This is a genomic window from Vibrio aquimaris (genome assembly GCF_009363415.1).
In the GTDB taxonomy this organism is placed as follows: Bacteria; Pseudomonadota; Gammaproteobacteria; order Enterobacterales; family Vibrionaceae; genus Vibrio; species Vibrio aquimaris.
Map to the genome: position 1 here is coordinate 1,267,470 of NZ_CP045350.1, position 115,343 is coordinate 1,382,812.

General features: G+C 42.9%; 113 protein-coding genes, 4 tRNA genes, 2 pseudogenes, 2 riboswitches and 1 other annotated feature (2 of these 122 cut by a window edge). Of the genes and pseudogenes, 65 read left to right on the plus strand and 54 right to left on the minus strand.

Annotation, left to right across the window (positions count from 1 at the left end; all coding sequences use genetic code 11):
• A protein-coding gene (locus FIV01_RS05895; protein WP_152430165.1) for an acyl-CoA dehydrogenase crosses the window boundary here: on the plus strand, positions 1-244 show its 3' end. It extends 2,048 nt beyond the left edge of the window; 244 of the gene's 2,292 nt are visible here — the last part of the coding sequence; the start codon falls outside the window, past its left edge; it ends in the stop codon at positions 242-244.
• Positions 245-421: 177 nt separating this feature from the next.
• Positions 422-1,624, plus strand: a complete 1,203-nt coding sequence (gene fabV, locus FIV01_RS05900; RefSeq protein WP_152430166.1) for an enoyl-ACP reductase FabV — start codon at positions 422-424, stop codon at positions 1,622-1,624.
• A gap of 93 nt (positions 1,625-1,717) precedes the next feature.
• On the opposite strand, the gene xthA is transcribed toward fabV, so the two are convergent.
• From xthA to dinG, 6 genes are all read right to left on the minus strand, one after another.
• The gene (gene xthA, locus FIV01_RS05905; protein WP_152430167.1) at positions 1,718-2,524 is read right to left on the minus strand and encodes an exodeoxyribonuclease III; all 807 of its coding nucleotides are present in this window, start codon (positions 2,522-2,524) and stop codon (positions 1,718-1,720) included.
• Positions 2,525-2,616: 92 nt separating this feature from the next.
• Positions 2,617-3,729, minus strand: a complete 1,113-nt coding sequence (locus FIV01_RS05910) for a cupin domain-containing protein (protein WP_152431668.1) — start codon at positions 3,727-3,729, stop codon at positions 2,617-2,619.
• A 20-nt stretch (positions 3,730-3,749) separates the two neighbouring features.
• The gene (gene rsmS, locus FIV01_RS05915) at positions 3,750-3,908 is read right to left on the minus strand and encodes a pleiotropic regulatory protein RsmS (RefSeq protein ID WP_152430168.1); all 159 of its coding nucleotides are present in this window, start codon (positions 3,906-3,908) and stop codon (positions 3,750-3,752) included.
• 1 nt (position 3,909) lies between these two features.
• The gene (locus FIV01_RS05920; protein WP_152430169.1) at positions 3,910-4,455 is read right to left on the minus strand and encodes a primosomal replication protein; all 546 of its coding nucleotides are present in this window, start codon (positions 4,453-4,455) and stop codon (positions 3,910-3,912) included.
• A complete protein-coding gene (locus FIV01_RS05925) occupies positions 4,452-5,231 on the minus strand; it encodes a sulfite exporter TauE/SafE family protein (protein WP_152430170.1) in 780 nt (259 codons plus the stop codon). The genes FIV01_RS05920 and FIV01_RS05925 overlap by 4 nt, the downstream gene beginning before the upstream one ends.
• A gap of 12 nt (positions 5,232-5,243) precedes the next feature.
• Positions 5,244-7,316: an ATP-dependent DNA helicase DinG gene (gene dinG, locus FIV01_RS05930; RefSeq protein WP_152430171.1), complete on the minus strand. Its 2,073-nt coding sequence runs from the start codon at positions 7,314-7,316 to the stop codon at positions 5,244-5,246.
• Between the two features lie 517 nt (positions 7,317-7,833).
• Between dinG and FIV01_RS05935 the strand changes: the two genes are divergently transcribed.
• Together FIV01_RS05935 and FIV01_RS05940 are read left to right on the plus strand one after the other, a co-directional pair.
• On the plus strand, positions 7,834-8,904 hold the full coding sequence (locus FIV01_RS05935; protein ID WP_152430172.1) for a porin: 1,071 nt from the start codon (positions 7,834-7,836) through the stop codon (positions 8,902-8,904).
• 73 nt (positions 8,905-8,977) lie between these two features.
• The gene (locus tag FIV01_RS05940; RefSeq protein ID WP_152430173.1) at positions 8,978-9,643 is read left to right on the plus strand and encodes a DUF2057 family protein; all 666 of its coding nucleotides are present in this window, start codon (positions 8,978-8,980) and stop codon (positions 9,641-9,643) included.
• Positions 9,644-9,713: 70 nt separating this feature from the next.
• On the opposite strand, the gene bioA is transcribed toward FIV01_RS05940, so the two are convergent.
• Positions 9,714-10,991 (minus strand): adenosylmethionine--8-amino-7-oxononanoate transaminase, encoded by a 1,278-nt coding sequence (gene bioA, locus FIV01_RS05945; RefSeq protein ID WP_152430174.1) that lies wholly within the window; start codon positions 10,989-10,991, stop codon positions 9,714-9,716.
• 121 nt (positions 10,992-11,112) lie between these two features.
• Between bioA and bioB the strand changes: the two genes are divergently transcribed.
• The 4 genes from bioB to bioD are packed head-to-tail and all read left to right on the plus strand — an operon-like array spanning position 11,113 to position 14,783.
• On the plus strand, positions 11,113-12,165 hold the full coding sequence (bioB, locus tag FIV01_RS05950; protein WP_152430175.1) for a biotin synthase BioB: 1,053 nt from the start codon (positions 11,113-11,115) through the stop codon (positions 12,163-12,165).
• On the plus strand, positions 12,152-13,297 hold the full coding sequence (locus FIV01_RS05955) for an 8-amino-7-oxononanoate synthase (protein WP_152431669.1): 1,146 nt from the start codon (positions 12,152-12,154) through the stop codon (positions 13,295-13,297). The genes bioB and FIV01_RS05955 overlap by 14 nt, the downstream gene beginning before the upstream one ends.
• Entirely contained in the window at positions 13,297-14,100 is an 804-nt protein-coding gene (bioC, locus tag FIV01_RS05960) for a malonyl-ACP O-methyltransferase BioC (RefSeq protein WP_152430176.1), read from the plus strand. The genes FIV01_RS05955 and bioC overlap by 1 nt, the downstream gene beginning before the upstream one ends.
• Positions 14,097-14,783 (plus strand): dethiobiotin synthase, encoded by a 687-nt coding sequence (gene bioD, locus FIV01_RS05965; RefSeq protein WP_152430177.1) that lies wholly within the window; start codon positions 14,097-14,099, stop codon positions 14,781-14,783. Before bioC ends, bioD begins: the two co-directional genes overlap by 4 nt.
• A gap of 64 nt (positions 14,784-14,847) precedes the next feature.
• Here bioD and FIV01_RS20590 read toward each other — a convergent pair whose 3' ends face one another.
• Positions 14,848-15,015, minus strand: a complete 168-nt coding sequence (locus tag FIV01_RS20590) for a hypothetical protein (RefSeq protein WP_172971820.1) — start codon at positions 15,013-15,015, stop codon at positions 14,848-14,850.
• A gap of 321 nt (positions 15,016-15,336) precedes the next feature.
• On the opposite strand from FIV01_RS20590, the gene htpX reads away from it, so the two are divergent.
• The 9 genes from htpX to FIV01_RS06010 all read left to right on the plus strand — a co-directional run bounded on the left by htpX (position 15,337) and on the right by FIV01_RS06010 (position 22,453).
• Positions 15,337-16,197, plus strand: coding sequence for a protease HtpX (htpX, locus tag FIV01_RS05970; RefSeq protein ID WP_114785612.1), 861 nt, complete (start codon positions 15,337-15,339; stop codon positions 16,195-16,197).
• A 192-nt stretch (positions 16,198-16,389) separates the two neighbouring features.
• A complete protein-coding gene (locus FIV01_RS05975; protein WP_152430178.1) occupies positions 16,390-16,809 on the plus strand; it encodes a nuclear transport factor 2 family protein in 420 nt (139 codons plus the stop codon).
• Positions 16,806-17,531 (plus strand): SDR family oxidoreductase, encoded by a 726-nt coding sequence (locus FIV01_RS05980; protein ID WP_152430179.1) that lies wholly within the window; start codon positions 16,806-16,808, stop codon positions 17,529-17,531. Before FIV01_RS05975 ends, FIV01_RS05980 begins: the two co-directional genes overlap by 4 nt.
• Before the next feature lie 15 nt (positions 17,532-17,546).
• On the plus strand, positions 17,547-18,827 hold the full coding sequence (locus FIV01_RS05985) for an NAD(P)/FAD-dependent oxidoreductase (RefSeq protein WP_152430180.1): 1,281 nt from the start codon (positions 17,547-17,549) through the stop codon (positions 18,825-18,827).
• Between the two features lies 1 nt (position 18,828).
• Entirely contained in the window at positions 18,829-19,608 is a 780-nt protein-coding gene (locus FIV01_RS05990; RefSeq protein ID WP_152430181.1) for a DUF1365 domain-containing protein, read from the plus strand.
• 15 nt (positions 19,609-19,623) lie between these two features.
• Positions 19,624-20,871: an SAM-dependent methyltransferase gene (locus FIV01_RS05995; protein ID WP_152430182.1), complete on the plus strand. Its 1,248-nt coding sequence runs from the start codon at positions 19,624-19,626 to the stop codon at positions 20,869-20,871.
• Between the two features lie 22 nt (positions 20,872-20,893).
• Positions 20,894-21,415 carry a DUF2878 domain-containing protein gene (locus tag FIV01_RS06000; protein WP_152430183.1) on the plus strand — a complete coding sequence of 174 codons (522 nt, stop codon included), beginning with the start codon at positions 20,894-20,896 and terminating at the stop codon, positions 21,413-21,415.
• Complete coding sequence (locus FIV01_RS06005) at positions 21,369-21,914, plus strand: chalcone isomerase family protein (protein ID WP_152430184.1); 546 nt, start codon at positions 21,369-21,371, stop codon at positions 21,912-21,914. The genes FIV01_RS06000 and FIV01_RS06005 overlap by 47 nt, the downstream gene beginning before the upstream one ends.
• Complete coding sequence (locus FIV01_RS06010) at positions 21,914-22,453, plus strand: DUF3833 domain-containing protein (RefSeq protein WP_152430185.1); 540 nt, start codon at positions 21,914-21,916, stop codon at positions 22,451-22,453. Before FIV01_RS06005 ends, FIV01_RS06010 begins: the two co-directional genes overlap by 1 nt.
• 71 nt (positions 22,454-22,524) lie before the next feature.
• Here the strand turns inward: FIV01_RS06010 and purB are convergent, their stop codons facing one another.
• From purB to mnmA, 3 genes are all read right to left on the minus strand, one after another.
• Entirely contained in the window at positions 22,525-23,895 is a 1,371-nt protein-coding gene (gene purB / locus FIV01_RS06015; RefSeq protein ID WP_152430186.1) for an adenylosuccinate lyase, read from the minus strand.
• Positions 23,896-24,040: 145 nt separating this feature from the next.
• Positions 24,041-24,658 (minus strand): high frequency lysogenization protein HflD, encoded by a 618-nt coding sequence (gene hflD, locus FIV01_RS06020; RefSeq protein ID WP_152430187.1) that lies wholly within the window; start codon positions 24,656-24,658, stop codon positions 24,041-24,043.
• Between the two features lie 11 nt (positions 24,659-24,669).
• Entirely contained in the window at positions 24,670-25,791 is a 1,122-nt protein-coding gene (mnmA, locus tag FIV01_RS06025; RefSeq protein WP_152430188.1) for a tRNA 2-thiouridine(34) synthase MnmA, read from the minus strand.
• A gap of 262 nt (positions 25,792-26,053) precedes the next feature.
• Here mnmA and FIV01_RS06030 point away from each other — a divergent pair, with 262 nt between their 5' ends.
• Positions 26,054-27,358, plus strand: coding sequence for an inosine/guanosine kinase (locus FIV01_RS06030; RefSeq protein WP_152430189.1), 1,305 nt, complete (start codon positions 26,054-26,056; stop codon positions 27,356-27,358).
• An 87-nt stretch (positions 27,359-27,445) separates the two neighbouring features.
• Here the strand turns inward: FIV01_RS06030 and FIV01_RS06035 are convergent, their stop codons facing one another.
• Positions 27,446-27,853: an H-NS family histone-like protein gene (locus FIV01_RS06035; RefSeq protein ID WP_152430190.1), complete on the minus strand. Its 408-nt coding sequence runs from the start codon at positions 27,851-27,853 to the stop codon at positions 27,446-27,448.
• A gap of 607 nt (positions 27,854-28,460) precedes the next feature.
• Positions 28,461-28,642: riboswitch (Lysine riboswitch) on the plus strand.
• A 115-nt stretch (positions 28,643-28,757) separates the two neighbouring features.
• Here FIV01_RS06035 and FIV01_RS06040 point away from each other — a divergent pair.
• From FIV01_RS06040 to FIV01_RS06085, 10 genes are all read left to right on the plus strand, one after another.
• Positions 28,758-30,359, plus strand: a complete 1,602-nt coding sequence (locus tag FIV01_RS06040) for a Na+/H+ antiporter NhaC family protein (RefSeq protein ID WP_152430191.1) — start codon at positions 28,758-28,760, stop codon at positions 30,357-30,359.
• 166 nt (positions 30,360-30,525) lie between these two features.
• Positions 30,526-30,657, plus strand: a sequence feature (His leader region).
• Between the two features lie 40 nt (positions 30,658-30,697).
• Complete coding sequence (hisG, locus tag FIV01_RS06045) at positions 30,698-31,594, plus strand: ATP phosphoribosyltransferase (RefSeq protein ID WP_152430192.1); 897 nt, start codon at positions 30,698-30,700, stop codon at positions 31,592-31,594.
• A 5-nt stretch (positions 31,595-31,599) separates the two neighbouring features.
• Complete coding sequence (hisD, locus tag FIV01_RS06050) at positions 31,600-32,895, plus strand: histidinol dehydrogenase (RefSeq protein ID WP_152430193.1); 1,296 nt, start codon at positions 31,600-31,602, stop codon at positions 32,893-32,895.
• Between the two features lie 5 nt (positions 32,896-32,900).
• Entirely contained in the window at positions 32,901-33,941 is a 1,041-nt protein-coding gene (gene hisC, locus FIV01_RS06055) for a histidinol-phosphate transaminase (protein WP_152430194.1), read from the plus strand.
• Between the two features lie 64 nt (positions 33,942-34,005).
• Positions 34,006-35,079, plus strand: coding sequence for a bifunctional histidinol-phosphatase/imidazoleglycerol-phosphate dehydratase HisB (gene hisB / locus FIV01_RS06060; protein WP_152430195.1), 1,074 nt, complete (start codon positions 34,006-34,008; stop codon positions 35,077-35,079).
• Positions 35,080-35,093: 14 nt separating this feature from the next.
• Positions 35,094-35,708 carry an imidazole glycerol phosphate synthase subunit HisH gene (gene hisH, locus FIV01_RS06065; protein ID WP_152430196.1) on the plus strand — a complete coding sequence of 205 codons (615 nt, stop codon included), beginning with the start codon at positions 35,094-35,096 and terminating at the stop codon, positions 35,706-35,708.
• A gap of 12 nt (positions 35,709-35,720) precedes the next feature.
• A complete protein-coding gene (hisA, locus tag FIV01_RS06070) occupies positions 35,721-36,458 on the plus strand; it encodes a 1-(5-phosphoribosyl)-5-[(5-phosphoribosylamino)methylideneamino]imidazole-4-carboxamide isomerase (protein WP_152430197.1) in 738 nt (245 codons plus the stop codon).
• The gene (gene hisF, locus FIV01_RS06075; protein ID WP_152430198.1) at positions 36,440-37,213 is read left to right on the plus strand and encodes an imidazole glycerol phosphate synthase subunit HisF; all 774 of its coding nucleotides are present in this window, start codon (positions 36,440-36,442) and stop codon (positions 37,211-37,213) included. The genes hisA and hisF overlap by 19 nt, the downstream gene beginning before the upstream one ends.
• On the plus strand, positions 37,210-37,845 hold the full coding sequence (gene hisIE, locus FIV01_RS06080) for a bifunctional phosphoribosyl-AMP cyclohydrolase/phosphoribosyl-ATP diphosphatase HisIE (RefSeq protein WP_152430199.1): 636 nt from the start codon (positions 37,210-37,212) through the stop codon (positions 37,843-37,845). Before hisF ends, hisIE begins: the two co-directional genes overlap by 4 nt.
• A 185-nt stretch (positions 37,846-38,030) precedes the next feature.
• Positions 38,031-39,551, plus strand: coding sequence for an EAL domain-containing protein (locus FIV01_RS06085; RefSeq protein WP_152430200.1), 1,521 nt, complete (start codon positions 38,031-38,033; stop codon positions 39,549-39,551).
• 12 nt (positions 39,552-39,563) lie between these two features.
• Here the strand turns inward: FIV01_RS06085 and FIV01_RS06090 are convergent, their stop codons facing one another.
• On the minus strand, positions 39,564-40,778 hold the full coding sequence (locus tag FIV01_RS06090) for a putative manganese transporter (protein WP_152430201.1): 1,215 nt from the start codon (positions 40,776-40,778) through the stop codon (positions 39,564-39,566).
• Between the two features lie 185 nt (positions 40,779-40,963).
• Here FIV01_RS06090 and FIV01_RS06095 point away from each other — a divergent pair, with 185 nt between their 5' ends.
• Both FIV01_RS06095 and FIV01_RS06100 read left to right on the plus strand, forming a co-directional pair.
• A complete protein-coding gene (locus tag FIV01_RS06095; RefSeq protein ID WP_152430202.1) occupies positions 40,964-41,869 on the plus strand; it encodes a manganese-dependent inorganic pyrophosphatase in 906 nt (301 codons plus the stop codon).
• Positions 41,870-41,931: 62 nt separating this feature from the next.
• On the plus strand, positions 41,932-42,321 hold the full coding sequence (locus FIV01_RS06100; protein WP_152430203.1) for a DUF2750 domain-containing protein: 390 nt from the start codon (positions 41,932-41,934) through the stop codon (positions 42,319-42,321).
• A gap of 29 nt (positions 42,322-42,350) precedes the next feature.
• On the opposite strand, the gene FIV01_RS06105 is transcribed toward FIV01_RS06100, so the two are convergent.
• From FIV01_RS06105 to pspF, 7 genes are all read right to left on the minus strand, one after another.
• Positions 42,351-43,139 (minus strand): DUF2927 domain-containing protein, encoded by a 789-nt coding sequence (locus tag FIV01_RS06105; RefSeq protein ID WP_415846717.1) that lies wholly within the window; start codon positions 43,137-43,139, stop codon positions 42,351-42,353.
• A gap of 12 nt (positions 43,140-43,151) precedes the next feature.
• Positions 43,152-43,937, minus strand: a complete 786-nt coding sequence (locus FIV01_RS06110; RefSeq protein WP_114785586.1) for a peptide ABC transporter ATP-binding protein — start codon at positions 43,935-43,937, stop codon at positions 43,152-43,154.
• Complete coding sequence (locus tag FIV01_RS06115; RefSeq protein WP_152430204.1) at positions 43,934-44,932, minus strand: peptide ABC transporter ATP-binding protein; 999 nt, start codon at positions 44,930-44,932, stop codon at positions 43,934-43,936. Before FIV01_RS06115 ends, FIV01_RS06110 begins: the two co-directional genes overlap by 4 nt.
• Positions 44,932-45,819 (minus strand): putrescine export ABC transporter permease SapC, encoded by an 888-nt coding sequence (sapC, locus tag FIV01_RS06120; protein ID WP_152430205.1) that lies wholly within the window; start codon positions 45,817-45,819, stop codon positions 44,932-44,934. The genes FIV01_RS06115 and sapC overlap by 1 nt, the downstream gene beginning before the upstream one ends.
• A complete protein-coding gene (locus FIV01_RS06125) occupies positions 45,806-46,768 on the minus strand; it encodes an ABC transporter permease (RefSeq protein WP_152430206.1) in 963 nt (320 codons plus the stop codon). The genes sapC and FIV01_RS06125 overlap by 14 nt, the downstream gene beginning before the upstream one ends.
• Entirely contained in the window at positions 46,768-48,387 is a 1,620-nt protein-coding gene (locus FIV01_RS06130; protein ID WP_152430207.1) for an ABC transporter substrate-binding protein, read from the minus strand. The genes FIV01_RS06125 and FIV01_RS06130 overlap by 1 nt, the downstream gene beginning before the upstream one ends.
• Positions 48,388-48,502: 115 nt before the next feature.
• The gene (pspF, locus tag FIV01_RS06135) at positions 48,503-49,504 is read right to left on the minus strand and encodes a phage shock protein operon transcriptional activator (protein WP_152430208.1); all 1,002 of its coding nucleotides are present in this window, start codon (positions 49,502-49,504) and stop codon (positions 48,503-48,505) included.
• Positions 49,505-49,717: 213 nt separating this feature from the next.
• Between pspF and pspA the strand changes: the two genes are divergently transcribed.
• The 7 genes from pspA (at position 49,718) to FIV01_RS06170 (ending at position 57,179) form a co-directional block, all read left to right on the plus strand.
• Positions 49,718-50,386 carry a phage shock protein PspA gene (pspA, locus tag FIV01_RS06140; protein WP_152430209.1) on the plus strand — a complete coding sequence of 223 codons (669 nt, stop codon included), beginning with the start codon at positions 49,718-49,720 and terminating at the stop codon, positions 50,384-50,386.
• Between the two features lie 139 nt (positions 50,387-50,525).
• Positions 50,526-50,759, plus strand: a complete 234-nt coding sequence (gene pspB / locus FIV01_RS06145) for an envelope stress response membrane protein PspB (RefSeq protein ID WP_152430210.1) — start codon at positions 50,526-50,528, stop codon at positions 50,757-50,759.
• Complete coding sequence (gene pspC / locus FIV01_RS06150; protein WP_152430211.1) at positions 50,752-51,141, plus strand: envelope stress response membrane protein PspC; 390 nt, start codon at positions 50,752-50,754, stop codon at positions 51,139-51,141. The genes pspB and pspC overlap by 8 nt, the downstream gene beginning before the upstream one ends.
• A gap of 199 nt (positions 51,142-51,340) precedes the next feature.
• On the plus strand, positions 51,341-52,372 hold the full coding sequence (locus tag FIV01_RS06155) for an efflux RND transporter periplasmic adaptor subunit (protein WP_152430212.1): 1,032 nt from the start codon (positions 51,341-51,343) through the stop codon (positions 52,370-52,372).
• Between the two features lies 1 nt (position 52,373).
• Positions 52,374-53,459 (plus strand): efflux RND transporter periplasmic adaptor subunit, encoded by a 1,086-nt coding sequence (locus tag FIV01_RS06160; protein ID WP_152430213.1) that lies wholly within the window; start codon positions 52,374-52,376, stop codon positions 53,457-53,459.
• Complete coding sequence (locus FIV01_RS06165; protein WP_152430214.1) at positions 53,452-56,553, plus strand: efflux RND transporter permease subunit; 3,102 nt, start codon at positions 53,452-53,454, stop codon at positions 56,551-56,553. Before FIV01_RS06160 ends, FIV01_RS06165 begins: the two co-directional genes overlap by 8 nt.
• Positions 56,554-56,618: 65 nt before the next feature.
• Positions 56,619-57,179, plus strand: a complete 561-nt coding sequence (locus FIV01_RS06170) for a DNA-3-methyladenine glycosylase I (RefSeq protein ID WP_152430215.1) — start codon at positions 56,619-56,621, stop codon at positions 57,177-57,179.
• A 71-nt stretch (positions 57,180-57,250) separates the two neighbouring features.
• Here FIV01_RS06170 and FIV01_RS06175 read toward each other — a convergent pair whose 3' ends face one another.
• The 7 genes from FIV01_RS06175 to cls form a co-directional block, all read right to left on the minus strand.
• A complete protein-coding gene (locus FIV01_RS06175) occupies positions 57,251-57,553 on the minus strand; it encodes a type II toxin-antitoxin system RelE/ParE family toxin (protein WP_152430216.1) in 303 nt (100 codons plus the stop codon).
• Positions 57,541-57,798: a type II toxin-antitoxin system Phd/YefM family antitoxin gene (locus tag FIV01_RS06180; RefSeq protein ID WP_152430217.1), complete on the minus strand. Its 258-nt coding sequence runs from the start codon at positions 57,796-57,798 to the stop codon at positions 57,541-57,543. The genes FIV01_RS06175 and FIV01_RS06180 overlap by 13 nt, the downstream gene beginning before the upstream one ends.
• A 617-nt stretch (positions 57,799-58,415) precedes the next feature.
• Complete coding sequence (locus tag FIV01_RS06190; protein WP_152430218.1) at positions 58,416-60,227, minus strand: hypothetical protein; 1,812 nt, start codon at positions 60,225-60,227, stop codon at positions 58,416-58,418.
• A gap of 204 nt (positions 60,228-60,431) precedes the next feature.
• Entirely contained in the window at positions 60,432-61,286 is an 855-nt protein-coding gene (locus tag FIV01_RS06195) for a lipase secretion chaperone (protein ID WP_152430219.1), read from the minus strand.
• An 11-nt stretch (positions 61,287-61,297) separates the two neighbouring features.
• Positions 61,298-62,224: a lipase family alpha/beta hydrolase gene (locus FIV01_RS06200; protein ID WP_152430220.1), complete on the minus strand. Its 927-nt coding sequence runs from the start codon at positions 62,222-62,224 to the stop codon at positions 61,298-61,300.
• A gap of 333 nt (positions 62,225-62,557) precedes the next feature.
• On the minus strand, positions 62,558-63,751 hold the full coding sequence (locus FIV01_RS06205) for a cystathionine beta-lyase (RefSeq protein ID WP_152430221.1): 1,194 nt from the start codon (positions 63,749-63,751) through the stop codon (positions 62,558-62,560).
• 123 nt (positions 63,752-63,874) lie between these two features.
• Entirely contained in the window at positions 63,875-65,329 is a 1,455-nt protein-coding gene (gene cls, locus FIV01_RS06210) for a cardiolipin synthase (RefSeq protein ID WP_152430222.1), read from the minus strand.
• 396 nt (positions 65,330-65,725) lie between these two features.
• Here cls and FIV01_RS06215 point away from each other — a divergent pair, with 396 nt between their 5' ends.
• The 3 genes from FIV01_RS06215 (at position 65,726) to FIV01_RS06225 (ending at position 68,942) form a co-directional block, all read left to right on the plus strand.
• Complete coding sequence (locus FIV01_RS06215) at positions 65,726-67,156, plus strand: sodium-dependent transporter (RefSeq protein WP_152430223.1); 1,431 nt, start codon at positions 65,726-65,728, stop codon at positions 67,154-67,156.
• A gap of 127 nt (positions 67,157-67,283) precedes the next feature.
• Positions 67,284-67,976: a TIGR01621 family pseudouridine synthase gene (locus tag FIV01_RS06220; protein ID WP_152430224.1), complete on the plus strand. Its 693-nt coding sequence runs from the start codon at positions 67,284-67,286 to the stop codon at positions 67,974-67,976.
• 15 nt (positions 67,977-67,991) lie between these two features.
• Entirely contained in the window at positions 67,992-68,942 is a 951-nt protein-coding gene (locus FIV01_RS06225; RefSeq protein WP_152430225.1) for a class I SAM-dependent methyltransferase, read from the plus strand.
• Here FIV01_RS06225 and FIV01_RS06230 read toward each other — a convergent pair.
• The 5 genes from FIV01_RS06230 to FIV01_RS06250 form a co-directional block, all read right to left on the minus strand.
• A complete protein-coding gene (locus FIV01_RS06230) occupies positions 68,935-69,540 on the minus strand; it encodes a CDP-alcohol phosphatidyltransferase family protein (protein ID WP_152430226.1) in 606 nt (201 codons plus the stop codon). The two genes, FIV01_RS06225 and FIV01_RS06230, sit on opposite strands and share 8 nt — an antisense overlap.
• On the minus strand, positions 69,533-70,180 hold the full coding sequence (locus FIV01_RS06235; protein WP_152430227.1) for an ATP-binding cassette domain-containing protein: 648 nt from the start codon (positions 70,178-70,180) through the stop codon (positions 69,533-69,535). The genes FIV01_RS06230 and FIV01_RS06235 overlap by 8 nt, the downstream gene beginning before the upstream one ends.
• The gene (locus tag FIV01_RS06240; RefSeq protein ID WP_152430228.1) at positions 70,146-71,852 is read right to left on the minus strand and encodes an ABC transporter permease; all 1,707 of its coding nucleotides are present in this window, start codon (positions 71,850-71,852) and stop codon (positions 70,146-70,148) included. Before FIV01_RS06240 ends, FIV01_RS06235 begins: the two co-directional genes overlap by 35 nt.
• A 20-nt stretch (positions 71,853-71,872) precedes the next feature.
• The gene (locus tag FIV01_RS06245; RefSeq protein WP_152430229.1) at positions 71,873-73,015 is read right to left on the minus strand and encodes an ABC transporter substrate-binding protein; all 1,143 of its coding nucleotides are present in this window, start codon (positions 73,013-73,015) and stop codon (positions 71,873-71,875) included.
• A gap of 357 nt (positions 73,016-73,372) precedes the next feature.
• Positions 73,373-73,819 carry an META domain-containing protein gene (locus tag FIV01_RS06250; protein ID WP_152430230.1) on the minus strand — a complete coding sequence of 149 codons (447 nt, stop codon included), beginning with the start codon at positions 73,817-73,819 and terminating at the stop codon, positions 73,373-73,375.
• 185 nt (positions 73,820-74,004) lie between these two features.
• On the opposite strand from FIV01_RS06250, the gene FIV01_RS06255 reads away from it, so the two are divergent.
• Positions 74,005-74,253, plus strand: a complete 249-nt coding sequence (locus FIV01_RS06255) for a DUF1289 domain-containing protein (protein ID WP_152430231.1) — start codon at positions 74,005-74,007, stop codon at positions 74,251-74,253.
• A gap of 30 nt (positions 74,254-74,283) precedes the next feature.
• Here FIV01_RS06255 and FIV01_RS06260 read toward each other — a convergent pair whose 3' ends face one another.
• The 6 genes and pseudogenes from FIV01_RS06260 to FIV01_RS06285 form a co-directional block, all read right to left on the minus strand.
• Entirely contained in the window at positions 74,284-74,499 is a 216-nt protein-coding gene (locus FIV01_RS06260; RefSeq protein ID WP_152430232.1) for a hypothetical protein, read from the minus strand.
• Between the two features lie 391 nt (positions 74,500-74,890).
• Entirely contained in the window at positions 74,891-75,280 is a 390-nt protein-coding gene (locus FIV01_RS06265; RefSeq protein ID WP_152430233.1) for a GspS/AspS pilotin family protein, read from the minus strand.
• Position 75,281: 1 nt separating this feature from the next.
• Positions 75,282-75,578, minus strand: a complete 297-nt coding sequence (locus tag FIV01_RS06270; protein WP_152430234.1) for a YciI family protein — start codon at positions 75,576-75,578, stop codon at positions 75,282-75,284.
• A 111-nt stretch (positions 75,579-75,689) separates the two neighbouring features.
• A pseudogene (locus tag FIV01_RS06275) lies at positions 75,690-75,842 on the minus strand (hotdog family protein); the annotation flags it as partial.
• A 20-nt stretch (positions 75,843-75,862) separates the two neighbouring features.
• The gene (locus FIV01_RS06280; protein WP_152430235.1) at positions 75,863-76,414 is read right to left on the minus strand and encodes a septation protein A; all 552 of its coding nucleotides are present in this window, start codon (positions 76,412-76,414) and stop codon (positions 75,863-75,865) included.
• 180 nt (positions 76,415-76,594) lie between these two features.
• Complete coding sequence (locus FIV01_RS06285) at positions 76,595-76,834, minus strand: hypothetical protein (RefSeq protein ID WP_152430236.1); 240 nt, start codon at positions 76,832-76,834, stop codon at positions 76,595-76,597.
• Positions 76,835-77,402: 568 nt separating this feature from the next.
• Between FIV01_RS06285 and ihfA the strand changes: the two genes are divergently transcribed.
• Positions 77,403-77,699, plus strand: coding sequence for an integration host factor subunit alpha (gene ihfA, locus FIV01_RS06290; protein WP_114785549.1), 297 nt, complete (start codon positions 77,403-77,405; stop codon positions 77,697-77,699).
• Between the two features lie 96 nt (positions 77,700-77,795).
• On the opposite strand, the gene FIV01_RS06295 is transcribed toward ihfA, so the two are convergent.
• Positions 77,796-78,116 carry an HI1450 family dsDNA-mimic protein gene (locus tag FIV01_RS06295; RefSeq protein WP_152430237.1) on the minus strand — a complete coding sequence of 107 codons (321 nt, stop codon included), beginning with the start codon at positions 78,114-78,116 and terminating at the stop codon, positions 77,796-77,798.
• A 2-nt stretch (positions 78,117-78,118) separates the two neighbouring features.
• Positions 78,119-78,685, minus strand: a complete 567-nt coding sequence (yeiP, locus tag FIV01_RS06300) for an elongation factor P-like protein YeiP (RefSeq protein WP_114785547.1) — start codon at positions 78,683-78,685, stop codon at positions 78,119-78,121.
• A 136-nt stretch (positions 78,686-78,821) separates the two neighbouring features.
• Here yeiP and FIV01_RS06305 point away from each other — a divergent pair, with 136 nt between their 5' ends.
• Positions 78,822-79,589, plus strand: coding sequence for a nucleotidyltransferase domain-containing protein (locus FIV01_RS06305; protein WP_152430238.1), 768 nt, complete (start codon positions 78,822-78,824; stop codon positions 79,587-79,589).
• Between the two features lie 9 nt (positions 79,590-79,598).
• Here FIV01_RS06305 and FIV01_RS06310 read toward each other — a convergent pair whose 3' ends face one another.
• The 3 genes from FIV01_RS06310 to FIV01_RS06320 form a co-directional block, all read right to left on the minus strand.
• Positions 79,599-81,962 carry a DNA polymerase II gene (locus FIV01_RS06310; RefSeq protein ID WP_152430239.1) on the minus strand — a complete coding sequence of 788 codons (2,364 nt, stop codon included), beginning with the start codon at positions 81,960-81,962 and terminating at the stop codon, positions 79,599-79,601.
• 53 nt (positions 81,963-82,015) lie between these two features.
• Complete coding sequence (locus FIV01_RS06315) at positions 82,016-83,866, minus strand: Lnb N-terminal periplasmic domain-containing protein (protein WP_152430240.1); 1,851 nt, start codon at positions 83,864-83,866, stop codon at positions 82,016-82,018.
• Positions 83,867-83,981: 115 nt separating this feature from the next.
• Complete coding sequence (locus FIV01_RS06320; protein WP_152430241.1) at positions 83,982-84,467, minus strand: DUF3015 domain-containing protein; 486 nt, start codon at positions 84,465-84,467, stop codon at positions 83,982-83,984.
• A 349-nt stretch (positions 84,468-84,816) separates the two neighbouring features.
• Between FIV01_RS06320 and uvrY the strand changes: the two genes are divergently transcribed.
• The 7 genes from uvrY (at position 84,817) to FIV01_RS06355 (ending at position 88,566) form a co-directional block, all read left to right on the plus strand.
• Positions 84,817-85,461, plus strand: coding sequence for a UvrY/SirA/GacA family response regulator transcription factor (uvrY, locus tag FIV01_RS06325; protein ID WP_114785643.1), 645 nt, complete (start codon positions 84,817-84,819; stop codon positions 85,459-85,461).
• Positions 85,461-87,293: an excinuclease ABC subunit UvrC gene (uvrC, locus tag FIV01_RS06330; RefSeq protein ID WP_152430242.1), complete on the plus strand. Its 1,833-nt coding sequence runs from the start codon at positions 85,461-85,463 to the stop codon at positions 87,291-87,293. The genes uvrY and uvrC overlap by 1 nt, the downstream gene beginning before the upstream one ends.
• Before the next feature lie 83 nt (positions 87,294-87,376).
• Positions 87,377-87,934: a CDP-diacylglycerol--glycerol-3-phosphate 3-phosphatidyltransferase gene (pgsA, locus tag FIV01_RS06335; protein ID WP_152430243.1), complete on the plus strand. Its 558-nt coding sequence runs from the start codon at positions 87,377-87,379 to the stop codon at positions 87,932-87,934.
• Positions 87,935-88,166: 232 nt separating this feature from the next.
• Positions 88,167-88,240: transfer RNA gene (locus tag FIV01_RS06340), tRNA-Cys, on the plus strand.
• A gap of 3 nt (positions 88,241-88,243) precedes the next feature.
• Positions 88,244-88,319, plus strand: a tRNA-Gly gene (locus FIV01_RS06345).
• 71 nt (positions 88,320-88,390) lie between these two features.
• Positions 88,391-88,477, plus strand: a tRNA-Leu gene (locus FIV01_RS06350).
• Between the two features lie 13 nt (positions 88,478-88,490).
• Positions 88,491-88,566: transfer RNA gene (locus tag FIV01_RS06355), tRNA-Gly, on the plus strand.
• A gap of 53 nt (positions 88,567-88,619) precedes the next feature.
• Here FIV01_RS06355 and FIV01_RS06360 read toward each other — a convergent pair.
• Together FIV01_RS06360 and FIV01_RS06365 are read right to left on the minus strand one after the other, a co-directional pair.
• Positions 88,620-89,438, minus strand: a complete 819-nt coding sequence (locus FIV01_RS06360) for a substrate-binding periplasmic protein (RefSeq protein ID WP_152430244.1) — start codon at positions 89,436-89,438, stop codon at positions 88,620-88,622.
• A gap of 164 nt (positions 89,439-89,602) precedes the next feature.
• The gene (locus FIV01_RS06365) at positions 89,603-90,643 is read right to left on the minus strand and encodes an alkene reductase (protein WP_152430245.1); all 1,041 of its coding nucleotides are present in this window, start codon (positions 90,641-90,643) and stop codon (positions 89,603-89,605) included.
• Positions 90,644-90,776: 133 nt separating this feature from the next.
• Between FIV01_RS06365 and FIV01_RS06370 the strand changes: the two genes are divergently transcribed.
• Entirely contained in the window at positions 90,777-91,355 is a 579-nt protein-coding gene (locus FIV01_RS06370) for a TetR/AcrR family transcriptional regulator (protein WP_152431671.1), read from the plus strand.
• Here FIV01_RS06370 and FIV01_RS06375 read toward each other — a convergent pair.
• Entirely contained in the window at positions 91,352-92,434 is a 1,083-nt protein-coding gene (locus tag FIV01_RS06375) for a PQQ-dependent sugar dehydrogenase (protein WP_415846718.1), read from the minus strand. The two genes, FIV01_RS06370 and FIV01_RS06375, sit on opposite strands and share 4 nt — an antisense overlap.
• 310 nt (positions 92,435-92,744) lie before the next feature.
• Between FIV01_RS06375 and pheS the strand changes: the two genes are divergently transcribed.
• Together pheS and pheT are read left to right on the plus strand one after the other, a co-directional pair.
• A complete protein-coding gene (gene pheS, locus FIV01_RS06380) occupies positions 92,745-93,728 on the plus strand; it encodes a phenylalanine--tRNA ligase subunit alpha (RefSeq protein ID WP_152430247.1) in 984 nt (327 codons plus the stop codon).
• An 18-nt stretch (positions 93,729-93,746) separates the two neighbouring features.
• Positions 93,747-96,134 (plus strand): phenylalanine--tRNA ligase subunit beta, encoded by a 2,388-nt coding sequence (pheT, locus tag FIV01_RS06385; protein WP_152430248.1) that lies wholly within the window; start codon positions 93,747-93,749, stop codon positions 96,132-96,134.
• 93 nt (positions 96,135-96,227) lie between these two features.
• Here the strand turns inward: pheT and FIV01_RS20705 are convergent.
• Positions 96,228-96,410: pseudogene (locus tag FIV01_RS20705) on the minus strand (IS4 family transposase); the annotation flags it as partial.
• A 136-nt stretch (positions 96,411-96,546) separates the two neighbouring features.
• Positions 96,547-96,689: riboswitch (FMN riboswitch) on the plus strand.
• A 104-nt stretch (positions 96,690-96,793) separates the two neighbouring features.
• Here FIV01_RS20705 and ribB point away from each other — a divergent pair.
• Positions 96,794-97,450 carry a 3,4-dihydroxy-2-butanone-4-phosphate synthase gene (ribB, locus tag FIV01_RS06390; protein WP_152430249.1) on the plus strand — a complete coding sequence of 219 codons (657 nt, stop codon included), beginning with the start codon at positions 96,794-96,796 and terminating at the stop codon, positions 97,448-97,450.
• Between the two features lie 69 nt (positions 97,451-97,519).
• On the opposite strand, the gene FIV01_RS06395 is transcribed toward ribB, so the two are convergent.
• Both FIV01_RS06395 and FIV01_RS06400 read right to left on the minus strand, forming a co-directional pair.
• Positions 97,520-97,966 (minus strand): DUF417 family protein, encoded by a 447-nt coding sequence (locus FIV01_RS06395; RefSeq protein WP_152430250.1) that lies wholly within the window; start codon positions 97,964-97,966, stop codon positions 97,520-97,522.
• Positions 97,967-98,108: 142 nt separating this feature from the next.
• Entirely contained in the window at positions 98,109-99,644 is a 1,536-nt protein-coding gene (locus tag FIV01_RS06400; protein ID WP_152430251.1) for a hypothetical protein, read from the minus strand.
• A 153-nt stretch (positions 99,645-99,797) separates the two neighbouring features.
• On the opposite strand from FIV01_RS06400, the gene FIV01_RS06405 reads away from it, so the two are divergent.
• The 5 genes from FIV01_RS06405 to FIV01_RS06425 all read left to right on the plus strand — a co-directional run bounded on the left by FIV01_RS06405 (position 99,798) and on the right by FIV01_RS06425 (position 103,135).
• Positions 99,798-100,394: a DJ-1/PfpI family protein gene (locus FIV01_RS06405; protein WP_152430252.1), complete on the plus strand. Its 597-nt coding sequence runs from the start codon at positions 99,798-99,800 to the stop codon at positions 100,392-100,394.
• A gap of 424 nt (positions 100,395-100,818) precedes the next feature.
• Positions 100,819-101,397: a winged helix-turn-helix domain-containing protein gene (locus FIV01_RS06410; protein WP_281361395.1), complete on the plus strand. Its 579-nt coding sequence runs from the start codon at positions 100,819-100,821 to the stop codon at positions 101,395-101,397.
• On the plus strand, positions 101,390-101,839 hold the full coding sequence (locus FIV01_RS06415; RefSeq protein ID WP_152430253.1) for a hypothetical protein: 450 nt from the start codon (positions 101,390-101,392) through the stop codon (positions 101,837-101,839). Before FIV01_RS06410 ends, FIV01_RS06415 begins: the two co-directional genes overlap by 8 nt.
• A gap of 167 nt (positions 101,840-102,006) precedes the next feature.
• Positions 102,007-102,690, plus strand: a complete 684-nt coding sequence (locus FIV01_RS06420) for a winged helix-turn-helix domain-containing protein (protein WP_152430254.1) — start codon at positions 102,007-102,009, stop codon at positions 102,688-102,690.
• Positions 102,683-103,135 (plus strand): hypothetical protein, encoded by a 453-nt coding sequence (locus FIV01_RS06425; protein ID WP_152430255.1) that lies wholly within the window; start codon positions 102,683-102,685, stop codon positions 103,133-103,135. Before FIV01_RS06420 ends, FIV01_RS06425 begins: the two co-directional genes overlap by 8 nt.
• Here the strand turns inward: FIV01_RS06425 and FIV01_RS06430 are convergent.
• From FIV01_RS06430 to radD, 4 genes are all read right to left on the minus strand, one after another.
• Complete coding sequence (locus FIV01_RS06430; protein ID WP_152430256.1) at positions 103,129-104,472, minus strand: ATP-binding protein; 1,344 nt, start codon at positions 104,470-104,472, stop codon at positions 103,129-103,131. The two genes, FIV01_RS06425 and FIV01_RS06430, sit on opposite strands and share 7 nt — an antisense overlap.
• The gene (locus FIV01_RS06435; RefSeq protein ID WP_152430257.1) at positions 104,462-105,121 is read right to left on the minus strand and encodes a response regulator transcription factor; all 660 of its coding nucleotides are present in this window, start codon (positions 105,119-105,121) and stop codon (positions 104,462-104,464) included. The genes FIV01_RS06430 and FIV01_RS06435 overlap by 11 nt, the downstream gene beginning before the upstream one ends.
• Positions 105,122-105,132: 11 nt before the next feature.
• Complete coding sequence (locus FIV01_RS06440; RefSeq protein ID WP_415846721.1) at positions 105,133-105,483, minus strand: PepSY domain-containing protein; 351 nt, start codon at positions 105,481-105,483, stop codon at positions 105,133-105,135.
• Between the two features lie 153 nt (positions 105,484-105,636).
• The gene (gene radD, locus FIV01_RS06445) at positions 105,637-107,373 is read right to left on the minus strand and encodes a DNA repair helicase RadD (RefSeq protein WP_152430259.1); all 1,737 of its coding nucleotides are present in this window, start codon (positions 107,371-107,373) and stop codon (positions 105,637-105,639) included.
• A gap of 73 nt (positions 107,374-107,446) precedes the next feature.
• Between radD and rsuA the strand changes: the two genes are divergently transcribed.
• The 4 genes from rsuA to FIV01_RS06465 all read left to right on the plus strand — a co-directional run bounded on the left by rsuA (position 107,447) and on the right by FIV01_RS06465 (position 111,321).
• Entirely contained in the window at positions 107,447-108,148 is a 702-nt protein-coding gene (rsuA, locus tag FIV01_RS06450) for a 16S rRNA pseudouridine(516) synthase RsuA (protein WP_152430260.1), read from the plus strand.
• 158 nt (positions 108,149-108,306) lie between these two features.
• Positions 108,307-109,512: a Bcr/CflA family multidrug efflux MFS transporter gene (locus tag FIV01_RS06455; RefSeq protein ID WP_152430261.1), complete on the plus strand. Its 1,206-nt coding sequence runs from the start codon at positions 108,307-108,309 to the stop codon at positions 109,510-109,512.
• The gene (locus FIV01_RS06460) at positions 109,512-110,171 is read left to right on the plus strand and encodes a DUF2913 family protein (protein WP_152430262.1); all 660 of its coding nucleotides are present in this window, start codon (positions 109,512-109,514) and stop codon (positions 110,169-110,171) included. The genes FIV01_RS06455 and FIV01_RS06460 overlap by 1 nt, the downstream gene beginning before the upstream one ends.
• A 118-nt stretch (positions 110,172-110,289) precedes the next feature.
• The gene (locus tag FIV01_RS06465) at positions 110,290-111,321 is read left to right on the plus strand and encodes an SGNH/GDSL hydrolase family protein (protein ID WP_152430263.1); all 1,032 of its coding nucleotides are present in this window, start codon (positions 110,290-110,292) and stop codon (positions 111,319-111,321) included.
• Between the two features lie 15 nt (positions 111,322-111,336).
• Here the strand turns inward: FIV01_RS06465 and FIV01_RS06470 are convergent, their stop codons facing one another.
• Positions 111,337-112,767, minus strand: a complete 1,431-nt coding sequence (locus FIV01_RS06470) for a DUF2867 domain-containing protein (protein ID WP_152430264.1) — start codon at positions 112,765-112,767, stop codon at positions 111,337-111,339.
• Between the two features lie 330 nt (positions 112,768-113,097).
• Here FIV01_RS06470 and FIV01_RS06475 point away from each other — a divergent pair, with 330 nt between their 5' ends.
• Entirely contained in the window at positions 113,098-113,769 is a 672-nt protein-coding gene (locus FIV01_RS06475) for an ABC transporter ATP-binding protein (RefSeq protein WP_152430265.1), read from the plus strand.
• Positions 113,750-115,343 carry the 5' portion of an ABC transporter permease gene (locus FIV01_RS06480; RefSeq protein WP_152430266.1) on the plus strand. It continues 860 nt past the right edge of the window, so 1,594 of the gene's 2,454 nt are visible here — the first part of the coding sequence; its start codon is at positions 113,750-113,752; its stop codon lies beyond the right edge, outside the window. Before FIV01_RS06475 ends, FIV01_RS06480 begins: the two co-directional genes overlap by 20 nt.

Sequence of the window (115,343 nt, forward strand, 5' to 3'; positions counted from 1 at the left end):
TGAGAGAAAACTTATGAGAGCAGCTCAGGAAGGTAAAGTCGACCGTAAAGGACCACTGAAAGAGCGCCTCGAGCAAGCTCTGGCAGCCGATGTGTTTAATGAAGATGAAGTGGAACAAATTATGGCGGCTGAAGCGCTACGCTATAAAGCCATTCAAGTGGATGATTTTAGTCATGATTTGAGCCGAGTAACAACGGGCGGAAAATCCAAGAAAGGCAAAGCAAACCTCGATAGTGTTGCCTAACATCTACTATACCTCCTAATCTAAGGCACCCAAGCGGTGCCTTTGTTTTTGTTCGAAATCTAAAACTTGGATGAAAGACATCCAACCACTTGCATTTTGAGTAGATTTTTACAGAAATTAGATGCGAACAATTGCTGAACCTTTTATCCTAGCGGGGTTTTTAAAAGGAAGCTGAATATGATCATCAAACCTAGAATTCGTGGATTTATCTGTACAACGACACACCCAGTAGGCTGTGAAGCTAACGTAAAAGAACAAATCGCTTATACAAAGGCGCAAGGCCCAATTGCAAATGCTCCAAAACGTGTGTTAGTTGTCGGTGCATCCAGTGGTTACGGTCTGTCTTCTCGTATCGCTGCGGCATTTGGTGGTGGTGCTTCGACTATCGGCGTTTTCTTCGAAAAAGAAGGCACAGAGAAAAAGCCTGGTACGGCTGGTTTCTATAACGCAGCAGCATTTGAGAAGCTGGCTCGTGAAGAAGGCCTGTATGCAAAAAGCCTTAACGGCGATGCTTTTTCCAATGAAGCGAAGCAAAAAACAATTGAGCTTATCAAACAAGACTTAGGTCAGATTGATATGGTGGTTTACTCGCTGGCATCGCCAGTGCGTAAAATGCCAGAAACGGGTGAATTGATTCGCTCTTCACTAAAGCCAATTGGTCAAACTTATACGTCAACGGCTGTCGATACCAATAAAGATGTGATTATTGAAGCAAGCGTTGAGCCAGCAACCGAGCAAGAAATTCAAGATACTGTTACTGTTATGGGCGGTGAAGACTGGGAACTTTGGATCGATGCTTTGTCTGATGCAGGTGTATTGGCAGAAGGCTGCAAAACCGTTGCTTACAGCTACATCGGAACAGAGTTGACTTGGCCTATCTATTGGGATGGTGCTTTGGGCAAAGCTAAGATGGACCTAGATAGAGCGGCTGCAGCACTGAACGAAAAGCTTGGAGTAACAGGTGGAAGTGCTAATGTTGCGGTACTCAAATCTGTGGTAACTCAAGCAAGTTCAGCAATTCCGGTTATGCCACTGTATATCGCTATGGTGTTTAAGAAAATGCGCCAAGAAGGTGTACACGAAGGGTGTATGGAGCAGATCTTCCGCATGTTTAATGAGCGCTTGTATAAAGCTGATGGTAGCGCTGCTGAGGTGGATGATAGAAATCGTCTGCGTTTGGATGATTGGGAGTTGCGTGATGACATTCAGCAACACTGTCGCGACCTATGGCCACAAATTACCAGCGAAAATCTGAAAGATTTGACCGATTACGTAGAGTACAAAGAAGAGTTCTTAAAGCTATTCGGCTTTGGTGTGACGGGTGTGGATTACGACGCTGACGTAAATCCTGTGGTCGAAGCCGACTTTACTGCGATTTAATCGACTCTAAAACAAATTTATGAAAATTAAAGAGCTGGCACACTAGATTGTGCCAGCTCTTTTGTTATATCAGGTTTACTGGGTCTGAAGGCTTTACTTAAAGCATGACCATATTGGCGCATGATCAGAAGGCTTTTCTATACCGCGCAGTTCATAGTCGATGTCTGACTCAATACATTTCTCTGCCAAAGAAGGCGTTGCTAAAATTACGTCAATTCGCAGACCACGGTTATCATCAAAGCCTCTAGAGCGATAATCAAACCATGAAAAACGATCATTGGTATCAGGGTGGATTTTGCGGAATGTATCGACAAAACCCCAGTCTAGTAGAGTTTGTAGCCACTCTCTTTCAATAGGTTGGAACGAACATTTGCCCGTTTTGAGCCAACGTTTTCTATTTGGTTCACCGATACCAATGTCTGAGTCTAACGGACTAATATTGATATCACCCATCACAATCAACTGCTCATTGTTGTTGTGATGCTCATTTAAGTAGGTCATTAGGTCTTTATAGAACTGGCGCTTATATGGAAACTTAGTTTCGTGCTCTATGTTCTCGCCTTGCGGAAAATAGCCGTTTAATATGGTGACCTTCTCTCCATTGTCATCCTCTACCGTTGCCATGATCATACGTTTTTGATGATCGTCATTATCAGTTGGAAATCCTTTACGAATAGAAATAGGCTCTTTTTTACACAGCATGGCCACACCGTAATGTGCTTTTTGGCCATGGAAATAGACCTTATAGCCCATGGCTTCGACTTCTTGCAATGGAAACGCTTCATCGTGAACTTTGATTTCTTGTAGGCCGATGACATCAGGGTGGTGTTTGTCAATCATTGCTTGAAGCTGATGAAGTCTGGCTCTTAGGCCATTGATATTAAATGATATGACTTTCATTTGATTAGAGTCCTTGGAACTGGAATTCGCGGTAAATAATTCATGCTACTACAGATAACAATGCCTGTATTCATTAATCGGTTTAAATGCTTCTAGTCCAAATACCACAAACCAGCATTTACTAGTGATACAAGCAGTTCAATATCGGCTTGTGCTAGTTTACTTTGGATATCGTGATAGCTTATTTGGGTTTGGTTACATAAAAGGTCCATTAAGTGCTCAGACTCTGTATGGTAAGTCTCGCCATTGATATAAACGCAAGAGGCAGCATTTTGTAGATAAAGCGCTTTTAGCCCAGATACTTTGTGCAGAAAGCCTAGATCTTTTAAATGACTTTGTATTTCAATCGCAGTGACTGGTGTGTCTGGCTCGATAATATCAAGCTGATGGCGAGACTGGCTGAGCAGGGCACCAATACTGTTGTGAATATCATTGTCAGATTGCAGTGCGCTGCGCAACATAGCAGTCATCTTATCCAAGTCGCTGGTTTGGATTTCTCCATACTTGGTTTGAGGCTTCATACCTGGGTTGTGAAGATGTTTATCACCTTTATCATTCGCGATCATATAATCTGCAAAATGACTCAATAGCTCGCGCTCTTTGGGGGACCTAAAGCCAACAGAATAGCTCATACTTGGCTCAAGCGTATCACCTTCGTGTGGGAATCCGGGTGGAATGTAGAGTATATCTCCCGGCATTAAGACCTGATCTATAATGGCATCAAATCCAGTGATTTGGCGAAGGGCGCCCGCTTGGATAGATTCTTGATACTGCCCCTCATCTCTTGCTCCAACGCGCCAATGACGTTTTCCGCTCCCTTGAACAATGAACACATCATACTGGTCGATATGGGGGCCAACACCACCCTGTGGAGCCGAGTAACAAACCATCAAATCATCAAATAACCATTGAGGCAGAGCTTTAAAAGGCTGAACCAGTTCCGCTGTACCAGCGTGCCAATGATTACACGCTTGAACAACCAATTGCCAGTGAGTTTGTGGTAAGTTCTCAAATAGAGAGCCTTCAAACGGACCATGTTCGACAGACCAGTTACCTTCTTGGTGACTGATAAAACGTGAATCAATCTCGTCTTCCATGGACAAACCTGCCAGCTCGTCAGGCGATATAGGGTCGATGAAATTAGAAAAGCCTGCTTTAATAATGGTCGGTTTCTTATGCCAATAATTGGCCAAGAAGTCTTCCATATTGATGTTTAATGAATAGCTCACTGGTTGTCCTCCAGCTTTCTTTCTATATCCGATGTCACTATCTTGATTGCTTCGAACGCAACTTTAGGGTCTATGTTGTGGCTTTCGATGAGATAAATTAGGTCTACCGCAAGTTTAATTTCATCCGGTGCCTGTTCCAGATCGGGAGATGACATATTACTGATTTCGCTCTTTATAGGTAATGTGTTTTTCTATTCTGAGTTTAGCTTGTTGGCAGCGCTGTAAGCGCCTTCGGGCGGCTTCGAGTTTTTGAAAAGAAAGCCCTTTATCTTTGCCCGTTGCTTGGCTGTATATTTGCTCTGACTGAGTGACAATGGCTTTGAGTTGTGATTCCCACGTTTGGTGCTGAGCAAGGTTTTGATAGAGCTGACTGAGATCATTTTGTTGTGATGGTCTTTGGCGATTTTCTTGTTGCCTTACATCAAAAGAATCTAGTTCCTTTTTGAGCGCGTCGATCTGACAAATAAGTTTTTCCGCTAAATAACTCACTTGAGCATGATTTGGAGCTAACTTCACTTGGGTGACGAGCTTATCAAATGTTTGTTTGGCTTCTGTAACATAAGGGTGCAACCGAGCAGACTGACAGTGAAATAAGCTTTGATCAAATAGAGGCCGATGGTAATCACCATACTGCTTATCTCTTTGGATTGCTTGAGTTTCTAGTTGGTCCAACCGATCTGACAGCGCACTAAGATTCGTCATACGGGCATAAACCAAGCTTCGTAAGCGAGTTTAACCGCCAGTACGCTTACTACGGCAATAAATACAGGCCGGATAAACTTAGCACCGAAACGAATGGCTGAATGAGCACCGACAAAGGCACCAGCCATCAAACATATTCCCATTGGTAGCCCTAAAACCCAGTCTATATGACCAAGTATTGCAAAGGTGACCAAAGAGGTAAAATTACTGGTAAAGTTCATTGCTTTGGATAAACCAGACGCCAGTAATATATTAAGTCGATACAAAGCCATGGAGCTTACGGTCCAAAATGCGCCCGTTCCCGGTCCTGCCAGTCCATCATAGAAACCAATACTAAACCCTTGCAGATACTGCTTTTTATTAAACTTAGGGCAAGGTTCTGGAATATCATTGCTGATACTGAACGGGGTTTTGTGCCAAATGGTATACAAAGCGGCAAGTAAAATAATAAGTGGCAGAATTTTCTCCAGCCACTCTGTGCTGATAAGGTCAACCACGAGTGTTCCTACTGTTGCCCCTATGAGCGTGGAGACAAAAGCGCGTTTCCAACACTTTGGCTTGAACAAACGTTTTTTGTAGTAGGTAAAGGCGGCCGTCGAAGAAGCAAAACTTGCAGCTAACTTATTGGTGCCAAGCGCAATATGAGGGGGCAGTCCCAAGGAGAGTAGAGCAGGCACGGTCAGCATGCCGCCACCGCCAGCAACAGCATCAATAAATCCTGCTAAAAAGGCAATCAAGGCCAGTACCAACAGTAATGTTGGTTCAAAAAATTCCATACAATATCTTAATTATTCGATGATAAGTTTAAACGGTGGCAGTGAATCGATCAGAGCTTGTCCGTAACGCTTTGTGACTAGGCGTCGATCAAGAATGACTACCCTACCAAAATCACGTTCCTTTCGCAGTAATCGACCGACAGATTGAATCAATTTTTTACTTGCTTCTGGCACGGCTATCTGCATGAAGGGATTCCCGCCTCTACTTTCGATGTACTCTGCGTGAGCCTGCTCAACAGGAGAAGTAGGCACCGCAAAAGGTATCTTAGTTATAATCAGGTTTTCCAACAGTTCACCGGGTAAGTCTAGACCTTCTGAAAAGCTTCCAGTCCCAAATAATACGCTAGTTTTTTGGCATTGAACTAGAGTTTTATGTTTATTTAGAATTTCTGAGCGTGAGCTTTTACCTTGAACTTGTATCGACCAGCCCCTTTTCTTACATAGTGATGCGATAGAATCAAATACCTGATTCATTTGCCAATAAGATGAAAACAAAACCAGATTGGCTTTATTTTCTTGGATAAGATTGGGTAGGGTGTCGACTAAGACTTGGGTGAACTGTGTTGCTGATGGCTCGCATGGCATTTTAGGGATCAGCAGCTCTGCTTGATTCTGATAATCAAATGGTGAGGCTAAGGCAAGGAATTTCACACCATCTTCTGGCTTTTCACTAATACCTGCTTGGCGGCAAAAAAAGCCAAATGAGTTTAAAGCACGCAGAGTGGCTGACACCAACACAGCGCCAATGCAGCGGCTCCAAATTTGTTGGTCTAGCTGCCAGCCTACTTCTAAAGGAGAAACATTGACCACAAAGTCACCTTCCCGCTCCGGCGCTAACTCTAACCATCGAGCCAAAGGGGCCCCTTTTTCTCGAAGCGGCTGGGCCATTAGGCTCCATACTTGCGCTAAATTATCCATACGTTGTATAAAAAAACCTAGTTCAGCCAATGCAGGCTCTGCCAAGCGATTGGAAAGTTCGCCATCTTTGACTCTTTCTGCAATCAATTCTGCCACTTTGGTTACTGACTGTGCCCCCTTTTGCGTTAGAGCCTTTAACTGCTTTGACTCTTGCTCTAACCAATCAGGTAATTCACCATGCTCAAAGCGATAACATCCATCTTCAAATTGCGTTGCATCAAATCGACTCGCAAGCTGCGTGAGTGATGGGATAAGCTCTTGGATTGAAGCTTGCAGCTCATTACAAAAACGAGCCACTCTTTTCTCATCAGCAAGATTGGCAAACTTTGTCACTGATTGATTGAGTTTTTCGAGCCAAGCTGCCGCGCCTTTTAAACTTGCCGCGGCAGAGGCATGATCTCTGGCAACGTGAGGAAGGTGATGGGCTTCATCAAACACGTAAATGGTATTTTCTGGCTCAGGAAGAATAACGCCGCCGCCAAGATCGGCATCCGCCATCACCAGACTGTGATTGGCGATGATCACATCGGTTTTATCCAGCTCTGCACGCGCTTTTTGAAATGGACAGCTTCTGTGTGCTGGCATACTTAAATTACAGCTGTGCTTATCACTGACAATAGATTGCCAGATAGCATCATCTATCGGCTTTGGCCAAGAATCTCTGTCGCCATCCCATTTGTTCTGCGCCAGTTTTTGAGCCATAAGTTGTAGTTGTTCGATATCTTTTGCTTTGGGTTTGGTATTGAACATAGCTATTTGCCCGCCATCAGCGCCACTGGCTGTCGCGAGCTTTTCGGCGCAGCAGTAACGTTGCCTACCTTTGGCGAGAATAAATGAAAATTCTCTATCAATCAGCCTTCGGTATAAAGGTAAGTCTTTATTGATAAGTTGTTCTTGAAGCGCAACCGTGGCGGTGGAAATGACGACCTTGCGATTGTTATGTAAAGCAACCGGAATACTTGCCATTAAGTAAGACAAAGACTTTCCAATCCCAGTTCCCGCTTCAGCGACAATCATCCGTGTCGTTTTATGATAGTCACCACACAAGGATTTCGTGATTTCTGCCGTCAGGTAATTTTGAGCTCGGCGAGGGATAAAATTATCCATCTGTGATTGTAAATTCTGGTAGCTGGTACGAATGGTTTTTTGAATTTTACTGGTTGTCATACGGAGGCCTTCGATGTCGAAGGGCGATGATAGCACACTTGCCTAAACGGTAAGTAGTGCAGTGAAGAATGTGCTTTCGTTTAAATTATAGATCTTCTTCACAAAAAAAAACTGAACCTTCATAAACTTAGCAACCGAAATGAGACTAAGAAAGATATCTCTTTATAAGTGATTTTTTACTAGTTATTTATTCTGTTTATTAACACTAATAAAACACTTATCAGGCTTAAATTTCAATTTTCACGGTTTTTCTCAATAATGATAATTTGATTTTTTTGTTCAAAATGCACTCTAATAGGGCTTGCATATCAAAATAACTGCATGTTTTTTATAGAATTTATCTTTTTTTAGTTAATATATTTATAGTATTTGACACTGAAGAGATTCTTTTGCAATCTAGTCCCGCAATTTAATGGCGACAACATCTGACCAGTTAGAGTTCGGAGTTGTCATCAAAAAACATCAAGGAAACCTCAAAAGGTTTACCTTCATTCTATAGAAAAGGCAGTGGATTATTATGAAAAAGACTCTAGTAGCTCTTTCAGTTCTAGCAGCGGCAGCGAACGTAAATGCGGCTGAAATTTATTCAACAGATGCATCTAAAGTATCGCTATCTGGTGAAGTTGATGCATACGTTGCAGCAACAGATATCGACAAGCAGCAAAGTGCGAACGTAGTAACAAACACTGAAACAGACCCATCTGTTATGGTTTGGGGCAAAATCCAGCTAGACGCTGAGCACAAAGTAAGCGATACGCTAACAAGCTTTGCTTCATTTGAAATCGAATCTGAAACAGGTTTTGATTCAGACGAAACAGATAACAATGCAACGTTTGATGACCTATACGTTGGTGTAAAAACTGATACTTGGGGCGTTGCAGTCGGTGAAGTAGGCGATCTAGCAGCTTCAACAGATGCGATTGAAAAAGGTGACATCACTAACGAAGGTCAATTCCTTGGTGATGCAGGCGGCCACCGCTCAGAGTCTGACGGTAACGGCATTGTATTTAAAGCTGAACTAACTGATGGTTTAGTATTTGTTGCTGACGTTAACACTGAGTCTGATAAAGATGTCGATAACACTTACGGTGCGTCTTTAGATTGGGCAATCAATGATATGTTCTCTGTAGGTGCAACCCTTGTAAATGGTGAAGTAGAGCAAGATGTTGATTACCAAGTAGGCGGTGTATCTGCATCTGTAACATACGGTGGTTTCTTCTTCGCGGCGACTTACGCTCAATACGAAGGTGTAAACTCATTTGGATTATTTGGAGATAGTGTCGGCACGACCAATTACGCTTATACTGATGGCGATGCTTACGGCGTAGCAGCTCAGTACACAGTCAATAAAACTCGCCTGTACGCAACTTATGATGTTATTGCTTTAGATGAAATGTCTCGAACTAGTGCTAATGCAGAGGGTGACACAACTAACCTAGTTTTAGGTGCTGAATACTCACTGTTAGATAATGTAACTATCTTTGGTGAATATCAAACGGCTGAAACATCAAATGACTTCACAGGTGCAAACGGTGGTGCTGGTCTAGACGCTGATACATTCGTATTAGGTACTTACTACACATTCTAATTACTTGTTAATTAGGGTATTATTTAAGCCAACGCATTTGCGTTGGCTTTTGTTATTTTAAAGGAATACCAGATTGAAAACGATCAACATTCTTCTTTTGGCTGTATTGGCCTCCGCTGTTTCTTATTCCGCTTTAGCGGTTGAATTGGATTTAGCCAGTGGTATTTCGGTGCCAGTGTTAAATGGTAAAAAAGTTAAGGATGATAACCTTGATTTTGTCGAAGGTGAAAACCAACTTGTGTTTGAGTTTGCTGGCAAGCTTAAAGACAACAACAAACGTAAATATTATTCTGCGCGCCCCTATATTGTGACTTTGGACCTTACTGGTGTCAAAACACTTAAAGTTGAGCTTGTATCGAATAAGCTTAACAAAATAGATCGCAGCGTAAATAAAAAACAACCTATCTTTGAGTTCACAATAGACGGTAAGCAGGTAGAAGACTCACAACAAATGCTGCCGCCGGCAGAGGGTGTTTTCCCCTATTCGAATGTGCCGCTGCTAGTTGAAAACTATAATAAAGAACGCGGCCTAGTATTTGATTCGGGTAAGGTAGTCGAGCTTAAAGCTGAGCTTGCCAAGCTAGAGCAAGGTGAAGCCGTAAGCTCTGGTGAGCGCAAAACCACTACTATTGCAGGTGTGACGGAAACCGAGAGCACTTTGCAGTTAAAACTGTGGTATTTAAAGGCCAGTAATGAAGAGCGTAAAAACTTCAAACGCTGGATGATTGAACAAGATTAATTTTAAAAGGCCTAGTCACTATGACTGGGCCTTTTACTTACACGCTATGACCTAAACGAGGTTAGTCACTTTACTGAAAACAGTGTGGATCTTGAAGCGCTGTTTCTATCGCAGCAACAAGAGCGTTTATATGCTCATCTTGGCTAATAAAAGGTGGCATCATATAGATAAGCTTACCAAAGGGTCTTATCCATACCCCTTGCCCGACAAATAAAGTTTGAATGGCTTCCATATTTACTGGGCGTTTGGTTTCCACAACGCCAATCGCACCTAACCAGCGCACATCTTTGACCAAGTCATAGTTAAGCAATTTAGGTAATTGCGCTGCGAAATTAGCTTCAATTGTTTCAACTTGCGCTTGCCACTCACCTTGTTGTAAAAGCTCGAGACTTTTGCCCGCTACCGCACAGGCCAGCGGATTCGCCATAAAGGTAGGGCCGTGCATAAAGCAGCCTGCTTCCCCAGAGCAAACCGTATCTGCGACCTCTTTTGAAGTGAGCGTTGCAGAGAGCGTCATATAGCCACTGGTCAGCGCTTTACCTACACACATAATGTCTGGTTTGATGCCAGCATGCTCACAAGCAAACAGCTTACCTGTACGACCAAAGCCTGTTGCGATCTCATCAAGAATAAGCAGCACACCATATTCATCACATAAGACTCGAACGCCCTGTAAAAAGTTGGGGTGATAAATTCGCATCCCTCCCGCCCCTTGGACCATTGGCTCAAGAATAACAGCAGCAATCTCGTGTTGATGCTGGCTTATTTTGTCCCTAAAGTCATCGAGATCAGCCTCATCCCACTCTTGGTGAAAGCCGGTTTTGGGCGATGCAGCAAAAATATGCTCAGGTAAGAATCCTTTATATAAAGAATGCATAGAGTTGTCGGGATCGGTGACAGACATAGCGGCAAAGGTGTCACCATGATAACCGTCTCTTAGAGTCAAAAACTTAGGGCGCTGTTGCCCTTTGCTATGCCAATACTGAAGCGCCATTTTTAAACTGACTTCAACGGCTACCGAACCCGAATCGGCTAAAAAGACTTGCTCTAGATTTTCGGGCGCCATAGAAAGGAGGGTTTTACACAAATTGATTGCAGGATCATGAGTTATGCCGCCAAACATCACATGGGACATTTTATCGATTTGTGTGTGAGCGGCTTGATTAAGCTGCGGGTGATTGTAGCCATGAATAGCGGCCCACCAAGATGACATGCCATCGACAAGCTGCCGTCCGTCTTCGAGATGAACGTATACACCATCAGCAGAAGTGACAGGGTAGCAAGTTAAAGGATTGAGTGTTGAAGTATACGGGTGCCAGATGTGGCGACGATCAAAGTCAAGATCCATAAAAAACCATAGATTAAAAAATAAACAAATGTAAACTTTTGATTTTAAAAGTTGTTGACAGTGTACATGGTGTGGTTAGACTAGCCAAGCCATTCATTACAACAAACTATAAGGAAGTCATGTGGAAGCACGTCACAACTGGACTGTTGAAGAAGTCAGAGCATTAATGGACAAGCCATTTATGGATCTTTTGTTTGAAGCGCAATTGGTCCACCGCCAGCACCAACAACATAATTATGTGCAAGTGAGTACACTGCTTTCGATAAAAACGGGCGCTTGTCCTGAAGATTGCAAATATTGCCCCCAGAGTGCGCGCTATCAAACGGATATCGAAAAAGAGCGTTTGATGGAAGTTGAACGTGTACTTGATGCCGCGCAGAAAGCCAAAAGTGCAGGGTCGACACGTTTTTGTATGGGGGCAGCATGGAAAAACCCTAAAGCGCGCGATATGTCGCACTTAGCTGAAATGATCAAAGGTGTAAAAGGCATGGGGCTAGAAACCTGTATGACTTTGGGGATGCTGACACCAGATCAAGCAAAAGAGCTGGCTGATGCAGGGCTGGATTACTACAACCATAATTTGGATACCTCTCCAGAGTTTTACGGCAGTATCATCACGACGCGAACCTATCAGGACAGATTAGATACCTTGTCCCATGTGAGGGATGCCGGAATGAAAATATGCTCTGGGGGGATTATTGGCATGGGTGAGAGTGCCAATGATCGTGCTGGGCTATTAGTCGAGCTGGCAAACCTTCCTACTCACCCTGAAAGTGTGCCAATAAATATGTTGGTTAAAGTAAAAGGCACACCACTTGAGGACGTTGATGATGTTGAACCTTTCGATTTTATTCGCTTAATCGCCATAGCGCGCATTTTAATGCCCAATGCAGCTGTCCGCTTGTCTGCTGGTCGAGAAGATATGAACGAGCAAATGCAAGCGCTGTGTTTTATGGCTGGAGCCAACTCTATCTTCTACGGGTGTAAGCTCCTTACCACCCCGAACCCTTCCGAAGATAAGGATATGCAGCTATTTGATAAGCTTGGTATCAATCGACATGAAGTCTCACAACGCCCAGATGAAATTGAGGAGAATGATTTACTTGACCGTGTGGTTGAGAGAGTGGCGGCACGTCCGGAAAAAGGCGATCTGTTTTATGATGCCACCATTTAATGCTCGTATTTCCAAACAATTGGAAAAACGTTTAGATTCGGGGCTTTCAAGAAGCATACGTACGATTGAGGCTGGAAATACCGCTAGTTTATCCTATCAGTCAAAGAGCCATATAAATTTTTCAAGTAATGATTATCTAGGCTTAGCGGCGGATAAAACCCTATCGCAAGCGTGGCAGCGAGGAATTGATTTATACGGCAACGGTAGTGGCGCTTCACCTTTGGTGACAGGCTTTTCAATAGCTCATGCCGATTTAGAAGCCTCGCTTTGTGATTGGCTTGGTTTTGAACGAGCGATTTTGTTTTCTTCAGGGTTTTCAGCTAATCAAGCAGTATTGTTTAGCCTGATGAAAGAAGGAGATTTGCTCGTACAAGACAAGCTAAATCATGCCTCTTTGATTGAAGCTGGCATACATTGCCCTGCGGCGATGAAGCGCTTTCGTCATAACGATATTGGGCATCTAAAAAGAAGGTTAACTTCTAGTGGTTTAGTGGTGACTGAAGGGGTGTTTAGTATGGACGGCGACTTAGCCCCGCTTTCGGACATATATACTATTACTCAGGTAAATTCTTGGCTTATGGTTGACGATGCTCATGGCATTGGTGTACTTGGTGATGAAGGGAGAGGGAGTTGCCATAGTGCGGATGTAACACCCGAGATCTTGGTCGTCACTTTTGGTAAAGCGCTTGGCCTATCTGGCGCAGCCGTTATGTGCAACCAAGATTTAGGTGACTATTTTACTCAGTTTGCGAGACATCATGTCTACTCAACCGCTATGCCTCCATCACTTGCTCATGCTATCAGTCAAAGCATTGAAATGGTTCGCACCCAGCAGTGGAGACGCGACAAGCTTGCAGAATTACAAAGTGAGTATCAGCAAAGATTTTCTATGCTTGATGGCTATGTTGAAACCGAAACACCCATTAAACCATTCTTGATTGGCGATAGTGGCGCATCAATACAAATTGCTAAGGCTTTGTCAGATATGGGCTTATGGCTAACCGCGATCAGACCGCCGACTGTGGCTAAAAGCGCCGCTCGTCTGAGAGTAACACTGACCGCGAATCATAGTGTCAATCAAGTCAGAGCCTTAGCCAATGCAGTAGAGCAGGCGATAGAAAAGGTAGCGTAATGGAACAGGCGATTTTAGATTATCCCTTGCCATATGAAGATAAATCGGCTGTTGCCGAGGCGTTTGGCAAAGCTGCAGAAACTTATGATTCTCATGCAGCCTTTCAAAGAGAAGTGGGGACTCGGTTACTTCGGCTATTACCAAATGATATTAACGGTAAAACTGTCTTGGATCTTGGCTGTGGGACTGGCTATTTTGCCGCCTTGTTAAGAGAACGAGGTGCCAATGTCATTTGTTGTGATTTATCGCAGCAAATGCTGGACAAAGCGAGAGAGCGTTGTGGAGTAGAGCAGATGCACTATCAACTGGGTGATGCTGAATCCTTACCCTTGGCTTCTCAATCCGTAGATTTGGTGTTTTCTAGCTTAGCATTGCAATGGTGTGGTGATTTATCCCAGCCGCTGCGTGAAATGCGCAGAGTACTGAAGCCGAGTGGTGGCATTTATTTTTCTACCTTGCTCGATGGCTCTTTATCTGAGCTTAGGGAAGCGTGGAGTGTGATAGATAAGTATCAGCATGTTAACGACTTTTGCAGTATAGATGAGATAAAAATTGCGTTAGCGCAATCTGGCTCTGATTGTTATCAGTTAGACTTGCCTACTATTACGCTCTGGTACGACTCTGCATTTTCATTAATGCGGGATTTAAAAGGGATTGGTGCTAGCTATGTGCATGGACGATCTCAGGGATTGACTAGTCGTAGTATGTTACAAAACGTCGAGCAGGCTTATCAAAAATTTCGAAACTATAAAGGCTTGGTACCTGCTACATATCAGGTTTGTTTAGGGGTAATTCATATATGACTCATGCTTTTTTTATTGCGGGTACGGATACTGATGTTGGTAAAACCGTTGCCTCTACTGCGATTCTCAATGCACTTGCGCTAAAAGAGGTAAAAACGATTGGTTACAAACCCGTAGCTGCGGGCAGTGAAGGAACAGACCTCGGATTTCGTAACTCAGATGCCTTGTATCTGCAGAAGGCATCGACTGTTGAAACTGAATATGAGGATATCAATCCTTATCCACTCGAGCTTCCAACATCGCCGCATATTGCTGCGCAGCGTGAAGGTGTGGATATCCAATATTCTGTGCTTAGTGATAAGCTGTCAATTCATAAGGAAAAGGCAGATTTTGTGTTGGTTGAGGGAGCTGGTGGATGGCGAGTACCAGTCAGTGGCGAAGAATGTCTTTCTAGTTGGGTGCAACAGGAAAAACTACCAGTGATCTTGGTCGTGGGTATTAAACTTGGCTGTTTAAGTCATGCTATGTTAACCCTCGACGCGATAGAAGCTGATGGGTTGAAAGTCATTGGATGGGTTGCGAATAGAATCAACCCAGGTACCGAACATTATGCTGATATTATTGCAATGCTTGAGAACAAAATCTCAGCGCCCAAACTTGGTGAGATCCCATACATTCCAAGCATTAAGCAGAAAAATCTCGCCCAATATCTAGATGTTTCGACGCTTTTTGATATGTCCTGATTGATGCAGTTCAATACGAGCAAAAAAGGCTGCGAATGAAATGCAGCCTTTTTTAATGAGATAATTAGCTTTCTTGATTGGCAGTCATGAGGGATTTATGAGTTTCAGCCACATGCTTTTGCATTTGTTGCTGTGGGCAAATACCGAGCTGCTGTTTGGCTTCCTCTTCTGAGATATCGAGGTGGCAACATAATAAATCAATAGCCATCTGGTAATTGTGTGTCTCCGCCATGATTGTTTCCTTTTAACACATGAGTATCCTATCACTACCCAATCTAACATGTGTGCATTTATGAGCAATAAGACAAAAGTCTAATCTAAGAATTGCCCACTTATGGATTCACATTCAGGCATTTTGATGTTGAATTTTAGGGTGGAGAAACTAAATGTTGCAATTTGCCTCTACCACTTGTAATTAAAAGCAATAGACTATATCTAATAAAGAGATAATCAGTGTTCAAACGGTGTAGAGTCTTTATCTGGTTTTGTATTAATAAATGCTAACCCACCTATATTGGGAACACTATAAAGAGTTCAATGTCGGAGAAAAGTAATGAAGCGTGTAATCTTGTTTTTGGCAACCAACTTGGCCGTTGTATTGGTCTTGAGTGTTGTTTTAAATATTGTCTATTCTGTCACAGGTATGCAGCCCGGTAGCCTTTCTGGTTTACTTGTTATGGCAGCTGTGTTTGGCTTTGGTGGCGCGTTCATTTCTTTGATGATGTCTAAAGGAATGGCTCTTCGCTCTGTCGGGGGTATGGTGGTTGAAAGCCCTCGCAATGAAACTGAACATTGGTTGCTTGAAACTGTCCGCCGCCAGTCTCAACAAGTCGGAATTGGAATGCCAACCGTTGCCATCTATGATTCAGCGGATATTAACGCTTTTGCAACAGGAGCAAAGCGGGATGACTCTTTAGTCGCTGTATCTACTGGCTTACTTCACAATATGACCCGTGATGAAGCGGAAGCGGTATTGGCGCATGAGGTTAGCCATATTGCAAATGGAGATATGGTCACCATGACGCTTATGCAAGGAGTTGTGAATACATTCGTGATTTTCTTATCGCGCTTTATCGCCAACATTGTTTCTTCAAACGATGAAGAAGAGGGTGGTAGCAATATGATGGTGTATTTCGGTGTGTCGATCGTTTTAGAGTTGGTATTTGGGTTCCTAGCAAGCTTTATCACTATGTGGTACAGCCGGCATCGAGAGTTTCACGCCGATGCTGGCGCCGCTAATCTAGTGGGTAAGCATAAAATGATTGCCGCTTTGGAGCGTCTTAAACTCAGCCACGAATCTCAACTTGAGGGTTCGATGATGGCATTTGGTATTAATGGTAAACGTTCAGTGACAGAGCTATTGATGAGCCACCCACCACTTGATAAGCGAATTTCTGCTTTGCGCGATCTATAGAAGGGATTTCAGGTTCGATCATATCCTAATAAATTGAAAAGGCTTAGTTTATAACTAAGCCTTTTTTTGATCCCTTTGAAATAGTTACCGTATAAGTTATACAAAATTTTATTTGTACAACTTTTCGGTTTCACCTATCGTTTGTATGTTGTACAAAAAAATTATGTGTATAACATAACGAGAGGTGATCGAATGGACGTAGAAACAGTCGGCGAGGTTTATCAAAAGCTTAACAAGTCAAACCTTCACCTGTTGTCAGATGTATACCATCAAGAAGTTGTGTTCGAAGATGCTGCGCACAAATTAGAGGGATGGACAGAGCTAGAAAGCTATTTCCAAACCCTGTACAGCAATGTGAAACGTTGCGACTTCGATATTAAAGAGCACCAACAATCTGGAGACAGTGGGTTTTTGACTTGGAAAATGGCATTAGAGCATCCCAAGCTATCTAGTGGGTCTACTGTTTATGTCAACGGCGTCAGCCACTTAAAGTTCTCTCAAGGTCGGGTAATCTACCACAGAGATTACTTCGATCTTGGAGAAATGCTCTACGAAAATTTGCCTTTACTGGGGTCGTTGATAAAAGCAATCAAAGTGAGGTTAGGCAAATGAAAACGGTCTTGATTACGGGAGCAACATCGGGAATCGGACTTCAGTTGGCGATCGACTATGCTCAAACTGGCGCTATTGTGTACGCGTGTGGTCGAAACCAAGAACGTTTGAATGAATTGAGTTCCCAGTTTGTAAATATTCATACTTTGGCGTTCGATCTCACCGATCTTGATGCCACAAAACAGACGTTATCGTCATTAGAACATATTCCTAACTTGTGGATATTGAATGCGGGTGATTGCGAATATATCGACGATGGTCAACTTGATGCGAAACTAGTAAAGCGCGTCTTTGACATCAACGTAGTGGGGCTTACCAATGCAATCGAAGCTTGTCAGCCACATTTTAGCAGGGGTCAAAGATTGGCTATCGTAGGTTCCATTGCGAGTGAAGTTGCTTTGCCGCGAGCAGAAGCATACGGAGCGTCAAAGGCGGCGGTGAGTTATCTGGCTAGGGCGCTTCAACTTGATCTTAAGCCACAGGGAATCGACGTATCTATCATTTATCCTGGTTTTGTCAAAACACCACTTACGGACAAAAACACCTTCGATATGCCGATGTTAATTTCATCTGAACGAGCATCGAAAGAGATTAGAGAAGGCCTAGCAAAGGGACGCAGTCACATATATTTCCCGAAAAAATTCACATCCATTTTGCGTTTAATCGGCGCGCTTCCTTACCGCTGGCAGAATGCACTGACGGCTAAGCTACTTACCCAATAAAAAAGGAATAATCACATGAATGTAGCGATAATAGGTTCTGGGATCTCAGGCTTAACATGTGGGTATTATTTACATAAAGAGCATAACGTTACTTTGTTTGAAGCCAATGATTATATTGGTGGTCACACAGCCACGGTCGACGTTCAGTTAGACGGAAAGAGCTACGCTGTTGACACTGGGTTTATCGTTTTTAACGATAGGACTTATCCTAATTTCATCGAATTGATGGACGAAATTGGTGTGAGTGGGATCGCGAGTCAAATGAGTTTTAGTGTGAGAAATGATGCAAATGGGCTTGAATATAATGGTCATACGGTATCGACATTGTTTGCCCAAAAGCGTAATTGGCTAAATCCAAAGTTTTATCGCTTTATTTTTGAAATACTCCAATTTAATAAACAGGTTAAAGCTATTGCGAACCAAAATGAATGCCGAGACATAACATTGGGTGAATTCCTTACAGCTCAGGGATTTAGTCGTTTTTTTTGTGACAACTATATTCTTCCCATGGGCGCTGCAATTTGGTCTTCTACATTGGCCGACATGAGAGCCTTTCCACTCACTTTTTTCTCACGATTCTTTTTAAATCATGGGTTGCTTGATATAACTAATCGTCCTCAATGGTACGTCATAAAAGGTGGATCGCGAGAATATATTGGGCCTTTGACGAAAGGATTTTCGGACAGAATTCGCCTCAACTCACCAGTGGATGGTGTGACTCGGGACCAAGCCGGTGTTACGGTTCATTTTGATGGGCGCAGTGAACGTTTTGACCACGTTATTTTTGCGTGTCATAGCGATCAAGCACTTAAGATGCTAAAAGATGCAAGCTCAGCTGAGCATGCCGTGTTATCTAAATTAGAATATCAAGCCAACGACGTTGTGCTGCATACTGACGAGAGCTTACTACCTGAACGAAAAGCTGCCTGGGCATCTTGGAACTATCGACTGTCTGGCGCCGATGGAGAAGAAAACGCAGCCCCAACGTTGACTTACAATATGAACATATTGCAACACATAGAAGCACCTCAAACCTTTTGTGTCTCCCTAAATAGCAACGAGCAAATAGACCAAAGTAAAGTGCTTAGGCGTTTCGTCTATCACCATCCGGTATTTAATAGTCAATCTATGAAAGCGCAAGCACGTAAAGATGAAATTAATGGCGTTTGTAACACTTGGTTCTGCGGGGCTTACTGGTACAACGGCTTTCATGAAGATGGCGTCAAAAGTGCTCTAGATGTAGTACGAGGGCTCCGAGCTTACAGCACAAGTCACAGATCTAAGGGAGCGGCTTAACATGCCGTCCGCACTGAAAAGTTGTTTGCTTGTGGGTAATGTGAGGCATCGTCGTTTCACACCGATAGAGCATGCACTGGACTATACACTCTTTATGCCGTGTCTGGATCTTGATGAGCTCGAAGGACTTAAAACAAAAATATGGGGCTTTGGTGACCAGTGGTGGCATTGGGCAAGGTTCAAGCGCAGTGACTACTTAGGGACCGGAGACTTGAAACATTCGGTACTTAATAAGGTTGTCGAATTAGGTGGAGAACATCTTAATGGGAGTGTTAAGGCCGTGATTCACCTCAGATATTTTGGTATCTACTTCAGTCCTGTTAATTTTTACTATATTTATGACGATCAGGACTGTTGGCGTTATTTACTTGCTGAGGTAAGTAATACGCCATGGAATGAAAGATATTACTATCTGTTGGATGTATGTAATGAGGATACTTGGGTTCACTCAAAAGCATTTCATGTCTCTCCTTTTAATCCAATTGACCAGGAATATCGATGGAAAATTAAGCCCATGAACCCGAACTTATCTATCCATTTGGAGTGCCATCGTCAGGGCAAACAATTTGATGCTACGATGAAAATGAAACAGCGAACTTTAAGTTCTCGCAGTCTACTTAAGCATTTGATAATTACACCAACACTCGCTGTCAAAATGCTTGTTGGGATTTATTGGCATGCACTAAAGCTTTGGGTTAAAGGTGCCCCCTTTTACTCTCATCCTAAGTATCGGCAGGGTAAAGAAGCTCAACCAACTCATCATAGAAATATCAAAAAATAATTTGGAGCTGACACAATGATTAATTCACAAACGCTATCTCTGCCCAAGGCATTGACACCTTTACAAAAAGCGGCAAGAAACCTTGCATTTTCTTGTTTGCAAAGGCTACAACATGGTTCATTAACTGTCTTAGAGTCGTTTGAATCACGGTCAGATGAAGACTCTACTACACGGTTTGGTGATTTAATTGATGGGGAAACACATGCGGTAATCGAGGTTAAACACCCTGCTTTTTATGCTCGACTTCTCAAAGGAGGAAGCATAGCTGCAGGTGAAGCTTATATGGACGGGTGGTGGGAAAGTAGCGATTTGACATCTCTGATGAAGCTGATGGCACAAAATTTAGCAACGTTAGATTCGATTGAAAAGAAAAGCAGTGTGTTCTCAAAACTTGCCTACCAAGTCGGACACTGGCTCAATCGCAATACGTTGGTTAACTCTGCTAAGAACATACAAGCTCATTATGACTTGAGTAATGAGCTCTATGATACATTTTTAGATCAGGGAATGCTCTACTCATCAGGTATTTATCGAACAGATCAGGACACTTTGGAGCAAGCTCAAATCAACAAAATGGAACGTTTGTGTCAGCAGCTCAATCTTAGTGAAAACGATTCAGTAATTGAAATTGGAACGGGTTGGGGCGCCATGGCTATATACATGGCAGAGCAATATGGTTGCCATGTGACCACAACGACGATCTCGCAGCAACAGTACCTGTATGCAAAGCAAGAGGTAGAAAAAAGAGGGTTAGAAGGCAAGATCACCTTATTGCAGAAAGATTATCGTTTGCTTGAAGGCGAGTTTGACAAGCTAGTATCGATTGAAATGATAGAAGCCGTTGGCAAGCAGTTCTTAAATTCATATCTTGAAAAATGCCAGTCTTTGCTGAAGTCAGGTGGTTTGATGGCTATTCAAGCGATTACCATTGCCGACCAGCGTTACGCCGATTACAGCAACAGCGTCGACTTCATTCAAAAGTACATTTTCCCTGGCGGCTTTTTGCCTTCTATTACGGCACTGACTCAGACCACCACTAAACACACAGATTTGGTACTTAGAGATTTGTTTGATATTGGCCAAGACTATGCTCGAACATTAAGAGACTGGTATACGCGCTTTAATTATGCGGAGAAGCGGGTACGACAGTTGGGGTTCGATGAAAGGTTTATCCGCATGTGGAACTATTACTTTTGCTATTGTGAGGGTGGATTCAGAGCGCGGTCGATCAGTACAGTACACATGACGTTCCAGCGTCCATAGTTCTGAGTATTCGGAGAACAAGATGAAACAGCTACTGATAGCGTCGACATGGTTTCAAGTACTTTGGCTATGCGCTGTTCTTGGTAATTATCAATGGCAGAATCTAACGTTAATTCTGGTGGTTACAACCTTGATTATAACGGCTTTTAAGGGATGGCTACACTGGCGAAACTGGGCCAGTATTTTAGTCGTAGGTTTGATCGTCGATTTTGTAAACATCAAGCTAGGTCTGTTTCAATTTGAGCATCAGGGCTTCCCAATTTGGCTTGCTGCTCTTTGGATGTTGTTTACTTGGTATGTGCACTTTTTACACCCATTTGTGAGCCAATACCCTGCGTTGGTCGTATCAACAATAGGAGGGATCGCCGGAGCACTGAGCTACATGGCGGGAGAGAAGTTTGGCGCAGTCGCGTTTGGATTACCTTTCTTTTCTGTTGTGGTCATTTTGCTGGTTGAGTGGTTCCTTATTATCTGGATGATACTAAGGGTATATGGGTATGAAGTACGCAATGATGATGGTAGCTTATCTAACTCTGACAGCTAGTGCTAAAGCCTCAACGGCCTTGGAAAAATCACCCCATGAGTGGAGTCAATGGTCTAGTGTGGGGCAGGCGCAGTTATCGATGTTATTCTTTGACATTTACAGGTCGCAACTTCTTAGTCCAAATGGTCGGTATATTGTTGGTGATGACATCACTCCACACCCTTTGGCACTTTCGATTACGTACCAAAGAGATATCTCCCAGAAACAACTCGTGAATGCGACTGTTGAACAGTGGGACAAACTGGGTTACGAATCAAGTACAACCAGCCAGTGGGCTCAACGTCTTGAAGCTATTTTCCCAGATATTGAAGAGGGTAACAATTTAACTTATGTGACCGATGGGTATCACGGACGATTTTATTACACACGACCCAACGACAAAGCAGAGTTGATCGGAAAGATAGAAGAAGAAGCATTCAATGACGCGTTTCTGGCCATTTGGCTTTCCCCTCAAACTGAATATCCTAGCTTGAGACGAGATTTGATTGGGGGTTACTAATGCTTAAGCAGGTGAGACGCTTATTTTATACCCTTTTTATGGCTCTGGGCTTAACTGCTTGTAGCGCCGATATTGACGACTACCGAGAGCATGAACCTAACTTCGATCTGTTCGAATATTTCGAGGGAGAATCGACAGCTTGGGGAATGGTGCAAGATTACACCGACCTGCAGACGAGGAGATTTGAAGTAGCTATAGTTGGAACAGTAAAGGGTGACACTCTTACTCTTGTGGAAGACTTTGTGTTTGATGATGGTGAAATGTCACGTCGAGTATGGAGTATAGAGCGTCTTGAGCAAGGTCAGTATCAAGGACGAGCAGACGACATTATTGGAATGGCAAAAGGAACACAAGTTGGAAACGCACTTCGCTGGCAATACGACTTTGCTCTGCAACTAGAGGACTCGACTGTGGTAGTGTCTTTTGACGATTGGTTGTATCGCCAAGATGAAAACCATGTATTCAATTTAACTAAGATAAAGAAATTTGGTATCGAAGTCGGACAAATTACCTTGTTTTTTCAAAAGACAAGTAGGTGAGTAGCTTTATTGTGTAAAAACACAAAAGGACGGCAAACTAGCCGTCCTTTTTTTGGTCAGTGAGAAAGTTTCTATAGCTTATCGGTTAGCTCGATTGCTTGACCTATGTAATTAGCTGGCGTCATTTGTTTTAAACGTTCTTTCTCGTGATCTGGTAATGCTAGTCCTTCGATGAACTGTTTCATTGCTTCGCCATCAACACGTTTCCCGCGAGTGAGTTCCTTTAGTTTTTCATAAGGCTTTTCAATTCCATAGCGGCGCATAACGGTTTGAACAGGTTCTGCAAGCACTTCCCAGTTCTGATCGAGCTCTGCTAGAAGAGCATCACGATTGACTTCTAATTTGCTGATGCCTTTAAGTGTTGACGTGTAAGCAATGATTGCATAACCGACACCAACGCCTAAATTACGTAGGACTGTTGAGTCAGTTAGATCACGTTGCCAGCGAGAGATTGGCAGTTTTTGCGCTAAGTGCGCGAACACTGCATTGGCAAGACCAAGGTTACCCTCTGAGTTTTCAAAATCAATAGGGTTGACTTTATGAGGCATAGTTGAAGACCCAATCTCACCTGCAATGGTTTTTTGCTTGAAATGGCCCAGCGCAATATAACCCCAAATATCTCTATCAAAATCAATCAATATGGTATTGAATCGAGCAATGGCATCGAACAATTCTGCGATGTAATCGTGCGGCTCAATCTGAGTTGTGTATGGATTCCAAGTCACGCCCAGAGATTCAGTGATGAAGTCTTCAGAAAACTGGTGCCAGTTTAACTCTGGATAAGCGGACAAATGGGCATTGTAGTTGCCTACTGCACCATTTATTTTTGCGAGAATTTCGACACTAGCAATTTGCTTATATTGACGCTCCATGCGGTATGCTACATTGGCCATTTCCTTGCCCATAGTTGATGGAGACGCCGGCTGACCATGAGTGCGAGAGAGTAGTGGAATATCTCGATATTCAACAGCAAGAGCTTTGATGGCATCAATGATGTTGCGTATTTCGGGCAGAATCACAGTCTCACGCGCTTCTTTTAGCATCAGTGCATGAGATGTATTGTTGATATCTTCAGAGGTACAAGCAAAATGTAGAAATTCATTAACAGCGTGCAATTCAGGAATGCCAGCCACTTTTTCTTTCAGGAAATACTCTACTGCTTTGACATCATGGTTGGTTGTGCGCTCAATGTCTTTTATTCTACGTGCATCTTGTTCAGAAAAGTTGTCAGCAAGATCGTTTAAAAACTGATTAGCTTCTGCGCTAAAAGCTGGGACTTCTACAATTTCGGCTGTCGCTGCAAGCTTTTGTAACCAACGGATTTCGACGATAGTACGGTATTTAAGTAGACCATATTCACTAAAAATCTCGCGTAAAGCTGTAGTCTTGCTTCCGTATCGGCCGTCTACTGGTGAAACAGCAGTCAATGCTGACAGTTCCATGATGTTCTCCTGAATTGAGTGTCTAAATGTCGTGAGCTTTATACCAATAACTTACACGATTGTCACGCACATTGCGCAAACGTTTGCTGTGGTAGTTTTGTGGATAGAACAGCCAACTCTGAACTAACTAAGTTGGCTATTATGCTTAAATTCTTGCTAGTAGGATTCGAGCTTGTTCAACCATTTTCTTTCGCCCAAAGATTAGGTGTCGCCTTTTACCTCCTACTTGGCGCCATAAAACAGCACTGCGAATACCCGAAAGTAATAAAGCTCTGACCTTGTGCTGGTTGTTTATTTGTTGTAGTACGGATGGTGTTCCTGTTACTTGTATTCTTGGGCCTATTGGACTAATAACGTCGAGATAGATACTTGCGAGATTACTCAGCATTTGTTCCTCTAATAAGTCAAAATGATCAAGCTGTCTGTCAATCATTTGAATTCGGTCTCCTAGTTGAGACATCGCATCTTTACGTCCAGTTAGCTTTCTTTCAAGTGCCATCAAACTGATGATGTAACGAGTAACTTCACTACCCGAAGGGGTACTATCTATCCCTTTAACAATGCATTCTAGCCCGATTTTTAAATTTGACTCTCGACCAAAAACACCCACAGTATTGGCTGGGGAGGTGTTTAAAATTGCTTTTAGCGATGCTTCAAATGCGTAAGAGTCACAGTGCCCGTTTTTCGCTACTTGTTGAACGAGAGCAACAGCTTGGCAAATTCCGGCAAAAGCGATAGTTTGGTCATAAAGTGCATTAGCCACAGACAGTACTCCTAAATACGTTCTTTAATAATACCGCCACCTAAGCACGCCTCACCTTGATAAAAGACAGCGGATTGGCCTGGTGTAACGGCGACTTGAGGATCATCAAATATGACTTTAATGGTGTTGTCGTCGACTGGAATAATGGTACAGGGTATATCGGCTTGGCGATAACGTGTTTTCACAGAACATTGGAAAGGTTCTGTGATTGTTTTGCGATTGACCCAATGCAGTTGTGAGGCAATTAATCCCTGAGATTTTAGTAAAGGGTGATCGGCACCTTGCACGGCAATCAGTACATTTCTCTTGAGGTCTTTATCTGCAACATACCAAGGGTCTTCATTACCGCCGCCACCTTTTTGGCCACCTATATGTAGACCTTTTCTTTGGCCTAGAGTGTGATACATAAGCCCTTGATGTTCCCCGATCACCTTGCCCTCTGGAGTTTCAATTTTTCCCGGTTGTGCTGGAAGATAACGTGAAAGAAAGTCAGTAAACTTACGCTCACCAATAAAGCAAATACCGGTCGAATCTTTTTTCTTAGCGGTAATGAGATCTTGCTCTTCTGCTATTCTTCGCACTTCTGGCTTTTCTAATTCACCAACAGGAAACAGGCTACGAGCCACTTGCTCATTGCTGAGTGTATACAGGAAATAGCTCTGATCTTTATTAGAGTCTAAACCACGAAGCATTTTTACTTCGTCTACATTGTCTGAAAACGTCCGGCGCACGTAATGGCCCATGGCAATGTAGTCTGCATCAAGTACTTCGTCGGCAAACTCTAAAAACGCTTTGAATTTTATTTCCTTGTTGCAGAGGATGTCAGGATTTGGAGTACGTCCAGCTTTATATTCTGATAAAAAGTACTCAAAGACATTGTCCCAATATTCCGCAGCAAAGTTAATTTTATGTAGGTAGATACCCAGCTTGTCACAAACCGCCTGCGCATCTGCTAAGTCTTCGGCTGCTGTACAGTATTCCTCGTTATCATCTTCCTCCCAGTTTTTCATGAACAAGCCTTCTACTTGATAGCCTTGCTGTTTGAGAAGAAAAGCGGAAACGGATGAGTCGACACCGCCGGACATGCCAACGATGACTTTCTTTTTACTGTTGTCAGTATAGTTCTGAGACATTTCAAAACACCACACAAATTAGCTGGAGGCAAATCTTAACAGAAAGCGTTAGCGGGTGACAGTTTCTCGGTTGAAAACACCGTTCATTTCTTAGTTGAGAATTCATGGGGAGCGATAACTTTCGCCAAAGTCAGCCAGTATAATTCGGTGATTTATTATTTTATTAATAAGGCAAACGTTTGCTACAATTGAAAGGTTGCTGCATCTGATCGCACACGGTAGAATCCAAACCCTTTTTCATCCCTTACTCAGAAAATTTGCTATGAAGTTCCCAGGCCAACGAAAATCTAAACATTATTTTCCTGTCCATACACGTGATCCTCTGGTTAGCCAGTCTCAACAAAGTAAGAAGGTATCGAGTACACACATTATTGGTATTGATCAAACTTTGGTAGATATTGAAGCCAAAGTGGACTCGGAACTTATTGAACGATACAAGTTGAGTAAAGGGCACTCATTAGTTATTGATGATGATACAGCAGAAGCTCTTTATAACGAGTTGAAAGAAAACAATTTAATTACTAATGAGTACGCTGGTGGTACCATAGGTAATACTCTTCATAATTATTCAGTCCTTGCCGATGATTGCTCAACACTTTTGGGAGTGATGAGTCAGGATATTAAAATTGGTAGTTATGGTTATCGCTATTTGTGTAATACCTCTAGTCGTATGGATCTTAACTATTTACAAGGTGTTGATGGTGCAATAGGAAGGTGCTTTGCATTAATTTCAGATGATGGTGAGAGGACTTTCGCAATTAGTGAAGGCCAGATGAATCAGCTTCATGCAAATAATATCCCTGAGTCTATTTTCAAAAATGCATCAGCATTAGTGCTGACCTCTTACTTAGTTCGTTGCAAAGATGGTGATCCTATGCCAAATGCAACAATGCAAGCTATTGAGTATGCGAAAAAGTATAGCGTTCCGGTTGTGTTAACTTTGGGGACAAAATATGTTATCCAAAATGACCCTATATTTTGGCAAGCGTTTCTACGAGATCATGTAAGCGTAGTGGCCATGAATGAAGATGAAGCTGAAGCTTTGACGGGTGAGTCTGATCCACTTGTTGCTTCAGACAAAGCATTGGAATGGGTCGATTTGGTATTATGCACGGCAGGACCAGTCGGGTTATTTATGGCTGGTTATACAGAAGACGCTGCTAAACGTCAGACTTCTCTTCCTCTGCTCCCTGGAAGTATTGCTGAATTTAATCGTTATGAATTTAGTCGACCAGCAGAAAAAGCCGCATGTGAAAACCCAATTAAGGTTTATTCTCATATATCGCCTTATATGGGTGGACCAGAAAAAATTAAGAATACAAATGGTGCAGGAGATGCCGCACTCTCTGCTTTATTACATGATATGGCAGCAAATAAACACCATAGAGAAAATGTGCCTAATTCTAGTAAGCATGCTCATACATTTTTGACTTATTCGTCATTTTCACAGGTTTGCAAATATTCTAATCGCGCTAGTTATGAAGTGCTAGTACAACATTCTCCGCGTTTATCGAGAGGGTTACCCGAGAGAGAAGACAGTTTAGAAGAAGCGTACTGGGAACGCTAACCTATTGATGGCAATAAAAAAGCCTCATGAAAATGAGGCTTTTTTATATTATATAATTACATATTTAAAGTTAATTTATATATGTGACTAGATTAGGAAATCATCCAGAGATTTGCCAGCATCTAATTTTTCCTGGATTGCAGAAGGAGTACGACCTTGGCCAGTCCAAGTTTTCTTCTCACCGTTACTGTCTACATACTTGTATTTAGCAGGACGCGGTGCACGTTTAGATTTCTGTTTACCTGCAGACTCTCCAGCCAATGCAGATATAACCATGTTTTTATCTAGCCCTAACTGTTTAATTTGTTCAGCAATATCCGCTAGCTTAGCTTCCTGTGCAGCTTTTTCCGCTAACTCGGCTTCCTCTGCTTCTTTGCGCTCTGAGACAACAGTTGATAGTTTGTCTAGGGCTTCTTCTAGTTGTTCCAGTGTTAGCTCACGAGCAAATGCACGTAGGCTACGAATGTTTAATAAAGTTTTTGTTAGTTCCGACATATAGTTTCTCACTTAATTAAGGAGTCGATGGAATAAATATTAAACCCGTATTATCTGCAATACAATATTTTATAGTTAAATTCTTATAAAAAGTTATTATTTAATGTCTTAACATTAGAATAATGAGACCTTTCTTATTAACTGATTAAAATTTGTTACATAAAATATCGAAGCTTTTGTGATTATGACAATACTTATTGCCAATAAGTTTCATAATAGAGTGATATTTATTTATACAAACACGTTATTTAGTGCTACCCAGTTTGATGATCGTTATCACTGCACTAAAAATTTTCAATAAATTACTTTTTTACACCCTATTCTTCATATTTTTGCCTGAAAAAATATGAAATAGAGACTAATTGCATAATTAACAAAGATGTTTTTCTAATAACATGAATCAATTCATTATTATAGCAGCTATTAATAATATGTTTGAACTATTATAAACTTACTAACAACTTGATATTGAATACACTTGTTATTTCGCTGAGTCTATTGAAATCAAGGCCTAGATAAGTACAATAATGAGCACCTGAAGCGATGCATTGTGATAGTTTTGTTAAATTGTCGTGGTTTTTTGCTAATTTTAGTTTCAAATCCCAATCATCGCGGTAGAGGAGCAGGGCGAATAAGTAGGGCTTGTTGGGGTGATGCCAATGAACAAGTGTGAAAGGTTGTTTTGCCGAAGTAGGTTTCCATATCAAAGGAGCTTGCTGGGGTTGCACCCGAAAGGGGTAACACTGCCATAGTCTATTACTTTTAACACTATGGAGCGCTACTGTAGGGCTAAAGATAGGTAAACTAATATCTTTTGCTTCGTCCGCCACTTATTGTTCTGGAATTAATCCTTCAATCAGTCTGCAGTAGATCTCTAACCATTAATTACTGGTTTTTGAAGATCATGAATTTAATTGATTTTGCATCATCGCCGATATCGCTGTTGCCACCACTAGTGGCTCTTAGCTTGGCAATTATTACTCGACGCGTCCTTTTATCTTTGGGTGTGGGTATTATCTTAGGAGCAGCGCTTCTAAATGACTATTCACTCGGCAATACAGTAGCATACGTTGGCTCGACAGTTTCTAGCGTATTCGTTGAGGATGGCGGTATAAATACTTGGAATATGAGTATTTTAGCCTTCTTAGTCTTACTGGGTATGATGACAGCGCTGCTGACTTTATCTGGTGGTACCCTAGCTTTTGCCGAATGGGCTCAGTCCAGAGTCAAAAGTAAACGCGGTTCAAAACTATTAGCTGCTTTCTTAGGCGTATTTATTTTTGTTGATGACTACTTTAATAGCCTCGCGGTGGGAGCTATTTCTCGGCCTGTTACAGATAGATTTTACGTTTCTCGAGCAAAATTAGCTTATATTCTTGACTCTACCGCGGCTCCGATGTGTGTGATTATGCCTGCATCAAGCTGGGGCGCTTACATTATCACGATTATAGGTGGTATCTTGGTCTCACACGGGATTACCGAATATTCCGCCTTAGGCGCATATGTCCGTTTGATACCAATGAATTTTTATGCGGTATTTGCTCTGTTGATGGTGTTCGCCGTTGCTTGGTTTGGACTTGATGTCGGAAAAATGCGCAAACACGAGATAGCGGCATCTCAAGGCCATGGTTTCGGGCAACAAGAAGCAGAAGACACTCAACAAGCTCATGATATAAACGAAGAACTCGATATTACTCAAAGCGATAAAGGTAAAGTATCTGATCTAGTTCTACCTATTGTTTTTCTTATCGCTGCGACCGTTGCATCTATGCTCTACACAGGAGGACAGTCTTTAAGTGCTGATAGTAAGCCTTTTACTTTACTTGGTGCATTTGAAAATACTGATGTTGGAACATCACTGGTTTATGGTGGTCTTGTCGGACTCGCTTTGGCATTAATCACGGTTATAAAGCAAGGTATAGCCGTAGGTGAGATTTCTCGTACGCTTTGGATCGGCGCTAAGTCTATGTTTGGTGCGATCCTAATCCTAATATTCGCTTGGACAATCGGCTCTATTATCGGTGATATGAATACCGGTAAATATTTGTCGACTCTCGCACAAGGTAATATTGGTGTCCATTGGCTTCCTGTTATTCTTTTCCTTCTCGCAGGTCTTATGGCGTTTTCAACCGGAACATCATGGGGCACTTTTGGTATCATGTTACCTATTGCTGGTGATATGGCCGCTGCGACAGAAATTGGTTTAATGCTACCTATGCTCAGTGCTGTGCTTGCTGGTTCAGTTTTTGGTGATCACTGCTCTCCGATATCTGATACCACGATATTGTCATCAACAGGTGCGCGTTGTGATCACATCGATCATGTGTCTACACAGTTGCCATATGCGCTTTCAGTCGCTGCTGTATCATGCGTTGGTTTCATTTCGCTTGGAATGACAGCATCGATTAGCATTTCATTTTTAGCGTCTTTTGTGACTTTTATTGCTGTGTGTGTTTTGCTCTCTTCTTTGTCTAAAACTAAGATGGCGAGTTGCCCAGACGCATAATTGAACTTAAAGTTTTTAAGGGAGCAAATGCTCCCTTTTTATTTGTATAAGACAAATTCAAAAAATCTTTAATTTTTAGTTGAAAAATAAATCATCCTTGGGTAGGGTGGTTGTTAAGCAAGCCAACTGAACAATATATAAGTATGCGTAATTTTATAATGAACATTCATCACCATCATCACCCAGACTAGTCTTTCGGGAGATGTGCGCATACCCGGGAGGCAAGAAGCTCCCGGAGGAATAAATCGCTAATACAAGATTTCAACCCTCGGGAGATAACTCCCGAGGGTTTTTTGATTTTTACGATTTAAGATTTGATTAGTACAGGGAAACAAGTAATGACAACACAACGTTTGAGAATAGCGATTCAGAAAAAAGGTCGTTTGAGCAGAGAATGCCAAGAGCTACTTAAAAAGTGCGGTGTTAAGTTCAATATCATGGGAGAGCGTCTGGTTGTCCACTCTTTGAATATGCCAATCGACCTTTTGCTTGTTCGTGATGATGACATCCCCGGCTTAATTATGGATGGTGTCGTAGACCTTGGCTTTATTGGCGAGAATGAACTAGAGGAGGTTCGTTTAGATCGACGAGCACTTGGCGAACCATGTGAATTTATCCCACTTCGCCGACTAGATTTTGGTGGTTGCCGCCTCTCTATCGCAATCGATAAAGATGAAGAATACAGCGGCCCTCACGATCTGGCAGGTAAGCGTATTGCGACCACCTACCCACAACTTCTTAAGGCCTATATGGATAAGCAAGGCGTTCCATTTTCTACCTGCATGTTAACCGGATCGGTCGAGGTTGCACCGCGAGCAGGTTTAGCCGATGCGATTGCTGATCTTGTCTCAACAGGTGCAACGTTAGAAGCTAATGGGCTAAAGGAAGCGGCGGTAATTTTTGAGTCCAAAGCCACTTTAATTCAGCGTGTGGGGGATTTTGAATCAGATAAGACGGCTTTGATCGAAAAACTTCTCACGCGAATGCAAGGGGTTCAACAAGCCAAAGAATCAAAATATATCATGCTACATGCACCAGTAAGCCGGCTAGAGCAGGTAAAAGCCTTACTTCCGGGCGCTGAGGACCCAACCGTTCTTCCTCTCTCATCCGATAAAGAAAAAGTTGCGATTCACTTAGTGAGCACGGAAAACCTGTTCTGGGAAACGATGGAGCAGCTCAAAGAGCTGGGCGCCAGCTCAATCCTTGTTCTGCCAATTGAAAAAATGATGGGGTAGTTACAATGAAAACCGTTGTCTGGGAATCTTTAAGCCAAGTACAGCAAGATTCTATTTTGAAGCGTCCTGCCATGCAAGATGGAGCGAGCATTACTGCTGCTATATCAAATGTTATTGAACAAGTTAAGGCTGACGGTGATAAGGCTTTATTTTCCCTTACCGAACAATTTGACCGTATTAAACCTGAATCAATACGAGTCGCTTCTCAAGATATTGAACAAGCCTCGCAACGCTTATCCTCTCGAATGAAAGATGCACTGGAACAGGCTTACTCAAATATTTCCAAGTTTCATACCGCGCAAAAACCACAGCCAATTAAAGTAGAAACCCAACCAGGAGTGGTATGCGAACAAGTTTCACGCCCGATCCAGAGAGTCGGTTTGTACATACCTGGTGGGAGCGCGCCATTACCTTCAACGGTATTGATGCTGGGCGTTCCAGCTAAGATTGCTGGTTGTCGTAAAGTGGTGCTGTGCTCTCCGCCACCGATTGCTGATGAGATCCTTTATGTCGCCAAACTTTGCGGCATTGATGAGGTTTACAATGTGGGTGGTGGCCAAGCTATCGCGGCCATGGCATACGGTACGGAGACAGTCTCAAAAGTCGATAAAATTTTTGGTCCGGGTAATGCGTATGTGACAGAAGCTAAACGTCAAGTGAGTAATGATTTTCGCGGAGCGTCAATTGATATGCCAGCAGGGCCGTCAGAGGTGCTTGTTATCGCGGACGAAAGTGCTGATGCAGACTTTATTGCGGCAGACTTATTGAGCCAGGCAGAGCATGGACCCGATTCCCAGGTAGTGCTTGTAACACCATCGCCAATTATTGCCGATCAAGTTACAGATGCAATTAGGCGTCAACTGACAGATTTACCTCGTGCTGAAATTGCAGAACAAGCGCTCGCGTCTAGCCTAGTGATTATCGCGGAGTCTTTAACTCAAGCTGTGTCAATCTCCAATTACTACGGTCCCGAGCATTTAATCGTTCAGACTAAAAATCCTCGCGAGCTTCTTCCTTTGCTTGATAACGCGGGTTCGATATTTCTTGGTGACTGGTCCCCAGAATCGGCAGGTGACTATGCGTCTGGAACCAATCATGTACTTCCCACTTATGGCTACACCCGCACACACTCGAGTCTCGGATTATCGGACTTTTCTAAGCGTATGACAGTACAGGAGCTATCCGCTGAAGGCTTGAAAAATCTCGCCCCTACTGTGATAACCATGGCAGAGGCGGAAGGCTTAGATGCTCATAAACGTGCAGTGACTATTCGAGTCGAAAAATTGAAATCTAAAGGATAATCACAGTGGAAAAGTTAGCAAGAAAACAAGTCCAAACTCTTACTCCCTATATGTCTGCTCGCAGAATAGGGGGAAGTGGTGATGTGTGGCTCAATGCCAACGAGTCACCATTCAATAACGAATATAAAACCGATTTTGCACGTCTTAATCGCTATAGTGAGTGTCAGCCTAACGAGCTCATTTCTGCCTATGCCGCTTATGCTGGGGTTAGGCCTGAACAGACCATCACCACTCGTGGAGCCGATGAAGGGATCGAGCTGCTAATGCGCGCATTTTGTGAACCAAGAGAAGATGCGATTTTATACTGTCCACCGACATACGGTATGTACTCAATCAGTGCTGAAACCATGGGAGTTAAGCAAAAAGTAGTGCCATTAACACAAGATTGGCAACTCGATTTAACCAAAATCGAAGCTAATTTAGATAAGGTAAAACTGATTTTTATTTGCTCTCCAAACAACCCGACTGGGAACTTAGTTAAGCGTGAAGACATAGTCGCACTTCTTGAGATGACTAAAGAGCGTGCCATTGTTGTCATGGATGAGGCCTACATTGATTTTTGTCCAGAAGCTTCAACGGTTGATTTGCTGTCTCAATACTCAAATCTGGCCATTTTACGCACCTTATCCAAGGCGTTTGCTCTTGCTGGACTGCGCTGTGGGTTTACCTTAGCAAATCAAGACCTAATCAAGGTGCTGCTCAAAGTTATTGCGCCATACCCAGTTCCAGTTCCTGTTTCCGAAATCGCCACACAAGCACTGTCTGAAGCGGGCTTAGCACGAACTAAATTCCAAGTGCTGGATTTAAATGCCAACCGCGCTTATTTGCAAGTTGGCTTATCTATGATCTCGGGCCTAGAGGTTTTTGAAGGCTGGGGTAACTATTTATTGGTTAAGTTTCCCGATGGCGACGCCCTATTCAAAGCGGCATGGGACACAGGTGTTATTTTACGCAATTCACCGATTGAGAACTGCGTGCGCATCAGTGTTGGTAACCGTGACGAGTGTGAAAAAACGCTCGGTTTTATAAGAAATTACTACTCATAGTTAGTGTAAAAATAAAGTGCGTTGACTAAAGGTGAGCGCTAAAAATTGCAATAAGGAAATTCGAGTGAGCAAACAACAAAAAATCCTTTTTATCGACCGTGATGGAACCTTGATAGTTGAACCACCAACTGATTTTCAGGTAGATAGATTAGACAAACTCAAGTTAGAGCCCTTTGTCATCCCAAGTTTATTGTCCTTGCAAGAGGCGGGGTATCGTCTTGTTATGGTCACCAACCAAGATGGGTTGGGGACAGACAGTTACCCACAAGAAGATTTCGATGGGCCACATATTATGATGATGGACATCTTCGAATCTCAAGGGGTTAAGTTCGATGATGTGCTGATTTGCCCACACTTTGAACAAGACAACTGTTCATGTCGAAAACCTAAACTGGGTCTTGTTAAAGAATATCTCAGAGCAGGCAAGGTTGATTTTCAGAACTCAGTTGTTATCGGTGATCGTCAGACGGATCTGCAATTAGCAGAAAATATGGCCATCAGAGGTATTCAATACAATCCACAGACAATGGGCTGGCAGCAGGTTGTCAACGACTTAACCATCAAAGCTCGCGTTGCAGAAGTAGTGCGCACCACCAAAGAAACAGATATCAAAGTTTCGGTGAATCTTGATCAGCAAGGAAGCAATGATATTTCAACCGGACTAGGCTTTTTTGATCACATGCTGGATCAAATTGCGACGCACGGCGGGTTTCAGATGGTGTGTAAAGTCGATGGTGATTTGCATATTGACGATCACCATACAGTAGAAGATACGGCTTTAGCTTTGGGGCAAGCACTAAAAGAGGCTTTGGGTGATAAACGTGGCATTGGTCGATTTGGCTTCAGTTTACCCATGGATGAGTGCTTGGCGCAATGCGCGTTGGACTTGTCTGGCCGCCCTTACCTGAAGTTCGATGCAAAGTTTAACCGTGAACAAGTAGGAGATTTATCCACTGAAATGGTCGGACACTTTTTCAGATCGTTAACAGACACTCTAGCTTGTACGCTACACCTTTCTTCATCTGGCGATAACGACCACCACATTGTTGAAAGTCTGTTTAAAGCTTTTGGCCGCACAGTTCGTCAAGCGATTAAAGTTGAAGGTACTGAGTTACCTAGTAGTAAAGGCGTACTTTGAAGGAGAACCATGCAGTGAAAGAACAGAAAGTGGTTATTATCGATACAGGTTGTGCCAACGTGTCATCGGTAAAGTTTGCCATCGAACGTCTGGGTTACACAGTGACTATTTCAAGTGATCCTCAGGTTGTACTATCGGCTGATAAATTGTTTTTACCCGGTGTAGGCACCGCAAGTGAAGCGATGAAAAACCTTCAACAACGCGATCTTATCCGCTTGGTTAAACAAGTCGACAAGCCGCTTCTGGGTATCTGTTTAGGGATGCAACTTTTGGCTAAGGCCTCTCAAGAAAAAGGCCGGAACGCAGAGGAGTTTGTTGAGTGTCTTGGGCTTTGTGATAGCGAGGTGATTCGGCTTGAAGCAGTCGATTTTCCCTTACCTCATATGGGCTGGAATACAGTGTCTGCTAAAACAGGTCATCCCTTATTTAAAGGTATTGAAGAAGGGGAACACTTCTACTTTGTACATAGTTTTGCAATGCCAGTCGGTAGCGACACGATTGCTGAATGTGAATATGGCAGCCCTTTTACAGCCGCAGTTCAAAGTGGTAACTATTATGGTGTCCAGTTTCACCCTGAACGCTCGTCGAAAGCAGGGGCCAAGCTTATTCAAAACTTCTTAGAACTTTAAAAGGGATTGATTGTGATTATTCCAGCTCTTGATTTAATCGAAGGACAGGTGGTTCGCCTTTATCAAGGTGATTATGGTCGAGTGACCGAATACAAAGTTGATCCAGTGGAGCAATTTAACTTATACCACCAAGCGGGTGCAAATTGGCTTCACCTAGTAGATCTGACTGGCGCAAAAGATACGGCTGCGCGTCAGCTTGATTTGATTGCGAAACTGCTCTCAAGTACTCCAGCAAATATTCAAATTGGTGGCGGTGTTCGTACCGAGCAAGATGTAGTGGATTTACTAGAGGCAGGAGCGCAGCGCGTTGTCGTCGGTTCTACGGCAGTTAAACAACCTGAACTGGTAAAAGGTTGGATGGAAAACTACGGCGCTGAAAAAATCGTTCTCGCTTTGGATATCAATATCGACCGAAATGGAGTACGTAAAGTAGCCGTTTCCGGCTGGCAAGAAGACTCAGGCGTAACCATTGAGGCGCTTATTGAAGACTTCTTAAAGGTGGGCTTAAAGCATGTTCTGTGTACCGATATTTCACGTGATGGCACTTTGCAAGGCTCCAACGTTGAGCTTTATGTGGATTTATGTAAACAGTATCCGCAGGTACAGTTTCAATCTTCAGGGGGAATAGGTTCACTTGCTGATATTGAAGCCTTGAAAGGCTGTGGTGTTGCAGGCGTGATTGTTGGCCGTGCGTTGCTTGATGGTAAGTTTACAACAGAGGAGGCATTTGCATGCTGGCAAAGCGAATAATCCCATGCCTTGATGTCCGTGATGGGCAGGTTGTCAAAGGTGTTCAGTTTCGTAACCATGAGATCATTGGCGACATTGTGCCTTTGGCAAAACGATACGCTGAAGAAGGAGCGGACGAGTTGGTGTTTTACGATATCACCGCTTCAAGTGATGGCCGTGTAGTAGACAAGAGCTGGGTGGCGAGAGTTGCTGAAGTGATTGATATCCCTTTCTGTGTCGCTGGTGGTATTAAGTCGTCGCAAGATGCCTCGAGAATATTAGAGTTTGGTGCTGATAAAGTTTCCATCAACTCTCCTGCATTAGCAAAGCCGGAACTGATTACTGAACTGGCGGATAAGTTTGGTGTTCAGTGCATCGTGGTCGGTATTGACTCGTATTTTGATCAAACCTCGGGCAGATATCAGGTTTATCAGTTTACCGGCGACGAGCAACGAACAAAGGCCACGCAGTGGGAAACTCATGATTGGGTCCAAGAAGTTCAAAAGCGAGGAGCAGGAGAAATCGTACTCAATATGATGAACCAAGATGGTGTGCGAAATGGATACGATATAGAGCAACTCAACATGGTGCGTCAGGTGTGTAATGTGCCGCTTATTGCTTCTGGTGGGGCCGGGGCAATGGATCACTTTGCTGCGGCCTATTTAGAAGCGAAGGTAGATGGTGCCTTAGCCGCTTCTGTTTTTCATAAACAAGTAATTAATATTGGTGAATTGAAACAGTATTTAAAACAACGGGGTATTGAGGTACGGATATGACGTTCAAAGTGGAAGAAGCCAGTTTGTTAATCGAGCGAATCAACTGGAGTAAAGTCGACGGACTTGTGCCTGCTATCATACAGGACTTTCGTTCCAGCCAAGTACTTATGATGGGATACATGAATCAGGAGGCGCTGGCTAAAACGGCTGAAACAGGCAAGGTAACGTTTTTCTCCCGAACGAAGGAGCGCCTTTGGACTAAAGGTGAGGCATCGGGCAATGCGTTACAGCTGATTAATATGTCCTTAGATTGTGATAACGACACCCTGCTGGTTAAAGTTGAACCTATTGGCCCTACATGTCATTTAGGCAACACCTCCTGTTGGGATGTTGATCCTCAAGAGGAGTCACAAATGGTATGGCTTAGCCAGCTGGAACGCTTGCTTGAAGCGAGAAAAAATGCGGATCCTGAATCTTCCTATACGGCAAGCCTTTATGCTAAAGGAACTAAGCGTATTTCCCAAAAAGTGGGTGAAGAAGGGGTTGAGGTTGCGTTAGCTGCGACATCAGGAGATAAGTCTGAGTTGGTCTGTGAATCTGCAGATTTGGTGTATCACCTTATGGTATTACTTCAGGATCAGGGCCTCTCAATGAACGATGTCATTAACAAATTAAAGCAGCGTCATGGTTAACGGTGTTTTTACCTAACTTTCACTCTAGACTTGTTTTTCTGTGACTTAAGCTATTTACCTTCTGCCTGTGCAACATGTGGGTAAGGGGTAAATAGCAACTTATTTAGTTCTATTTTTAACTGATATTTATAATACTAACCAATCAACGCCTATAATTGCCTTAACTGATTATCGAGAAAGAGATAATGATCAACTTCTTTAGGGCAGCCCCACTTTTGACACGATTTGTTCTCACTTCTGTTGCATTCTTACTACCTGTTGTTCTTGGTACTATTCTTTTATTTTTTTTGGCACAGGACAGCCTACAGCGTGAAACCAATCGTTCGCTCCAATCTGGCGTTGTATTACTTGATAGACTTTTGTGGAATGCGGACGCTGCCGCTCAAAGAGCATATCCGTATACTCATGGACAGTGCGATGAGGTTTTGCCTTATATTCGAGACTTAGTTGTCATCATCCCCGATGTTAGGATGATAACTTTGATTAAAGATGGACGAATATATTGCAGTTCGTTACTTGGAAAAGTTGACTCTCCGTTACCCGATTATAGGCTGGTTGATAACTCTTTAGTCCTTATACCAAGCTCCCCTATTAATCCAAAGGAGCCTGCTGTTAGTTTTGTAATGACTCACGGCAATGTGAGTGTTGCTTCTTCTGTTGCTGGCTATTACCTGAAAAATATTTTGACCTTGACTAGCCAAGAAAGATTGATTCACTTACAAATTGGCGACTCTTGGATAGATAAAACAGGTAAAGTCAGTACAAGCCCGATAAAAAGCACCTTAGTAGTCAACTCCAAACACTATCCATACTCCTTGAGTGTATGGCTATCGCATGACGATTATTTGGACTTTATGGTATCTCATAAGCAGACAGCAATGGCTATTTTGATACTCTTTTGCGCAGTAATCGCTTGGTATACCTATTGGGTTACTGGAAAACCCGAATCTATGAAGGACAAGATAGAGCGAGCTATTCATAACAAAGAGTTTGTCCCTTATATTCAGCCCTACGTTGACAGCCAATACAGGGTTGTCGGTGCGGAAGTCTTAATGCGGTGGGATGACCCACAAGAAGGCCTTGTCCGCCCTGACTTTTTCATCCCTCTAGCGGAAGAGACCGGCCTAATCATACCAATGACTCAATCAATTATGACTCAGGTGAGCGATCAGATTTCGCCTCATCAAAAGTTATTGAGCGATAATTTTACAATATCATTTAATATCTCAGCTAAGCACTGCGTGAATTCTGATCTCTTGGCCGATAGCCTAAGGTTTCTTAACGCCTTTTCACAAAACCAAGTTCGTTTATGCTTGGAGCTGACAGAGCGAGAATTAATCGAAAATACGCAGGAAGCTAGCAACTTATTTAGTGCTTTGCATGATAACAAGATTCAGTTAGCGATAGATGATTTTGGCACTGGACATTCGAGTTTGAAGTATTTGCATCAGTTCCGCTTCGACGTATTGAAAATCGACCAAAGTTTCATTCGCATGATAGGCACAAACTCAGTGTCTGCGCATATCGTTGAAAACTTGTTGGATCTCGCCTCAAGACTTGGGATGAAAACCGTAGCCGAAGGTGTCGAAACCCTTGAACAAGTTGAATATCTTACAGCTCGCAACATTCATTGTTTACAAGGCTATTATTTTGCCAAGCCAATGCCTATCAAAGATTTTATCCAATTTATTCAACAGTCCGGCTAATCTGATGTATGGCTACCTCTCAAACATAAAGTAATAGCTGTAGCCCACAATTAGAGCAGGTATGGCTGAATAAAAGGTTGCAGCAAGGGCAGCCCTTGGAGCAAGAGCGATTGCTGGGAATAACGCATCTCCGTCATTTGATATTGCATTGGCTAATTGTGTCGAAAGTGGGACAGCTCCTGAGATATAAAGACTTGTTACCAGTATTTGCGGTCCACAACCAGGCAGTATACCCACAGCAAGGCCGACTAAAGGCATCCATACTCCCCACCCAGAAAAGGAACTTGCAAGGTCAATATCACCCAGTGCGGTCAATAATTCAAAAGACATGAATGCGACTATCACCCAAGCGGTAACAAAATTGGTGTCTTGAGCCGCCTTTTGTAATGGATGAGAGGTGACGGTCTTTGTGTCTTCAGACACAGTGGAGCGATAATCCTTGATTTCTTTGGTCAGCGACCAAAGTAACATGCTGATCACAATGAGTATTGCTCCTAGCCACTCTATTGTCTTTGAGGGTAAAGCAAGCAGTTGATTAATGTCGATTTGAAATGATCCTAATAAAGCAACAACGGTAGCTGGAACGATTAGCCACCTCCAAAATGCACCTTGAAGGTTAATGGCTTTTTTCTCAAAACTACTGTGCTGGTTACTATGGGATAGGCAGATTTGAGAGCTTTCTCTGGTATCTTGATTGAGTGGACGTAAGAAGTCATCGGCATGAATAGCATTGACTACCCAACCAGACAGGCATCCAACGACAATACCTATACTGACAACCAGTACGCCTATATCAGGCTTACTGGCGATAAGTAAGAAGGCAGCATCACCCATTGTTGATGTCAATACAGCGACAATAGCACCAAAGCCCACTTTACCACTGACAAACTGTGTGGTCACAATGATGGCGCCTCCACATCCCGGAAGGGCACCAAGCAATGAGGCAAACAGCACTTGATAGGCTCGAGAACTCTGGTATAGATTGACTATTTTATTATCTTTGCTCATCCATAGGGAGAGGTAATGATAAATAGCAAGAGTGAAAGCGACATAAGCCGAAACAGCCCAGAAGGCATCAGAAAGGGTTACTACCGTTACCATTCGCGTTGTATCATTTAAGAGTAAAGCGATGAGTATGGACGGCAAAAGAAGCCTTTTGTAGGCTGGACGAAATTGAGAAAAGCTCAGCCATGCAGGCAGAGAAAAAGAGAGTCTAACCGAATTCATTGAGCCACAAATGCAAATGATAATGCTTATCAATTTAGTTTTGTGTGACACTAATTGCAACAAAAAATTGTGATTTGGGCATTTATTTTTTCTAACCCATGACAAATCTCAAAATTCAGGTAAAGTATCCCGCTTTGTGAGTAATTGCCCAATATGGGCCTATTTTAGTCGTAGTAGGAAAAAAGATGATTCTAGTTGTAGGTCACAAGAACCCTGATAGTGACAGTATTTGTAGTGCATTAGTAGCTACTGAGCTACTAAAAGCACGTGGTTTGGATGCCACGCCGATTCGCCAAGGTGAAATAAACCGCGAAACTCAACATATTCTTGAAGTTGCTGGGGCTGAACTACCAGAGCTTCGCACTTCTGTAGCGGGTGAAAAAATTTGGTTAGTCGATTACTCAGATTTAGCCCAAGCTCCAGATGACGTGGCTGAGGCAGAAATTTTGGGTATTGTTGATCACCACAGGCTAGGTGATGTGATGACGATTAATCCAATGGAAGCTTGGATTTGGCCAGTAGGCTGTACCAACACTGTACTTTTCAACATGTTTAAAATTGAAGGGCATGAAATCACCCCTCAAATAGCAAAACTAATGATGTCCGCCATCTTATCTGATACGGTTGGCTTTGCTTCTCCAACTTGCACGCAAAAAGATAAAGATGCAGTAGAGGAGCTAGCCAAGATAGCAGATGTTTGTGATATTGATAGTTTCATAAAAGATTTATTGATCGCTAAAACAAACATTGAAGGGCTATCTGCTGCTGAGTTAGTTGAGAAAGATCTTAAAGGCTATCCATTCAATGGTCGTGATGTCGTGGTAGGTCAGGTTGAACTGGCAACTCTAGAACAGGTTGATGGCATGATTGATGCGCTAGAGCAAGATTTAGAGCGTCGCTGCGCGCAAGATAATCTCGCTTTTGCTGCCGTTATGTTGACCGATATTACAACTGCACAAACTCGACTATTGTATAAAGGTGAATGGGCAGAGAAACTGGCTAAACATGAGTGTGATGGCATCCTGATGATGGAAAATACCTTGAGTCGTAAGAAACAAGGTTGGCCTTGGCTACAAACTGAACTGGTATAATTACTTAGTCAATATCGTCAAGCGCCTGCAGAAATGTAGGCGTTTTATTTAAGGAAAACTCAATGTCACAATCACTATCAGCACAAGAGATTGAAACTGTGCTTAAAATGCGTGAAAACGAGCGATTTAGCTACGCAATCAAAGAAATCGTTAAGCACAAGAAGGTTTGGATACTCACTGATGAGCATGGCTGTGTGATGCTTAATACCGAAGACGAAGATTGTGTCCCTATTTGGCCTCATCATGAATTTGCTAGTTTATGGGCGACAGGAGAATGGCAACACTGCAAAGCTGAGTGCATTTCAACCGCAAAGTGGTTCAGTCGTTGGACACGTGGCTTAGAAGATGATGATTTGTCAGTAGTGGTCTTTCCTAACCAGGATGAAGAAGGGTTGGTTGTATACCCAGATGAATTTGAATTCGAACTGAGAAAGGCAGAGAAAAAACGTTAGTTGATATACTAATTCATACTTAGGTGATATCAGTAGGCGATAAGCTTATACAGCTCCATTGATTTCGCCTCTTTGACTGCATTTTTCAACACACCTTGGTTCTGATAGCGTTTGAGTATAATATCGACCGCGCGTTTTGTATCGATCAAGTTCATACCTGACTTTAGCTCTGGCTCGTAAAGTATTTTAAGCAATATCACGTCTAATGGAGAAAGCAGGTCTTCGGGCGTTTCATCATTAAATATGGAAGGGTAGGCGGCTTTTGAATCGTTAGGGAGTCCCATTGTTTGGGTGACTTCTTCAACAATACAAGCTAGCAGCTTGCCGTGTTCCCTTGCTTGATCAACCGGTATAATAATCACTGCTGAGTCAATTTCATTGGTCGCCTTGTTGGTTCTGTATCCCGCTTTACATATTGCGCCATGAGCGTACTTCAGTGCCTCCTCTCCAAGCTCTCGTTTAATATCATTGTACCACTTCGATTGCTGAGTATAGATCCACACAATGTTTGCATCGGTTCGTTTTGACACTCTCGTGATCCTGTGTCCTGTAATCGAGGAGAGATCACGAATATGGGTATTGGCCAGTTGGTTGTGCAAAACTTGATCTGCGACTTTATGCTCAATCCATATTCGGACAGGCTTGTTCCATTTGGTTAGGCGCTGGATACCCTGAGAATACTCATTTTTTAACGCGACTTCTAAAAACGCTTGTTTGACAAAGTCAGTATCTAGCCAAGTTTGGTTCGCACATAGGGCGTTGCTAGTTGCCCCCAAGCTAAGTAACAAGCCTAATACCATCCGTGGTGCGCAGTACATTACCCTGAGCCTTTATTTAAAGCATGTGGCTTTGTTGAAATGACTCTCAACCATACGTTGAGTGATAATGTTATTTGGACAGGTTAGGATCTCCTGAGTATTGCCAGCTTCAACGACTTTACCGTCATGCATCACCATCACTTGGTCTGTGATGTGTTTCACCACGCCTAAATGCTGAGAAACGTATATGAAGGATACGCCCATTTCCTCCTGTAACTCGAGGAACAGATTAATGATTTGCGAGCGCATCGCCATATCCAATCCATTGAGCGCTTCGTCAGCAACGATGACTGAAGGTTGTAGTATTAAAGCTCGTGCTAAGCATATTCTTTGCTTTTGGCCTGCCGCGAGCATCTGAGGGTAAAAGTAGGCGTGTTCAGGAAGTAAGCCCACTTTAAGCAACACATCTTTTACTCTCGACATTCTCGCTTCGGGTGTCATCTCGGTGTTTCGTTTCAGTGGTCCTTCGAGAAGATGCCCAATTTGCAGCCGTGGATTGAGAGAGGTATTGGGATCTTGGAATATCATCCTGATTAGTTTACAGCGGGTAGAGTAATCTTTGTGTTCTAATCGCTCACCATTAACTTTTATCTCACCTTCTGTCGGTTCAATGACCCCCGCAAGCATTCTCGCAAGTGTTGATTTACCTGAACCATTCTGACCAATTAAGCCTAATGTTTGTCCTACTTCAAGCCTAAAACTGACTGGTTTAACGGCTTGATGAACTTTTTTATGGAAAAGCCCCGCTCTGGTGACAAAGGTTTTACTGAGCTGATCGACTTCTAGTAAGGCACTCATACTTTTTTCTTCTCCATGTTCAGCGGGAAGTGGCAGGCGAATTTGTGTGTTTTTACTCGACGAGTTTTAGGCATTTCAACACACTGGCGCTGTGCATGCGGGCAACGTGGGCCAAGCCTACACCCAATAGGTAAGTGCTGTAATGGAGGTATGGCTCCCGGTAGAGACTCAAGTTTCTGTTTGTGCGGAATAGCTTCGCTGAAATCTGGCATTGCTTTAAGCAGAGCAACGGTATAAGGATGCTTGGGTTGGGCAAGAATCTTTTTCGTGTCGGCTGACTCCACAGATTGCCCACAGTACATAACGGTAATTCTCGTTGCCCACTGAGTTATTGTTGTAAGATCATGTCCTATCAACATGATCGATGTGTTATTGATTTGATTCATACGACTGAGCAAGCGCAATATTTGCGATTGAGTGATAGGATCAAGATCATTGGTCGGCTCATCGGCAATAAGAAGTTTTGGTTTAGCCGCGATCGCCATGGCTATCATAACCATTTGGCACTCACCATCAGTGAGCTCATAGGGATAGCTTGACATGATCTCGACGTGATTCTTAATTCCTACTTTGTGCAATAAGGTAATCGCTTGTTTTTTACGCCACTTAAATCGCTCCCACCATTTTCCTGAGAATGCATGTGAGGGTATGGACTCGATTAACTGTTTGCCGACTTCTTCAGAAGGGTCAAGACACGTAGAAGGCTCTTGAAATATCATCGCGATATCTCTGGCGATGACTCGCCTACGCTCTTTGGCTGTGAGTTGCAACAAGTCAACATTACCTAAACGCATCCGATCAGCGGTGACTTTCCAGTTCTCTTTGCAAACACCGACAATGGCCTTTGCGACAAGACTTTTACCTGAGCCTGACTCTCCAACTAAGCCACGAATCTCACCTTCGTTCATGGTTAGACTCATGCGATCGACCGCCTTTACTAACCCTTGAGGGGTCTCAATTTCTATCGTTAGATGACGAATATCGAGTAATGGCATTATTCTATCCCTGCATTGAGAGCTTGGCGGACCCCTTCACCCACGAGGTTGATCACGACAACGGTAAACATAATGGCTAAACCAGGCAAGGTAACTGTCCAAGGTGCTAGATAAATCAACTCAACGGAATCGCCAAGCACGGCCCCCCATTCTGTACTCGGGGCTTGAGCGCCTAACCCCAAAAAGCCAAGCGCTGTGATATCTAAAATGGCTATTGATAGTGCAAGAGTAATTTCTGATGCGATAACGACCAGTATATTGGGCAATATAGAGTTCCAAAGTAGATAAAAGTCGTTTGCGCCATCAAGACGGGCAGCGATGATGTAGTCTTTTTCAACTTCGGTGTGCACCGCAATATAAATGGAACGAACGAAACGAGGGATCAAGGCTAAACATATCGCAAGGAGGATATTAAACTCGCCAAAGCCAAGAAAAGCGACAAATATGATAGCGAGCAGAAGTGAAGGAATTGACATTATCGTATCGAGCAAGTGGTTGAGAACACTCGATAACAGACCTTTCGTCATTCCCGCCAAAATACCGATTAAGCAACCTACGACCGTTGCAACGAGTGTAATGATAACCGCTGCACCAAAAGTAAGCTGAGACCCGACAATTAGGCGAGAAAGAATGTCTCGTCCTAGGTCGTCGGTTCCTAGAAAATATTCCACAGTACCGGAAGGATCCCATGACGGAGGGATGAGCAGTTCGCCAGTTTGAGCCTGAGGATCATGTGGTGTGAGCCAAGGTGAGGTTAGGGTAATGATGATGATAATTCCCAGACACCAGAGTCCAAACATTGAAAGCCCGTTCGAACGGTAACTGCGCCAGAACCGCTCGAATTGCGTAGGAATACGCTCTTCCTGATAAATATTATCGGTTAGCATACCACTCTTTCCTTACTAGCGGGTTGACCATAGCACCCATTAGATCCGATAAAATATTGGCCGTCAGTACCAAGGTTGCCACTACCATAACCCCTGCTTGAATCGAAACATAGTCTTCATTAGATAAAGCATCTAGTAGCCATCGTCCAATACCGGGCCAGTTGAAGATGGATTCGGTAATAATCGCGAGTGTTAACATGCTTGATAACTGCACGCCGATTTTAGGAATGATAGGGGGAATGGCGTTTCTTAACACATGTTGGGTGACAATTTCGTAGGTCGCAAGCCCTTTAATTTTTGCCGCTCGAATATAGTTTTGGCTCATGACATCGGCAACCGATGCCCTCATCAAACCGATAACTTGAGTGGTTGGTGTTAAGGCCAACACCAAGCATGGCAGTATCAGATGCTCGAGTACGCTTTTGAGCGCGTCTGCACGGTATTCACCTTGAGTTAAAAATGAGTCTATGACAGCAAATCCAGTAAAGTGGTCGATTTCATATAGGAGGTCGTAACGCCCAGCAACCGGGAAAAACTCAAAATGGAGTGAGAATGCCATGATCATAAGCAGTGCGACCCAGAAAATGGGAGCTGAATAACCTGACATAGAAGTAAATGAAATGGCAGTATCGATCCATTTTCCTTGTTTCATCCCAGCCAGTGTCCCAACAGGAATACCAATCAGAAGAGAAAAAACGAAAGCGATTAAGCATAACTCAAGAGTGGCTGGAAACACGACAGCAAGTTCATCCACTATCGGTACCCCATTTTTGGTCACGCCGAAATTGAGGTGCATTAACTCACCTACATAGGTCATCCAACCTTGCCAAAAACTTTCCATAAGCCAGGGTGAGTCAGGATCTAATCTAAGCAAACTAAAGCCGACCATAGACAGAATAAGCAAGGTGATGATAAAAAGATTAAAGCGTTTAAGCGTGTAGAGAAACATTACTTTATCCTCTCTACGGTATCAAAAGGCTGGACATTAAACGGGCTCACTTTAAATCCTTGTAATGACGAATCGTAAGCCTGAAATTGCATTCCATGACTAAGAGGAATGACAGGAAATTCTTCGTTAAGTATGTTTTGCGCTTGTTTATATAAATTGAGTCGGTAGCGTGGTTTGTCGACCTCAAGCGCTAGATCGAGCAAAAAGTCGAAATCGGCGTTACACCAGCTAGAGACGTTAAGACCCACTTTTTTAGAATCGCAAGATAGTAAAGGTCTTAGGAAGTTATCTGGATCACCTGTGTTGGCGATCCAGCCCGTCAGATAGAGATCAACCTCTTGGTTATTAGCAACATTAGTCCGATCGAAGCGATCGTCTGTGAGTAGCTTTAACTTGATGCCTATATCGGCAAAATTTGCTTGAATTAATTCGGCAGTCTTTCTTGGGCTAGGGTTATAAGCTCTTGGCTCAAGTGAGACCGACATGGTTAACTCTAAACCTTTACCGAACCCTGCTTCCTTGAGCAAAGCAATGGCATAGTTTCTGTCGTAGCGAATTTGGACACTGTCTTTCAAATAGGCCCAGGAGTTGGGTGGAAGCACCGAATACGCTTGGCTACCAGTACCATAATAGACAGATTCAAGTATGTTCTGGCGGTTGATGGCGTAGTTTAGCGCTTTTCTCACTCTAGCATCACTGAGCGCGGGATTAGTGGTGTTGACGGCGATAAAGGAGATATTCATTGCCGGTTTTACCATAAGCTTGATGCTCTCTTGTTTTTTGATCGTCGGGATTTGGCTTGATAGGGGAGCGCTTAATACGTCACATTCATTGCGTAGTAGCTTGGCTAGAGTTCCCGTGCCGCGGTGAGAAATATCAAATACGATTTGACTCATTTTGGGCTGACCTTGCCAATAACTATTGTTGCGTTTTAGTCGTATCAGGTCGTTAACCTGATAATCAGTTAAATAATATGGCCCTGTACCGATAGGATGAGTATCTATTTTAGTTTTGTCATCGGCGAGCGTGAGGCTTCTGGCGTATTCTGCTGAATGAATAACCGCATGACTGGTCGCGATATTAGATAAAAATGTATTGTCTGGACGGCTCAAAGTGAAGCGCACTTGATGATCTGAGAGCGCCTGAACATCGAGCAAAAGGTCTTGGAAATCGATACCGCTAAACCAAGGATAGAGCCCACTCCCCACATTATGATAAGGGTGTTTCTCATCGATAATACGTTTGAAGCTAAAGACCACATCTTCAGCGTTTAGTGTACGTGTCGGTGAAAACCATGGCGTAGTTTGAAAAGAGACGTCTTTGCGTAAATCAAAAACATACTCTGTCCCTTCTTTATTCACTGACCAACGGGTTGCAAGGTTTGCCACTGGCTTGAAATTGTTAGGGTCAAGAGTTAACAGCGTATCGAAAATTTGCGGGCTTAATGTTTCTGAAGTGATCCCGCTATCGACAAGTTGCGGATTAAAGCTGTCAGGTCCGCCCTGGCCGCAGTAAACGAAGCCAGTTTTGCGAATTTTATTGTGATCAATGCCATCACCACAAGCGGAGAGTAAGGTAAGGCCACACAGACTTAATGTCAGTTGAATAAATGCTTTCATAGCGAGAACAATTGTTATAGGCAAAGCACGATATAACGTGCCATTATGCCCTAATAGTTCAGTAATTTACCATTGTTAGTTAGGGTTTATTGACTTTTATGTTCAACAAGACAAATCAGCTCACAGTTGAAATGTCGTACTTTCTTATCATGCCTCTTAGCTGATGATAGCTCAGACCTAGCATATCGGCAGCTTTACGTTGGTTAAACTTGCTTTGCGTTAACGCCGCAGTGAGTAAGTCGATATCCTGATCTTGCTGCCATGTTTTATAGTCCATTGGGAAGTGATAGCTGGCTGTGTTTGTTGTCGCTGTGGGTACTTTTTCCTCGGCGATCGGTTGGGCTTCTTGCCACTGATTTATGAAGGGGTCGAATATCAGGCTATCGATAGGCTCATGATGACGGCCATTTTGGTATACGGCTCTTTCAACAACATTCTTTAGTTCACGGACATTTCCCGGCCAATGATAGTCATGTAGCGCTTGCTCTGCGTGCTGTGAGAAACCAACAAAGTATTCAAGATCGAGCTCACGACACATTTTAATGGCGTAATATTCGGCCAGTAACAGAATGTCTGCTTTTCTTTGGCGCAGTGGCGGCAAATGAATCACGTCAAAAGCAAGCCTATCAAGCAGGTCAGATCGAAAGTTACCTTGCTCGGCCATTTCAGGGAGGTTGGCATTGGTAGCACAGACAAGGCGAACATTAGCGTTAAGGAGTTGGTGCCCACCCACTCGTTCATATTGACCGTATTCGATTACTCTCAGCAGTTTTTCTTGAACCAAGAGTGGCGCTGTAGCCAGTTCATCAAGAAATAAGGTACCATTTTCAGCACGTTCAAAGCGACCTTTATGTTTTCCCTTGGAGCCAGTAAAAGCGCCTTGTTCGTGACCGAACAGTTCAGAGTCAATCAGGCCTTCACTTAAAGTGGCACAATTGAGGGAGATGAGGGGCTGGTCCCAGCGCTTAGATAAGTAGTGCAAACGCTGAGCGATAAGCTCTTTACCTGTTCCTCGTTCTCCAATGATAAGTACGGGTCTTTCTATTGAGGCGAGTTTTGAGACTTTGTCGAGGACTTCAAGAAAGGCTGGAGATTCGCCGATAAGGTTTTGTTGCATTCACTCGCTCCCTTGGTGAAATTTACCTAATGTTGGTTAAATTCATCATAGATGAATCACGCTATCAATACAAAATATATTAACTAACTGTTTTATATGACTTTTAAAATTGGCATGTATCTTGGAATAGGAATAAGGGTTACATTCATCTAAATAATGTTGATAATCTGGCTACAACGACAATGGCCAGAGTATTGGATAAGGAGCTAAGTCATGGGTATTTTCTCTCGTTTTGCTGACATCGTGAATTCAAACATCAGCGCGCTACTGGATAAGGCTGAAGATCCAGAAAAAATGATACGTCTTATTATCCAAGAGATGGAAGACACACTGGTTGAAGTTCGTACTAACTCAGCAAAAGCGTTAGCCGATCAAAAAGAGCTAGCACGTAAAGTCAACGCGATTGACGAACAAATTGATGAGTGGCAAAACAAAGCAACGTTGGCGCTAACCAAAGAGCGCGAAGATTTGGCCAGAGCTGCTCTGATAGAAAAGCAGAAATTGCAAGATATGCTCAAAGGCCTGCACACAGAACAAACGCTGGTTGAGGAGACAATTGAAAAACTCACTGGCGAAATCACCAAGCTAGAAAGTAAAATCACAGAAACTCGCGCCAAGCAGCAAGCGCTGGCGATTCGCTCTCAAACCGCGACAGGGCGCCGTGACGTGCAAAAACATCTGCATACAGCACGCACCTCAGAAGCCATGGCTAAATTTGAGCAGTACTCGCGAAAAATTGATGAGTTGGAAGCTGAAGCCGATGTCTATGCACAATCTGCTGACGCCAAGTCTTTAGACCAAGAGTTCGCTGAACTTAAAGCTCAAGATGACATTGAAAAAGAGCTTGAAAGCCTAAAGCAGCAAGTTAAAGGCAAAAAGTAGTTACCGATTAAATCTAGTCAAACAAAAGCTGTTATCGGTAAACGAATTGCTTTCATCGATAACAGCGCAAAAACCCGGTTATCCTTGCTTAGCTAAGGGCAGACAATCGAGCTAAGCAATCCGTATTTAGGAGTTTTATATGTCATCATTTTTTTTAGCAGGGCCATTGGTTGTTTTTTTGATTTTTGTGGCGCCACTTTGGTTGATATTGCATTACCGCAGCAAGAAAAAAACCGCTGGCGGCCTGTCAGAAGATGATTTTAATCGGCTGCAAGCACTGTCTGAAAAGGCAGAACAGATGCAAAAACGCGTCGACACTCTAGAGCGAATATTAGATACAGAAACGCCAAACTGGAGACGCCGATATGAATAACAGAGAGCTGTATAGAGATACCCACAATGGCAAACTTTCCGGTGTATGTGCTGGCATTGCGAACTATTTTGGTTGCGAAGTTTGGCTTATCAGAATCCTAGTGATCTCAGCTGCTCTGTTGGGGGGAAGCTTTTTGGTACTGCTCGCCTATATAGCCATGACCTTTATGCTAGAAAAGCAACCTGATAATTATGTGATGTCCCTTAAAGCCGAGCAAGAGCACAAGCTGAAAAATAAGCCTTGGCAACAAGGGCAGACTCCTGATGCATTGCTAAATACGATTGAAAACGACTTTGAGCAACTAGAAGGTAAGGTGCGCGAAATCGAAGCATACGTCACCTCTGAGACCTTCAAAGTAGACAAGGAATTTAGTCGTTTATAAATCAATTGTGGGAGCTAAAGTGACATTTAACAGAAAATAACTAATTATTATAATAATTTACTGGTAAGTATTTGGCACTCGTATAATCATTCATCTATCTTTGGCCTTGTTGACCTTTTGGGTTGGTTTTTGCTTTGGCGAATATTCATCCAAGAGACACAGGCCTAAATATTTCTATGTGACTATTGGATGACTGATTATGCAATCAAAGCTATTGCTTCTTGCCGCAGCCGCTTTATTGAGTGGGTGCGGTAAAGAGTTACCTCCCGTTCCTGAACCTGACTCTCGGCCCGCAAAACTCTTTACTGTTTCAGTCGGCAATGCACAATTTGAAAGACATTTTCCCGCGACTTCTGAAGCTGGTGATAAAGCCGTTTTGACCTTTCGAGTTCCAGGGCAACTGCAGTCGATAGATGTTTTGTCCGGTCAGCCAGTTGAGAAAGGACAAGTACTGGCAACCTTGAATCCGGATGAATATGCTTTACTTGCCAAGCAAGCGGAAGCTCAGTTTCGCCTTGCCGATGTTCAATACGAGCGATACAAAAAATTGCGCATTGATAAAGTGGTATCCGAGCAAGACTTTGACCAAGCCAAAGCTAATCACAATTCAGCGAAAGCGACGCTAGAACAGGCCCGCGCCAACTTACGTTACACCAAGCTTATCGCCCCCTATGATGGAACAGTCTCAATTGTACCCGCTGAAACTTATCAATATATCGCTGCCAAACAAGGCGTGATGAACATCCAAACCAATAGTCTAATGAAGGTGCAATTTCAGTTACCCGATCATTTGTTAAACCGTTTCGCCTCTGGAATTAATCTCACCGCAACCATGAAGTTTGATGCTTTTCCTGAAAAGAGCTACCAACTGGAGTTCCAAGAGGTAGACACAGAAGCAGATCCCAAAACTGGTTCCTACAAAGTAACCATGGTGATGGAGCGTCCCATGGATATCGGGATCCTTCCCGGAATGGCTGGGGAGGTGAACGTCAAAGTCGACTCTATCGGGGCGACGAAAATTCCAAGTTCCGCGATTTTTGAACAAGACGGCAAAACTTGTGTTTGGCGCGTTGACACCTCCGGCGTGGTCGAGAAAGTCAGCATAGTACTGGATGATAAGCGTCAGGTGAAAAGTGGTCTTGATGATGGTGATCTTATTATTGTTTCCGGAGTAAACGGTATCGAGCCAGGCATTAAGGTTCGTGAGTGGGTCAAGGAGAGAGGGCTATAACATGAAGTTATCGATAGGTCTTATTGTGCTCGCTTGCGCTATCGTTCTTACTGGGTGTGGCAAGAAAGTCGAGTATGTGGACTTTGGTATGCCCAAAGTCAAAGCCGTGCAAGTCAGCAGTGATGTAGAACAAGACAGTTTGTACTTTCCGGCGGTAGCCAATGCCGCCGAGCGCGCTCCTTTAAGTTTTCGAGTCTCTGGTGAAGTCAGCAAGCTCAATGTCAAAGAAGGCGACAGAGTGAGAAAAGGCGATGTGCTAGCTGAGCTCGACCCAACTGATTATCAGCTCGATGTTGATAATGCAAGCGCCAAATATTCGGTCATTAATAGTCAATATAAGCGCTCAAAACCTTTGGTTGCCAAAGGCTTGCTGGCGCGTTCTCAGTTCGATGAAATTGCGGCGAATCGCCTGATCGCTCTAAGTGAATTGGAGCTAGCTCAGCTGAGATTATCCTTCACCAAACTATTGGCGCCTGTGGATGGGATTATTTCACGGGTTAATCTTGATCAATATGAAAATGTTCAAGTTGGCCAGCAGGTGGTCAATATACACAGCATAGATAGCGTTGAAGTGCTGATTCAACTTCCAGATAGCCTCTATACCAACCAGCCAGAGCCAGAGACTTTGTCTCGCATCGAAGCTTTGGTAAAAGTGCCAAGTGGTAATGAATACCCAGCAAAGATTAAAGAGTTTACCACAGAGCCAGATCCGAACACGGGTACTTATACCGTTACCTTGGCGCTGCCTATGCCAGAGCAAGAGTACATTTTAGATGGTATGGCGGTGGAGGTGACCACAAACAACTATCAGATTGGTATGAGCCGAAGCAACGGTGTATTGATTCCGATTGAAGCTGTGTTCAATGCCGATGGGGATGATATAGGTAGAGGCAATAAATTTGTTTGGCTGCTGGATGAAAACAATACAGTGAGCAAGCAAAAAGTTACCGTTGGCAAAGTCACTAAAACGGATTTGCAAGTGGTTAGCGGTTTGAAAGACCAGCAACAAGTGGTTGTTGCAGGCATTTCAAGACTACAAGAGGGAATGAAAGTGGAAGTGATTAAGCAGGAGACGGGAAATGAGTGAGCAAGTAAACCATCAGTCTTCGCAAGATGAAAACATTACTGGTATCGCCGCCTATTTCATTCGTAATCGCGTCATTAGCTGGATGATTTCGCTGATTTTCCTTATTGGTGGTGTATCGGCTTTCTTTGGTCTGGGACGCTTGGAAGACCCTGCTTTTACTATCAAAGATGCCATGGTGGTGACCTCTTACCCGGGGGCAACGCCGCAGCAGGTCGAAGAAGAAGTCACATATCCGATTGAAAAAGCCATTCAGCAATTAACCTATGTTGATGAAGTGAACTCCATCTCCAGCCGTGGTTTGTCACAAATTACGGTCTCGATGAAAAACAATTATGGACCTGATGACTTGCCGCAAATTTGGGATGAGCTGCGTCGCAAAGTCAACGATCTCAAAGTGCAGCTTCCTCCTGGTGTCAATGATCCAAAAGTGATTGATGACTTTGGCGATGTGTACGGCATATTGCTGGCGGTGACAGGTGATGGCTACTCATACAAAGAGCTGCTCGATTATGTCGATTATCTGCGCCGAGAGCTGGAATTAATTGATGGCGTGAGCAAGGTGTCCGTATCTGGCCAGCAGCAAGAGCAGGTGTTTATTGAAGTCTCGATGAAACGCTTAAGCAGTCTTGGTCTGGCGCCCAATACCTTCTTTAACTTGTTATCGACTCAAAATGTGGTATCTGATGCCGGCGCTATTCGAGTGGGTGATGAGTATATCCGCATCCAACCAACGGGAGAATTTGAAAACGTTGACCAGCTTGGTGACTTGATCATCACAGAAAGTGGTGCTCAGGGCTTGATTTACTTGCGAGATGTAGCCGAAATCAAACGCGGCTATGTGGATGTTCCTGATAACATCATTACCTTTAACGGACGTTTGGCACTGAATGTTGGTATTTCTTTTGCCCAAGGGGTGAATGTGGTGGAAGTCGGTAAGCGCTTTGATCGAAGACTTGCAGAGTTAAAATACCAGCAACCCGTTGGTGTTGAAATTGCTGAAGTCTATAGCCAGCCCAAAGAAGTCGACAAATCCGTCAGTGGCTTTGTGGTCAGCCTTGGCCAAGCGGTTGCCATCGTTATTATTGTCCTGCTGTTTTTTATGGGACTTCGCTCTGGACTATTGATTGGGCTTATTCTGCTGCTGACCGTTTTTGGTACCTTCATTTTCATGATGTACTTTGCGATTGATTTGCAACGTATATCTCTTGGAGCACTGGTGATCGCGCTTGGTATGTTGGTTGATAACGCCATTGTGGTGGTCGAAGGCATATTGATAGGCACGCAAAAAGGGCGATCGCGAATGCAGGCGGCGACCGATATCGTCACGCAAACTAAATGGCCACTACTTGGTGCAACCGTGATTGCGGTAACCGCATTTGCGCCAATCGGTTTATCGGAAGATTCGACCGGTGAGTATTGTGGAACCTTGTTTACGGTTTTACTTATCTCTTTAATGCTCAGCTGGTTTACCGCCATTTCTTTAACGCCGTTTTTTGCCGATATGTTCTTTAAAGGGCAAAAAATCAATGCTGATGGCGAAGATAACGATCCATATAAAGGCATGGTGTTTACCCTTTACAAAGGGTTCCTTGAATTTTGTATGAAGCGTGCTTGGCTGACCGTGGTTGTGATGATCTTAGGCCTTGTCGCAAGCATTTATGGTTTTACTTTTGTGAAGCAGTCTTTCTTCCCATCATCGACTACGCCTATGTTTCAGGCCGATATTTGGCTGCCAGAGGGCACGGACATTCGCGCGACCAACACCAAACTCAAAGCGCTGGAATCTTGGTTATCTGACCAAGAAGGGGTTGAGCATATTACCACCACGGCAGGTAAAGGTTTGCAGCGCTTTATGCTGACTTATGCGCCAGAGAAAAGCTATGCCGCTTACGGTGAAATTACGACTCGAGTGACAAGCTACGAGCAGTTGGCAACCTTGATGTCCAACTTTAGAGCGCATGTGGAGCAAAACTTCCCTGAAATTAACTACAAGCTTAAGCAAATTGAACTTGGTCCAGGCGGCGGCGCAAAAATTGAAGCGCGCGTGATTGGTTCCGATCCGACTGTGCTGCGCAGCATAGCAAAACAGGTCGAAGACATTATGCACGCAGACCCAGGTGCGACCAATATTCGTCATGACTGGCGCGAGCGAACTAAAGTTCTAGAGCCACAATTTAACGAAGGTCAGGCAAGGCGCTATGGCATCACCAAAGCTGATGTCGATGAGTTCTTGGCCATGTCTTTTTCTGGTAAGTCTGTGGGTGTGTATCGCGATGGCACAACTTTAATGCCGATTGTGGCGCGTTTGCCTGAAGAAGAGCGGATTGATATTCGCAACATTGAAGGAATGAAGATCTGGAGCCCAGCCCTGAGTGAATATATTCCACTTCAGCAAGTCACCTTAGGTTATGACATGCGTTGGGAAGACCCGATCATAGTGCGTAAAAACCGCAAGCGTATGTTGACTGTGATGGCAGACCCAGACTTGCTCGGAGAAGAAACAGCCGCCACATTGCAAAAGAGACTGCAACCTCAAATTGAGGCGCTTGAACTGCCTTCAGGCTATGCGCTGGAGTGGGGTGGAGAGTATGAGTCATCTGGTGATGCGCAAGCTTCGCTCTTTACCACTATGCCGATGGGTTACTTATTTATGTTCCTTATCACTGTGTTCTTGTTTAACACAGTCAAAGAGCCACTGATTGTGTGGCTCACAGTACCATTAGCTATCATAGGTGTAACAACTGGGCTTCTTGCGCTGAATACGCCATTTGGCTTTATGGCGCTGCTGGGTTTCTTGAGTCTGTCGGGTATGCTGCTGAAAAATGGTATTGTCCTCTTGGACCAAATTGAGATCGAGATGCAGTCAGGTAAAGATCCTTATCTTGCGGTAGTGGATGCTTCGCTCAGCCGTGTGCGCCCTGTGTGCATGGCGGCAATCACGACCATTTTGGGCATGATCCCGCTACTGCCTGATATTTTCTTCAAACCCATGGCGGTGACCATAATGTTTGGATTAGGGTTTGCCACCGTATTAACTCTGATTGTTGTGCCAGTGCTTTATCGAATCTTCCATAAAGTACAAGTACCAAATTAATTGAGTTGATAGAGAAAAGTGCCTCCACAGTGAGGCGCTACTAATAAGTGACGTAGGATAGAAAAATGGATACCAGATGTGCTTGGGCGATGAATCATCCGCTCGAACGAGACTATCACGACAAAGAATGGGGCGTTCCCGTTTATGATGACCGAGTGTTGTTTGAGTTTATTACCCTAGAAGGTGCACAAGCAGGCTTAAGTTGGATCACGATTTTGAAAAAGCGAGAAGGTTACCGCGCGGCATTTCAAAACTACGATATCGACAAATTAGCCAAGTGTGATGAAACATCGGTCGAAGCGATCATCAACCAATTTGATGTGGTTAAGCACAGAGGAAAAATCAACTCTGTCTTTAGTAACGCGCGCGCCGCAAAGACTCTGATGAAAGAATATGGCAGCCTATCAAACGCCTTGTGGCAGTTTGTCGATGGCAAACCCATAGTCAACAATTGGAGCACCATGGAGCAAGTCCCCGTTTCCACAGAGCAATCCAAAGCCATGAGTAAATTTTTAAAAAAGAATGGTTTTAAATTTGTCGGCGAAACCATCTGCTACGCCTTTATGCAAGCCGTCGGTATGGTCAATGACCATTTGGTGGAGTGCCCGAAGAGGGAAGTTGAGTGAAAGGTTCGTTCATTGTTGGAACCATTAGACTTAGGTAGATTCCCGTCATATTCCTCCCTAGTTTTTAGGGGCTATTGTCTAAGTAACAGGAACTTTCTTAACTCTCTTTCTGAGCGCATAACGTGCAGAATAAATACCTTGTCATCTTCTTGTTTGTAGAAAATACGGCACGGATTAACAATGACTTCACGATAGTTTAAATGTTTGAGCTCAGCAATAATGCGTCCAGATTGAGGAAAAGCTTCTAGGCGCTCTATTTTGGAAAATATTGATTGAACCAACCGTTTTGCCATTTGAACATTTTCAAGTGCGATGTATTCAGCGATATCATTCAGATCAGATAGTGCAGGATCCGTCCAAATTACTTGAGCCATTTTACCATTTTGTCCTTAGCCTCTTGATGACTAACAACGTCACCATCCGCTAATGCACGTTCACCCCGCGCAATCCCTTCAAGGAGCGCTAATCGATTTTGCATAAATTCATAGTCTTCAACATCAACTAAATACGCTGAGGGCTTACCATGTTCGGTAATTAAGACAGGCTCTTTCGTATCGTGGAGATCTGCAAGAATTTTAGTTGCTTGACGTTTAAGTGAGGTAACGAGTTCTACTTTCATAACAGCAGCTCCAAAGAAACACAAAAGTGATACTATTCTATCACTTTGAGTATAGCAAGCGTTGACTCTGCAGTGAAACTTGAACAAGGTATGCACCAGTTAAGTATTTTGGAACGAATAAGTAATATACCAATAGTTGATGGAAAAAGTTGTGCTGCGATAGGTTTGGGTGGGACAAACATACTTATTTGGTACTTTTGGTGTGTGTCTACAATATTAAAGCAAATTTATGTGTTAACTATCACCTGCAGCGTGTATGGCCTCTTACATATGTACCATCCTTACGGTAGTACCCAGAAACTGAGTGGCAATTCGTATCAGATTGGATTGAGTTTAAATTTGGCCACAATAAACTGAACGATTAACGCAGCGGAGCGAGTTCTCCGTAATTACATACTGATGAGGAAGTGTTGTTACGTGACTCGCTCATATCGAGGCGACCAGTTCCGCGAACGAATGTTCTCGCTGATAGAAACAGCCAAACTTCAGCAGCTCTATGCTTATAAATAGCTGCGTGAAATCGTCGAACATCACATGTTGAAAGTCGATTTATCAGGCACCAGTATTTTTAGCGTAAACCATCGTCAATAGCTCGTGGGTGAATAGTTACGTTATATTTATCTATCGGCTAAGCCGATGATATGAAAATCAGCACCTGAGGATCTAATTGCGTTCTCCGCACTCACCAACAATACATCTAGCTGAGTTTTGATTTTGCTCCCTACACTATTTTTGTAAACACTTTCTTGAGTGTGAGGTTGAACGACTACAACACGAGTTTTAACATGTTGATTGTCTTTTAAGTCCATAAGTACATTAAAAAAATCTTTAGCTTTTGCTATTTGCCCATCATGCCAACAACCCTTATGAGCTGCATTGTCATGCCGTGCTTTAAGATCTTCGACAAGGACTTTTCTGGCTGTATATCTGAGATTTTTAACAGCTTGGTTAAGCACAACATCGTGTGCACCTACAGATATTTTTCTTGATATCTCATTAGACTTTGATGCTTTGACGTGAATCAACGATATTACATGAAGTGAGTCATGTTGAACATAATGAATGAAATCTGCTTTTTCGCCTGCGCCATCATCACAATAAAGCCATCCTTTTGGCTTTTCTGTCGTATTAAACTCACTCGGTGTTAACCAATTTCCACTCCAACATTTTTGCACCCAACAAAATAATGAATTTTCTTTACCAATGTCTTTTAATGAAGGCTTCTGTGCATCTACCCCCGGCTTTTCCTTAGTGATATCGTATTTTTCAAAGTCGGCCCATAAAAACTTATCATATTCCACATCTTGATAACCTGTTCTGAATACCATCCCATTCACAACGGCATGTCCCGATTCAAACCAACACTTAACAAGTTCAGGGTAATTAAATACTCGCTTATATAAGTTGAATTGTGTTTTAGTAATAGGTGTTTCGCTTTTCACTTTAAAAGTGACTTTATAGTCATCAACTTCTACTTCCACACATATATGCCCTACCTTTTTCCCTGAATAGAAAATGTCGAGTGAAATGTCACTTTCAATGAAGCTGCTCACTAGTTCAACATGAAAGTCATACTGAAGTTTTTTTAGCAGTTCTTTACGATGTTGCCCATCTTCCTCAGGCAAAAAGTCGTAATCTACGAGAGAAAAATCATATGGAGTTTTTAAGTCATCAGTCTTAGATATTGGATAAGACAATATCCCAATAGGGCTTTCTGATTCGACACTGTTGACAGACAGAATGTCTAAAATTTCTAGTACTCTACTTTCAAAAGTATTCCAATCTTTGCAAGGCCCACGCCATATCGACGATTTAAATGGATTAATTCCAACAGAACTTTTTGATTTGGAACCCCATACTTCAGTGCGTACAGCAGACATCATATACGACTGGTCAATTAGAGGATCAAGGGTATCCGCCACACTCTTTCCACCTAAAACTTTAGAGTCTGCTTTATAGTTATCTCTGCCATGTATACCCGACAACCAGAGCATTTTAATTTCATCTTCATTAATGAAGTTTCCGTTCAACTTGCTTATTGGGATTGGAAATAAATTTGGTAAGCGCTTTTTCCCAAAAAAATCTCGGATGGTGTCTTTTTTACCTTTTTCTGAGAAATAAAAAGCTAGATGATCTCTAACATTAAAGCTGACGAAAACGTGATGCTCTAAATCCTTGAGTTCCAAACCTTTAGCCCAACTAGGTTTTCTTGAGATTGTATATGATGTAATCTGTACAGTCCCTAGCTCTCCAACCTCATCGTAGACAGTTGATCCTACACTCATCTCATCCGAAGACTCTTCCTGCAATAATTGGAGGATAACTTCGTGAACTGAGCATGATTTTTCTTCAATCGATTTTGCTCCCAGCAAAACAGATAAGTAGGGGGCAACATTATGTTTTTCAACAGTTATAATATTATTATCCACTTAGCCTCCTTACTAAAGTTGGTCATGTTTATATACAAGATCAACTTTGATAAGTTATAAGAATGCTATCCTCTGCAATTATCGTGTTAAATGATATGAATATTATCGCATAAAGTATAGGCGATTAGATCAAGAACATAGAATACGTCAAAGCAGGTAAGTGGCAGAAGCAATACTCAAAAACAGAAGCCCGATTTAATCTTATCACTGCTGCTCATAAATACGCTCTAGCGCTTCTACTCTTCGCCATTGCTTAGTATCAAAGCTTTGCTGCCTCAGTTCTGCGATTTGGTCATGTTTAATTTCGTCAGGTATGCCTGGGGAGGAAAGGATGTCTTGTCTCTTTTCTAGGTAGTTTTCCAAGCTTTGGTTAAATATTTCTTTTTGTTGGTCAAGTTGTTCAAGTCTTTGCGCACCTTCTTCACCGACGAGATTAACTCGGGTTAAGTATTTGTTTTGTCGATCTTGTTTAAGAGATTGACTGAGTTGTGCCATCAGCAAGTTATCTTGTTCGGCGCGTTGAATATAGTCTGGTTGATTGGCTAGTGTTTCTTGCAGCAGTAACGCTTTGGAATCTGGGTCCAAGTCGCGGGTGTTGATGTCTATCTTGTCAATGGCCAGTTGGCGCAGTCGATTTTCTTCATCAAACAAAAGGGTAATTTGCTGCGGGGTAAAATAATGGTTTTGCAGATCTAAGATTTGTTGGTTGAGTTGTTGTAAGGCTGATAGATTGAGAGTGTGAAATTCATTTGTCTCTAATTCAGCTAATGCCGTTTTATAAAAGATGAAGGTGTCAAACAGGCTTTCATCAATCGCTAAGTCTTTCTCATGGCGCGGGGCTGAAAATAAACGTTCTCTGATTTGGGTAAGATCCTGTTCACCCATGCTGGTTAACGTATAGTCGAGCAGATCTCGAGTTGAAGAAGTATCGATATGGGTATCACTTTGTGACGGTGACTGAGTTGTGTGAGACTCAGTGTCTTGTGAGTGATAAAGAAAAGACACCACTCCCGTCAAGACTGAGATAAATCCAAACGTGGCAAGAGTGGTGGTATTCATAACTTTATCCTCTATAAACCTTGTAACTTCAGGCGATTGGCATGTTGGCGGTATAAAGAAACAGGGTCAGTTTCAAATAGATGATGTATACCGAGCAGGCCATTAGTCTCATCGAGATGGTTCATTCGATAGTCATCTCTAATGACGTGGCCTAAGTGTGAGCTGCACACATCAACCAAGCCATCGTTAGGCCCATCAAAGGCGAGACCAAGAATCGCTAAGGGCGTATCAATAGGGTCAAATATATTGGTGAAGGAAGAAGCACCTGTCCAAGAGTAATAGTAGACGCCGTTCGTTTCTAGAAATTCACCATTGCCACATCGAGTTGTTGGTACTCCTTGGGGATGATGTTGATTAAATCTGGCCAAACCTTGTGTTGTCAATGCATCTAGGGTTGCTAATGGGTCTTGTTCCAGATCTTGTCCTCCTGATAAGAGTCCAAGTAGGGTAGTGAGGCCTGTCGACAACTTCACTGCCAAAGCTTCTAATCGTGAATCTCTGGGCACGGTATTACGCACTAAGTCAGCGACTTTTGAGCCTTTATTAACCCCGCCAATACTGGTGACCGAAGCGATCAAATCGGGTCTAACTGAAGCCACATAACGAACCGTAGGGCTGCCTTGACTGTGTCCGAATAGATTGACTTTTTCAGCTCCAGTGGCTGCCAGTAAGAGTTCAACTTGCTCAAGCAGTTGCTCTCCGCGTACTTCAGAACTGTTCGTTGCAGAGACTTGTGCAACATAAACACTGGCACCGTCACGGGTCAGTGCGTGCGGAATGCCATAAAAGTAGTCAACACCAGCTAAAGTATCGAATCCAAACAGTCCATGCACTAGGACAATCGGGTATTTGGTTTGAGTATAACCACTTGCGTGGGTGATAGTGGGTAGCCCTACACACAAGAAACAGAGCAAAGTGAGAATAAGTTTGTGTTTCAAAATGAATCCCTTCTGGTTTGACCTCTGATGAGTAAATAAACATTAGAAGAGGCAAAGCGTTATGCGAAGTTTAAGCTCTATTCTGCCTTGATATTTGCGAATTTAAAAACAAAAACAACACAAAATATTAACATTAATTTAACTTTTTATTTTAATGATAATATATTCAATATTTTCATGCTGTTAACATGATGTCACTCGTGTGGATTGGGCGTAATAAGCGGTGCTATCAGTTTTCATTTGCTGGAAGAAAGTGGAGTAAAAAAACAGAATGCGGGAGAGTAATAGCAGCAGGATGGTGCTTAGATGAAAAACAACATCCTGCTTTTAGGTTTATTGATTTTGTATGCTCGCGGTGTAGCGCTCTAAGCCTTGCTCTAAATCATCGATAAGGTCATCTACATTCTCTAAACCTATATGCAGCCTAACCAGTGTTCCGTTAAAGTTTGGATTCGCAACACGTCGCAATGTTTTAAAGCTATTGGGCTCGTTAGCGAGTATTAAGCTCTCAAAGCCACCCCACGAATAGCCCATTTTAAAATGTGTCATGCCATCTAAAAGTGCTGTGGTTGCCTGAGGTACACTGTTTTTGAGAACGAAGGAGAATAAGCCATTTCCTCCGTTAAAGTCTCGTTTGAAAAACTCATGACCAAGGCAAGTGTCGAGGGCTGGGTGACGGACATGATCTACTTCTGGTCTTGATTGAAGCCAGTTTGCAACCTTTAGGCTGTTTTCAGCATGTTGTCTCAAGCGCACATCTAATGTCCTTAAGCCACGCAGTCCGAGATAGACATCATCGGGCGAGACGCATTGGCCCATTAAGTAGCTTTGCTCCCTTAGCTGTTCCCAGTATTTTTCACTGGCGACTGCTGTTCCCAGCATCACATCCGAGTGCCCGATAATGTACTTGGTTGCGGCTTGTATCGAAATGTCGACGCCGTGCTCAAATGGATTGAATAGCACACCTGCAGCCCAAGTATTGTCCAGCATGACGATAATATCGTGCTTGTGAGCAATCTTAGCGAGCGTGGGAACATCTTGAACTTCCATAGTAATTGAGCCAGGAGATTCTAAGAAAAGAACTTTTGTATTCGGTTGGATGAGAGATTCAATATCTTTACCGATAACTGGGTCGTAGTAAGTGGTGTCCACGCCCATTTTTTTCATGATTTTGTCGCAAAAATCGCGGGTTGGTTCATAGCAGGTATCGACCATTAAAATATGATCGCCAGTTTCGACAAAAGAGAGGATCGCATTAGTCACCGCTGCGGTGCCACATGGGTATAACGCACAACCTGCGCCACCTTCGATTTCTGCCATGGCGTCTTGGAAAGCGAAATGGGTGTGGGTGCCTCGTCGCCCGTAAAAAAGCTCTTTATTACCACGATTGATTGTTGCATGGCGCTTGTCAGCCACAGTTTCAAAGACGATAGTCGATGCGCGCTGGACAGGTGGATTGACCACACCTTTGGTCCACTTTTGCTTTCGCCCCGCAGTGATCAATTGGGTTTGTTTGTCTTTAGGCATTGGAAGTCCTTATCGAAAAATGCATTGCTTTATTTAAACCACGCCAATGCATGAATATCAAGCGGCTGCCGAGGGTTTCTCTATATTATTGCGTTATCTGTAATTATTTAATGCTATTGATACTTAAAGCAAAGGGCTAAATTGGTAGTAAACATGTTCCAGAAAGCGAGAATAGAGCGAGCGCTTTTGCCAGTCTTTGAATGCCACTTCATGAGAAGATTCGATGTAACTTTGTTGCAAAAGGTGCATTTTTTCAGTGAACGCTTGATCGTCTATTGCAAGCGTTAATTCAAAATTGAGCCAGAGGCTGCGCATGTCCATATTGACGGTGCCAACTAAGCAAAACTCTTGGTCGATCACGACAGATTTGGTGTGCAGCAACCCACCATAGAACTCAAAAATTTTAACCCCAGATTTTAGAAGCTCTGAATAAAACGCTCTTGATGCCCATTGAACCATCAAAGAGTCATTTTTATGGGGGATGATTAACTCAACGATGACACCTCGTTGAGCCGTCAGTTTTAGGGTTTCAAGCAGTCCAGCACTGGGGACAAAATAAGGTGTTGTGATTCGTACTGATCGGTTTGCTTGATTCATCGCTAAGGTGAGTACTTGCGATATTAAATGATCGGGCATTCCCGGACCCGATGGGACTACTTGTATTGGGTGCAACGGATCATCGGCACTTAAACGGGAAACAGGAGGCTGGGGAAGCGAGCGAGATCCGGTTTCGACCTCCCAATCCCAGCAATGTATGGCAGACAATACGTTAACTGTCGGTCCAGTAATTCGCACCATGATATCGATCCATTGGCCAACTCCTGATCCTTGCTTGAAGTAGGCAGGGTCGACCAGATTCATAGAGCCTGTGTACGCGATCTCGTCATCGATGACTATGATTTTGCGATGTTGGCGTAAATCGAGACGGCGCAAAAAAATTCGCCAAGGGCTGACTTCAAGCGCTTGAACTATCTCGATGCCGGCGGATCTCATCATTGCTACCCAGTGACTTTTAAAAAATCTTGGGCTGCCAGCAGAGTCAAGCAGCAGTTTTATTTTTACGCCACGTTTTGCTGCCTGTATCAAGGCAGAGGAAACGGCATCAGCTAAGCCACCGGGATGCCAGATGTAAAACACCATACGAATACTGGTTTGAGCTTGTTCAATATCGTCAATGATGGAATGAAGAATCTGTTCAGGAGAGTCTTGTAATGCGAGGGTGTTGCCGCTCAGAGCTGGTAGCCCGAGACGGTTGTTGCAAAGCTCATCGATACGATAGATATGTCGACCAAAATTCCTTGTGTCGTGCGCATGGCAATCGTTGAGTTTGGTAAACCAATTCGCGAAGGGTTTGAGCATTTCTCTTGCTCTGTCTGCTCTTTTTCTACCCAGGTTCAACTCACCAAATAAGAAATAGCAGAAAACGCCCACAATAGGGATGATATAGATGATCATTAACCAAGCTAGGGAAACACTGACAGCCCGCCTTTGAAAGACAACACGCAGAGTGACGCCTACAACAAGCAACCAATACACAGCGATGCTTGCTAAGGTTAGAAAGTGATAAAACTTTTCCATTCAATTTCTACTTAAATCAATTCATTGGATAAATGCAATAGAAGTTAAATAGTAAAGCGAGTTGCTCTCTACGACAATAAACATTTGTCAACACAGATTTGATTTGCGTAATGTGATCCGTGCTGTGCGTAATTGGGCGTAGCTTTATTAATATGTTAAAGATGTGTTAATACTTAATGTATAAAAAGAAACATATAGTTAAAAAGCAACAATTCAACTGTTCTAAATGTTAATTGTTTATCATTTTTTATACGATGGCCTTTCAATTGTAATTTAGAGCTGCTTTAATTGCCATGTTGTTAGCGCTTCATAAAAACTCTTATAATGTATACAAATGTATACACCCAATTTTTAGCGCCTAACGTATGCAAACACAACTTAATAAATGGAGTAATCGTGGCTACGAGTACAAGTACGCAACCTCGTGATACGTGGGGTTCAAAATTAGGCTTTGTAATGGCAGCTGCAGGCTCTGCGGTTGGTCTGGGCAATATATGGAAGTTTCCTTACACTGCGGGTGAAAGTGGTGGTGGTGCGTTTGTTGCCATATACCTAGTTTTCGTCATCTTTATTGGCTTTAGTGTCATGCTGACGGAGTTCGCCATAGGACGGAAAACAGGCTTGTCTGCGGTTGGAGCGTTTAAATCGACCGATCGCCGTTGGACATTTACTGGTGTGATGGGCGTGGTAAGTGGTCTACTCATCATGGGGTTCTACCCAGTTGTTGGTGGTTGGGCATTAGCCTATATCTTTAAGGTCGGGGGTGGCCTACTGAGTGCCCCGAGTGCCATTGGAGATAGCTTTGGCGGCTTTATCTCAGATCCTATCCAACCCATTATGTGGATGGGCATTTATCTTCTGATGAATGTTGTAATCGTCATGAGAGGGGTTTCAGGTGGTATTGAGAAGGCTGGTAAAGTACTCATGCCACTCCTTTTCGTCATACTGATTATTGTTTCAGTGAAAGGTTTATCCCTTCCTGGAGCGTCTGCTGGACTTAAATTCTTGTTTACTCCAGACTTCTCTAAAGTTGATAGTAGTGTGGTACTTGCCGCTCTAGGACAAGCGTTTTTCTCTCTTAGCCTTGGCATGGGTTGTATGATGACTTACGGCTCTTACCTTAAAAAGAAAGAAAACTTAGTTCAAACAACAGGTATGGTCACTGCAATGGATACCGGTGTGGCTATTTTAGCGGGTATTGCAATGTTCCCTGCTATGTTCGCATTTGGCATGGAGCCTGCTGCAGGCCCAGGTTTGGTCTTCGTTGTTGTACCTCAGCTTTTCGCTGAAATGGGCGGAGCCATTGGTATTCTGCTCGCTTTGCTGTTCTTCATTGGTTTGACGGTTGCGGCACTGACTTCTTCTGTTTCTCTATTGGAAGTGGTTGTCTCTTACCTTATCGATGAAAAAGGTATGAAGCGCTCAACGGCGGTACTTTCAGCAAGTGCTGTGATGTCAGTTCTGTGTGTTTTTGCCTCTCTTTCATTAGGTGGCATAGGTCCAACGCTATTTGGCACGGGTGCGTTTGACATATTTGACTTACTCACAGACAAGATTTTCCTTGCGGTAGGCGGAATGTTGGTGTGTATCTTTGCTGGATGGCGTTTGAGCAAAGCGGATCTAGAGAAAGAAATCACCAACAATGGTGAGGTGCCTTTCCCACTGTTTGGTTTATGGTATAACCTAGTTAAGTACATTATCCCTGTTGCAATCGCCATCGTTGCTATCATGGGTATAAAGTCAGGTTTTGATAGTGGTAAAGGCGCGATCATGCTGCTTGGCATTGGAATCATAGCTATCGCAGGTCTCTTTTCGAAGAAGTTTTGATAGATACTCGACTATATTCCAGATATACAGGGGCCTTGGGCCCCTGTTTTATTATCTCCCCCACCAATTTCTGGAATTAGTAGGCATAACAGGTATACTCATGCCTTCTAATTAGAGTTGCCGTTTTATGTTTGATATTCTTTTTTGTCACTCGGATTTTGTCGTCATCAATAAGCACCCGCAAGTGTCAGTTCACAAGGATGATGGTGATACTATGTTGCTTCAGGAAGTAGCAAGGTCATTAGATGAGAAGCCGTTATATCTAATACATAGATTAGATAAAATGACCTCGGGTATTTTGCTACTAGCGCGCAATAAGCAGGCTGCCAGTGAACTCTCACAGTTATTTGCACAGCGAAAGGTTGCTAAGTTCTATTTGGCAATTGGCAGTAAGAAGCCGAAAAAGAAGCAAGGCCTAGTGAAAGGGGATATGGAACGCTCACGTCGCAGCGCATGGAAGCTAGTGAAAACACAGTCTAATCCTGCTATCACTCAATTCTTTTCGGTCAGTACTGAGCCTGGAGAGCGCCTCTTTATTTGCAAACCCTTTACCGGAAAAACTCATCAAATTCGTGTTGCTCTAAAATCGATAGGCTCACCGATAGTTGGTGATACTATCTATAATCCTTCCAGCCAAGCTAGCAGAGGATACTTGCACGCTTTTGCGATTATGTTTGATTTTCAGGGAGAAAGCTTCCGGTTTGTCTGTGATCCAAGAGACTGTACAAGTAACAAAGAGAAATGGCACCAAACAAGTGTAAGTGAAGGTATACAAACTTGGCTCTCTCCTTGGGACTTGCCATGGCCACCGATAAAATAACAACAGGATTTTTGTATGCAGGTTTCAAAGCTGCCCATTTTCTTTTCTCATGTCAGTGATGCACTATACAATGCACCCGATGAAGTTAGGCGTTTGTTTCATGGCAGAGGCCGTGTTTACCCCGGACTTGAGCAGATAACGTGCGATTGGGTAGACAGTCAGCTTTTAATTAATGTATTTAAACCCGTTGAGGAAGCGTTCATCGAGGCGCTAAAAGCGGGTATTGATACCTTATCTCAAACTGACTCATGGTGCGCGAAGGGGGTAACTTGCGCAGCTATTCAGCATCGTTATCTTGATGGTGCTCCTTTGGAAGTGGTGTTTGGTGAACTCAATGACAAGCCTATCGTGATCGAGTCAGGTTTGAAATATCAGTTGAACATTGGCCGAAATCAAAACTTTGGTTTGTTTCTCGATATGCGCTTGGGACGAGACTGGGTTAAGAGTCATGCGAGCAATAAAAGAGTACTCAACCTGTTTTCTTATACCTGCGGCTTCTCAGTTGCCGCGATTGAAGGAGGTGCAACGCAGGTAGTGAATGTTGACATGGCGAGAGCCTCTTTAAATAAAGGTCGAGATAATCACAGACTTAATGGCCAAAACCTTAGTCAAGTGAAGTTTTTGGCTTATGACATATTTAAATCATGGGGGAAAATCAGAAAATTAGGCCCCTATGACTTAGTCGTTATCGACCCGCCCTCGTTTCAAAAAGGCAGCTTTGCTCTGAGCAAAGATTATATTCGAATTTTACGCCGCCTCCCTGAGTTACTTGCTGAAAGGGGCAAAGTATTAGCTTGTGTTAACTCACCACAAGTCAGTGGCGATTTCTTGATCACCAGTATGCAAGAAGCGGCGCCGCAGATCGGTTATCAGTCTCGCCTTGATAATCCAGCGGAGTTTTCAGACATTGACAGTGATGCAGCCCTTAAGGTTATGCTGTTTGAGCACCACCCTGAGACTACTTAAGAGTTTGAAAGCCGGAGTAGATACGAGTTACGGTTGTAAACCAGCACGCAATACCGAACACAACGGCAATAATAGCGAAGTACTGAGGCACTAGGCACATGGCAACAAAACAAGCGATTGTCTCAGTGCCTTCCGTTAGCCCACTCATGTAATACAGCGATTTGTTTTTATAGATTGGATTTTCAATCCCTCTTTTACTTGCCATGACGGCAAACGCGAGAAAACTAGATCCTGTGCCGATAAAAGAAAAAATCAGAAATGCCCCTGCCACGGCGTTTTGTTCTGGATTGGCGACGACAAACCCAAATGGTATTAGAGAGTAGAATAGGAAATCTAAGCTGATATCGAGAAAACCGCCAGCGTCAGTGATCCCTTGTCGCCTTGCTAATGCTCCATCTAAACCATCACACAGTCGATTGAGGAGTATCAGAATTAAAGCCAAATCATAGTGCGTAAAATATAATGCGGGGAAGGCAAGCACACCTATTCCAAAGCCAAAAAGAGTGGTTTGGTTGGCAGTTACTCCTAGCTTATCTATTCCGGCGGCCAATAAAGCGAGTGGAGAGCGAATGATTTTTATACTGAATCTATCAAGCATTGCAAAGACTCCATGGCCAGGTAAACACTCGTCCATGTTTCGGCACGTCGTCCTCATCATGTGTTACCATAATGGTTGGAATATTCGCTTGAGCGAGCTGTTCCATGACCCAGTCGCGAAATTGCGTTCTGAGCGCTTTGTCCAACTTACTAAAGGGTTCGTCTAGCAACGCAAGATCAGGTTTCGCAAGAAGCATTCTGACCAAACTAATTCGGGCGCGTTGGCCTCCTGATATCTGATCAGGAAAAGACTCTGCCAAGGATGTAAGCTCGACTTTGCTGAGTGCTGATAGCGCTTCCTGATACCTTTGCTCACCTTTAACATGGTTTGGAAGGGCAAATGCGAGGTTTTGCCAGATATTTAAGTGCGGAAACAAAAGATCATCTTGAAACAAAATGCCGACTTTTCTTTTGTGTGGTTCAAGTGCATCCAGATCTCGTCCGTTGAGCTTGATATGACCTGAATGATTAAATTCAGGACCTAAGTGGCCAGCAATTAAACTTAGCAATGTAGACTTTCCGCACCCACTTGGGCCCATTAAGCAGATCACTTCGTTTGTAGAGGCCGAAAATGTTATGTCTGATAACAGTGTTTCGCCATTATTTTTATAGATGGCGATGTTTTCTAATGACAGCGTCATGTGAAACGGTATCCCTTTTGGTCTTTCTACGGTATCTACGACGCCCTGCGAATGCACTCATTCCAATAGCCGTCGCGAAGAAAATAAATGGCAGTAACGCCTGCCAAATGGCATAAATAGCGGTGACTCGCCTGTCAAAGCCGCTCGACAAAGCTACGGCTTCTGTGGTTATGGTTGTGATTCGACCCCCACCCAACATGAGAGTCGGTAAATATTGCGCTAAGCTGACACTGGCACCGACCGCCCAAGCGTACCAAATGGCGGGCAGTAACAATTTTACCTTCACTTTGAAAAAAACCATGAGAGGCTTTTGGCCCAAACTTAGTGCGACTTTACTAAATTGATGGTTATAACTATGCCAAGGACCATCTAAAGCCAAATAAATGAGGGGGAATGCGAAGAATACATGTGACCAGATTACCCATAGATAGTAGCTGCTGTCTGACAAATACAAGCTAGCTACCTGAATGCCATATAAGATAGAAAGCTGGGGAATCAGCATAGGTAAAGCAATAATATATTTGGGTAAATGTATTTTAAACTTGAGTCGACACTCGTGTGCAAATACGGCGAGTATTAAGCCGATACATGCTGTCATGGCCGCAATAGCAAGACTTTGCCCGATGGTTGACAGGACATTGTCCCATTCATTGGTCCAAAATCTCAGACTATAACGAGATGGAAGTAAATCTGGGAAACGCCAGCGTTGAGCGAAACTCCAAATGATCATCAGAGGCAGCATAACCCCGGCTAAGATTACTGAAAAAGTAAATACAGTTTTACCAGGTAGACTTGTGCCATGTCGCCCAGAAAACTGCCAATTTCCCAAAGGTCCTAAAACGACTTTTTCTATTAAAACAACCAATGCTAATAACAAACTTGCCATGCACAAGAGCATTACAGCACCAGTTGCCGCTCGTGGGATGAGGGAGAGATCTGGGTCACTAAACCATTGCCATACTAAAACGGCAAGTGTAGGAGGATTGGTTGGACCAAGGATTAAACTTAAGTCAACGACAGATACGCCGTAAGCAATCACAGCAAACAGAGCGAAGCGCATTTTGACTAGCCACTGAGGTAAAATGGCTTTCCACCACGTTTGTACCGGTGAATAACCAAGCGAAGTACTGACCTTATGGACTCTATCTACGCTTAGTTGATGTAAAACAGGAATGCTCATCAAAAGGAGAAAAGGTACTTCTTTTAATGTTAGCGCTATTGTTAAGCCCAGCGCATAAAGGTCATGAACCAACCAAGCTGAGTTTTGTGTATCTGGCGTGAAAGCCGTGATTTCTACTAAAACGCGTGCCAGTATGCCTGTCGGGGCAAAAAGAAACGCAAAACCGATCGCAAACGCAACATGAGGCATGGCAAGTAGCGGAGCAAGGAGAGTTTCAACTTTTGACCAATGCCTACCTAACCATAACTTTTGTAAAATCGCAAAGCAGATAAAACATGAGAGATAGGTACTGACAATAGCACTAAATAGGGTGAGTAGTATCGATTTATGGATCCCTGGCCAAGAAAAGAAATTTGTGTAATGGGATAGTGACCAATCGAATAGTCCAACTGGTGGAACGTATCCGAATGATGAGAGCATAACACCGACTAGCCCAGGGACAGTCGGCACTATGCAAATAAGGATTAATGCTAAATATGCGGCTCTATACATTTGGCTATATCAGTGCAGCTCTAGTTACCGTAGCGTTTTTGCCACTCATTCTCCAACGCGGTTTGCCAGCTAGGATGTGGTTCAGCAATCGACTTAAATAGAGAGGTTTTGTTAGCACTTCCAGTTAAGAACTGGTTGTCTAGGACTGATGGATCCCCCCATACAGAGATATCACCTTTTCGAGACTGCGCCTCAGAGCTTAGCAAAAAATTAATAGCGATAAGCGCGCCTTCTTTGGCATTTGCATTCCACGGAATAGCCAAAAAATGGATATTAGAAAGCGCACCTGCATCCATTGCATAAACGGCGGTCGTCTTGGCTAAATTGCCACTGGTTTGAGAAGAATAGACAGAGTTTGGGTTGAAGGTGATGGCAAGATCCAGTTGGCCGTCATCAAGCAACTGTACGGTTTCTGCCGCGCTTGCGGGAAATTGTTGCCCTTTACGCCACGCAACATTGTGAAATTCATCTAAATATTTCCATAACGAACTAGTTACTGCATTAAAATCGACCTTATCAACTGGCTGTGATAGTGAAGGGTCATTGTTGGTTAGTTCGATAAGTAAGGCTTTTAGGAAGCTTGTGCCATGAAAAGCAGGTGGCTTGGGGTAGCTTAATCGATTTGGAAATGCTTTTGCATAGCTAAGTAGTTCATTGAAAGATGTGGGAGGATTGTTTAACTTGACCTTATCATGGATAAAGACGAGCTGGCCTACTCCCCATGGAGCTTCAAGTCCCTCTGTAGGCTCTGAAAAATCGCTATCGACAGGAAGTGACTTGTTCACTTTTTCCCAGTTTGGTAGGCGTTCAACGAAAGGGCCAAATAATAATTGGTTTTTTTTCATAGATTTGAAGTTTTCACCATTGATCCAGACCAAATCGACGCTTCCTTGGGTGTTTTTTTCGGCCGCTTTTTCCGCTATCAAACGAGAGGTCGTTTCAGCGATATCAGACACTTTTACATGTTTGAGTGTCACACCATATTCTTTTTGTAGCCTTCTATTTGCCCATCTAAGGTAGTTGTTAATTTCTTGGCTACCTCCCCAAGCATGAAAGTAAACAGTTTGTCCGTTTGCTTTTTGCGTTACGTCTTGCCAACTGGTTTCTGCCATCAGGTTTAGAGAGAAAAATAAAATAGAGAAAAGTGTGATCAGCTTTGTCATGATGGTCCTTTAAAAAATCTTATTCCCGACGCCTTGATAGACCGTTCTATCCGTCGCTTTCATTCATTATGACGGAAAAAATTTATTTTTTTTAACTATTTGAGATAAGCGAAGGAAAAACAACCAGTCTTGCTCAAAGCTGGTTGATTGCTGGTCGTTGAACTTTGCTCGCGATAGAGTATTCTCACAAATCTATGGAAAGTTGGTGTATCTCTTGGCTTCTACCTAAATATTCAGTGTCTCAATGAACAGGGTAAGCCATAAAAGTGAGATTAAATTCAGAAGGTTTAGAGTCGGATATAAAAAACCCTTATGAACAGGAAGAGCATAAGGGCTTGAGTTAGGGGTGTTTAAAACTTATTTTTTCCAGTCTTTGAGCTTGAAAGTGAGAGTGTGTGTCTCGTTCATTAATACCAAGCTGTCTTCAGTCAGAGTGATATCACTCCATTGTGACAATGTTTTAGAAAATGTTTGCTCAAGGTTCATCGATTCGCCGATACACATTTTCATCGTCATACCCATTTTGGCGATGCGCAACTGATTATTTTTTAGCTCTGTTTGGCCAAAGAAATTATTGCAGCCAGCGTTGCCATTTGCCATTAGCTTTTCACCAATTTCTAGGCGTGGCTTTTTATGCCCTTCGCCTGAAGGTATCATTTCACCATCAACACTAACTAGTTCCCAATTATGATGCTGAAGATCTTGGGCTGTAATTTGTTTTTCGTCGCTACCATTGCTCGCACATGCTGTCATCATAATAGGGAGAGCAACAGCAGCAAGTAATGTTTTTGGACTAAACTTCATAGTAGGAAACTCCGGAATATAAATACCTTTATCGACATTTAGACGATTTTTATGCCTCAAAGTATAGGTGAAAATGCTTAGGTTTTGTCAGTCTAGAGTCATGGTTTATTTATCATTTCGTAGTGTAATATGCTGAGCGGTTGATCGTACAACCTAGCGCAATAAACCTGTACAGAGAGGATATTATGGAACAGTTAGAACTTTTTTCTGTGCCGAGTCCTTGTGTTGGAGTGTGCACCATGGATGACAAGGGGTATTGCAAAGGCTGCATGCGCAAGCGAGAAGAGCGCTTCAATTGGTTATCGTTTTCGCCAGCAGAGCAGCTACATATCATAAAGCTTTGTCGTCAACGTTACAGGCGAAGATTGGCAAACAGTAGTGAAGAACAAGAAGTGACAACGTCACTAACCGATCCCCAGCAAGAGCTGTTTTAGCGTGCCACCATGTTTGGTCTACAGGCGTTTCTATTCCCAGTCATCACTGACCCAACCACCAATATTTTCATCGAAATGGTTACCATGAAACCTATGAGGATGCTCTTTCTGATTTTGAGGGTTGGACTTGCTGTCGAGAAGCTCATGGATATAGCTCGCCATAGGGTCATGACACTCTAACCTTTCTTTCTTTGTTGCAATCTCTTTTATTAACTGTAAACGGTAGGAGTTGCTTGCGCGTTTCATTGGCGGCACCTGTCGTTGCTCTCACACTCAAACATTAGGAGTAGGAAAGTTAGTCGTCAACACTGAAAAATCGTGGAAAGTTATGGATTACTTTTGAGTCAATATTCATTTAGCTCATCGTCTAATGACAATATTGTTGACTAACTTGTACTTAGATAATTAGACCAATGTAGGGAGTGCTTTTTCTGCCATAAAAAGTTCATAAAACAATCGATGGAATCATGTTTATCTGTGACCATGTCACTAGGAATTTTAGAAAAACACCTTGAAGAAAGGATTAAAATGATGGTGCTGCATAGAGTAAAGGAGAGTCATTACAGTAATGATTCTCCTTTCTTGACATGTTGGGGCTGCAGCTATCGAAGCCCCACTTTAGAGTATGAAAAGGTGATTACTTGGCCTGACATGTTTGCTTTGAGACAATTTGGTCAACCATTAACTGGCCTCTAGTATTGCGCATTTTTATTCTGTAGGTTAGGCCTACATCCAAGTTATCTTTAGTTTCGTCATCGCTGCAGTAACTCTGAATGCTAGTCTTGAGCACATGTTGGATTGGTATTGCTTTTGGGGCATCCTGATTGTAAACCATCATTATTTCTATCATAGTCCCCTTAGAATTGGCTCTTAAGATAGAAAGTGGACCTACCTCCATTGGAAGCTCTGCAGCGATTACGCTGGCTCTGCTTTGAGCTAACATCTCAAGCTGACGTTGTTCTCCTGAAGAGGAGCATCCAGCAACTATTGAGGTTGCTAGTATTCCGAGGATAATTTTGAATTTCATTTTAGAACACTTTTTTGTACGGCTTAATTGTCACCTGTTTATAAACACCAGCATCAACGTATGGGTCTGCATCTGCCCAGTCTTGCGCTTGTTGGAGTGATTCAAATTCTGCAATAACGGTTGAACCTGAGAAACCAGCTTCACCTGGGTCATTCGAGTCTATCGCTGGCATAGGGCCAGCCGTGAGGAGACGGCCTTCGTCTTGAAGCTTTTGTAAACGAGCTAAATGAGCAGGTCGAACGCCCAATCTTTTTTCGAGCGAATTTTCAACATCTTGAGAAAAAATTACGTACCACATATTGCTGTCCTCATATTTAAATTTGTTGAGAGGCTTTGCCTAAAACCTTTTAAGCCTAACTGTACAGAATGTAACAGCTTTTAAAAGAGGATCTGACAATAAACTGTGAATTTAGTTCTGTTCGATTGCACGAGGTCTGCTTTCTGTATCTATCGCAACATAGTTAAATGTTGCATCACAGACCATGAAGCGTTCTCCTACGCCATGCTCTTTTACGGGCTTTACCCATACTTCTAAGTCGATATTCATCGAACTTCTTCCGATTATATCAATTCACTATGAGACTAGTCACCAGGATTCGACTCGGATTTTTGTTTTGGTAAATGTTTGTATATATAAACACCAGTAATGACGGTAAAACCGAAGGTTGCAGCTAATAGTCCAAATACTTTGAAATTGACCCACACATCAAGGGGAAGTTTGTATGCGATATAAATGTTGAGGCCCGCACAAAATGAAAAGAATACAACCCAAGCCCAAGTTACTTTTGCCCATACAGGGTCGGGGAGACTAATCTCTTTGCCTAGCATCCCTTTAATTGCCGATTTACCTATGGCATGACTGATGGCAAGACCAAGAGCAAAAACCACATATACTATCGTTACTTTCCATTTGATGAAGTTATCATCGTGAAAGATAATCGTCATGCCGCCAAACAAAGCAACCATGACGAAAGTAATTAATTGCATTTTCTCAACTTTTCTATATAGCAAGTAAGTGAGTATGACCTGAACTGCTGTGGCAATAATTAGCGCTCCAGTCGCAACATATATGTCTTGCATCTTATAAAGCACAAAAAAGATAATCAGCGGGATAAAATCTAATAGTTGTTTCATTGCAAATATCTAAAGTTTCAACATTAGAGACAGTTTAACTAAATATGGGCGATGAAAATAGGCCTTGGAAGCATTATGAGGCAAACTTGTTGGAACTTGGGTAAATGTTTAGTGAAGGGCTGGGTATTTGACTCTGTTTTTTACGGCTTAGCTGACTAAGGTCAGCTAAGCCGCTTTTTGTTAATACACTTCTAGAGATGAGATCATGAGTTTAATGTCTTCGAGGTAACCCTCTTCTCGCAAATTTGACACGGTTACCTTTAGCTCGTCGTTACTCATGGCAAAGCAGCTGGATTTGCCCGTCATGTGGTTTAAGTAGTCATGGTATTCATGCTCTGTAAAGTGGCCGAGTCTATCTACCAGTAAACATTTGATCCCATGGTGAATAAGTCTGTAGTACGTATGACGATGAAGTTCCATATCAGGCCTCTCCTAGCTATGCCAATCTGATAATTGCTCAGAAAGGGTGTGGCTTCGACAAAATGTTGCCACTTATGATTGATAACTCACTCAAAGCATAATGAATGCCAAATACGAATTGTTTATCTCCTATCATAGCTTTATTCATATTTTTTAATTAGTTAGGATAAAACGTGGAGTCGAGTAACGGAGGGTGTAAATTCACAATTCTTATTGCTTTTTGTCGTTAACAGACAGTTTGCAAATTGCAAGTCGTTTTGAGATTGAAAATAAGAACAAATTTTATTTTCTTCGATACCACTTATTTCATGTTTATTTATTAAGCTATTATTCATTTTAATGTGTTGAAAATTAAGCTTTTAATGAACTAGTACTGGGTGAAATATGTTTTTAATCATGATAAAATTAACATTAAAGGCGTATTCAGCCAATAAAAAAGTTGGCGTAAATCAGAAGGTTGGCATACACTTTCCCAAGTGTGGCCGATATGTTGTTGATTGGCTGAGTAAAATGCTTTGGCGCTGCCAAAAACGGCAGTAATGTTAAACACAGCTTTGAGGAAAGTTTTATGGCGCTCACAAAGGCCGATTTGGCTGAGAACCTGTTTGAAAAGCTCGGATACAGTAAACGGGATGCCAAGGAAACGGTTGAGGCGTTTTTCGAAGAGATTCGTAAGGCACTGGAAAGTGGCGAACAGGTAAAACTGTCTGGATTTGGAAATTTCGATCTACGCGAAAAAAATGAACGACCGGGTCGAAACCCAAAGACAGGTGAAGACATTCCAATTAGTGCTCGCCGCGTTGTTACCTTCCGCCCTGGGCAAAAACTGAAGGCTCGCGTTGAAAATGCAAAGGTGAAAGGCTGAAGTTTATAAGCTAACTGCTTATACAGTCGAGACACTAATATTCTAGAAGACGGAGTGATACTAGACCCGTCTTCCAGTTATATCTGGTATTTTAGTTTAGTCACGTTTCCACAGAGCATGACAGAACTTATGTTCCGGATCTCTGCTGATTAGCAGACGGGCAAACACGTCATCAAGGGTATCATCTTCCTCATTGACTAAGCCTATTCTCACTTCAGCGTACAGACTTTTATCAACATCGAACCCGACATGGTGTGACCAGTCATCGCCAGTTTCAACCAATTCTGCTGCTCCTCTGTCATCGAACTGTGCAGTAAAAATGATGACATCGGCAGGTTCGAGATTGTCTGGTGCCATTTCGAGAAATATATCATAAGCCGTTTCTATCACGTCGTCATAGGACATCAGTGTGGACATAATTACGCTCGGCTCATATATTTGCGCTCAGCCGTATTGATCACAATACGATCACCTGTTGCAATGTATTCGGGGACTTGTACTGTCAAACCAGTCGCAAAGCGAGCGGGTTTTGTTCTTGCCGAAGCAGAAGCGCCTTTAATTGATGGATCCGTTTCTTCTATCACAAGCTCAACGGAAGCGGGAAGCTCAAGACCAACGGCATTGTTGTCGACAACAATGACGTGAAGACCTTGAATTTCCTCGGTAACAAACAGCAACTCATCTTCAATATCAGACTTCTTAAATGTGAACTGGGTATAGTCTTCATTGTCCATGAATATGTATTCGTCACCATCAATATATGAGAATGCAACCGCTCGTTTGAACATGTCGACAGTATCGACCACATCATCAGACTTGAATCTTTCATCGACGCGTCCACCAGTAGACAAATCCACACAGCGTAATTTATATATTTTTGCTCCTCCTCGACCTCCAGGAGTGGTGACTTCAATATCTTTGATTAGCAGTGTTTTGCTGTTTGATTCGATAGCAAAACCTTTTTTAAGCTCGCTTGCCCTTGGCATGAATATATATCCTTAGCATGGAATGGAATTGTCGTATTATATACATAGAGTTTAAACGAAGGAATATCTTGATTCGTCCCAATGTGTGGGCGAACATTAGAAGAACCAGAGTCTAAAAATTAATGTAGTCAATTATATGCATCTTTCAGTTATCGACCCTAACCAGCCACTTCAGGAAATGTATCAGCCAGCAGTGGATGAACTTGTGACTTTTCTAAAGAGTGGGCTGGGAGAGAATCTCCATAGTGTATATATCTATGGGAGTGTTGCTCGAAAGCGAGCTGAGCCAAACCTGTCTAATCTTGATGCTCTAGTAGTGTCAAATGAGAGCTTTAGTGATACAAGAACAACCTTGTTTAACTCGATAAAGTTTCGTTTTCAAAAAGCTTACCCATTTATCAACGGGATTTCCCTAACAAACGCTTTAGCTCAAGAAGTCGCTAGTCTTGACAGTATATTCTCTTTGGGCTTTCAGCTGCGCCATTGCTCAGTCTGTGTCTACGGTGAGAACTTAGCAGAGTGCTTCGGTGATTACGAGCCGAGTTGGGAAGTGGCCAAACACTGGAATATGGATGTCGAAAATTGGGTTGCTGTGTATCGTAATCGAATAGCGCGCTCAGCGACACCAGAGGATCAAATAAAGGCCCAAGTGATCATTGCGAAAAAGCTACTTCGAGCCAGCTATTCTCTTGTGATGTATAAAGACAAAAATTGGTTTGATGATCCCATTGAATGCGGGAATAATTTTCTGCGTTATTATCCAGAAAAGCAAGTCGAGATAGAGCGCTTGGGCATTTTGCTATCAGGTCGCTTTATTGCCAAGCGTTCTGTTATAGGCATCCTCGATGGCTTTGGAGAGTGGTTGGTCAAGCAGTATCAAAAAACAGAGTTTCGTATTGGCTAGCTTCCTCTGTTAGAACAAACCAAGCTGAGGCTCGTATAGGCTAGTAAAATTGATTCCCACAAATGGCAGAATGGCTTCTGCGACAGGCTTAAGTTGCTTATCGATGTAGTGCTGGTAATCGATAGAGCTTTTTAAGTATTCCAGCGGCTCTGGCCCGTTAATAGTAATGACATACTCAATTCTGCCTTTATTTTGGTATTGAAGAGGCCTTCCCAATTGTGAGTTTATTTCATCGGCTAAGCGAGCGGCCTTTACTTGTGGAGGAATATTTTTTTGATATTCATGGAGCCTGCGCCGAAGGCGCTTCTGATACACCATTTCTGAATCAAACTCCCCAGCTAATGTTTGCTCGACAAACTTTCGAACAAAGTCTGAGGGATCTTGTTCATGGAAGATCATCGAATAGAGCTGACGCTGAAAACGTTGGGACAGGCGAGTCCAATCGGTACGAGCGCTTTCTAGGCCTTTGAATACAATTTTTTCTGACTCACCGTCACCAATGAGTCCGGCATAACGTTTTTTTGATCCTGTTTCTTGACCTCGAATCGTTGGCATAAGAAACTTCTTATAATGCGTCTCATACTCTATCTCAAGGATTGAGGTCAGGTTGTATTTTTCTTTGAGGTGCTTTGCCCACCAATCGTTAATGCAGTCTACGAGCTCTAGCCCTATCTTATCAGCTTGCATTTGTGAGAACTGACCGTTTAAGGCAACAAAGGTTGAATCGGTATCACCATAGATCACTTGATAACCTTGTTGCTCAATTAACTGCTTAGTTTGTTTCATGATTTCATGCCCACGCATTGTGATACTTGATGCTAAGCGAGTATCAAAGAAACGGCAGCCAGAAGACCCAAGCACACCGTAAAATGAATTCATGATAATCTTAATGGCCTGTGAAAATACGTCTTCGCTATTGCTTTTAGCTTGGTCTCGAGCTGCCCAAAGGTCTTCAATCATAGCCGGAAGAAAATGCTTACTGCGATGAAACTGTGCTCCTCGAAAACCTTCTACCGCTTGATGTTCGTCCTTGCCAACTTCTAACTTTAATCCTTCGATTAAACCCATAGGGTCAATCAGAAACGACCGAATTATTGATGGATACAGGCTTTTAAAATCAAGGACCAAAACAGAATCATAAAGATTTGGTATTGAATCCATGACATAACCACCAGGGCTTGCGAACCAGTTCTCAGAGTGTAAATTGGGAGCCGCATAGCCTGCTCGGTGAAGTTGAGGCAAATATAAATTGGTGAATGCTGCAACAGAGCCTCCGACACGGTCCAGCTCTACGCCTGTGAGTTTTGAGCGCTCGATAGCAAACTCAAGTAAATGAGTTTGAGAGAAGATTTTATTTACCAGGACACAGTCTTGAAGGTTATATTTTGCCAAAGAGGGCTTATCTTTGAGAAACATCTGGTTTATTTCATCCATTCTATCGTGGACATTATGGATTTTTTTCCCTTCGCCTAATAACTCTTGAGAGACAGATTCAAGTGACCAACTGCGAAAGTGAAAGGTCGCCGTTTTAAGTGTGTCAATGCCGTCCATCACGACTCTACCTGGAATAGACACAAAAGCTTGTTGGGTATTTGAGGAGGTACGAAAGAAGCAATTCTGTTTAGCCCGGCCTATGTTCAATTTGAGCTTATGCCACTGAGCGCGTTTGTGCAGAACTCGAAAATCAAAATCAATTACATTCCAGCCAATGATGACGTCAGGGTCAAATTGCTCAAACCAGCGAATCATGGCAGCTAAGAGTTGGCGTTCGTTTTCGACCCACTCGATCTGAGTCTCCGATTTCTGATGGGGACCTATCATGATGACTCGACTGTCCATCGAGCTATCGAGCCCAACCGAATACAATATGCCTTTTTCTGAGCACTCAATATCTAAGGAAACCACTTTCAACTGCGGTGTATAATCGCATTTTCGGCATTGAGTGTGATGAAATTTTGTGTAGCCTCGCTTTTGCTCTGGTATTCCAGTAAATTCAAGGCCGCCTTGAATAAAGCGCTCCATTAAATAACGATCTGTCAGACGAATATCATCTTCAAGAACCAGTATGTCTCTTTGTTTGAGCTCTTGGCTTAGCTGTTGCGCTTGCTTGATGGTGTGGCAATAGCAAGCGGCGAGTTTTATACCACCAAAGCTGGTAAGCGGTACGGCCTTGATTTCAGCGTTAATCTGTAAAGAGCGTACTAAGGTTTGGCATAGCAACGTGTCTTCTTGAGAAATAAAAAATACAGACTTTTCCCCGTTGATAATGAGCTGAACGGGGCCGTTCTCTGTTTTTAGCCAGAGCTCTATCTGGGTTTGACCTGAGATGTCTCTGGCTTGGCGAGTCAACAAAAATCCATGTTGTATTGACATTTGAAATGCTCTTATAGTAATTCGCCGCTAGCTTAGCATAAGCCTGTAATAGTCTAATAGTAAATTAATCCACTCACTTTGATGCCAATATCTTCTAAATACCATTGCTTATAACCAATCTGCGTTCTGAGCGCAACATTGGAGGTGAGTGACCAATTCCAACTGACACTGAGGTTTGAATGGGAATCTTGATCGGAATGTATGAGTGCATGATATTGCGCTTGTAAACCAAGCCTATGCTTTGGGGTTATCTGGAATAAAGCACCAGCTTCAATACCTACTCCCGAAACGAGGTCATAGTCAGTGAGTTTTCCACCGTTTAACTCACCGGATAATAGCGTATAAACATGTGTTTTATCTGAATCTCCCCATGATTTTCCATAGCCGCCTTGGGCAAACCAACGTTCGTCCATAGCGTCTGATTTTGGTTGGCGATCCATCCCAGTGCGTACATTCCAAGACCAGCTGTTAAAAACTCTGTTGCTGGGGGCGAGTGCCATGGCATCGAAGAGGTAAAACCTATCCAGCCTAGTTGTGCCTTCTTGGCTGAGCGTCAGCTGTGTATCGAGAAAATTAATTTGCGCACCCGCGACAAAACCATCTTGAGAGTCAAATAGATCATGATACGCGGCTCGCCATTCCAGAGTAGTTTGATTGCTTGTGTCGTCCCAATATTGATAACCCAAACCAAATCGAGCAGAAGCATGACCTTGCTCTGGCGATACGAGCGGCGGTTCAACAGGTGAAAATGGCGAAGGGACTTTTATTTTGCTCCTTAAATAAAGGAGCTTGGTTAGTCGTTTAGCAGTTGGATCCCGCTCTAAACCCTGATCATAAAGCTGGAAGTTTAGCCATTCATAGGCAAGCTCTAGTATTGCTGCTTGCTCTGTATCTGAGAATTCGGACTTATCTGGATAATTACCGTGGGTTGCCTTTTTTGCTGCTTCAAACAGGCGCGCATCGACTTCATTGGCTTGATGTAAAAGTCGAGTGCCGAAAGCGGCTCTATAATAGGGCGCTTCCAGCAAATCGTTTTCAGCGAGAACCCGAACTGTGTCTGAAGGAATTGCTTGCACGGAAAACTCTTTTGTTAGAGCCAAGTCTTCTCGGGCAATTTCCAGTAAGGACAGCAATTGATAAGAGCAGTTTTCATCAAGAAAGTAGTAGTCTAATTCAGCGTTTTGCATTTCCCACAAATGGAGTAATATTTTTTCGACTTCTTCTGGTGTAAGTTTCAGCTTGTATTCCCAAATATCTCTAGACTCAATGTCGTTATATTCGCGAACTTTCTTATAGTAGGGCATAACGGCGAATCGACCAGGATACTGGCCAATTAAGCCCTTGATAGCAAATGCTGCAGAGTTGTCTTGACTGTCAGGCTCTGCGGCAAAATTGACGGCAAAGGCGACTAATTCTTTGTGTCGAGTCTGATCCTTGGCATCGATACGGAGCAGAGTATGACCGAACATGGAAGAGGGGTTATTCATAAATGCAGTCGGGAACACGAGTGTCAGGCCTTCTGGATCAATGATTTCTCTCCATGTGTTTAATTCAGGGCATGAGAGTGTGGCTTGTCTACCTTGCAGGCTTTCTAGCCAAGAGTATCTTGCTGGGAAACGGCATTGCATCTCTTTGGCAATTTCTTGATCCTCCGAGTAAAGCTTGGTTATGGTTGCTTGTAATTCTTGCACTGGTGAATGCTTGCCATTTGGCGAAATAAAGAATTGTTCATTATCTATGGTACTTTGGTAGCCGGATAAGAAACTGGGTAGGTAATGGCCTAGTTTGAGCCAATAGGGGTCTTGAGCCAGCATTTTGACCTCAAATTTGTTAGCAGAGAAGGCATTTGGAACAAACAGATATAAGCTAAGCAGTGAGGCACTTTTGATAAGGTACAACTTCATAAAGGAAAGCTTCTTATATTTTGCTAATGGTGGTGGAATTTGGCCTATCTCGATGACTGATAGAGAGAAAATGCCACTCTAAATTTAAGTGGCATTATGATGTAACCGAGCTTAGTTAGATAGCGTAGTGAGCAAGCTCGCTATCGCTTGCAACGACATTATTGAGATTAGCGAACACTTCTTGAGAGGTAACATTCTCTGAAACAAAGACATCAGAGAACTTGTCTTGTACTAAAGCATTGAATCTTGCTTTGTCAGCGTCGTCAAGTCCCCATACTTCGGAAAGTGTCGCTAAGGTTTCGCCTTGACCCTTTGCCATATCACGAGCGAGATTATCTATATTTCCATCGATAAACATAGCGAGTTTTTCTGAAGAGGTGACTTTACCCGTACCATCACAACCTAGAGTACCAAACGTAATACCAAAAGTTTGGTTGCCCAATAGGCCGTTTGTAGTTGCTGCAAGAATTTTGGGCACTTTCCCTTCACTACCATCAAATACCATGGTGCCGAAACCACAGCCCACATCAGAGTCTGCCAGTGCCAAACCAGACAAAGGTAATGTAGTGGCCAAAACTGTCGCTGCTAGAAGCTTTTTCATAACATATCCTTAGAAAATAATGTCTTGATAATTCCGTATAAAATGTGCTGCTGAACAATGCACCCTCTAGACATAGTTTAGATTTTGGCTCCTTGCAAAGGCGCTGATAAGAGAATGCGTTTATAAGCTGAATTTGTAGCTATTACAGTAATATACGGCTAGAATTATCAATAATTGTGTCATTAGGGCGTTAAGCTGCAGTTATGAAAATAAGTACTTGCTAAAGTTTGCGTTTGGGCACATATTCAGATTAAGTAACAAACCATAATTAGGTTAGAATAAGCAGCTATGCTGTTATCCACTTTTATTAGTGGCTGCAGAGCGAATTAAAAAGTGTGGAGATACAAGTTTGATAAATGTTTTCCTTGTAGATGATCACGAGCTGGTTCGCACAGGGATACGACGTATTATTGAAGACGTCCGTGGAATGAACGTAGCAGGGGAAGCTGAAAGCGGTGAAGACGCAGTAAAGTGGTGTCGGGCAAATCATACCGATGTCATTTTAATGGATATGAACATGCCGGGTATTGGGGGCTTAGAGTCAACCAAGAAAATCTTGCGTTTTAATCCTGATGTGAAAATCATCGTTTTAACTGTTCATACGGAGAATCCGTTTCCAACCAAAGTGATGCAAGCAGGTGCGGCAGGGTACCTGACAAAAGGGGCGGGGCCAGATGAAATGGTCAACGCAATACGTATTGTAAATAGTGGTCAGCGTTATATCTCTCCTGATATCGCGCAGCAGATGGCGTTGAGCCAATTTTCTTCTGCGTCAGAGAATCCGTTTGCAGAGCTTTCTGAGCGTGAGTTGCAAATAATGATGATGATCACCAAAGGACAAAAAGTTACCGATATATCCGAGCAACTTAACTTAAGTCCTAAAACAGTGAACAGCTACAGATACCGGTTATTTAACAAGCTCGGTATCAATGGTGATGTTGAGCTGACCCATTTAGCCATTCGCCATGGAATGTTAGATACTGAGACTTTGTAGTGACCGACCCTTTTGATTCGGCTTCTTTTTTAAAGACGGTCACGCATCAGCCCGGCGTGTACAGAATGTATAACGCTGAGGCTGTTGTGATCTATGTAGGAAAAGCCAAAGACCTCAAAAAACGCCTTTCTAGTTACTTCCGTACCAAAGTTGATAGTGAAAAAACTCGCGCGCTAGTGAGCAACATCGCTCAAATTGATGTCACTGTCACTCATACAGAAACTGAAGCTCTGATATTAGAGCACAACTATATTAAGCAGTACTTGCCCAAATACAATGTGTTGCTAAGGGATGATAAATCCTACCCATACATATTTATCAGTGGCCACAAACACCCTCGACTCTCTATGCATCGCGGGGTAAAGAAACGCAAGGGAGAGTACTTCGGGCCTTATCCAGATTCAGGAGCGGTGCGTGAAACACTGCATTTGATCCAAAAAATTCTTCCCATGAGACAGTGTGAAGACACTGTATATAGTAATCGTACTCGGCCCTGTTTGATGTACCAAATAGGTCGCTGCGCTGGGCCCTGCGTAAGTGATATCATCTCAGATAAAGACTATGCAGAGTTAGTTCATTTGGTTCGATTATTTCTGCAAGGCAAAGATCAGCAAGTCCTCTCTACACTTGTTGAAAAGATGGAGCTGGCGAGCCAACAACTTAGATTTGAAGATGCCGCAAAGCTGCGCGACCAAATACAGGCGATACGCCGTGTCCAAGAGCAGCAGTTTGTGTCTCATGATTCTCAAGAAGATATGGATGTGCTTGGCTTTGCTCAAGAAAATGGTGTCGCGTGCATTCATATTTTAATGATTCGCCAAGGGAAAGTGCTCGGCAGTCGCAGCCATTTTCCCAAAATTCCTAGTAATACAAGCCAGCAAGAAGTCTTCTACAGCTTTCTTAGTCAGTACTACTTGAGTCATAACGAAGCACGTACTATTCCTGCAAGGATTATTGCTAATGCTGATTTGATTGATGATGCAAAACCATTGCAACAAGCGCTAGGTGATATCGCAGGGCGTAAAATTCATTTTCATATGAATCCAACTGGTCCAAGGGCGCGATATCTAAAACTGGCTAATACCAATGCCTTGACGGCGGTGACCAGCAAAATCAATCATAAAATGACCATTTCGCAGCGCTTCAAGGCGCTTCGAGAGCTACTCAATATGGATAGTATTTTGCGTATGGAATGTTTTGATATTTCTCATACTCAAGGTGAAAGTACCATTGCTTCTTGTGTGGTGTTTAACCAAGAAGGGCCGCTGAAACAGGAATACCGGCGCTATAATATCACTGGAATTACGGGTGGCGATGATTATGCCGCCATGGGGCAAGTGCTTGAACGCCGTTACTCGAAACAAATCGATGTGGAACGAATTCCGGATATTGTATTTATTGATGGTGGAAAAGGGCAGCTTAATCGTGCCGTCGACATTATTTCCAACTACTGGCATGATTGGCCAAAGCGTCCTCGACTGATAGGTATTGCTAAAGGCGTGACTCGAAAACCCGGTCTAGAGACGTTAATTACACCGCAAGGAGAAGAGTTCCACTTACCAAGCGACGCATCTGCCCTGCATTTAATGCAACACATTCGAGATGAAAGCCACAATCATGCCATTGCAGGTCACAGAGCAAAACGTGGTAAAACCAGAAAAACCAGTGTGTTGGAGGGTATAGAAGGCGTCGGGCCCAAACGTCGTCAGTCTTTGCTTAAGTTTATGGGTGGGCTGCAAGAGCTTCGCCGCGCAAGCGTGGAAGAAATCGCCAAAGTTCCGGGGATTAGTATCTCTTTAGCAGAAAACATTTATCAAGCATTGAAACAATAGAAAAAATCACGCACCATAGAGTCCTGTTGTGAAGCAGTGAACAGAACAATAACGATACGCAAACGATAAGAGCCTCAATAAATATGCGTTTAACGATCCCAAACATTTTATCTTTATTACGACTTCTTCTTATTCCGGTGTTTGTCGTTGTTTTTTATCTTCCCTACAGCTGGGCACCTTTTGCCGCTGCCATGGTGTTTTGGGTCGCAGGTTTCACCGATTGGCTTGATGGAATGCTCGCACGCAAGCTTGGACAGATATCTCGCTTTGGCGCTTTTATCGATCCTGTAGCCGATAAAGTGCTTGTTGCGAGCGCACTGATTTTAATTACCGAGCACTATCATAGTATTTGGGTGACGATTCCAGCGGTGACTATGATTGCTCGTGAGATCATTATCTCAGCGCTTCGAGAGTGGATGGCTGAGATAGGCAAACGCGCCAGTGTCGCTGTCTCTTGGGTGGGCAAAGTCAAAACGCTCAGCCAGATGTTTGCCTTGTGGGTGCTTATTTGGCGATATGATGATTGGATGGTATGGCTGGGCTATATTAGCCTATATGTTGCTACTGTGCTGACCTACTGGTCAATGGCTCAATATCTGATTGCTGCTAAAGATGATCTCCTCAATGAGGAACACCATTGAAAAACGGGCTTAGGCCCGTTTTTTTGTTATCGCATAGACTTTACGACAGCTAACTTAGTTAAATTCAACGAATTTATGCGACTAATTTAACCAAATTAGCGCTTTTTGACGCTTAATTAGACAAACGATTCAAAAAATAAAAAATAGTGTTGACTCATTAGTTCGAATCCGTAGAATGCATCCCGTACCCAAGAGGAACGCAGCAAAGAAGCGAAACGATTGGAGTTACGGCGGCGCGTTGGCAGAGTGGCTATGCAGCGGATTGCAAATCCGTGGACCTCGGTTCGACTCCGGGACGCGCCTCCATTTGCGACACTAGCTCAGTTGGTAGAGCGCAACCTTGCCAAGGTTGAGGTCACGAGTTCGAACCTCGTGTGTCGCTCCAAATTTTAAGATAGTGATGACCAACAATCATTATCAATGATGGTGTCTCCATCGCAAGTTTTAGATTTGCGTGCCCTGGTGGTGGAATTGGTAGACACAAGGGATTTAAAATCCCTCGGCGTTCGCGCTGTGCCGGTTCAAGTCCGGCCCGGGGCACCATCTAACCTAATACGCGACACTAGCTCAGTTGGTAGAGCGCAACCTTGCCAAGGTTGAGGTCACGAGTTCGAACCTCGTGTGTCGCTCCAAAATTAAACCGCCTAATAGGCGGTTTTTTCTATAAAAATTGAATCCTTAAACTCTAATAATATTTATCTAGAATGCTCTTATATTCTGTAGATTCTAGTGTTTGGCCAAGGGATTTATTGATCATCATGGCCTCAGTTGTAGATATTGATTTACTGCAAACAAGGTAGCGTGAATGTTGTTCGGGCGAGTCAGTGACATTAACAATACTGACGTATTTAGATATTCCTTCATTGTGGTTTAGGATCCATTTTGCTTCTACATAAGGCATAAGCACGAAATCCACGCGTCCTTCGGCTAATAGGTGGAGTAAATGTGCGCTTTTGGTTAGTTTTATGTCTTTTACATAGCTAACATCGCGCCTATTCACATTGTACTCTTCCATTTTCTTGTCAAACCACGCTCCATATGAAAAACCACTGTATGTACCTAACTTAAGGTCTGAAGTAAATACTTCAGCTACTGTTGGCGTTTTGGGTATTTCAGAAATTTTTTCATTATTTATTACAACAACGAAAGGTTTTTCAATCAATAAGGGTTCATCGCTATACCAATATTCGTTCACTCTCTCAGATGTTTTATAGATTCCAGAAATACATCCTTTGATACTTGGATTTTTAAGTTCTTCCATTATTCTTTTGAAAGGACGCTTATTGAAGTCAAAGGAAATATTTGCATTTTCAAAAACTAGCCGATTAATGTCGATAAGTATCCCAGTTACATAGTCACTATTAGTTTTAAAACGGAGTGGTTCTCGATCGTAGTAATAAATAGTCACTTTTTTATTAGTATGTGTTGAAGACTCAGAGACAGCCCATGTTTTGGATGGTAAGAGGCACAAAAATATTAGAATTGAACCAAATAGCAGCTTCATATATACACCCTACTTACTGACACCAATAACCTAACTATAGTAGGGAATGAATTAGCTGCAGGGCCGTATACCAAATTTAACATACAGTAAAAGATGAATGTTCGAGTTGCACAGTTAAGCAAATTTAAGACCATGTGATTACATGGTCTAGTATTTACACCGTGTTACACAAGCTGTGCGAGCATATCATCCGAGTAGTCGGTAAGTGCTTCGCCGGCTTTGACTTTAGCAACATAGTCGGGGTTAGCAATTAGTGGACGTCCTATAGCTAATAAATCAAATTTCCCAGCGGCTAAAGCAGCATTGCCCGATTCTGGGGTAAAGCCACCAACCCCCATTAGGGTGTTGCTGTAATAAGCACGCATGTAGTCAGATACCTTGCCACCTAAGTAATCAAAAGTCATATTATCGTCGAATATACCCACATGCAGATAGCATAATTCTCTGCTTTCTAAAGTTTGCAGTAAGTAGTCAAAAACCTGTTTGTCCCTTGGGTCAGATTCCATATTGAAATACGCTCCAGGTGAGAGACGAAGCGCGGTCCTTTCTGAGCCAATGGCTTCGGATACTGCGTCAACCACTTGTAAGGCAAATCGAGCCATATTTTCGGCATTTCCACCAAATTCATCCTCGCGCTGATTGCTGGCAAAGTGCAAAAATTGATCAATCAAGTAGCCATTGGCTCCATGGATTTCTACGCCATCAAACCCAGCTTCAAGCGCATTAATTGCTGCCTGACGATAATCTTCAACCAGCTCTAGGATCTCTTCTCGGCTTGCGGGCTTTGGTGTGATGTATTCGAGTTCTCGCATGCGTGGAACCGTGCCATCAACACCGATGGCCGAAGGAGCAAGTACATAATCAGCGTCATAGAAATATGGGTGTGCGACTCGACCCGTGTGCCATAACTGAAGGAAAATTTTGCCACCATTTTGGTGAACGGCATCAGTCACTTTGCGCCATCCTAATATTTGTTGTTGAGTGTAGATGCCAGGAGTATTGGGATAGCCTTGCGCATCAGGTCGTATGATGGTTGCTTCACTGATGATAAGCCCTGTATCCGCGCGGCGCGCATAATACTTCACCATGTCATCAGTGGGGACAAGGTTGGCATCAGCCATGCAGCGGGTCAGCGGCGCCATAATAATACGATTGTTAAGGGTAATAGCGTCATTAAGTTTAATTGGTTCGAATAAATGTTGCATGATTTTTCCTTGGTGATTTCTTGAATGTTCATTCAAGTTAGTCTAATTTGAATGAACATTCAACATGTTTTTTGAATGTCTGTTCAAAATCCGTTAAAGTAGGGTGTTGTTGATAATTTAAATGTGAGTGATGATGCGCAGCGCAGAATTTGATCGTGAAACAGTGCTACGTTCTGCAATGGAAGCCTTTGTAAGTAAAGGGTATTCAAAAACCAGCATGCAGGACCTAAAAGCCGCAACAGGACTACATCCTGGCTCAATTTATTGCGCGTTTGAAAATAAGCGTGGGCTGTTGATCGCAGCGCTTGGCCAGTATCGTGATGACAAATCTCGTGAATTTGAAACCTTGTTCAAAGAGCAAGAGAACGTTTTTTATGGTTTAAATCGTTACCTAGATTCTGTGGTTGAAGAGTGCGAGAAAGAGGCAATCAAAGATTGTTTATTGCAAAAGTCTTTGAGTGAATTGGCGCAGCAAGACGCGGAAGTCGAGCAGCTCATTAGCTCTATGCTGCAAGACTGGCATGGCTCGATTGAGAACAAAATTTGTCAGGCTCAAGATGCGGGATACGTAAACAAAAATAAATCTGCCGCACAACTGACTCAGTTTGTCGTTATGGGTATTTACGGGATGCGCACCCTTTCACATACCCAACCTAAACCGGGTGTGTTGAAAGAGTTAAAGCAAGAACTGATTCATTACCTTACCAGTTAGTTGCCTTTAATAAGGCGATATATATTGCCTTGATCGGTACTAAAAATAATCTCATCTTTTGGGCTCACGATAACGTGTCTGATCCGCTCATTGAGATGCTCAAGAATGCGAGTTTCTTCAATCGCTGACTGGGTGTTATCGAGAGTGATAACATTGATATGCGTGAGTTTTAGCGCTGGGGCGAGAAGTTTTCCATTCAACTCAGGGTAGTGGGTGCCTCTATAAAGTAGCAGGCTTGCAGGAGCAATTGATGGAATATAAACCTTAATTGGTGACTCTATTCCCTCTTTTTCTGTGGCATCAGCAACATTAATTGGTCCCCAATATTCCTTACCGTGTGAGGTTATTGGCCAGCCATAATTAGCACCTCTCTTGATAAGATTGAGCTCATCACCACCTCTTGGTCCATGTTCAATTGACCAAAGGGTTTGTGACTTACCATCATAATACAAACCTTGTGGGTTTCTGTGGCCAATGCTCCACAGCTCTTTTTGCGCGTTGGGAATTGACATAAATGGATTGTTCTTGGCTGAGCCGCCATCAGGATTCAGCCGTAAGATAGAACCAGCATGAGTGCTAAAATCTTGCCCGTTGGGTCTTTCTCCTCTGTCACCAATACTCATAAAGACATGATCTTTATCAAAAGCTAAGCGACTACCGTAATGTCGCCTAGTATCGGAATTAGAAATTGAGGTAAAAATGGTTTCAAATTGAGAAAGTTTTCCAGATTGATAGAGAAAGCTTGCTAATGCTGTGTCTGAACCCGTTTGAGTTTTCTGGCTATACGTGACATAGAACTTATTTTTTTCAAATGGAGATGAGGCAATGTCCATCCATCCGCCTTGGCCTGCGGCGTACAAGTGAGTTGGGTTATCCATCAGCTTAGAGGTGTTTCCTGTTCTGATATTAAGGGCAAGGATATGGCCATTTCTTTCAGTGACAAGCAATGTATTATCATCAGAAAACACCATTCCCCAAGGTACTTTAAAGCCAGATGCAATTTTCTGAGTTTGGTAACCTTGGCTATGCGCAAAGCTTATCCATGCGGCCAACACCAAGCATAATGCTGTTCTTATCACTGGCAACTCCTCCCTATTGATTCTGAGTATGAACCTCTAACCCAACTCTAGACAGCTTTTTATTTTATACAACTTGTTGCTTTTATGACGGATGAAGTATTGCTGCCAGAAACCTGTTTTTCTGCTGCTAGAGGATGTCGTAGCGCCAGAGCATGGTCCACAAGAGAAAAACTTGGACTAAATTACCGCTCAGTGCGTATTTCAGATTGGATTTACACAGCGGTTTCGTTACTATGTAGGGCTATTTACGAAGCCTGAAATCCCTATCGGGAAACCTTATGGAAACTACCAATAGGTAGATGAGGAAACGATGCAACATCTAGAAGAGATTATTGCTAATGCTAACGCTGCTATTGACGCAGCAGATTCATTAGTCGCACTCGATGAAGTGCGAGTTCAGTATTTGGGTAAAAAAGGTGAGCTAACGGCTCAGCTTCAAAGCCTAGGTAAATTGCCACCAGAAGAGCGCCGCAGTGCAGGTCAAGAGATCAACAAAGCGAAAGGTGTTGTCCAGCAAGCGATCGCTGCTCGTAAAGACGCGTTGCAGCGTGCTGAGCTGGAAGCCAAATTGGTAGCAGAGACGATTGACGTCACTCTACCTGGTCGCCGCATAGAAAATGGCGGTCTGCACCCAGTGACTCGTACTGTTGAGCGTATTGAGCAGTTCTTTGGTGAACTTGGTTTTAATACCGAATCAGGCCCTGAGATTGAAGACGCATTTCATAACTTTGATGCGCTGAATATCGCAGAGGATCATCCTGCGCGTACCGATCATGATACTTTCTTCTTTAATCCAGATCTTATGCTGCGTACGCACACTTCAGGTGTTCAGATTCGCACAATGGAAAATGGACAACCACCGTTTCGCTTCATTGCTCCTGGGCGCGTATATCGTAACGACTACGACCAAACACACACACCTATGTTCCACCAAGTGGAAGGTATGTTGGTTGATGAAAACGTTAATTTTGCCCAGCTTAAAGGGATTCTCCATGACTTCCTGTGTAACTTCTTTGAAGAAGAAGTTGAAGTGCGTTTTCGTCCTTCATACTTCCCATTCACAGAGCCTTCAGCAGAAGTGGATGTGAAAGGTAAGAACGGCAAATGGTTAGAAGTATTAGGTTGTGGCATGGTTCACCCAAATGTGCTTCGCAGCGTGGGTATTGATGCGGAAAAATACTCTGGCTTTGCATTTGGTATGGGCGTAGAGCGTTTAACTATGCTTCGCTATGGCGTAAACGATTTAAGAGCGTTCTTCGAGAACGATCTGCGTTTCTTAAAACAGTTCAAGTAATCTAGGGGAACCATCACTATGAAATATAGCGAAACTTGGCTTCGTGAGTGGGTAAACCCTTCGGTTTCAACAGATGAGTTGACTCACCAAATTACTATGGCAGGCCTTGAAGTTGACGATGTTTTGCCTGTCGCTGGCTCTTTTACAGGCGTTAAAGTTGGTCATGTTGTTGAATGTGGTCAACACCCTGATGCAGACAAATTGCGAGTGACCAAAGTGGATGTTGGCGAAGCTGACTTACTTGATATTGTCTGCGGTGCACCAAACTGCCGTCAGGGCCTAAAAGTTGCTGTCGCAACGGTCGGTGCAGTGCTACCGGGCGATTTTAAAATTAAGAAAGCAAAACTACGTGGTCAGCCTTCTCATGGCATGCTTTGTTCATTTACAGAACTTGGTATTGATGTTGAATCAGATGGCATCATGGAGCTTGTGGAAGACGCAGTCGTCGGGACAGACTTTCGTCAATTCTTGGGTCTAGATGATGTGACTGTCGATGTTGATCTGACGGCAAACCGAGCTGATTGCTTTAGCATTCGTGGTCTTGCTCGTGAGGTCGGTGTACTTAACCGTGCAGACGTCACTGAGCCAGCAATAACTCCAGTGGCTCCTGCTATCGACGATACGGTTTCTATTGAGGTTAAAGCGCCAGCAGCATGTCCTCGCTACCTTGGCCGCGTGGTTAAAAATGTCAACGTTAAAGCCCAAACGCCGCTTTGGATGCAAGAGAAACTGCGTCGCTGTGGTATTCGATCTATTGATCCAGTGGTTGATATTACGAACTACATCTTGCTAGAGCAAGGCCAACCAATGCATGCTTTCGATTTGAACAAAATCGACGGTGGCATCGTGGTTCGTATGGCAGAGCAGGGTGAAAAACTGACACTTCTTGATGGCAGTGAAGCGGAATTGAATGCAGATACATTGGTTATTGCTGATCACAATAAGGCACTCGGTATTGCGGGAATTTTTGGTGGTCAGGACTCTGGTGTAACGTCTAAAACCCAAGATGTGTTGCTAGAATGTGCCTTCTTCGCACCTGATCATATTCGTGGTCGTGCTCGCAGTTACGGTTTACACACAGACTCATCAATGCGCTTTGAGCGTGGTGTCGATTACGCATTGCAAGCAAGTGCGATGGAGCGAGCGACAGAGTTGCTGGTTGAAATCTGTGGCGGTGAAGTAGCTCCTGTTGTTGCTGTTGAATCAGCCAGCGATTTGCCAACACCGAATACCGTTGCATTACGCCGCACTAAACTCGATCGCCTACTTGGCCATCATATTGCTGATGCAGATGTGGTTGAGATTTTAGAGCGTTTGGGTATGCAGGTTGCGACAATCGAAGCCGGCTGGACAGCAACTGCGCCAACGTGGCGCTTTGATATTGCTATCGAGCAAGATTTGATTGAAGAAGTTGGTCGTATCTATGGGTATGACAATATTCCAAATCAAAGCCCAGCCGCTGATCTAAAAATGCACGATCATGTAGAAGCGAATATTCCACTCAAACGTGTTCGTAACTTGCTTGTAGATCGCGGTTTCCAAGAAGCTATCACCTATAGCTTTGTTGAGCCAGAGCAGCAAAAACTGATTGTTCCAGATGTTGAGCCTTTAATCTTACCTTTCCCAATTTCTGCTGATATGTCAGCGATGCGTCTGGGTTTGATTCAAGGTCTTCTCAACACTGTTGTTCACAATCAAAAACGTCAGCAACCACGTGTTCGTTTGTTCGAGTACGGCTTGCGTTTTATCCCTTGTGAGTCTGCAGAAAACGGCATGCGCCAAGAGCCTATGCTGGCTGGTGTGATTGCTGGTGCTCGCAGTGAAGAGCATTGGGATATAGAAACTAACACGGTTGATTTCTTCGATTTGAAAGGCGATCTTGAAGCCATTCTTGAACTGTCTGCGAATGAGAAAGCCTACTCTTTTGCTACGGTAAAGCATCCGGCATTGCATCCAGGCCAATCGGCGGCAATCATGGTTGATGGAAAAGAAGTCGGCGTAATGGGCACTGTACACCCCGAACTTGAGCGTAAGTTTGGCTTAAATGGTCGCACCATTGTGTTCGAAATCGAGTGGTCTGCTATCAACACTAAGGTGATCCCAGAAGCAGTACAGCTTTCTAAGTTCCCTTCAAACCGTCGTGATATTGCACTGGTTGTCGAAGAAGAAATTGCATCTGGTGATATCGTTGCAGCGTGCCTCGAAAAAGGAGGAGAATTCCTCACAGATGCTCGCTTGTTTGATGTTTACCTTGGTAAAGGGGTAGAGGAAGGTAAGAAGAGCCTTGCCATTGCCCTAAGCCTACAATCAGTAGAACGTACGTTGGAAGACTCGGATATTGCAGGCGCAGTTGATGCTATCGTTGCTCATGTTGCCGAAAAATTTGGTGCTTCTCTTAGAGATTAACCAGACTTATTCATTATAATAAAGAAACCTGCCACAAGGCAGGTTTTTTATTATTCCATCATTAAAAAGAATACTAAGTTCTGGGGGATCCCCTCATGAATCCTCCAGTGCATAGCCATCTTTTAAGAGCTGCTCAGCTAGAGCTATGGCCGCTGCTAAGGGGTGTTGAGTAGTAATCTCGTAGTCTGGTCGCCTGAGGACATCCATACCTAATCGAACGATAGATAGGACATTTCGATTTCTGACTGTATGCGCTTGAAAGTGCCTATCCCACCCAAGGCGAAAATTGGTGTGCGATTGTTTAAAGGTTATCGATAACTCATCACAGATAGATGTTGAGTTATTTGATATTAGTCCTATTCATTTTTGATCCCTTTTTATAACATATCGGCGTTTACAATGTTAAGTTGTAAGTTATTCTCAGGGCGGGGTGAAATTCCCCACCGGCGGTAAATTCAAAACAAGAAAAGCCCGCGAGCGCTCGAGTTTTCGAGGACAGCAGATCTGGTGAGACTCCAGAGCCGACGGTTAAAGTCCGGATGAGAGAGAATTGAAGCACATAGAGGACTTGCTGCTGTATTTTATACGGCACCTATAAGTGTGTGTTGTTTTATAACTCCCATTGCCCTGGTTCTGGTCTTAATAAGTTGGAGAAAACCATGAATCAGACATCTATCCTTGCCGATTTCGGTGAACCTATTACTCGCGTAGATAAAGCGATTGCTGCTCTTCAAGAAGGGCGTGGTATTTTGCTTCTTGATGATGAGTCTCGTGAAAATGAGGGTGATTTAATATATTCAGCGCAGTATCTGACTGCTCAGCAGATGGCGTTAATGATACGAGAATGTAGCGGTATTGTTTGTTTATGTTTGACAGACTCTGATGCTAATAAGCTGGATTTACCGCCGATGGTTGAAAAAAATAGCAGTGTAAACCAAACGGCTTTTACTGTAAGTATTGAAGCGAAAGTCGGTGTGACTACTGGTGTTTCAGCCAAAGATCGAGTCACAACGGTAAAGACAGCGATAGCAGAAACCGCGACTCCAGATGACCTCGCTCGTCCGGGACATGTTTTCCCTTTGCGCGCTCGCAGTGGAGGTGTGTTTTCGAGACGAGGGCATACAGAAGGCACAGTTGATCTAATGACATTGGCTGGTCTTCATCCTTCAGGCGTTCTGTGTGAGCTCAGCAATCCTGATGGTTCTATGGCGAAAACGCCTGAAGTTGTTTTATTTGCCCAAAAACATAATATGCCAGTGTTGACTGTTGAAGATATCGCCTTGTATCGAACGCAATTAGAACGTCATTCAGCTTAAGGTTTACTTATTTTAGGTATCCTTTCTCAGGAGCCAAAAAGATACTATCTTCATGGCTCCTTCTTTGGGTTAGTTGCTTGGCTTATTTCTTTCAATAATGCTTATCGATACGGCAAGGAACAAAATATCTTTTACTAAGAAAAAGTTGGTGACTAATACACCATCCGAGACTTTCCAAGTATTAGGCGTTGTGAGCAAAAAGCTTAATGTTGTGATGAAGATAGCTGCCGCAGCGATACCAGAATAAAACGCAATCTTCGGCTTTTTAATGCCCACAATAAGCCCAATGGCGACAATAATTTCTGCTGCCCCTATCAGATTAGACACCGCTTGAATAGAAAAAAGGTCATAAAGCCAATTCATCGCGAAATGATTTTCGACTAAAGGTTGAATCAGCTTGGCTTCGGTCGGCGTAAATTTATAAATACCGATCCAAATCAGCACGAGTGCTACGCCGAAAACGCCAACAAGGTAACCAATATTGTCAGTCTTTGTATTGTTCTTTACAGCATGCATAAAATCTTTTTTCTCTTAATTAGCATGAGAACAAAGACCTAAAGCTTAATGAAAAACTTTCATTAAAAATACTAATCTATCAATAAAAAATCGTTATTCTGGATTGCCTTAGGTATTGTCGTGCTGGATGATAGAAATGTTGTTAGTTTGGGGCTCGGAGCAGCGCATTCCATGTGACTCTTACAAATTCATCGATGTGTTTATCTGCACCATTACCACTGATTTTATCTTCAAGAGGATGTTCGCCAACGATATCCGATACAAATATCCCGGGTATGATAGTGACAGAGCAGGGGCTATCATTAACTGCATTGAATATATGCGCCGTTTCTACATCGACCGTTGCTACTTTTTTCTCTTGTTGTTGTGCGAGCCAAGACTTTGTTTCAATGAGCGGTGAATCGACAGTGGTGTTAGAACAAGCAGTTGTATTGATGCGTGAAAATTTAGTGGGTATCAGGACTTCGGTATTGCTCAAATTCACAACATTACCTTGGTAAGATGAATGATTTAGGTGGATATAATCACCTATCTGTGCATCGCCAGTAATTCGGCCACCCGCACCACACATCACGATTTTGTTAAAACCTGATTCGGCAAATGTCTTAACCGCGTCGTAAGATAACTCGCCATTGGGCATTCTCAACGCCGCAATTGATACTGTCTTGCCATTGTTTGTGATAGTGACTTCATCAAAAGTAAAGGGGCCGATTTTGTGATTGTGTGGGTTGAGCTTTTTGTATCCTTCACCCTCATGTTCACCCGAAAGGCTAAAGATTTGGTTGGCGATCGATTCCATGACTTTCCAGCGAGCACCGATATAGAGAATTTTTTCGTCTGCTTGAATTTGAGCTAACTGAGACTTTAAACTTTTTATCGATGAAGCTTTCAGTGCGTCAATACTGCCAATGGAGGTTAGCTTGGTTGCGACATCAATTCCCGAGAAGTGGAATTGAAGTATCTGATGTTCAAGGCGTGTATGAGAGCCTATTCCAGATACTATTATTTTGTTTTCATTTGTCTGATGGTTGTTTAAAAGATAGAAGTGAGTTGAAGTGGGAGAAGATACCTTAAAGCATGTGTCAAAACCTTGGCTTTTATAGTGGTTGGCTACGTCTTGATCACTGGAGTTAAAAAGAAAAAACTCTGCACCGTGTTTGCTGATGAGATCAACTAGTCCTGATGGAAGTCTGTTGGCAAGATAAGCATTGATATTGACAGTGTGCTTTGCATCTGTGCTAGGTAGTTTTACAGGTTTATTTTGAAGTAAACTTGTGGCCTTCTGAAAGCCATTAAGGTTTTCTGCATGGGCAGGATGTATTTTTTGTAAGCTTAATTGGTCGAGGCTGAATATCTTGCTTGTCCCAACTCGCTTTATATCATCTACAGATAGGTATCGTGAAGGAGGCTCTGAGGAAGTAAGCGCTCGAACTATCTGAGATTTTGGAGCTGCTACATAAGGGTTTTTATCTTCAAACCCAGCTCTAATGGCATTCATTCGGTCTCCAGCCTGACGGATCTCCATCATTAATAATGTCGGTAAATGACGTGTATTCGATGGAAGGCTTGTATCATTGGATAACTGGCTGATGCGTCTTATATTTAACGGCTGGTCGGCTCTTGGTAGGTCTGGCTGGTCAAGTAGCGCAGAATTCAGAGCTATACTTGATAACTTCATTAGAATTTTTCATTCTGTGGTAGGTGTAATGCTATCATCTAACGTTATGGTTTTATGGGATAACGTCCATAAAATAAATGCTTCTTATTTCGTAATTTCAATTTTTATCACTTAGGGAGCTGTGTAGTATTAAGAGTGGTGCATGGAGGCACAATGAATATTGGTATCTATATTTATGATCATGCAGAAGTATTGGATTTTTCTGGACCATTTGAAGTCTTTAGCACAGCAAAGCGCCTAGGAGCCGAGGATATTAATGTATTTATGATTTCTGAGAGCGATAAACCAGTTTTCGCTCGTGGTGGCTTTAAAGTGTTAGTACACTATTCATTACAAAATCATCCTAAAATAGATTGGTTAGTTGTTGTTCGAGGCCTGCACCAAAATGAAATGATGAAGGCTGATATCATAAGCTGGTTAGCTCTTGCAGCCGATTATGCTGAACTGGTTGCGTCTATTTGTACAGGCGTTTTTCTTTTAGCAAAAGCAGGCTTACCAAATGAGCTAACTGTTACAACTCATTGGGAAGATATTGAGGATTTATGCGTTCAATTTCCTGATTTGAATGTTGTCAGAGATAAGCGCTGGGTACGATTGGGAAAGTACATAACGTCAGGTGGAGTTTCCGCTGGTATTGATATGAGTTTACACCTAGTCGCTACGCAATATGGTTTATCGTTTGCGAAAAAAGTCGCTCGTCAAATGGAGTATAATTTGTCAAATACCAATAGAGTACACCTGAACACTTAAAAACTTTATTTATAAAGGCATTGAAGTCTAACCCTTGTTCAAAGCTTCACATTAGTAACCCTGATTAATACACCATAAAATCTACCTCGAGGTTTCTGTATGAATTTTGATCATGTTGTGGGTTTTAAATACAAGATAATTAAACGAGTTCAACATGATTTAATTAGTGTATAGATTCTAATACTTATGTTTGTGATGTTTATTTATACGAAATCACTCGCTGGTCTGCAACGCAGATAACAATTCATGATGAAATTGTGAGATAGGACCACAAAGTTTTTGTTTTTCTTAGATTTTAAGATATCGTATAGCGACATAACCTAGTGCCTTTATTCAGTTTATGTCGATACTGATAATTAATGAAAACCTTATTTTAAATTTACTAGCGGGCTCAGTAGAAGATATTACAACCGGTTATAAATCGATGCTGGGAGGTAATGAGGTTGCAATGCTCAAATTCATGGTTGAGCATCCAAGTCAGCCACTCACCAAGTCTATTCTTCTTGAACAGGTATGGCACAAAAAAGGTGTTATTGTTGAAGAAAGTAGCCTGCTTCATTGTATCTCAAGCTGTCGTAAAGCTCTGCGTGATAAAGATGCTGAGATTATTAGTACGGTTCGTGGGGTGGGGTACCAATTTAATGGTGATATCAGAGATTATGAGCCTGAAACCATTACTCCGATAGCTAATCAACAGCCTGACATTAATGGTCCTTTAAATGACTCAAGTTGGTTAGTTTTAAATAAACCGCGTAGTGCTTACCTAGCAATGTTTGTATTCAGTGCTCTATCCAGTCACTGGTTGGTTTCTTCCTGGGTGTCACCTTGGGTTGAAGCTGAGTACACTGAGACCTTTTATACGAAATGCACCCTATCAACTCAATCTCCACTTGTTGTTAACCAAGTTCGAGCATTTGAGACAGACAACCAAGTTATTTTAATTAAAGAGGATGGAACGTCTATTAGCTATCGTCCAAAAGATGTGGAGGTGGTTTGTGAATAAGATAATATGTTCTGTCAGCATTATTACGGGAATGCTAGTGGGTGGTTTATCTGCATACACAAGTTCGCCAACGATGAATCGCAGTTTTGAGAGTAAAACAGAGATTATTGTTCCTACTAGACAAGGTAGTGAGAATATAGGTTTATTAACTCAGCTGAACTTTAAACGTTCAGGTCAGTATGAAATGTACTTTCTCACTGATGATTTGATTGGCTTTAATGTATCTGGACAATACGGGTTTAGTTCCAATGGTCTATCTCTGATGCCAAGCTCTGCTGAGCGAGTTATACCTCATGGAAAGGAACTTTCCATTATAGAAACTATGTTCAGCCAACACGGTATGCACTCTATGGAAGATCTAAAGATCATTCGCCTTGATGATGATAATACGATATTGGTTGCGCCAAGGTATTCATATTTATACTCTAGTGTTTACATATAGTAGATATGATATTCGTTTTATTTTGTATTTTTCACTATAAAAATCAATGCTTTGATATTTTTTAATAATGCTTCATATTGAAACATCATCAAGCTGACAGTCCTCTAACTTTGGATAAAAAATCTTAGGTATAAAAAGCACTACCAGTTATTGACCTAAGAGAACTCATGTTAATCATAAACGGAAATTCGATTTTCGATTCTAAACGTGGCTATATTCAAAATCTAAATAGTAATGTTCGTTACCCTATTGGGGTTAATGAGATCGCCTTGCTTAACTTGATGATTGATGAAGCAGGTAAAACGTTGGCCAAAGATGAACTCATGCATCATGTCTGGCAGAAACGCGGTATAGTGGTTGAAATGAGCAGCTTGATGCATTGCATTTCCAGTTGTCGCCGTGCTTTTGAAGACCGTTCTGGAGAGGTAATTAAAACCGTACGTGGTGAAGGGTATCAGTTTGTCGGAACTGTGGAAAATTACCAGCCAGATTACGAACCTAGTGAAATCCAAATACCAGTTATTGATGCTGAACCTACACAGTTAATTGAAAATGAGGTTGCTCATAAGCCTAATATTCGAAAGCAGACATTATTAATGGCTGCGGGGTTATTTTTTTGTTCGGCACTCACCAGTTACTTAATCGTAGAGAACATGCGCTCTCCTCTTTCAGATATATCATTTGAACAAAAACACTTTAGCGCATGTTGGTTTTCTCCAGACTCTAACGGTACCAAAGTTCGTTATCAAGACGTTAATTTATACGACTTTGGAGAGTTAACTTTATTAGTTGATAAAACTGGCCGCTCTCTGAGTTTTCGACCTAAGAGTGGGGTGTTGAGTTGTGAGTAAACTGTCAGCAGTTCTTATTATCATAGTGGGAGCAATGTTGGGGGCCCTGATCGCTTATTTGAATAATAACACCATTAACCGACATATGAGCAGTCACACCGTAGCCCATGTGTCTTCGGTGGTTCCTGATAACAACTTCGGTATTACTTTACCTCTTCGACTTGAACTAATACTGAAAGAAGACAGCAGCTATGGCGTCTATGCTCTTTTGCCAAAGAGCCAAGTTGGATACACCAGCTCAGGTTGGTATGAACTCGATAGTGACGGAATATTTTTTGTCATCGGAAAGCACAAACGTTTGAAATTAGAACCTAAAAGAAATGGAGTGATAGAACAGTTGTTTGTTCGCCAAGGAGCCTTTGATGGGCACATGAAGCTAGTAAAACTCGGTGAGCATAGTGCTGCATTGGTTGGCAGTAAAGTTGCTCTGCACATGATCTACTGAGCGAGCTTCATAGATAGAATGACTTTTAATCCCCCTAGACCACTTCGACCTAGCGTTAATTTGCCTCGATAGCTGTGTGCCATTTCGCAAACAATATTGAGACCTAAACCTGTCCCAGGCATGGTTTCATCCAAGCGAACACCACGCTTAATGACGGTACCTAGTTTTTGTTCTGGTATTCCAATACCATCATCCTCTATCATAATGTCGATTGTTTCAGGGCTATCTTTTTGTAATAAAGAATGGACACGAATAATGCTGCTTGACCATTTGTAAGCGTTTTCAATAAGGTTGCCTAGCATTTCATCAAGATCGGTTTTCTCGACTGCAACGCTTATACTGCTGTCTAACTCATTAATAAGGCTAATACCTCGTTCTGTGTATACTTTATCGAATGCCATGGAAATGGCGTCCACGCGTTCTGATGGATTAGCACTGACAGACAAAATATTTTTTGCGCCAGCCATCCTAGCTCGGCCTAAGTGGTAATCAATTTGATTTTGGATTTGGTCTATTGGCGGGCGCAGTTGCTCTTGAGTTGCAGAGTCTTTTGTGGATATATCATTCTTGAGTACAGAGAGTGGAGTTTTTAGTGCGTGGGAGAGGTTTCCAGCATGGTGCCTAGCTCGCTCAAGCAGCTCTTGATAGTGAAAAACTAAGGCATTTAGGTCCGAAACAACAGGCGCAATTTCTTTTGGATATTCTTGGTCTAGTTGTGTTTTTTTCCCCATACGCAACTGCGATAATTCCTTGTGCATTTTGTTTAGCGGGCTTAAAGACCATTGCACCTGAATAATGATTAACGCCAAAATGCCAATGTAGAGAAGCGCTAGAATGAACCATAACTGGCTCATAAGATTACGAACTGTATCCGTTATGGGCTGTTGGTCAGTACCAATAGTAACATCGATAGGGCCAGAATAGTCTGGGTAGTACAAGGTTGATTGAATATAGATAAGTTTTTCATCGCGCGCCCCTAATAAGTCATGTTCATTCTTAATCGTTAAGTTCTTGTCCCATAATGAACGTGAGCGAAGTAAGGCTTTATCCGTTTTAGCTGACCAATAAAAACCGCTGTATGGGCGCGTAAATCTAGGATCGGAAAGGGGAGAAGTTAATTTAAGATTTCCTTTCTCGTCGGCTTCAAGGGCGGCAGCTATTTCATCCATATAAATGGATAGTTGTTGTTTAGTATCTTCCTGCATGTACAGATACACTTGCGAAGGCATCATGACACCTGCTGCAATTATCATTGCGGTCAACCAAACAACAGCGGCAAGTACTAAGCGGCTTTTGAGGCTAAGGCGTTTGATGAACCTTATCTTCCTAATTGGCATTAAGTTGATACCCCAAACCTCTGACGGTTTTGATTACCTTAGGCGAGATTTTCTTCCTGATACGGCCAATGAAGACTTCAATAGTATTAGAGTCGCGGTCGAAATCCTGCTTGTAGATATGTTCGACTAACTCTGAGCGTGAGATAACTTTTTCAGGATTGTGCATGAAATAAGCAACAACTTTATACTCTAGCGCAGTCAAATCAATGGCTTGTCCTTGCCACATCACCTTAGATGTTCGTGTATCTAGGCTTAGGCAGCCCATCTGCATTATCGGAGACGCGTTACCGGAAGCTCGGCGGAGCTGTACGCGAATCCTAGCAATAAGCTCGACCATTTCGAAGGGTTTAGTTTGATAGTCATCTGCACCGGCATTCAGTCCTTCGACTCTTTGAGTCAGACCATCTCTTGCACTAAGAATAATAATAGGGGTATTTATGTTCTCATCACGAATACTTTTTAAAACAGTGAGGCCATCTAATTTTGGTAAGCCGAGGTCAAGTACAATTGCATCCCACTGTTCCGATGTTGCACGGTAAAGAGCGTCAACCCCATCTGTTGATAGTTCAGGAACCCAGCCGTTTTTTTCTAACGACTCGATTATTTGTTCGCCTAAGCGAGGTTCGTCTTCGACTACAAGTATTTTCATTGTGATGCCGTTTAGTTTTTTAGGGCTTGTTTAAAATTCCGACCTTCAATCAGAATCATTTCTAAAGTTTGAGCGTTGTATTTGACTTTGATGATGTTGTTATTGTAATTCAGCTTGAGTTCATAGACCCAAACATCATCGTCTTCTTCGAGTTCTACTTTGATAATGCGGCCACGAAGATCTTTTTCAACCATAGTGTAAAGCTCGGAAAAGTGGCGGATATAGCCTTTATGAACAGCATCATAGACTTCATCTTGGTCTTCTTCGAACTCGACTTCAGCTCCAGCATGATGAACGTCCTGCACCAAGGCATGGCCGTCTTTATTCGATTCTGTTTTAGTATGTGCCGAAGTACTTGCCATAATACAAAGGGCAGCAATAAGTGGGCCGACTAACTGCTTATTAAACATCACGTTATCTTGCTATAAAATTCTACGCTTGAGTATAACCAATCTTTTATGAATACAAAGTGAATATTGGACCATAAAATGACATCAAACCTTGTCGCGAAAAAATCACGTCAGTTCATCAGCAAATATCTTATCGCGTATTTTCCAAAATCGCCCTGACTTTCTGGCAATGATAAACTGTGGTGGTCGGAAGCGATGCTGGTGGTTGACAATTTTAGTCGGAGAGGACTCTTCAAAAGGTCTATGCTTGTCGGCAAGGTGAGATCTGACAAAAAAGTCCTTAAAGTCCTGCTTTTGTTTTGGTGTGGATAATGACCAAAACTCATGGACTTGCGCTTGGTTATCACCAACATAGGATACCTTTAGACAATTTTTGCCTTTCTCATTTTTGTGTAGGGCTAGGTCCATAGCTAGGCACTCAAAAACAAGCGCATCTTTTAGCCTTAATGCCTCTTTAAGCTTTTTGTCAGGATCGACTAGCGTCGCGTCGCACTGGTGACAAACCCTTGCCGATATATCATTATCCGCACCACATTCGTTGCAATATTTTGCTCTAAAACGGTAGTCACAATGTTCTCTTTCTTGACTGGTTTTATCCTCAAAAAAACCTTGGCATTTTCGTCCATAGTGTTCGATGAGAAATCCATTACTGTCGAGTTTGCCCCAAAAGTTGTTGTTAAAACCACATGCAGGGCAGGGAATAGTGATAATTTCGCTATCTTGGGAAGGTTTAGGTTCGCCCACTTCTGGTTGGTAAAGATCATAACTATTGCCCGCATAATCGAGCACTAAACATTCGGTTTTTCCTGAACTTAAGCGAAGCCCCCTACCGACAATTTGCTGATATAAGCTGATAGATTCGGTCGGGCGTAAAATAGCAATTAGGTCCACATGCGGTGCATCAAACCCTGTGGTTAATACAGATACATTCACTAAAAACTTGATGTTTCGATTTTTGAAGCCATTGATTATTGAATCACGCTCAGAGACTGTGGTGTCACCGATAACTAAAGCCGATTCGTTAGGGGGAAGTAATGACAATATCTCTTGAGCATGGCGGACTGTAGAGGCAAAAATCATAACACCTTGCCTATTATGTGCATGGTTAATAATTTGCTGAACAATTTGCGGGGTGGCTCGTTTTGCTTGGTCAATAACCATGTCCAACTCATGCTCTTTGTATCTACCAGTGCTGGATGGCTTTAACTGCGAAAAGTCATAGCTAAGTATGGGGGCATCCATCATGCGAGCTGGAGTCAAAAAGTTTTGGTCAAGTAGGTAACGGATAGGTAACTCAAAAATACAATCTCGAAAGAATCTCGGTTCTTTTGTCCGAACAAGGCCACGCGTATGGTATTGATAAATCCATCCCATTCCGAGACGGTAGGGGGTTGCGGTAAGACCAAGGACTTTAATGCCTGGGTTTAATTCTCGTAAGTGATGAATGACCTTTTGATAGCTGGTGTTCTTGTCGTCTGCCACCCTATGGCATTCATCAATCACGAGTAGAGAGAACTGGTTTTTGAAATCATCTAAGTTTCGAACCACCGATTGGACAGAGGCAAAAATGACTTGCTTATCGGTTTCTTTTCGGCCTAGCCCCGCAGAATAAATAGCCCCTTCGAGCTGATAACCTTCGTACTTGGCATGATTTTGCTCAACCAGCTCTTTGACATGTGCCAAGACCAGTACCTTCCCTTTAGCCAATCTAGCCAGCTCAGCAATAACAAGGCTTTTACCTGCGCCAGTTGGTAGCACCAAGACTGCTGGACTTGAGTGTTTTCGAAAATAGTGGATCACGGCTTTCACCGAATCAGTTTGATAAGGTCGTAATGTATACATAAATCGCGTGAAACTACTCAACTATTTGGGCTAGGGACTCTATAATACCTTACCCGATGTGGATGAGGTAATCATGCGTTTAGATAAATACTTATGTGATGCTTTGGGTGCAACACGTAAAGAAGCAACAAAAATAATCAAAAGTGGTGACGTTACTGTGAATGACGTCATACAAAAAAATGGTTCTGTCAAAGTAACGGACAACAGTGTGGTGGAGTGGCAGGGGAGGGAAATTCAAAAACCTGGCCCTCGTTATATTATGCTGTTTAAACCGGACGGCTTTGTTTGTTCTCACGAAGATGGATTTAATCAGACGGCATTCATGTTGTTGGATGAGGTGAAGATGGAGGATCTCCACTTTGCTGGGCGTTTAGATGTGGATACGACAGGTTTAGTGCTTATCACAGATGATGGAAAATGGTCTCATCGCATCACCTCACCAAAGCATAAATGTGAAAAGACTTACCGTGTTTGGCTTGCTGACCCTATTGGCTCTGACTACGCAGAGAAGCTTGCTCATGGAATAGAGCTACGCAACGAAAAAATGCCGACTCTACCCGCTAAACTAGAGATCGTTGATCCTAAAGAAAATGAGCTTTTATTGACGATTACAGAGGGTAAGTATCATCAGGTTAAACGTATGTTTGCGGCACTTGGAAATAAAGTTGAACATTTGCACAGAGAACGTATCGGTCAGATTGAGTTAGATGAAACCCTAGAGCCAGGCGAATACCGTTTTCTCACTCAAGAAGAAATAGATTCAGTCTGGCACTAGTCAGTTAAATTGGAAATGGTTTAGTTCCAAATAGGAAGTAGTTTTTTACACTTTGTTAGCTCAATATAGTTTGTATAAATAGTACACTTGTATTGATAACTGCTTTCTATTTGTCTCTAGCCAAGCGGCTAGCAGTCCCAAAATATTTATGGAGACTTATGCCTAATCACGCCCTCTCTTCATCCTCTTCTCACACCACTACTTATCTACTCTTTTTTGTATTGGGAGCCGTCGGTGCTTTAACGCCGCTAGCTATTGATATGTATTTGCCAGCAATGCCAAACCTTGCTCGTGATTTGGGTGTTGCAGAAGGGTCAGTGCAGATCACTTTAACAGTTTATACAGCAGGGTTTGCCATAGGTCAGCTTATCCAGGGCCCATTAGCTGACAGTTATGGCCGAAGACCAGTTCTGATAATAGGAGTAGCATTATTCGCGGTTGCTTCTGTCATGAGTGCTTTAGCTGAGGGGATCGACGCCCTGATATTGATACGAGGGATTCAGGGCTTTGCTGGTGCTGCCGCCGCGGTGATTATTCAGGCTATAGTCCGTGATATGTTTGATCGAGAAGACTTTTCTCGTGCAATGTCTTTTATCACTCTAGTGATTACCGTAGCACCACTCATTGCACCTTTGTTGGGAGGGTATATCGCTATATGGTTTGGTTGGCGTGGCATTTTTTGGGTATTAGCTGTGTTTTCTTTAATCGTTATAGCGCTTGTGCAGTGGAAAATTCCTGAAACTCTGAGAGAGGAAAATAGGCAGCCTCTTCACTTAGTATCAATATTGAAACATTATGCCGGTTTATGCCGTAGCCCAGTTGTGGTTGGATTAATATTTTCAGGTGCTTTTTCCTTTGCTGGTATGTTCTCGTTTCTTACCGCAGGCTCTTTTGTTTACATCAATATATATCATGTAGAACCTAATGAGTTTGGTTATTTATTTGCTTTAAACATTATTGCCATGATTATTATGACTATGATTAATGGCCGTTTTGTAAAAAAAATCGGTTCGCATGCGATGTTAAAGCTGGCACTATCGATCCAACTTTTCGCAGGAGTTGGTTTATTTATTGGTTGGATTCTTGACCTAGGCCTATGGGGCACTGTACCTTTCGTGGTCCTTTTTGTTGGAACAACAGCTACCATCGGAAGTAATACAATGGCTTTATTACTAAGTGGCTATCCGACAATGGCTGGCACAGTTTCATCACTCGCCGGTACCCTTCGTTTTGGTACTGGGTCTGTGATGGGAGGCACTATTGCATTTATGCCTGATGGTGTTGTTTGGCCAATGATTAGTGTTATGACGACGTGTTCGATATTGTCCACGACGTGTTACTGGATATTTGGAAGAAAGGCATAATGTCTCTGTATACAACTGAAATTCAAAACTTAGTTAACTGCGCATTGCAGGAGCTCGCAAGCGAACATAAAACGGGCAAAGTAGTGGATGCCCCTGTCTCTAATAATCACTATTTGGTGAGATGGGTAACGCGGGCGATAAAATCACAGCGGTTTAATCGCTGTGTTCAGGGAGATTTGACTCGATGGCAGAAAGAGGGAAGATCTAAAGGTAATAACGCAGCTCTTATGAATACGTTCCAACGTATTGCGAAATTTTATGCGGATTTCCTTCCTCTCAATTCTGCACATCGCCAGATAAAAGATCATGAGATTAATGACTTCTTGGATTCCATGGAGGAACAGGGCTGGGAGGTGTCAACGTCAGAGCCGCTCATCAATTGTGGAAAGGTTCAGATCTTTACGGAAGGACCAGACTCTTTTGCACTTTGTTCAAAACAGTGTGACGACTGCTTTGATGGTGAGGACTTAGTAAAGCCAATGAGTTGGTTTGTTCGCGGAAATCATGCCTTATTTATAGAAAAGGCAGCAAATGCCGGATTTATGCTGCACAAAATCACGGATTATAAGTCCAACGTCAAATATCATGGCGAGTACTTGGTTTACCCGGCGAACCAAGGCGAACAATTGGCTGAAATACCTATTGGGTATCCTCTCTAAACTCATATTAGTGAAGTGACTCTTTACAATACTTATCGGAAGTATATGAGCTTAATAATGGTGCCTAAGCTGTCTGTTATTTAGCCATATTCCATGAATATTAGAATAGAGTCACGACATGAGATTATTAACCCTGTTTGCATTACTATGCCCGTTTTATGTATTGGCGAGTGATTTTAAGAGCATTTCTAGCTTTGGTGATAGCTTATCAGACTGCGGCAATAAATTTGCTGTTTCCCAAGAGTTTAATTTAGCGACAAAAGGTGCTGTTCTTGCCTCAACGTCCGCCCCAAATTGGCAAGGCAGGGCAAGTAATGGTCGAGTATGGACCGAGTATCTCGCCCAAATGCTAAAACTTCCACCCGTATCCCCGGCAAGGGTGGAGATCAATACTGACATCCATGTAGAGAAACGAGATGAAAAAAGCTCATACTTTATTCATATGGAGCCATTGCTAGGCAATAATTGGTCAGTTGGTGGTGCTATGGCTTTAGCAGGAAACTTCAATAATCTTAGTAAAGGCCAAGATGTGCTCTCGTTTAGTGGTGGGAAAGTGCTGCCTAATTCAAGCTTACAGATATCAAACCGTATCGCTGCGAAGGGTGCTTTCCAAAAAGGTACAATCGTTACTTATATGGTCGGGACTAATAACATGTGGTATAGCTTGTATGGTGAGCTAGGCCAAACCGGAGCAGAGGCTGCTGCTATGGTTGCAGTCGATATACGTGAACTCATCGATAATGAAGCAGAAACTATCATAGTTTCGAACATACCTGATTTCTCAGCAGCGCCATGGTTACAAGATAAAGCTGTGCAAGCGGAAGGTTTTATACGCAATTTTAACCAGATACTTGAAAACCAGCTTAAAGATATTAACCAAGCAAACCCAACCGTAAATATTGTTTACGCAGATGCTTACACCTTCTATAAAAACATCAAAGAAACGGTTCTAGAAGAGGGGCTTTATGAGGATAAAATGCTCAACATCAAGTTGACGAATGTGAAAGATGCATCGTTTGAAGTTGAAACCGGAGAGGTCACAGGCAATCCCGAACAATTTATGTATTGGGATGGCATTCACCCAACAACTAATATGCATAAACTTTATGCAAAGTATGTTTCTGAAGTAGTAAAAAGCAGTATTAATTAGGGTTTTAAATGCTTTTCAGCGCTTCTGAGCTTTGTTTACGATGGCACGGACCATGCCTTTGAATATAAATATATGCGCCGGCATCATGGCAAACCAATACAAAAGCCCTCTAAACCCTTGTGGGTGCCACCATGCAGTAACGCTGAGCTTACGCGTGTTACCTAAATCTTTTAGTGAAAATTCTAAACGCCCCAGCCCTGGGGCTTTAAGACCGAATAATAAAGAAAGGAATTGCTTTTTCTCATAACGAATAACTTTCCATGAGTCTATATAATCCCCAACTTTCATCTCTGGACTAGAGGGGGCGCGCCTGATAGGGCGTTTGCCTCCAAATGGTAAATCGAGCCATTCTCTGATTCTCCATAATAAATTAGCGTAAAAATAGCTTTCCTCTCGACTCCCAAACAGTTGGATTATCCCCCAAAGCTTATCGGCGCTGACTTGGGTTTGAATACTTGCGCCTGTTTGTTTCGGGTAGTAGCCATAACCTGGCTGCCAGCGTTTAAATGCTGTTGGATCGTATCCCCAAACTTCGCTTTCTATATAATCACTTTCCGCTGAGATGGCTTGTTGGACCATTTTTTCATAACCAATTAAATTTTGAGGGTATCGCTTATGAACGGCTTGCCAGTCTGCAACAAAGTCATGCTTCAAACCAGAAAGCAATGCTGCACCTATCGATTTAGGGACAGAGGTGATTATTCCAAGCCAATACGAGGCAAACTTTGGTGTCAGTAGATTAGTGGAAAAAATCCGAATAGGCTTATTTATTGTTTGACTAATAACCTCAAGTTGTTCCCTATAAGTGAGGATATTCGGTCCTCCAACCTCAAATAGATTATGTGTTGTTGGCGTCTCTTTCACCAGTTCGATTAAATAATGATTTAAGTTTTCAAGCGCGATTGGGTTGGCTTTGCAATCAATCCATTTAGGCGTTATCAACAAAGGCATATTAAAAACGAAATCGCGCATAATTTCGAACGCAGCCGAACCGGGACCAATAATGACACCAGCTCTAAGTTCAGTTACTGGGCGGCCAGCCTGACGTATGATATCACCCGTCATTAGCCGTGCTTTTAGATGCTCGGAATCGCCAGTCTGAGGTTGAAGGGCACTAAGATATATGACGTGTTGTACATCGCTGTTTTTGAGCGCGGATTTAAAGTTAGTTGCAAGGGAAAGTTCATATTCGAGAAAGTCGTGACCATGGGCCATTCCATGAACGAGAAAGTAAATAATGTCGAACTTTGCAACCGTATGTATTGTGGTTTCTTTATCGGCTAAGTCGAGATAAATGAGGGACAGATTATTGCGAGGTCGTACTCGAGCCTTAAGGTAATCAATTTGTCTCGCTGCTGCCGTGACATGGTAACCCAAGTCGCATAGCTTTGAGAGTAGTTGGGAGCCAACGTATCCTGATGCACCTAGCACTAATATTTTTTTCATCGTATTCCTTCTTACATCAAAATCCGAGCTTTTATTTTTGAAATACTGGCGCAGACCTATAGGAGCTGATAAGCACGAGAATTGGTATATTTATAATTTCTGTTTATACGTTAGCTTATTGATTGGTAAATCGAAAACGATAGTTATCGTCGGATCTCTGTAGTTAATAGATCGTCACAGTTTTTGATCAAACCTTGAAGTGTTCCGAAAACTCATTGTTGAGTGAATGAAAATTAGAACGCCTTGCGTGAGCCAGTATCCAAAGTTCTTTCTCAAGGCCGCAATTTAGTGTAGATTCACAGTCCAATTTTAAAAATTGTGAGATTTTTGATGCTGCAACTAACAGACCTTTGTAAAGGTTATGTGGATGGTGGAGAGTTTCACCCTGTACTACAAGGTGCTGAGTTGCTATTGGATCAAGGCGAGCAAGTGGCTTTGATGGGCGAGAGTGGTTCCGGTAAGAGCACGTTACTCAATCTTATCGCGGGGATTGATACAGTTGATTCAGGAGAGATCCTGTTCCCTCACTTTTCAATGCATCAAGTAGATGAAAACCAACGGACCTCATATCGCAGGGAAAATATAGGGCTTATATTTCAGCAGTTCAATCTAATCCCTACCTTAAACATCGCGGATAATATACGTTTTTGTCGACAGCTAAAGGGGCTACCTGAAAACATAGCTCTGTGGCGTCAAATTCTCTCATCGCTCGATCTTATGCCACTACTGGGGCGATACCCTGAAGAAGCTTCTGGCGGCCAGCAACAGAGAGCTGCCATAGCTCGTGCTTTATACATGGAGCCCAAGTTATTACTCGCGGATGAGCCCACAGGCAGTTTAGATGAACGTAATGCTGAAGCTGTGATGCGGTTGCTAACGAGCTTAACTCGAGAACTAGAGTGTACACTGCTATTGGTTACTCACAGTGAGCAAGTCGCGTCTCATATGAAAGGAAGGGTGCGCCTCCAAGGAGGGCTGTTACATGTTATGGCCAGTAGTTAAGGCATTATTGGGCCATTACAGACGCTACCCTTTTCAAATCATTCTTGTCTGGCTTGGTCTTACCTTAGGTGTATCTCTTTTGGTCGGTGTTACATCTATTAACGATCATGCGAAAAGTAGTTATCAGCACGGAGAAAAGCTTTTTTCTAACCCCCTTCCATACCGAATCCGCCCTAAGCACATTACTAATAAGATACCGCAAGGCTTTTACGTACAACTTCGACGAGATGGATTTGACCAATGTGCGCCTTTTGACCGTCTAAGACTCAACCTCAGCGACGGTTCTGAACTGATTTTAGTTGGCCTTGATCCCCTTGCTATGTGGCAGTCCCACCAAAGCCAAGATTTGAAAGACTTTCCTTCACTTCCTCTAATGGCAACTCCTCACCCAGTAATGGTTGGCTCTGATCTAGCAGCCTATATGGACTGGCAAGATGGAGACCAAATGACGTTGAGTAGTGGCAGTACGCTGGGGCCTATTATTGTCGATAAACTTGGCTTGATTCATGGTACACAAGTGATCTCTGATATGTCACTGACAAGGATGATAGAGCGTAAAGCAGGCATTTCTTTCATTGCGTGTGGAGAAATGAATGTTGAGAAGCTCACTCATTTAAAAAACTATTTACCTAATGGAATGATTATAACGAGGAGTTCCCATACCGAGATTGAATCTATAACACGTGCATTTCATATTAATTTGAGTGCTATGGGGATGCTGGCTTTTCTCGTAGGTCTGTTCATTTTTTACCAAGCAATGTCTTTGTCTTTGACTCAAAGGCAGCCTCTTGTTGGTATTCTTCGCCAAACTGGTGTATCCGGAAGCCAGCTCACTGTTGCTTTGGGTATTGAGCTATTGCTCCTGATCTTTTTCAGTTGGTTGTGCGGGAATCTTTTGGGGATAGTTCTTGCCAATCAGCTAATACCTGCGGTGTCAGGTAGCTTGCGAGATTTGTATGATGCCAATGTCGAGCTTGCTGTTTCATGGAGCTGGTCATCAGCAATATACAGCTTAGCTATGTCAATGATTGGGGCTTTTTTAACATGTGCATGGCCGACAGTAAGATTGCTTCGAACTCAGCCAGTAAGTCTAACTACTAGATTGTCATTAGCGCGCTTTTCTGGTACTGAATTTTCACTACAAGCTGCATTCGCATGTGTATTATGCATTGTTGCGATTGCGATTTATCAGGCACCACAAACGCAAGTCTCTGGGCTCGTCATTATTGCTCTTATGCTAGTGAGTGTGGCATTGTTTACGCCATATTTTATTTGGAAACTCTTTGATAGCCTTTCATACGTGCTTAAGTGGCCTAAAGCGAGATGGTTTTTCTCTGATGCTGCTGTCAGTATGAGCTATAGAGGGGTTGCAACAATGGCGTTTATGCTGGCAATGGCTGCGAATATTGGTGTAGAAACTATGGTCGGTAGTTTCCGTGATACAACTGATAGGTGGTTGAGCCAGCGCTTAGGCGCTGATCTGTACATATACCCCAGTGTTAACTCTGTAACTAGGATGACTGGTTGGCTGTCTGAACAACCTGAAGTCGAGTCTGTTTGGTGGCGATGGGAGC

What these genes read in the sequence shown, in the direction of transcription:
- fabV (WP_152430166.1), top strand. Translation starts at nt 422, where the DNA reads ATGATCATCAAACCTAGAATTCGTGGATTTATCTGTACAACGACACAC.
- xthA (WP_152430167.1), bottom strand. Translation starts at nt 2,524, where the DNA reads ATGAAAGTCATATCATTTAATATCAATGGCCTAAGAGCCAGACTTCAT.
- FIV01_RS05910 (WP_152431668.1), bottom strand. Translation starts at nt 3,729, where the DNA reads ATGGAAGACTTCTTGGCCAATTATTGGCATAAGAAACCGACCATTATT.
- rsmS (WP_152430168.1), bottom strand. Translation starts at nt 3,908, where the DNA reads ATGTCATCTCCCGATCTGGAACAGGCACCGGATGAAATTAAACTTGCG.
- FIV01_RS05920 (WP_152430169.1), bottom strand. Translation starts at nt 4,455, where the DNA reads ATGACGAATCTTAGTGCGCTGTCAGATCGGTTGGACCAACTAGAAACT.
- FIV01_RS05925 (WP_152430170.1), bottom strand. Translation starts at nt 5,231, where the DNA reads ATGGAATTTTTTGAACCAACATTACTGTTGGTACTGGCCTTGATTGCC.
- dinG (WP_152430171.1), bottom strand. Translation starts at nt 7,316, where the DNA reads ATGACAACCAGTAAAATTCAAAAAACCATTCGTACCAGCTACCAGAAT.
- FIV01_RS05935 (WP_152430172.1), top strand. Translation starts at nt 7,834, where the DNA reads ATGAAAAAGACTCTAGTAGCTCTTTCAGTTCTAGCAGCGGCAGCGAAC.
- bioA (WP_152430174.1), bottom strand. Translation starts at nt 10,991, where the DNA reads ATGGATCTTGACTTTGATCGTCGCCACATCTGGCACCCGTATACTTCA.
- FIV01_RS05955 (WP_152431669.1), top strand. Translation starts at nt 12,152, where the DNA reads ATGCCACCATTTAATGCTCGTATTTCCAAACAATTGGAAAAACGTTTA.
- bioC (WP_152430176.1), top strand. Translation starts at nt 13,297, where the DNA reads ATGGAACAGGCGATTTTAGATTATCCCTTGCCATATGAAGATAAATCG.
- bioD (WP_152430177.1), top strand. Translation starts at nt 14,097, where the DNA reads ATGACTCATGCTTTTTTTATTGCGGGTACGGATACTGATGTTGGTAAA.
- FIV01_RS20590 (WP_172971820.1), bottom strand. Translation starts at nt 15,015, where the DNA reads ATGGCGGAGACACACAATTACCAGATGGCTATTGATTTATTATGTTGC.
- htpX (WP_114785612.1), top strand. Translation starts at nt 15,337, where the DNA reads ATGAAGCGTGTAATCTTGTTTTTGGCAACCAACTTGGCCGTTGTATTG.
- FIV01_RS05975 (WP_152430178.1), top strand. Translation starts at nt 16,390, where the DNA reads ATGGACGTAGAAACAGTCGGCGAGGTTTATCAAAAGCTTAACAAGTCA.
- FIV01_RS05980 (WP_152430179.1), top strand. Translation starts at nt 16,806, where the DNA reads ATGAAAACGGTCTTGATTACGGGAGCAACATCGGGAATCGGACTTCAG.
- FIV01_RS05985 (WP_152430180.1), top strand. Translation starts at nt 17,547, where the DNA reads ATGAATGTAGCGATAATAGGTTCTGGGATCTCAGGCTTAACATGTGGG.
- FIV01_RS05990 (WP_152430181.1), top strand. Translation starts at nt 18,829, where the DNA reads ATGCCGTCCGCACTGAAAAGTTGTTTGCTTGTGGGTAATGTGAGGCAT.
- FIV01_RS05995 (WP_152430182.1), top strand. Translation starts at nt 19,624, where the DNA reads ATGATTAATTCACAAACGCTATCTCTGCCCAAGGCATTGACACCTTTA.
- FIV01_RS06000 (WP_152430183.1), top strand. Translation starts at nt 20,894, where the DNA reads ATGAAACAGCTACTGATAGCGTCGACATGGTTTCAAGTACTTTGGCTA.
- FIV01_RS06005 (WP_152430184.1), top strand. Translation starts at nt 21,369, where the DNA reads ATGAAGTACGCAATGATGATGGTAGCTTATCTAACTCTGACAGCTAGT.
- FIV01_RS06010 (WP_152430185.1), top strand. Translation starts at nt 21,914, where the DNA reads ATGCTTAAGCAGGTGAGACGCTTATTTTATACCCTTTTTATGGCTCTG.
- purB (WP_152430186.1), bottom strand. Translation starts at nt 23,895, where the DNA reads ATGGAACTGTCAGCATTGACTGCTGTTTCACCAGTAGACGGCCGATAC.
- mnmA (WP_152430188.1), bottom strand. Translation starts at nt 25,791, where the DNA reads ATGTCTCAGAACTATACTGACAACAGTAAAAAGAAAGTCATCGTTGGC.
- FIV01_RS06030 (WP_152430189.1), top strand. Translation starts at nt 26,054, where the DNA reads ATGAAGTTCCCAGGCCAACGAAAATCTAAACATTATTTTCCTGTCCAT.
- FIV01_RS06035 (WP_152430190.1), bottom strand. Translation starts at nt 27,853, where the DNA reads ATGTCGGAACTAACAAAAACTTTATTAAACATTCGTAGCCTACGTGCA.
- FIV01_RS06040 (WP_152430191.1), top strand. Translation starts at nt 28,758, where the DNA reads ATGAATTTAATTGATTTTGCATCATCGCCGATATCGCTGTTGCCACCA.
- hisG (WP_152430192.1), top strand. Translation starts at nt 30,698, where the DNA reads ATGACAACACAACGTTTGAGAATAGCGATTCAGAAAAAAGGTCGTTTG.
- hisD (WP_152430193.1), top strand. Translation starts at nt 31,600, where the DNA reads ATGAAAACCGTTGTCTGGGAATCTTTAAGCCAAGTACAGCAAGATTCT.
- hisF (WP_152430198.1), top strand. Translation starts at nt 36,440, where the DNA reads ATGCTGGCAAAGCGAATAATCCCATGCCTTGATGTCCGTGATGGGCAG.
- hisIE (WP_152430199.1), top strand. Translation starts at nt 37,210, where the DNA reads ATGACGTTCAAAGTGGAAGAAGCCAGTTTGTTAATCGAGCGAATCAAC.
- FIV01_RS06085 (WP_152430200.1), top strand. Translation starts at nt 38,031, where the DNA reads ATGATCAACTTCTTTAGGGCAGCCCCACTTTTGACACGATTTGTTCTC.
- FIV01_RS06090 (WP_152430201.1), bottom strand. Translation starts at nt 40,778, where the DNA reads ATGAATTCGGTTAGACTCTCTTTTTCTCTGCCTGCATGGCTGAGCTTT.
- FIV01_RS06095 (WP_152430202.1), top strand. Translation starts at nt 40,964, where the DNA reads ATGATTCTAGTTGTAGGTCACAAGAACCCTGATAGTGACAGTATTTGT.
- FIV01_RS06100 (WP_152430203.1), top strand. Translation starts at nt 41,932, where the DNA reads ATGTCACAATCACTATCAGCACAAGAGATTGAAACTGTGCTTAAAATG.
- FIV01_RS06105 (WP_415846717.1), bottom strand. Translation starts at nt 43,139, where the DNA reads ATGTACTGCGCACCACGGATGGTATTAGGCTTGTTACTTAGCTTGGGG.
- FIV01_RS06110 (WP_114785586.1), bottom strand. Translation starts at nt 43,937, where the DNA reads ATGAGTGCCTTACTAGAAGTCGATCAGCTCAGTAAAACCTTTGTCACC.
- FIV01_RS06115 (WP_152430204.1), bottom strand. Translation starts at nt 44,932, where the DNA reads ATGCCATTACTCGATATTCGTCATCTAACGATAGAAATTGAGACCCCT.
- sapC (WP_152430205.1), bottom strand. Translation starts at nt 45,819, where the DNA reads ATGCTAACCGATAATATTTATCAGGAAGAGCGTATTCCTACGCAATTC.
- FIV01_RS06125 (WP_152430206.1), bottom strand. Translation starts at nt 46,768, where the DNA reads ATGTTTCTCTACACGCTTAAACGCTTTAATCTTTTTATCATCACCTTG.
- FIV01_RS06130 (WP_152430207.1), bottom strand. Translation starts at nt 48,387, where the DNA reads ATGAAAGCATTTATTCAACTGACATTAAGTCTGTGTGGCCTTACCTTA.
- pspF (WP_152430208.1), bottom strand. Translation starts at nt 49,504, where the DNA reads ATGCAACAAAACCTTATCGGCGAATCTCCAGCCTTTCTTGAAGTCCTC.
- pspA (WP_152430209.1), top strand. Translation starts at nt 49,718, where the DNA reads ATGGGTATTTTCTCTCGTTTTGCTGACATCGTGAATTCAAACATCAGC.
- pspB (WP_152430210.1), top strand. Translation starts at nt 50,526, where the DNA reads ATGTCATCATTTTTTTTAGCAGGGCCATTGGTTGTTTTTTTGATTTTT.
- pspC (WP_152430211.1), top strand. Translation starts at nt 50,752, where the DNA reads ATGAATAACAGAGAGCTGTATAGAGATACCCACAATGGCAAACTTTCC.
- FIV01_RS06155 (WP_152430212.1), top strand. Translation starts at nt 51,341, where the DNA reads ATGCAATCAAAGCTATTGCTTCTTGCCGCAGCCGCTTTATTGAGTGGG.
- FIV01_RS06160 (WP_152430213.1), top strand. Translation starts at nt 52,374, where the DNA reads ATGAAGTTATCGATAGGTCTTATTGTGCTCGCTTGCGCTATCGTTCTT.
- FIV01_RS06165 (WP_152430214.1), top strand. Translation starts at nt 53,452, where the DNA reads ATGAGTGAGCAAGTAAACCATCAGTCTTCGCAAGATGAAAACATTACT.
- FIV01_RS06170 (WP_152430215.1), top strand. Translation starts at nt 56,619, where the DNA reads ATGGATACCAGATGTGCTTGGGCGATGAATCATCCGCTCGAACGAGAC.
- FIV01_RS06175 (WP_152430216.1), bottom strand. Translation starts at nt 57,553, where the DNA reads ATGGCTCAAGTAATTTGGACGGATCCTGCACTATCTGATCTGAATGAT.
- FIV01_RS06180 (WP_152430217.1), bottom strand. Translation starts at nt 57,798, where the DNA reads ATGAAAGTAGAACTCGTTACCTCACTTAAACGTCAAGCAACTAAAATT.
- FIV01_RS06195 (WP_152430219.1), bottom strand. Translation starts at nt 61,286, where the DNA reads ATGAATACCACCACTCTTGCCACGTTTGGATTTATCTCAGTCTTGACG.
- FIV01_RS06205 (WP_152430221.1), bottom strand. Translation starts at nt 63,751, where the DNA reads ATGCCTAAAGACAAACAAACCCAATTGATCACTGCGGGGCGAAAGCAA.
- cls (WP_152430222.1), bottom strand. Translation starts at nt 65,329, where the DNA reads ATGGAAAAGTTTTATCACTTTCTAACCTTAGCAAGCATCGCTGTGTAT.
- FIV01_RS06220 (WP_152430224.1), top strand. Translation starts at nt 67,284, where the DNA reads ATGTTTGATATTCTTTTTTGTCACTCGGATTTTGTCGTCATCAATAAG.
- FIV01_RS06225 (WP_152430225.1), top strand. Translation starts at nt 67,992, where the DNA reads ATGCAGGTTTCAAAGCTGCCCATTTTCTTTTCTCATGTCAGTGATGCA.
- FIV01_RS06230 (WP_152430226.1), bottom strand. Translation starts at nt 69,540, where the DNA reads ATGCTTGATAGATTCAGTATAAAAATCATTCGCTCTCCACTCGCTTTA.
- FIV01_RS06235 (WP_152430227.1), bottom strand. Translation starts at nt 70,180, where the DNA reads ATGACGCTGTCATTAGAAAACATCGCCATCTATAAAAATAATGGCGAA.
- FIV01_RS06240 (WP_152430228.1), bottom strand. Translation starts at nt 71,852, where the DNA reads ATGTATAGAGCCGCATATTTAGCATTAATCCTTATTTGCATAGTGCCG.
- FIV01_RS06245 (WP_152430229.1), bottom strand. Translation starts at nt 73,015, where the DNA reads ATGACAAAGCTGATCACACTTTTCTCTATTTTATTTTTCTCTCTAAAC.
- FIV01_RS06250 (WP_152430230.1), bottom strand. Translation starts at nt 73,819, where the DNA reads ATGAAGTTTAGTCCAAAAACATTACTTGCTGCTGTTGCTCTCCCTATT.
- FIV01_RS06255 (WP_152430231.1), top strand. Translation starts at nt 74,005, where the DNA reads ATGGAACAGTTAGAACTTTTTTCTGTGCCGAGTCCTTGTGTTGGAGTG.
- FIV01_RS06260 (WP_152430232.1), bottom strand. Translation starts at nt 74,499, where the DNA reads ATGAAACGCGCAAGCAACTCCTACCGTTTACAGTTAATAAAAGAGATT.
- FIV01_RS06265 (WP_152430233.1), bottom strand. Translation starts at nt 75,280, where the DNA reads ATGAAATTCAAAATTATCCTCGGAATACTAGCAACCTCAATAGTTGCT.
- FIV01_RS06270 (WP_152430234.1), bottom strand. Translation starts at nt 75,578, where the DNA reads ATGTGGTACGTAATTTTTTCTCAAGATGTTGAAAATTCGCTCGAAAAA.
- FIV01_RS06280 (WP_152430235.1), bottom strand. Translation starts at nt 76,414, where the DNA reads ATGAAACAACTATTAGATTTTATCCCGCTGATTATCTTTTTTGTGCTT.
- FIV01_RS06285 (WP_152430236.1), bottom strand. Translation starts at nt 76,834, where the DNA reads ATGGAACTTCATCGTCATACGTACTACAGACTTATTCACCATGGGATC.
- ihfA (WP_114785549.1), top strand. Translation starts at nt 77,403, where the DNA reads ATGGCGCTCACAAAGGCCGATTTGGCTGAGAACCTGTTTGAAAAGCTC.
- FIV01_RS06295 (WP_152430237.1), bottom strand. Translation starts at nt 78,116, where the DNA reads ATGTCCACACTGATGTCCTATGACGACGTGATAGAAACGGCTTATGAT.
- yeiP (WP_114785547.1), bottom strand. Translation starts at nt 78,685, where the DNA reads ATGCCAAGGGCAAGCGAGCTTAAAAAAGGTTTTGCTATCGAATCAAAC.
- FIV01_RS06305 (WP_152430238.1), top strand. Translation starts at nt 78,822, where the DNA reads ATGCATCTTTCAGTTATCGACCCTAACCAGCCACTTCAGGAAATGTAT.
- FIV01_RS06310 (WP_152430239.1), bottom strand. Translation starts at nt 81,962, where the DNA reads ATGTCAATACAACATGGATTTTTGTTGACTCGCCAAGCCAGAGACATC.
- FIV01_RS06315 (WP_152430240.1), bottom strand. Translation starts at nt 83,866, where the DNA reads ATGAAGTTGTACCTTATCAAAAGTGCCTCACTGCTTAGCTTATATCTG.
- FIV01_RS06320 (WP_152430241.1), bottom strand. Translation starts at nt 84,467, where the DNA reads ATGAAAAAGCTTCTAGCAGCGACAGTTTTGGCCACTACATTACCTTTG.
- pgsA (WP_152430243.1), top strand. Translation starts at nt 87,377, where the DNA reads ATGCGTTTAACGATCCCAAACATTTTATCTTTATTACGACTTCTTCTT.
- FIV01_RS06360 (WP_152430244.1), bottom strand. Translation starts at nt 89,438, where the DNA reads ATGAAGCTGCTATTTGGTTCAATTCTAATATTTTTGTGCCTCTTACCA.
- FIV01_RS06365 (WP_152430245.1), bottom strand. Translation starts at nt 90,643, where the DNA reads ATGCAACATTTATTCGAACCAATTAAACTTAATGACGCTATTACCCTT.
- FIV01_RS06370 (WP_152431671.1), top strand. Translation starts at nt 90,777, where the DNA reads ATGCGCAGCGCAGAATTTGATCGTGAAACAGTGCTACGTTCTGCAATG.
- pheS (WP_152430247.1), top strand. Translation starts at nt 92,745, where the DNA reads ATGCAACATCTAGAAGAGATTATTGCTAATGCTAACGCTGCTATTGAC.
- pheT (WP_152430248.1), top strand. Translation starts at nt 93,747, where the DNA reads ATGAAATATAGCGAAACTTGGCTTCGTGAGTGGGTAAACCCTTCGGTT.
- ribB (WP_152430249.1), top strand. Translation starts at nt 96,794, where the DNA reads ATGAATCAGACATCTATCCTTGCCGATTTCGGTGAACCTATTACTCGC.
- FIV01_RS06395 (WP_152430250.1), bottom strand. Translation starts at nt 97,966, where the DNA reads ATGCATGCTGTAAAGAACAATACAAAGACTGACAATATTGGTTACCTT.
- FIV01_RS06400 (WP_152430251.1), bottom strand. Translation starts at nt 99,644, where the DNA reads ATGAAGTTATCAAGTATAGCTCTGAATTCTGCGCTACTTGACCAGCCA.
- FIV01_RS06405 (WP_152430252.1), top strand. Translation starts at nt 99,798, where the DNA reads ATGAATATTGGTATCTATATTTATGATCATGCAGAAGTATTGGATTTT.
- FIV01_RS06410 (WP_281361395.1), top strand. Translation starts at nt 100,819, where the DNA reads ATGCTGGGAGGTAATGAGGTTGCAATGCTCAAATTCATGGTTGAGCAT.
- FIV01_RS06420 (WP_152430254.1), top strand. Translation starts at nt 102,007, where the DNA reads ATGTTAATCATAAACGGAAATTCGATTTTCGATTCTAAACGTGGCTAT.
- FIV01_RS06430 (WP_152430256.1), bottom strand. Translation starts at nt 104,472, where the DNA reads ATGCCAATTAGGAAGATAAGGTTCATCAAACGCCTTAGCCTCAAAAGC.
- FIV01_RS06435 (WP_152430257.1), bottom strand. Translation starts at nt 105,121, where the DNA reads ATGAAAATACTTGTAGTCGAAGACGAACCTCGCTTAGGCGAACAAATA.
- FIV01_RS06440 (WP_415846721.1), bottom strand. Translation starts at nt 105,483, where the DNA reads ATGGCAAGTACTTCGGCACATACTAAAACAGAATCGAATAAAGACGGC.
- radD (WP_152430259.1), bottom strand. Translation starts at nt 107,373, where the DNA reads ATGTATACATTACGACCTTATCAAACTGATTCGGTGAAAGCCGTGATC.
- rsuA (WP_152430260.1), top strand. Translation starts at nt 107,447, where the DNA reads ATGCGTTTAGATAAATACTTATGTGATGCTTTGGGTGCAACACGTAAA.
- FIV01_RS06455 (WP_152430261.1), top strand. Translation starts at nt 108,307, where the DNA reads ATGCCTAATCACGCCCTCTCTTCATCCTCTTCTCACACCACTACTTAT.
- FIV01_RS06460 (WP_152430262.1), top strand. Translation starts at nt 109,512, where the DNA reads ATGTCTCTGTATACAACTGAAATTCAAAACTTAGTTAACTGCGCATTG.
- FIV01_RS06465 (WP_152430263.1), top strand. Translation starts at nt 110,290, where the DNA reads ATGAGATTATTAACCCTGTTTGCATTACTATGCCCGTTTTATGTATTG.
- FIV01_RS06470 (WP_152430264.1), bottom strand. Translation starts at nt 112,767, where the DNA reads ATGAAAAAAATATTAGTGCTAGGTGCATCAGGATACGTTGGCTCCCAA.
- FIV01_RS06475 (WP_152430265.1), top strand. Translation starts at nt 113,098, where the DNA reads ATGCTGCAACTAACAGACCTTTGTAAAGGTTATGTGGATGGTGGAGAG.